This window comes from Pedobacter aquae (assembly GCF_008195825.1).
In the GTDB taxonomy this organism is placed as follows: domain Bacteria; phylum Bacteroidota; class Bacteroidia; order Sphingobacteriales; family Sphingobacteriaceae; genus Pseudopedobacter; species Pseudopedobacter aquae.
Window position 1 is genome coordinate 3,516,922 of sequence record NZ_CP043329.1, and the last position, 115,343, is coordinate 3,632,264.

At 34.3% G+C, this 115,343-nt stretch carries 103 protein-coding genes and 3 pseudogenes (2 of these 106 only partly in view); 61 read left to right on the top strand and 45 right to left on the bottom strand.

Going from position 1 to position 115,343, the window contains the following annotated elements:
* The 3 genes in view from moaCB to nirB are tightly spaced (at most 51 nt apart) and all read right to left on the bottom strand, a layout consistent with a single transcriptional unit that may run on beyond the window.
* Positions 1 to 350, bottom strand: the 5' portion of a protein-coding gene (gene moaCB, locus FYC62_RS15540; protein ID WP_039452674.1) for a bifunctional molybdenum cofactor biosynthesis protein MoaC/MoaB. 601 nt of this gene lie to the left of the window's left edge; the window shows 350 of its 951 coding nt (coding positions 1–350); it begins with the start codon at positions 348 to 350; its stop codon lies off the left edge, out of view.
* Between the two features lie 51 nt (positions 351 to 401).
* The gene (gene nirD, locus FYC62_RS15545; protein WP_081987655.1) at positions 402 to 785 is read right to left on the bottom strand and encodes a nitrite reductase small subunit NirD; all 384 of its coding nucleotides are present in this window, start codon (positions 783 to 785) and stop codon (positions 402 to 404) included.
* A gap of 44 nt (positions 786 to 829) precedes the next feature.
* Positions 830 to 3,334 (bottom strand): nitrite reductase large subunit NirB, encoded by a 2,505-nt coding sequence (nirB, locus tag FYC62_RS15550; RefSeq protein ID WP_149075602.1) that lies wholly within the window; start codon positions 3,332 to 3,334, stop codon positions 830 to 832.
* 371 nt (positions 3,335 to 3,705) lie between these two features.
* Between nirB and cobA the strand changes: the two genes are divergently transcribed.
* Positions 3,706 to 4,431 (top strand): uroporphyrinogen-III C-methyltransferase, encoded by a 726-nt coding sequence (gene cobA, locus FYC62_RS15555; protein ID WP_149075603.1) that lies wholly within the window; start codon positions 3,706 to 3,708, stop codon positions 4,429 to 4,431.
* On the opposite strand, the gene FYC62_RS15560 is transcribed toward cobA, so the two are convergent.
* Positions 4,424 to 5,128 (bottom strand): NUDIX hydrolase, encoded by a 705-nt coding sequence (locus FYC62_RS15560; protein ID WP_039452668.1) that lies wholly within the window; start codon positions 5,126 to 5,128, stop codon positions 4,424 to 4,426. The genes cobA and FYC62_RS15560 overlap by 8 nt on opposite strands.
* Before the next feature lie 122 nt (positions 5,129 to 5,250).
* Between FYC62_RS15560 and FYC62_RS15565 the strand changes: the two genes are divergently transcribed.
* From FYC62_RS15565 to FYC62_RS15580, 4 genes are all read left to right on the top strand, one after another.
* A complete protein-coding gene (locus FYC62_RS15565) occupies positions 5,251 to 6,408 on the top strand; it encodes an aldose epimerase family protein (RefSeq protein WP_149075604.1) in 1,158 nt (385 codons plus the stop codon).
* 71 nt (positions 6,409 to 6,479) lie between these two features.
* Positions 6,480 to 7,538, top strand: coding sequence for an aldose epimerase family protein (locus FYC62_RS15570; protein ID WP_149075605.1), 1,059 nt, complete (start codon positions 6,480 to 6,482; stop codon positions 7,536 to 7,538).
* A gap of 189 nt (positions 7,539 to 7,727) precedes the next feature.
* Complete coding sequence (locus FYC62_RS15575; protein WP_149075606.1) at positions 7,728 to 10,475, top strand: T9SS type A sorting domain-containing protein; 2,748 nt, start codon at positions 7,728 to 7,730, stop codon at positions 10,473 to 10,475.
* Positions 10,476 to 10,477: 2 nt separating this feature from the next.
* Positions 10,478 to 10,699, top strand: a complete 222-nt coding sequence (locus FYC62_RS15580; protein ID WP_149075607.1) for a hypothetical protein — start codon at positions 10,478 to 10,480, stop codon at positions 10,697 to 10,699.
* On the opposite strand, the gene FYC62_RS18075 is transcribed toward FYC62_RS15580, so the two are convergent.
* The 7 genes from FYC62_RS18075 to FYC62_RS15610 form a co-directional block, all read right to left on the bottom strand.
* Complete coding sequence (locus FYC62_RS18075) at positions 10,696 to 11,067, bottom strand: hypothetical protein (RefSeq protein ID WP_317131499.1); 372 nt, start codon at positions 11,065 to 11,067, stop codon at positions 10,696 to 10,698. The two genes, FYC62_RS15580 and FYC62_RS18075, sit on opposite strands and share 4 nt — an antisense overlap.
* A 74-nt stretch (positions 11,068 to 11,141) precedes the next feature.
* The gene (locus tag FYC62_RS18080) at positions 11,142 to 11,546 is read right to left on the bottom strand and encodes a hypothetical protein (protein ID WP_317131500.1); all 405 of its coding nucleotides are present in this window, start codon (positions 11,544 to 11,546) and stop codon (positions 11,142 to 11,144) included.
* A 1-nt stretch (position 11,547) separates the two neighbouring features.
* Positions 11,548 to 11,940, bottom strand: a complete 393-nt coding sequence (locus tag FYC62_RS15590) for a response regulator (protein WP_039452656.1) — start codon at positions 11,938 to 11,940, stop codon at positions 11,548 to 11,550.
* Positions 11,941 to 12,014: 74 nt separating this feature from the next.
* Positions 12,015 to 13,325 (bottom strand): TolC family protein, encoded by a 1,311-nt coding sequence (locus FYC62_RS15595; protein ID WP_149075608.1) that lies wholly within the window; start codon positions 13,323 to 13,325, stop codon positions 12,015 to 12,017.
* Positions 13,326 to 13,327: 2 nt separating this feature from the next.
* Positions 13,328 to 16,426 carry an efflux RND transporter permease subunit gene (locus tag FYC62_RS15600; protein ID WP_149075609.1) on the bottom strand — a complete coding sequence of 1,033 codons (3,099 nt, stop codon included), beginning with the start codon at positions 16,424 to 16,426 and terminating at the stop codon, positions 13,328 to 13,330.
* 15 nt (positions 16,427 to 16,441) lie between these two features.
* Positions 16,442 to 17,518, bottom strand: coding sequence for an efflux RND transporter periplasmic adaptor subunit (locus FYC62_RS15605; protein WP_149075610.1), 1,077 nt, complete (start codon positions 17,516 to 17,518; stop codon positions 16,442 to 16,444).
* Positions 17,515 to 17,988: a MarR family winged helix-turn-helix transcriptional regulator gene (locus FYC62_RS15610; RefSeq protein WP_149075611.1), complete on the bottom strand. Its 474-nt coding sequence runs from the start codon at positions 17,986 to 17,988 to the stop codon at positions 17,515 to 17,517. Before FYC62_RS15610 ends, FYC62_RS15605 begins: the two co-directional genes overlap by 4 nt.
* Positions 17,989 to 18,165: 177 nt before the next feature.
* Here FYC62_RS15610 and FYC62_RS15615 point away from each other — a divergent pair, with 177 nt between their 5' ends.
* A complete protein-coding gene (locus FYC62_RS15615) occupies positions 18,166 to 19,905 on the top strand; it encodes a M61 family metallopeptidase (RefSeq protein WP_149075943.1) in 1,740 nt (579 codons plus the stop codon).
* Between the two features lie 52 nt (positions 19,906 to 19,957).
* On the opposite strand, the gene FYC62_RS15620 is transcribed toward FYC62_RS15615, so the two are convergent.
* The gene (locus FYC62_RS15620; RefSeq protein ID WP_039452644.1) at positions 19,958 to 20,452 is read right to left on the bottom strand and encodes a hypothetical protein; all 495 of its coding nucleotides are present in this window, start codon (positions 20,450 to 20,452) and stop codon (positions 19,958 to 19,960) included.
* Between the two features lie 179 nt (positions 20,453 to 20,631).
* Here FYC62_RS15620 and FYC62_RS15625 point away from each other — a divergent pair, with 179 nt between their 5' ends.
* Positions 20,632 to 22,404, top strand: coding sequence for an AMP-dependent synthetase/ligase (locus FYC62_RS15625; protein ID WP_149075612.1), 1,773 nt, complete (start codon positions 20,632 to 20,634; stop codon positions 22,402 to 22,404).
* Between the two features lie 28 nt (positions 22,405 to 22,432).
* Here the strand turns inward: FYC62_RS15625 and FYC62_RS15630 are convergent, their stop codons facing one another.
* From FYC62_RS15630 to FYC62_RS15655, 6 genes are read right to left on the bottom strand one after another with little or no spacing between them, the layout of a single operon-like run.
* Entirely contained in the window at positions 22,433 to 22,813 is a 381-nt protein-coding gene (locus tag FYC62_RS15630) for a response regulator (RefSeq protein WP_149075613.1), read from the bottom strand.
* Positions 22,814 to 22,867: 54 nt separating this feature from the next.
* Entirely contained in the window at positions 22,868 to 23,431 is a 564-nt protein-coding gene (locus FYC62_RS15635) for a chemotaxis protein CheB (RefSeq protein WP_149075614.1), read from the bottom strand.
* Between the two features lies 1 nt (position 23,432).
* On the bottom strand, positions 23,433 to 24,290 hold the full coding sequence (locus FYC62_RS15640; protein ID WP_149075615.1) for a CheR family methyltransferase: 858 nt from the start codon (positions 24,288 to 24,290) through the stop codon (positions 23,433 to 23,435).
* A complete protein-coding gene (locus FYC62_RS15645; protein ID WP_149075616.1) occupies positions 24,277 to 24,660 on the bottom strand; it encodes a response regulator in 384 nt (127 codons plus the stop codon). Before FYC62_RS15645 ends, FYC62_RS15640 begins: the two co-directional genes overlap by 14 nt.
* A 23-nt stretch (positions 24,661 to 24,683) precedes the next feature.
* Positions 24,684 to 28,280, bottom strand: coding sequence for a response regulator (locus FYC62_RS15650; protein ID WP_149075617.1), 3,597 nt, complete (start codon positions 28,278 to 28,280; stop codon positions 24,684 to 24,686).
* A 3-nt stretch (positions 28,281 to 28,283) separates the two neighbouring features.
* Complete coding sequence (locus FYC62_RS15655; protein WP_149075944.1) at positions 28,284 to 29,744, bottom strand: ATP-binding response regulator; 1,461 nt, start codon at positions 29,742 to 29,744, stop codon at positions 28,284 to 28,286.
* Between the two features lie 204 nt (positions 29,745 to 29,948).
* Between FYC62_RS15655 and FYC62_RS15660 the strand changes: the two genes are divergently transcribed.
* The 7 genes from FYC62_RS15660 to FYC62_RS15690 all read left to right on the top strand — a co-directional run bounded on the left by FYC62_RS15660 (position 29,949) and on the right by FYC62_RS15690 (position 37,464).
* Positions 29,949 to 30,383 (top strand): MarR family winged helix-turn-helix transcriptional regulator, encoded by a 435-nt coding sequence (locus tag FYC62_RS15660; protein WP_149075618.1) that lies wholly within the window; start codon positions 29,949 to 29,951, stop codon positions 30,381 to 30,383.
* 106 nt (positions 30,384 to 30,489) lie between these two features.
* Positions 30,490 to 32,895: a 3-hydroxyacyl-CoA dehydrogenase/enoyl-CoA hydratase family protein gene (locus FYC62_RS15665; RefSeq protein WP_149075619.1), complete on the top strand. Its 2,406-nt coding sequence runs from the start codon at positions 30,490 to 30,492 to the stop codon at positions 32,893 to 32,895.
* Between the two features lie 334 nt (positions 32,896 to 33,229).
* Complete coding sequence (locus FYC62_RS15670; protein ID WP_149075620.1) at positions 33,230 to 34,405, top strand: acetyl-CoA C-acyltransferase; 1,176 nt, start codon at positions 33,230 to 33,232, stop codon at positions 34,403 to 34,405.
* Between the two features lie 38 nt (positions 34,406 to 34,443).
* Positions 34,444 to 34,815: a four helix bundle protein gene (locus tag FYC62_RS15675; protein WP_149075621.1), complete on the top strand. Its 372-nt coding sequence runs from the start codon at positions 34,444 to 34,446 to the stop codon at positions 34,813 to 34,815.
* A gap of 131 nt (positions 34,816 to 34,946) precedes the next feature.
* The gene (locus tag FYC62_RS15680; RefSeq protein ID WP_149075622.1) at positions 34,947 to 36,737 is read left to right on the top strand and encodes an acyl-CoA dehydrogenase family protein; all 1,791 of its coding nucleotides are present in this window, start codon (positions 34,947 to 34,949) and stop codon (positions 36,735 to 36,737) included.
* 195 nt (positions 36,738 to 36,932) lie between these two features.
* Complete coding sequence (locus FYC62_RS15685; protein WP_149075623.1) at positions 36,933 to 37,148, top strand: hypothetical protein; 216 nt, start codon at positions 36,933 to 36,935, stop codon at positions 37,146 to 37,148.
* Positions 37,138 to 37,464 (top strand): type II toxin-antitoxin system RelE/ParE family toxin, encoded by a 327-nt coding sequence (locus tag FYC62_RS15690; RefSeq protein WP_149075624.1) that lies wholly within the window; start codon positions 37,138 to 37,140, stop codon positions 37,462 to 37,464. Before FYC62_RS15685 ends, FYC62_RS15690 begins: the two co-directional genes overlap by 11 nt.
* Before the next feature lie 111 nt (positions 37,465 to 37,575).
* On the opposite strand, the gene FYC62_RS15695 is transcribed toward FYC62_RS15690, so the two are convergent.
* Together FYC62_RS15695 and FYC62_RS15700 are read right to left on the bottom strand one after the other, a co-directional pair.
* The gene (locus FYC62_RS15695; protein WP_149075625.1) at positions 37,576 to 37,932 is read right to left on the bottom strand and encodes a helix-turn-helix domain-containing protein; all 357 of its coding nucleotides are present in this window, start codon (positions 37,930 to 37,932) and stop codon (positions 37,576 to 37,578) included.
* Positions 37,932 to 38,240, bottom strand: coding sequence for a type II toxin-antitoxin system HigB family toxin (locus tag FYC62_RS15700; RefSeq protein ID WP_149075626.1), 309 nt, complete (start codon positions 38,238 to 38,240; stop codon positions 37,932 to 37,934). Before FYC62_RS15700 ends, FYC62_RS15695 begins: the two co-directional genes overlap by 1 nt.
* 214 nt (positions 38,241 to 38,454) lie before the next feature.
* Here FYC62_RS15700 and FYC62_RS15705 point away from each other — a divergent pair, with 214 nt between their 5' ends.
* A complete protein-coding gene (locus FYC62_RS15705; protein WP_168199462.1) occupies positions 38,455 to 38,919 on the top strand; it encodes a hypothetical protein in 465 nt (154 codons plus the stop codon).
* A gap of 119 nt (positions 38,920 to 39,038) precedes the next feature.
* Here FYC62_RS15705 and FYC62_RS15710 read toward each other — a convergent pair whose 3' ends face one another.
* Positions 39,039 to 39,434, bottom strand: a complete 396-nt coding sequence (locus FYC62_RS15710; protein WP_240534759.1) for a Dabb family protein — start codon at positions 39,432 to 39,434, stop codon at positions 39,039 to 39,041.
* Between the two features lie 215 nt (positions 39,435 to 39,649).
* Between FYC62_RS15710 and FYC62_RS15715 the strand changes: the two genes are divergently transcribed.
* The 4 genes and pseudogenes from FYC62_RS15715 to FYC62_RS15730 all read left to right on the top strand — a co-directional run bounded on the left by FYC62_RS15715 (position 39,650) and on the right by FYC62_RS15730 (position 43,012).
* Positions 39,650 to 40,132, top strand: a complete 483-nt coding sequence (locus FYC62_RS15715) for an FKBP-type peptidyl-prolyl cis-trans isomerase (protein ID WP_149075627.1) — start codon at positions 39,650 to 39,652, stop codon at positions 40,130 to 40,132.
* 1 nt (position 40,133) lies between these two features.
* Positions 40,134 to 41,003 (top strand): FKBP-type peptidyl-prolyl cis-trans isomerase, encoded by an 870-nt coding sequence (locus FYC62_RS15720; protein ID WP_149075628.1) that lies wholly within the window; start codon positions 40,134 to 40,136, stop codon positions 41,001 to 41,003.
* A gap of 20 nt (positions 41,004 to 41,023) precedes the next feature.
* A pseudogene (prfB, locus tag FYC62_RS15725) lies at positions 41,024 to 42,112 on the top strand (peptide chain release factor 2).
* 21 nt (positions 42,113 to 42,133) lie between these two features.
* The gene (locus tag FYC62_RS15730) at positions 42,134 to 43,012 is read left to right on the top strand and encodes an alpha/beta hydrolase (protein WP_149075629.1); all 879 of its coding nucleotides are present in this window, start codon (positions 42,134 to 42,136) and stop codon (positions 43,010 to 43,012) included.
* 249 nt (positions 43,013 to 43,261) lie between these two features.
* Here FYC62_RS15730 and FYC62_RS15735 read toward each other — a convergent pair whose 3' ends face one another.
* Entirely contained in the window at positions 43,262 to 44,119 is an 858-nt protein-coding gene (locus FYC62_RS15735; RefSeq protein WP_202594436.1) for a transglutaminase-like domain-containing protein, read from the bottom strand.
* Positions 44,120 to 44,220: 101 nt separating this feature from the next.
* Here FYC62_RS15735 and FYC62_RS15740 point away from each other — a divergent pair, with 101 nt between their 5' ends.
* Entirely contained in the window at positions 44,221 to 45,006 is a 786-nt protein-coding gene (locus FYC62_RS15740; RefSeq protein WP_149075630.1) for an O-methyltransferase, read from the top strand.
* 6 nt (positions 45,007 to 45,012) lie between these two features.
* Here the strand turns inward: FYC62_RS15740 and FYC62_RS15745 are convergent, their stop codons facing one another.
* Positions 45,013 to 46,134: a BamA/TamA family outer membrane protein gene (locus FYC62_RS15745; RefSeq protein ID WP_149075631.1), complete on the bottom strand. Its 1,122-nt coding sequence runs from the start codon at positions 46,132 to 46,134 to the stop codon at positions 45,013 to 45,015.
* A gap of 248 nt (positions 46,135 to 46,382) precedes the next feature.
* On the opposite strand from FYC62_RS15745, the gene FYC62_RS15750 reads away from it, so the two are divergent.
* A complete protein-coding gene (locus FYC62_RS15750) occupies positions 46,383 to 47,870 on the top strand; it encodes a tetratricopeptide repeat protein (RefSeq protein ID WP_149075632.1) in 1,488 nt (495 codons plus the stop codon).
* Here the strand turns inward: FYC62_RS15750 and FYC62_RS15755 are convergent.
* Genes FYC62_RS15755 through FYC62_RS15790 form a run of 8 tightly spaced genes read right to left on the bottom strand, consistent with a single transcriptional unit; the run spans position 47,867 to position 53,420 of the window.
* Positions 47,867 to 48,523 (bottom strand): 1-acyl-sn-glycerol-3-phosphate acyltransferase, encoded by a 657-nt coding sequence (locus FYC62_RS15755; RefSeq protein ID WP_149075633.1) that lies wholly within the window; start codon positions 48,521 to 48,523, stop codon positions 47,867 to 47,869. The genes FYC62_RS15750 and FYC62_RS15755 overlap by 4 nt on opposite strands.
* A complete protein-coding gene (locus FYC62_RS15760) occupies positions 48,513 to 49,340 on the bottom strand; it encodes an alpha/beta fold hydrolase (RefSeq protein ID WP_149075634.1) in 828 nt (275 codons plus the stop codon). The genes FYC62_RS15755 and FYC62_RS15760 overlap by 11 nt, the downstream gene beginning before the upstream one ends.
* A gap of 6 nt (positions 49,341 to 49,346) precedes the next feature.
* Complete coding sequence (locus FYC62_RS15765; RefSeq protein ID WP_039449955.1) at positions 49,347 to 49,742, bottom strand: holo-ACP synthase; 396 nt, start codon at positions 49,740 to 49,742, stop codon at positions 49,347 to 49,349.
* The gene (locus tag FYC62_RS15770; RefSeq protein WP_149075635.1) at positions 49,732 to 50,541 is read right to left on the bottom strand and encodes an enoyl-ACP reductase FabI; all 810 of its coding nucleotides are present in this window, start codon (positions 50,539 to 50,541) and stop codon (positions 49,732 to 49,734) included. The genes FYC62_RS15765 and FYC62_RS15770 overlap by 11 nt, the downstream gene beginning before the upstream one ends.
* Positions 50,531 to 51,883: a beta-ketoacyl-[acyl-carrier-protein] synthase family protein gene (locus FYC62_RS15775; protein ID WP_149075636.1), complete on the bottom strand. Its 1,353-nt coding sequence runs from the start codon at positions 51,881 to 51,883 to the stop codon at positions 50,531 to 50,533. Before FYC62_RS15775 ends, FYC62_RS15770 begins: the two co-directional genes overlap by 11 nt.
* Before the next feature lie 7 nt (positions 51,884 to 51,890).
* Positions 51,891 to 52,145, bottom strand: coding sequence for an acyl carrier protein (locus tag FYC62_RS15780; protein WP_149075637.1), 255 nt, complete (start codon positions 52,143 to 52,145; stop codon positions 51,891 to 51,893).
* A gap of 12 nt (positions 52,146 to 52,157) precedes the next feature.
* Positions 52,158 to 52,697, bottom strand: a complete 540-nt coding sequence (locus FYC62_RS15785; RefSeq protein WP_149075638.1) for a hypothetical protein — start codon at positions 52,695 to 52,697, stop codon at positions 52,158 to 52,160.
* Positions 52,698 to 53,420 carry an SDR family NAD(P)-dependent oxidoreductase gene (locus FYC62_RS15790; protein ID WP_039449970.1) on the bottom strand — a complete coding sequence of 241 codons (723 nt, stop codon included), beginning with the start codon at positions 53,418 to 53,420 and terminating at the stop codon, positions 52,698 to 52,700.
* A 307-nt stretch (positions 53,421 to 53,727) separates the two neighbouring features.
* Between FYC62_RS15790 and FYC62_RS15795 the strand changes: the two genes are divergently transcribed.
* From FYC62_RS15795 to FYC62_RS15915, 25 genes and pseudogenes are all read left to right on the top strand, one after another.
* Positions 53,728 to 54,708, top strand: a complete 981-nt coding sequence (locus FYC62_RS15795; protein ID WP_039449972.1) for a deoxyhypusine synthase family protein — start codon at positions 53,728 to 53,730, stop codon at positions 54,706 to 54,708.
* A gap of 254 nt (positions 54,709 to 54,962) precedes the next feature.
* Positions 54,963 to 56,324: a cytochrome c3 family protein gene (locus FYC62_RS15800; RefSeq protein WP_039449975.1), complete on the top strand. Its 1,362-nt coding sequence runs from the start codon at positions 54,963 to 54,965 to the stop codon at positions 56,322 to 56,324.
* A gap of 43 nt (positions 56,325 to 56,367) precedes the next feature.
* Positions 56,368 to 59,388: a TAT-variant-translocated molybdopterin oxidoreductase gene (locus tag FYC62_RS15805; RefSeq protein ID WP_149075639.1), complete on the top strand. Its 3,021-nt coding sequence runs from the start codon at positions 56,368 to 56,370 to the stop codon at positions 59,386 to 59,388.
* A 24-nt stretch (positions 59,389 to 59,412) separates the two neighbouring features.
* A complete protein-coding gene (nrfD, locus tag FYC62_RS15810; RefSeq protein WP_039449980.1) occupies positions 59,413 to 60,885 on the top strand; it encodes an NrfD/PsrC family molybdoenzyme membrane anchor subunit in 1,473 nt (490 codons plus the stop codon).
* 2 nt (positions 60,886 to 60,887) lie between these two features.
* A complete protein-coding gene (locus FYC62_RS15815) occupies positions 60,888 to 61,424 on the top strand; it encodes a DUF3341 domain-containing protein (protein ID WP_039449983.1) in 537 nt (178 codons plus the stop codon).
* Entirely contained in the window at positions 61,417 to 61,998 is a 582-nt protein-coding gene (locus tag FYC62_RS15820) for a c-type cytochrome (RefSeq protein WP_039449986.1), read from the top strand. The genes FYC62_RS15815 and FYC62_RS15820 overlap by 8 nt, the downstream gene beginning before the upstream one ends.
* 16 nt (positions 61,999 to 62,014) lie before the next feature.
* Positions 62,015 to 63,235, top strand: a complete 1,221-nt coding sequence (locus FYC62_RS15825; protein WP_039449990.1) for a hypothetical protein — start codon at positions 62,015 to 62,017, stop codon at positions 63,233 to 63,235.
* Positions 63,236 to 63,256: 21 nt separating this feature from the next.
* Positions 63,257 to 64,435 carry a cytochrome c oxidase subunit II gene (locus FYC62_RS15830; protein WP_039449993.1) on the top strand — a complete coding sequence of 393 codons (1,179 nt, stop codon included), beginning with the start codon at positions 63,257 to 63,259 and terminating at the stop codon, positions 64,433 to 64,435.
* Between the two features lie 17 nt (positions 64,436 to 64,452).
* Positions 64,453 to 66,345 carry a cytochrome c oxidase subunit I gene (locus tag FYC62_RS15835; protein ID WP_081987606.1) on the top strand — a complete coding sequence of 631 codons (1,893 nt, stop codon included), beginning with the start codon at positions 64,453 to 64,455 and terminating at the stop codon, positions 66,343 to 66,345.
* 75 nt (positions 66,346 to 66,420) lie between these two features.
* Positions 66,421 to 67,482 carry a COX15/CtaA family protein gene (locus FYC62_RS15840; protein ID WP_039449996.1) on the top strand — a complete coding sequence of 354 codons (1,062 nt, stop codon included), beginning with the start codon at positions 66,421 to 66,423 and terminating at the stop codon, positions 67,480 to 67,482.
* Between the two features lies 1 nt (position 67,483).
* Positions 67,484 to 68,328: pseudogene (gene cyoE, locus FYC62_RS15845) on the top strand (heme o synthase).
* Positions 68,329 to 68,907, top strand: a complete 579-nt coding sequence (locus FYC62_RS15850; protein WP_039450000.1) for a cytochrome c oxidase subunit 3 — start codon at positions 68,329 to 68,331, stop codon at positions 68,905 to 68,907. It abuts the pseudogene before it with no gap.
* Positions 68,908 to 68,942: 35 nt separating this feature from the next.
* Positions 68,943 to 69,641 (top strand): cytochrome c oxidase subunit 3, encoded by a 699-nt coding sequence (locus FYC62_RS15855; RefSeq protein WP_039450002.1) that lies wholly within the window; start codon positions 68,943 to 68,945, stop codon positions 69,639 to 69,641.
* A gap of 19 nt (positions 69,642 to 69,660) precedes the next feature.
* Positions 69,661 to 70,002, top strand: coding sequence for a cytochrome C oxidase subunit IV family protein (locus tag FYC62_RS15860; RefSeq protein ID WP_149075641.1), 342 nt, complete (start codon positions 69,661 to 69,663; stop codon positions 70,000 to 70,002).
* Positions 69,999 to 70,700: an SCO family protein gene (locus FYC62_RS15865; RefSeq protein WP_149075642.1), complete on the top strand. Its 702-nt coding sequence runs from the start codon at positions 69,999 to 70,001 to the stop codon at positions 70,698 to 70,700. The genes FYC62_RS15860 and FYC62_RS15865 overlap by 4 nt, the downstream gene beginning before the upstream one ends.
* Before the next feature lie 7 nt (positions 70,701 to 70,707).
* Positions 70,708 to 71,280, top strand: coding sequence for a DUF420 domain-containing protein (locus FYC62_RS15870; RefSeq protein WP_149075643.1), 573 nt, complete (start codon positions 70,708 to 70,710; stop codon positions 71,278 to 71,280).
* A gap of 7 nt (positions 71,281 to 71,287) precedes the next feature.
* A complete protein-coding gene (locus tag FYC62_RS15875; RefSeq protein ID WP_039450007.1) occupies positions 71,288 to 71,554 on the top strand; it encodes a hypothetical protein in 267 nt (88 codons plus the stop codon).
* Between the two features lie 2 nt (positions 71,555 to 71,556).
* Positions 71,557 to 71,949 carry a DUF983 domain-containing protein gene (locus FYC62_RS15880; protein ID WP_149075644.1) on the top strand — a complete coding sequence of 131 codons (393 nt, stop codon included), beginning with the start codon at positions 71,557 to 71,559 and terminating at the stop codon, positions 71,947 to 71,949.
* A complete protein-coding gene (locus FYC62_RS15885) occupies positions 71,933 to 72,604 on the top strand; it encodes a DUF2461 domain-containing protein (RefSeq protein ID WP_149075645.1) in 672 nt (223 codons plus the stop codon). The genes FYC62_RS15880 and FYC62_RS15885 overlap by 17 nt, the downstream gene beginning before the upstream one ends.
* Positions 72,605 to 72,643: 39 nt before the next feature.
* A complete protein-coding gene (locus FYC62_RS15890; protein WP_240534760.1) occupies positions 72,644 to 73,480 on the top strand; it encodes an OmpA family protein in 837 nt (278 codons plus the stop codon).
* Between the two features lie 611 nt (positions 73,481 to 74,091).
* Positions 74,092 to 74,292 (top strand): helix-turn-helix transcriptional regulator, encoded by a 201-nt coding sequence (locus tag FYC62_RS15895; RefSeq protein WP_149075646.1) that lies wholly within the window; start codon positions 74,092 to 74,094, stop codon positions 74,290 to 74,292.
* The gene (locus FYC62_RS15900; protein WP_149075647.1) at positions 74,293 to 76,701 is read left to right on the top strand and encodes a sensor histidine kinase; all 2,409 of its coding nucleotides are present in this window, start codon (positions 74,293 to 74,295) and stop codon (positions 76,699 to 76,701) included.
* Positions 76,702 to 76,705: 4 nt separating this feature from the next.
* Positions 76,706 to 77,224, top strand: a complete 519-nt coding sequence (locus FYC62_RS15905; RefSeq protein ID WP_168199463.1) for a hypothetical protein — start codon at positions 76,706 to 76,708, stop codon at positions 77,222 to 77,224.
* A gap of 147 nt (positions 77,225 to 77,371) precedes the next feature.
* Entirely contained in the window at positions 77,372 to 78,001 is a 630-nt protein-coding gene (locus tag FYC62_RS15910) for an HNH endonuclease (RefSeq protein WP_149075649.1), read from the top strand.
* Between the two features lie 3 nt (positions 78,002 to 78,004).
* Positions 78,005 to 79,750 (top strand): HsdM family class I SAM-dependent methyltransferase, encoded by a 1,746-nt coding sequence (locus FYC62_RS15915; protein ID WP_205943735.1) that lies wholly within the window; start codon positions 78,005 to 78,007, stop codon positions 79,748 to 79,750.
* Between the two features lie 132 nt (positions 79,751 to 79,882).
* Here FYC62_RS15915 and rfbC read toward each other — a convergent pair whose 3' ends face one another.
* The 3 genes from rfbC to FYC62_RS15930 all read right to left on the bottom strand — a co-directional run bounded on the left by rfbC (position 79,883) and on the right by FYC62_RS15930 (position 82,724).
* Complete coding sequence (rfbC, locus tag FYC62_RS15920; RefSeq protein ID WP_149075650.1) at positions 79,883 to 80,434, bottom strand: dTDP-4-dehydrorhamnose 3,5-epimerase; 552 nt, start codon at positions 80,432 to 80,434, stop codon at positions 79,883 to 79,885.
* Positions 80,431 to 80,742, bottom strand: a complete 312-nt coding sequence (locus tag FYC62_RS15925; RefSeq protein WP_039450022.1) for a DUF4286 family protein — start codon at positions 80,740 to 80,742, stop codon at positions 80,431 to 80,433. Before FYC62_RS15925 ends, rfbC begins: the two co-directional genes overlap by 4 nt.
* 164 nt (positions 80,743 to 80,906) lie before the next feature.
* On the bottom strand, positions 80,907 to 82,724 hold the full coding sequence (locus FYC62_RS15930) for a tetratricopeptide repeat protein (protein WP_149075651.1): 1,818 nt from the start codon (positions 82,722 to 82,724) through the stop codon (positions 80,907 to 80,909).
* Positions 82,725 to 83,243: 519 nt separating this feature from the next.
* Between FYC62_RS15930 and FYC62_RS15935 the strand changes: the two genes are divergently transcribed.
* From FYC62_RS15935 to FYC62_RS15955, 5 genes are all read left to right on the top strand, one after another.
* Positions 83,244 to 84,770: an alpha/beta hydrolase family protein gene (locus FYC62_RS15935; RefSeq protein ID WP_149075652.1), complete on the top strand. Its 1,527-nt coding sequence runs from the start codon at positions 83,244 to 83,246 to the stop codon at positions 84,768 to 84,770.
* Positions 84,771 to 86,441: a sensor histidine kinase gene (locus FYC62_RS15940; RefSeq protein ID WP_149075653.1), complete on the top strand. Its 1,671-nt coding sequence runs from the start codon at positions 84,771 to 84,773 to the stop codon at positions 86,439 to 86,441.
* A gap of 2 nt (positions 86,442 to 86,443) precedes the next feature.
* Positions 86,444 to 87,130: a response regulator transcription factor gene (locus FYC62_RS15945; RefSeq protein WP_039450028.1), complete on the top strand. Its 687-nt coding sequence runs from the start codon at positions 86,444 to 86,446 to the stop codon at positions 87,128 to 87,130.
* Between the two features lie 223 nt (positions 87,131 to 87,353).
* The gene (locus FYC62_RS15950) at positions 87,354 to 88,622 is read left to right on the top strand and encodes a sensor histidine kinase (RefSeq protein ID WP_149075654.1); all 1,269 of its coding nucleotides are present in this window, start codon (positions 87,354 to 87,356) and stop codon (positions 88,620 to 88,622) included.
* A 1-nt stretch (position 88,623) separates the two neighbouring features.
* Positions 88,624 to 89,253, top strand: a complete 630-nt coding sequence (locus tag FYC62_RS15955; RefSeq protein WP_039450034.1) for a response regulator transcription factor — start codon at positions 88,624 to 88,626, stop codon at positions 89,251 to 89,253.
* On the opposite strand, the gene FYC62_RS15960 is transcribed toward FYC62_RS15955, so the two are convergent.
* The 5 genes from FYC62_RS15960 to FYC62_RS15980 all read right to left on the bottom strand — a co-directional run bounded on the left by FYC62_RS15960 (position 89,254) and on the right by FYC62_RS15980 (position 94,869).
* Positions 89,254 to 89,916: an MOSC domain-containing protein gene (locus FYC62_RS15960; RefSeq protein WP_149075655.1), complete on the bottom strand. Its 663-nt coding sequence runs from the start codon at positions 89,914 to 89,916 to the stop codon at positions 89,254 to 89,256.
* Positions 89,913 to 90,788 carry a UbiA prenyltransferase family protein gene (locus tag FYC62_RS15965; protein WP_149075656.1) on the bottom strand — a complete coding sequence of 292 codons (876 nt, stop codon included), beginning with the start codon at positions 90,786 to 90,788 and terminating at the stop codon, positions 89,913 to 89,915. Before FYC62_RS15965 ends, FYC62_RS15960 begins: the two co-directional genes overlap by 4 nt.
* A gap of 16 nt (positions 90,789 to 90,804) precedes the next feature.
* Positions 90,805 to 92,046, bottom strand: coding sequence for a metallophosphoesterase (locus FYC62_RS15970; RefSeq protein WP_149075657.1), 1,242 nt, complete (start codon positions 92,044 to 92,046; stop codon positions 90,805 to 90,807).
* Between the two features lie 7 nt (positions 92,047 to 92,053).
* On the bottom strand, positions 92,054 to 93,535 hold the full coding sequence (locus FYC62_RS15975) for an AAA family ATPase (protein WP_149075658.1): 1,482 nt from the start codon (positions 93,533 to 93,535) through the stop codon (positions 92,054 to 92,056).
* A gap of 236 nt (positions 93,536 to 93,771) precedes the next feature.
* The gene (locus tag FYC62_RS15980) at positions 93,772 to 94,869 is read right to left on the bottom strand and encodes a vWA domain-containing protein (RefSeq protein ID WP_039450046.1); all 1,098 of its coding nucleotides are present in this window, start codon (positions 94,867 to 94,869) and stop codon (positions 93,772 to 93,774) included.
* A gap of 285 nt (positions 94,870 to 95,154) precedes the next feature.
* Between FYC62_RS15980 and FYC62_RS17725 the strand changes: the two genes are divergently transcribed.
* The gene (locus FYC62_RS17725) at positions 95,155 to 95,511 is read left to right on the top strand and encodes a DUF1016 N-terminal domain-containing protein (protein WP_240534761.1); all 357 of its coding nucleotides are present in this window, start codon (positions 95,155 to 95,157) and stop codon (positions 95,509 to 95,511) included.
* Between the two features lie 17 nt (positions 95,512 to 95,528).
* The gene (locus FYC62_RS15985) at positions 95,529 to 96,167 is read left to right on the top strand and encodes a PDDEXK nuclease domain-containing protein (RefSeq protein ID WP_240534762.1); all 639 of its coding nucleotides are present in this window, start codon (positions 95,529 to 95,531) and stop codon (positions 96,165 to 96,167) included.
* A 113-nt stretch (positions 96,168 to 96,280) separates the two neighbouring features.
* Here the strand turns inward: FYC62_RS15985 and FYC62_RS15990 are convergent, their stop codons facing one another.
* From FYC62_RS15990 to hemW, 3 genes are all read right to left on the bottom strand, one after another.
* Positions 96,281 to 96,829, bottom strand: a complete 549-nt coding sequence (locus FYC62_RS15990) for a fasciclin domain-containing protein (RefSeq protein ID WP_149075659.1) — start codon at positions 96,827 to 96,829, stop codon at positions 96,281 to 96,283.
* A gap of 160 nt (positions 96,830 to 96,989) precedes the next feature.
* Positions 96,990 to 97,724, bottom strand: coding sequence for an SDR family oxidoreductase (locus FYC62_RS15995; protein ID WP_240534763.1), 735 nt, complete (start codon positions 97,722 to 97,724; stop codon positions 96,990 to 96,992).
* On the bottom strand, positions 97,714 to 98,853 hold the full coding sequence (hemW, locus tag FYC62_RS16000; protein ID WP_149075660.1) for a radical SAM family heme chaperone HemW: 1,140 nt from the start codon (positions 98,851 to 98,853) through the stop codon (positions 97,714 to 97,716). The genes FYC62_RS15995 and hemW overlap by 11 nt, the downstream gene beginning before the upstream one ends.
* 160 nt (positions 98,854 to 99,013) lie before the next feature.
* On the opposite strand from hemW, the gene FYC62_RS16005 reads away from it, so the two are divergent.
* The 7 genes from FYC62_RS16005 (at position 99,014) to porN (ending at position 107,485) form a co-directional block, all read left to right on the top strand.
* Positions 99,014 to 100,699 (top strand): ShlB/FhaC/HecB family hemolysin secretion/activation protein, encoded by a 1,686-nt coding sequence (locus FYC62_RS16005; RefSeq protein WP_149075661.1) that lies wholly within the window; start codon positions 99,014 to 99,016, stop codon positions 100,697 to 100,699.
* A 98-nt stretch (positions 100,700 to 100,797) separates the two neighbouring features.
* A complete protein-coding gene (locus FYC62_RS16010; RefSeq protein WP_205943736.1) occupies positions 100,798 to 101,670 on the top strand; it encodes a DUF4271 domain-containing protein in 873 nt (290 codons plus the stop codon).
* Positions 101,671 to 101,680: 10 nt separating this feature from the next.
* On the top strand, positions 101,681 to 102,448 hold the full coding sequence (locus FYC62_RS16015; protein ID WP_039450078.1) for a uroporphyrinogen-III synthase: 768 nt from the start codon (positions 101,681 to 101,683) through the stop codon (positions 102,446 to 102,448).
* Between the two features lie 276 nt (positions 102,449 to 102,724).
* Positions 102,725 to 104,074, top strand: coding sequence for a T9SS ring complex lipoprotein PorK/GldK (gene porK / locus FYC62_RS16020; RefSeq protein WP_149075663.1), 1,350 nt, complete (start codon positions 102,725 to 102,727; stop codon positions 104,072 to 104,074).
* Positions 104,075 to 104,115: 41 nt separating this feature from the next.
* Positions 104,116 to 104,925 carry a type IX secretion system motor protein PorL/GldL gene (porL, locus tag FYC62_RS16025; protein ID WP_149075664.1) on the top strand — a complete coding sequence of 270 codons (810 nt, stop codon included), beginning with the start codon at positions 104,116 to 104,118 and terminating at the stop codon, positions 104,923 to 104,925.
* 48 nt (positions 104,926 to 104,973) lie between these two features.
* Positions 104,974 to 106,533, top strand: a complete 1,560-nt coding sequence (gene porM / locus FYC62_RS16030; RefSeq protein WP_149075665.1) for a type IX secretion system motor protein PorM/GldM — start codon at positions 104,974 to 104,976, stop codon at positions 106,531 to 106,533.
* Positions 106,534 to 106,555: 22 nt separating this feature from the next.
* On the top strand, positions 106,556 to 107,485 hold the full coding sequence (porN, locus tag FYC62_RS16035; RefSeq protein WP_149075666.1) for a type IX secretion system ring subunit PorN/GldN: 930 nt from the start codon (positions 106,556 to 106,558) through the stop codon (positions 107,483 to 107,485).
* A 50-nt stretch (positions 107,486 to 107,535) separates the two neighbouring features.
* Here porN and uvrC read toward each other — a convergent pair whose 3' ends face one another.
* From uvrC to porW, 3 genes and pseudogenes are all read right to left on the bottom strand, one after another.
* On the bottom strand, positions 107,536 to 109,338 hold the full coding sequence (uvrC, locus tag FYC62_RS16040; RefSeq protein ID WP_039450085.1) for an excinuclease ABC subunit UvrC: 1,803 nt from the start codon (positions 109,336 to 109,338) through the stop codon (positions 107,536 to 107,538).
* 8 nt (positions 109,339 to 109,346) lie between these two features.
* Positions 109,347 to 111,592, bottom strand: a pseudogene (locus tag FYC62_RS16045) (transglycosylase domain-containing protein).
* Between the two features lies 1 nt (position 111,593).
* Complete coding sequence (gene porW / locus FYC62_RS16050; protein ID WP_449406384.1) at positions 111,594 to 114,467, bottom strand: type IX secretion system periplasmic lipoprotein PorW/SprE; 2,874 nt, start codon at positions 114,465 to 114,467, stop codon at positions 111,594 to 111,596.
* 104 nt (positions 114,468 to 114,571) lie between these two features.
* Between porW and FYC62_RS16055 the strand changes: the two genes are divergently transcribed.
* Positions 114,572 to 115,343: the 5' portion of a M23 family metallopeptidase gene (locus FYC62_RS16055; protein WP_039450096.1), read on the top strand. 92 nt of this gene lie beyond the right edge of the window; only the first 772 of its 864 coding nucleotides appear in the window; it begins with the start codon at positions 114,572 to 114,574; its stop codon lies off the right edge, out of view.

A 115,343-nucleotide genomic window follows, 5' to 3' on the forward strand; every position in this document is an offset into this window, starting at 1 on the left:
GCTGTTAAGGTTTCCATTTCTATACCTGTTCTGCCAATAGATTTTGCTTCGCCATAAATGATGATGCCACTTTTGCCCGATAAAGACTGGTTAAACCAATGTTGATGAAGTTCTGGGTTTAAAAATTCAAATTTTAAATCCATGCCATCAATAGCAACGGGGTGGCAATGTGGTAACAATTGTGGTGTAAGTTTGGCGCCAATAAACCCAGCTGCTTTAGCAACATCAAATAGGTTTCCTTTCGGAAGTTGTTCGTCTTTAATAAGAGCAATAGTGGCTTCGGAACAAAAAATAGCTCCAACTGCGGTTGCACTTCTTAAGGTTATTTGTTTGCTGCTGATATCTCTCATGCTGCTATGGCTTTGCTTCAAAGGTAAGCATAGCTTTAAATTATTTATGCTTTAATCTATACGGATATAAACTTTACCTTCTTCAATTAAAACGGGATAAATTTTAATAGAATAGTCATCGCCGCTAAGGCAATCGCCACTTTTTAAAGAGAAAGTTTTTTTATGGAAAGGGCAAGCAACCTTAGGTTCACAATCATGTCCGGTGCTGCCTATCATCCCTCTAGATAATGCCATTTGCTGCTTATGCGGACAAAGGTTTTGTGTGGCATACCACTCTCCTCGGCGGGTAAAATTGAAGATAGCTATTTGCGTGTCTTTATATTTTACACAAGCTCCGCCATTTTGTGGAACATCATCTGTATAACAAGCAAAAAATAAATTTTCAGAAACTGCTGTGGTTTCTATTTGATGATTTAATTCTAATATCTCGCTCATAATTTTGGTGTTTAAATCTTTGTTTTTTAATCTGTTATTGAAAATTACCAAGCCTCTGCTTTTACTTGCTCTCGCATTGGGGCAAATTTTACGGTTGGGTCTTTTTCCTCTGGAGCATTAACAAAGTGTGCAAATCTTTTTTTCATTTCTGGGTTTTCTATAGCAGCTTTCCATTCGCATTTATAGGTATCTACATGGTAATGCATAGCGCTTTCTAGTTCTTCGGCAATGCCTAAACTATCATTCACGATTACATTTTTGAGATAGGTAATGCCGCCTTCCATTTTATTTAACCAAGTTGCTGTTCTGGTTAACGGATCGGCAGTTCTTACATAAAACATTAAAAATCTATCTAGGTATTTGATACAGGTTTCTTTATCAATATCTGCGGCAAGCAATAAAGCATGCTGAGGTTTAGAGCCTCCGTTGCCACATACATATAAGTTATAGCCTTTTTCTGTAGCGATGATACCAAAGTCTTTAGATTGCGCTTCGGCACATTCTCTGATACAGCCAGAAACACCACCTTTAAGTTTATGTGGCGAGCGTAAGCCTTTGTATCTATCTTCTACTTCTATAGCAAAACTTACACTGTCTTGTAAACCAAAGCGGCACCAAGTGCTTCCTACACAACTTTTTACGGTTCTTAAAGATTTTCCATAAGCATGCCCGCTTTCAAAGCCGGCATCAATAAGTTCTTCCCAAATGGCTGGTAAATCAGTTAAATGAGCGCCAAATAAATCAATCCTTTGGCCGCCAGTTATTTTGGTATAGAGGTTATATTTTTGAGCTACTTGCCCAATTACGATAAGTTTTTCTGGTGTGATTTCTCCGCCTGCAATTCTAGGAACAACAGAATACGTTCCTCCTTTTTGGATATTAGCCAAAAATCTATCGTTACTGTCTTGAATGGTGTCTTGTTTTAGGATTAAATCATTCCAAACGCCAGCTAAAATATTAGCGATAGCTGGTTTGCAAACCTCGCATCCATCGCCTTTACCAAAATGATCTAAAGCGGTATCATAATCTTTAATTTTATTGAGCTTGATAAGATCTAGCAGTTCTTGTCTAGAATAATCAAAATGTTCGCAAATAACGTTTTTGATGTATACGCCATTTTCTTGCATGGTTCCGGTAATTAAATCTTTAACTAAAGGAACGCAACCACCACATCCGGTACCTGCTTTAGTACATTTTTTTATGTCGTCTATAGAACTTGCTGTTCCATCGCTTACGGCACCGCAAATCATGCCTTTGGTTACAGCCTCGCAAGAGCAAATTAAAGCATCGTCTGGTAAACTCATCACGCCAGCACCACCATCAGTTTCTCCACCGCGGCTACCCAGTATTAAATCTTCTGGGTTTGGTGGTAGTATAATTTTGTTGTTAACCGTTTGTAATAAGATATTGTAAGCATCAGCATCGCCAATAAGAATACCACCAAGAAGGTGTTTTCCATCATTGGTGATATTTATTCGCTTGTAAATACCTTTATGAGTATCCTCAAAAACAATGGTTCTACCTTCGGGCTCGGTAACAAAGGCATCGCCAAAGCTAGCTACATCAACACCTATTAGTTTAAGTTTGGTGCTCATATCAAAGCCATAGAAATACTTTTCTTGCTGACAGATATTTGCAGCAACAACTTCGGCCATTTCATAACCTGGGGCTACTAAACCATAAATCATGTCTTTATATAAAGCGCATTCGCCAATGGCGAAAATATTAGGGTCGCTGGTTTGTAGTTTTTCGTTAACTAAAATTCCACCTCTGGCACCAACATCTAAGCCGGATAGTTTTGCAAGTTCATCTCTAGGTCTTATGCCGGCAGAAATAACTAGCATGTCTAACTCTAGTTGCGTGTCATCATTAAAAGCAAGAGCTTCTATTTTACCATCGCCAACAATTTGGCTAGTACTTTTATTAAGATGTATTTGAAGATCTAATTCTTGAAGTTTATTTTGAAGAAGTTTGCTTCCTGCGCTATCAACTTGTCTAGGCATTAATCTGGGGGCAAATTCTATCACGTGGGTTTCTGCTATACCTAAATCTAGCAGTGCTTTTGCTGCTTCTAAGCCAAGTAAACCACCACCCATAACAGCACCTTTTTTTGCTTTTAGTGCGTAGTTTTTCATCAGCTCTAGGTCTTCTATAGTGCGGTATACAAAAACACCTTCTTTTTCTACACCAGGTATGTTTGGTACAAAAGCAGAAGAGCCTGTTGCTAGAACGAGGTAATCATAAGGTTGTAAAATGCCTTTTTGAGAATGAACGGTTTTATTTTGTCTGTTGATTTCTAATATAGGATCTGATAAATGTAATGTTATGTGGTTCTCTTGATACCAGTTTGCTGGCGACATGCTGAGGTCTTCAGCGGTTTTTCCGTTAAAATATTCGCTTAAATGTACTCTATCATAGGCTCTTCTTGGCTCTTCGCCAAAAACTATAAGATTAAACTCATCTGATTTGGCAATAATTTTCTCGCAAAACTTATATCCAACCATTCCATTGCCAATAATTATGATGTTTTTTTTGTGTTTTGCGTCCATATTGATATAAATTAAATTTTATTAATGTAAAAGATGATATAAATCATGCTTTTTGCTTAAACAATTATAAAAAATTAATATAAATGTTTTATAAATCATATAAAATTTAATAAAAGACTAAAAAAAGTATTAAAATTGTGTCATAAATTTTATGTTTTTTAAAATAACACATTATTTACTATCAAAATATTAAGTTAAACAGCTTTAAGGTGTTGTGTTTAACTGCTTTTTGGTATTTAATTTTGATTTTTAATCTTTTTTTATTGAAAATTTGATTTGTGAGAGATAATTTTTTTGATTTTTTAAAGTATTGATAATAATTTCTAGCAATACAATTTTATTTATAGTTTTAAACGTTTTTATTTTAGTAGATGAGTGCGTTACTTCCCCAATTATATGTAGTAGGAGCTGGTCCGGGCGACCCCGAATTGCTTACCGTGAAAGCTTATAAGTTATTACAAACCGCTAGTGTAATATTGTATGATAATTTGGCAAATAAGGCGTTATTAGAACTTGCTCCTCAAGATTGCGAATGTATTTATGTTGGTAAACAGCCTTATGGCGAGTATACTCCGCAAGAGCGTATTCTAGAATTGATAAAAGAAAAAGCTTTTGAAAAGGGAATGGTTATTAGGTTAAAAGGCGGAGACCCTTATATATTTGGTAGAGGATTTGAAGAAATTTTATTTGCCAGAACACATGGAATAGAGACTTTTTATATCCCTGGAATAAGCAGTATGCAGGCACTTGGTTTTGAGGATATTCCTTTAACACACCGCTCGGTAAGTGAAAGTATTTGGGTAGTAACCGGAACTAAAAAGGACGGAAGCTTATCAGCAGATTTAAAACTAGCTATGCAAAGTAACGCCACAGTAGTAATTTATATGGGGATGAAAAAAACTACTGATATAGCACTTGCTTATGTAGAGGTAAATAGAGGTGATACCCCAGCGGCTATTGTGCAACATGCCTCTTTACCTCATAAGAAGACCGTTAAAGGCAAAGTGAAAGATTTATCTGCTATGGCAGAAGATGCGAAAATTACCCACCCGGCATTAATAATTATTGGCCAAGTAGTGGCTTTAAATCCTATTTAAGTTCTGTAGGGTTTGATATAAAATGGAAGAAGTTTTCGAACTTGCTTTTGTAAGTAGCTTTATCTAGTTTATAATAAAAAGCGCCTTTTTTAGAATTTAGCTTGTCTTTTTCTTGTTGTTTGATGATTAAACCCGTTGAGAATAATTTCCTACTGAAGTTTCTTTTATCTAATGCGGTATCAAATACCTGTTCGTACAATGCAAGAATTTGTGGAATGGTAAATTTTTCTGGTAATAACTCAAATAATATAGGGTGTAAAGCAGCTTTATACCTGATCTTTTCTTTTGCTTTTTTAACCATCTGGTTATGGTCAAAAATTAAATCTGGCAATTGGTTAATCTCAAACCACTCGGCATGGTAATCATTACTCAATTGCGTTTCATATTGATGAATATCTACCAATGCATGGTAAGCAATACTTAGGGTGCGTTCTATAGGGTCGCGGTGAATATCACCAAAAACCTCAGTTTGTTCTAAATAAACATTTTCTAATCCTGTAAGCTGCTTTAGAACTCTATTTGCGGCATTTTCTGGGGTTTCATCGGGCTTTAAAAAGCCACCCATTAAGCTCCATTTACTCTTTTCGGGTTCAAAATCACGCTGTATGAGTAAAAGTTTAAGCTTTTCTCCATCAAAACCAAAAATAATACAGTCTACAGCAACCAGTAGACGGGTTTGTTTAGAATATTTTTGCATGCAAAGTACTTGAAGCCATAAATCTACTAAGAGAAAATGATTTGTTCTATAATTAATTATAATTGTGAAAATTACATTTAATATTTTTAATATCTTAGATTTAAATTATAACCCTAAAATCAATGAAAAGAATATTCTATTTAAGTATGATTATTGGTCTAGCATTTGGTAGCTGTACTAACAATCAACAAAAAGGTAATCAGCAAGATACTATGCAAAATATAGTGAAAATTCCAGATTCGGTAAACTTTCAGAAAGATATTGCAGGTAAGCGAAGTAACTTGTATGTGCTTAAGAATAAGAACAATATGCAAGTTGCTATCACCAATTATGGCGGTCGTATTGTAAGTATAATTGTACCAGATAAAGAGGGGAAATTTGTTGATGTTTCTTTAGGTTATGATGAAGTAGAAACATTTCAAAAAGAAGGAGAGCCATTTTTTGGGGCTTTAATAGGGCGTTATGGTAACAGAATTGGTAAAGCTAAATTTACCTTAGATGGTCAAGAGTATAAGTTAGATGCTAATGATGGTGTAAATACTTTGCATGGCGGTAAGATGGGCTTTCATGCTCAGGTTTGGGATGTTAAAGCTTTAACCGAAAATACTTTACAACTTCATTATACTTCTAAAGATGGTGAAGGTGGTTACCCAGGAACATTGGAAGTTGATGTAACATATACTTTGACAGACGACAACAGTATCGATATCAGCTACCAGGCCACAACAAATAAAGCAACCCCGGTTAATTTAACCAATCATGCTTATTTTAATTTAAATGGTGAAGGAGATTCTACCATTTTAGATCATTTATTAACCATTAAAGCTGATGCTATAACTCCGGTTGATGAAGGCTTAATTCCTACAGGAACTTTAATGGATGTAACAAATACCCCATTTGATTTTAGAAAAGCTACTTTAATAGGTGCTCGTATTGATGAAGACCATGAACAACTAAAAAAGGGTAAAGGTTATGATCATAATTTTGTGCTAAACAAAACCGCAGGTTTACAGCTTGTAGCAAATTTATATAGCCCTAAAACTGGAATTTTGATGGAAGTTTTAACAGAAGAACCTGGTTTACAGTTTTATAGTGGTAACTTTTTAACCGGAGAGACTAAAGATGGTAAGGGCGGTAAAGCTTATCAATTTAGATCTGCATTATGTTTAGAAACCCAGCATTTCCCCGATTCTCCAAACCAGAAAAGTTTCCCTTCAACCATTCTAAAACCGGGCGAGACTTATAAAACTAAAACAGTTTATAAATTTTCTACTCAGTAATTTTATATTAAGGATATAAAAAAGGTAGCCCAACAGCTACCTTTTTGTATTTTTAGACTTTATTTATTGTAATGACAAATCTAGAGACTTTAAAACAAGCATTTATTACCCAAGTTGAAGGTGTAGCTACTGCTTTAGTGGTTCTAAAAAATAGGAAGGGCACACAGGTAGGAATTTGTAATTATGGCGCCAGAATAACCCATTTTATTGTTCAAGACCATAAACAAAATTGGGTTGATACAGTGCTTGGTTTCAATAGCATAAAAGAATATTTAAACGCAACAGAGCTTTATCATGGCGTTACCGCTGGCCCTTTTGCAAACCGTATTGCAAAAGGTAAGTTTACTTTGGATGATATTACTTATCAGTTAGAACAAAATAATGGTTTAAATAATCTACATAGCGGTACAAAGGGTTTTCATGCTCAAGTATGGGATGTGGTACAGCGAGATAATACTTTTGTTCAGCTGAGCATCTCTTATGCTGATGGCGAAGGCGGTTTTCCTGGACCTATAGCAGCAAGTATTACTTTTACTTTAACAGATGATGATGAACTTGTTATGGATTATAAAGCTAGTTCTAAAAAGGATACCATTATTAATTTAACCAACCATGCTTATTTCAATTTAAACGGAGAAGGCAGTGGAACAATCCTCAATCACGCTGTAAAAATAAATGCTAGCAGTTTTGTAGAAATAAACGAAGCATGTATACCAACGGGGAAATTTATAGAGGTAGAAAATACAGCTTTTGATTTTAGCGTGTTAAAACCGATAGCTCAAGATATAGCACAAGAAGATGCGCAACTTTTAAATGGTAGCGGTTACGACCATTCTTTTGTTTTAAATAAAAGTGTGGATGGTTTAACCCATGCCGCTATAGCTATTGGCGATATTTCTAATTTGAAATTAGAAGTATTTACAGAAGAGCCCGGGATGCAATTTTATACAGGTAATTTCTTAAATGCTCAAGATAAAGGGAAGGCGGGGAATTATTATGAGCGCAGAAGTGGCTTTTGTTTTGAAACACAACATCATCCGGATTCCCCAAATCATCCTCATTTCCCCTCTGTGAGGCTAAGAGCGGGAGAATTATTTAAGTCTAAAACTGTTTATAAAATTTCCTCGTAGGTAAGGATTAGAAATTGATTTTTAATTAATTTTTTATTAAGTTAGGCATAGGTTTATTAAAAATAATATTGATAGATTTGCAATCTAATTACTGACTCTCAACTTCTTAAATTATGATAAATAGCATAAGTCTACTTATCTGGCCGCACTTATTAGATAAGGTGTTTTATTGTTCATTTAAATTAAATTATGAAGGATAATTACACAAGAGTACTTTTAGTACTTACATTTTTATTGGTGCTGCTGTGTAATACTTCCAAAGGCGCAACTATAACATCTATAACTCTACTCGGAGACTGGGATGACCCTGCCACTTGGTCGGGGGGTGTAGTTCCTACTAATGGTGATGATGTCATTATTGATGCTCCTATTACGCTAACCGGGCCTACGGATAACTTAGCTTCTTTAACACTATTATCGGGAACGCAATTAATTGCCTCTAACTCTGCAGCTGTTTTAAATTTATCGGGTAACTTAACCGTGAATGGAACTGCCAGATTAAGATTAGGGTCAGCAGAACTAAATTTATTTGGTAATTGTACTGTTAGTGGTACAGGCGCTATAGAGATAGATGAAATTAATTTAGGAGCATTCAATCTTAATTTAAATTTCACGAGTACAAATTCCTTACCAAGAACTATATCTGTTTTTGGGGGTATTTCAAGAACAAGCGGAAGTATTATCAATTTAAGTTCAGAGACTTTAAATGTTATATTTTTATTTAGAGGGGCCTCTCCTTCAACCGTAGCAAGTGGTCTTTCTTTGCCTAATGTGACCATCAGTAAGACTAGTACTTTAAGTTTAACAGGAGGTAGTACACTTACTATAAATGGTAATCTTATTTTAACCAACTCTTCAGATATTTTAGCAATAGGAGCTTCAACAAGTTTAACATTAAGAGGGACAATAACAGGTTCTGGTTTTTTATCTTCAGTAAGTACAAGTACTATTAGTTTTGAAGGATCAGGAGGTAATACAAATCTAAGACTTCTGAATAGTAATGCTGTTGGCTCGCTACTCATAAACAGAGCAAGTACTATAACTTTGGTATATAGCGTAAATCCTGGTTTTTTTCAGATAAACAACAATTTAACTTTAGTTGATGGAGCAAATTTAGTTATGGGTAACGCTACCTTAACCGTAGGTAATGGTGCTGGCAATTCTTTTACTGCTAATTTAAATTCTACAGGAAGTTTAAGTGGTTCGAATTCTTCAAATTTAACTTTAGACGGAAATCCTACAGGGGCTACAACTATCAGATTTAATCAAACAGGGAGTAATTCTATTTTACGTAATTTAATTTTACGTACTTATAATTCTGGAACTATAAGTTTAGAAAATGGATTATCTATAGTTGACATATTAACCGTTGGCGGCACTAATACAGTTTTTGCAACAGGGAGTAATAATTTAACTCTACTGTCTAGCTCAGGTTCAACAGCACAGGTTACAACAATTCCGTCTGGATGCTCAATTACAGGTAATGTAACAGTTCAAAGATTTATTAATGGAGGAGACAGAGGCTTTAGATCTTTTTCATTTCCTGTACATAATGGTTCAAATGCTTTGTCTTTCTCTCAATTATCTGATGATGTTTATGTTACCGGAAGTGCAGGGGCTGCAGGTGGATTTAATACCGATGCAGGAACAAGAAATATAGACCTCATAAAAACTTATAATGAAGCAGGTACTAATGCAGGTAATTTATATGTTTCCTTATCAAATTTGAGTAATACCATACAAACAGGTAGAGGATTCTTATATTTTTATATTGGTAATAAGACGAATGCTACATCCAAATATAATTTACCCTACTCAATTCCCGAAAGTACAGTTATAGATTATTTAGGAGTTCTTAATCAGCAAAATATAGCAGTAAATCTAGACTTCTCATCTCATGCTAATACATCTTTAGATGGATTAAACTTATTAGGAAATCCTTATGCTTCGGCAATAGATTTAAGATTATTAACTTTATCAAACATCAGCAATACGGCTTATGTTTATGATAGAACATTTACGAATTCTTTTTTATCTGTAAATCTTACAACAGGATTAGACGATAATGGTAATTCTGCAAATGTTATTATTCCAAGTGGTGGCGCTTTTTTCTTAAGGGCTAATAGTGCCTCTTCTCCACAAGTTACTTTTACAGAGTCTAGTAAATCGAGTCAGCAAGGAGCTAATACCGTATTAAATAGGCCTATAGGGTTAAGCCGTAATTTAAAAGCAGATTTAATACCTCAAATAGGATTGCATTTAAAAAATAGTAATACAGATTTGGATAGAACAAGAATTTATTTTGATGAAAGCGGTAACGAGGCCTCTGATGTGTATGATAATACGAAAGTCTTATCAGGAAATTTTCTGTTAGGTTCTTATAGTGCTGATAATAAGGTACTTAGCTTAAATTTTACCAAACAAAATACCAAGACTTCAATTGTACCTTTGTTCTTAAGAACTACTAATGGACAATATAATTTAGAAGTTAAAGATTTGAAAAATATTCCTAAAGGTTACAAGCTTATTTTAAGAGACAAATACTTGAACAGTTTTGTAGATATAGATGAAAACTTCTCTTATCAGTTTGCCGTAAATACTACCAATAGCTCTTCATCATCAAGTAGATTCGAAGTTATCATGAGTACTTTAGATAAACTAGATTCATTAAAAAATGACGATACTGGTACTTTAAAGGTGTTTCCAAATCCTTTTGATAGTGGTTTGTCTGTATCTTTACAAACAAGCGGTAACACCATATATGATGTAAATATTTATTCTTTAGAAGGCAAAAAATGTTTAACTATAAGGAATACCTATATAAAAGAATTATTAGCGTTTAATACTTCGGAATTAAAAAGTGGCATTTATATTTTAGAAATAAAAGAGTCTATCAGCGGTGAAGTAGTTGTAAAAGAAAAGATAGTAAAAAGGTAATTATGTTAAAGAAGATTTGTGTAGCGATATTTTTTATTTGTTTGTTAATAGTTGTTCCAGTTGCTCCTACTTGGGCCCAAGTTGATGCTTGTGATCCTTTTGATGAAGTTTTTAATGAGGCTACAGGTGAATGCGACCCTGTGGATGTACCTTTAGATGCTGGCGTTGGGTTCTTATTAGCGATTGGTGCTGCAATAGGTATGAGAAGAACAAAGGAGCGTTAAAACCCCTCTTTAGTTTTTACAAACTCAAACAGCTCATGTATAGGGTTTTCTAAAATTTTACCAACATGAATCTCATATTTTTGACATAGTGGGATTAGAAAATCTTGGAAATGATAAGCTATATCGCCAACAAAATGGCAATAAAGCTCTTTGTAATTTGGATAGGTGCAAATACTTATTTGAATAAACTCTTCTAAGCCAATAGTGATAATTTTCTGAATGTAAGAATGATTAATGTTTTCTTTTAAAAAACTGGCAAAAGAGGCTAAATAATGGTTAGGTAAAGGTCTTTGATAAATGTTTTTGATAACATCTTCCTTATTAGGCTTGTATTTAGCATTAAATTTTTCTGCTAAATCATCAGGCATCTTTTTATAAAGAAAATCTGTTATTAAATTTTTCCCAAAGTAAGTTTCAGAGCCTTCATCTCCTAAAATATAACCTAAACCATGTAAGCCATCATGTAAATTGCTGCCATCAAAAAAGAAATATTAGAGCCTGTACCTAGAATACAATTTAAACCTGGTGTAGTTCCGCAAGTGGCATATGCAGAGCCTAATAGATCACTTTCTACATTAACAAAAGCATTTTTAAATTTAACAGATAAGGCATTGGAAATAATTTCGCGTTTATCGGGGCTATTACAGCCAGCGCCAAAGAAATGTACTTCTTTAACGTTTGGTGCGATGTCTTGAAATAAATTTACACTATTAATGACCTTAATAATCTCTTTTTCTGAAACAAAGAAAGGATTAAGTCCTTTAGTTTCTATAAACTGTTTTTCTTGATTTGGCAACAGGCAGATCCAGTCTGTTACAGAAGACCCGCTATCAGCAACAATTAACATGTTAAATATCTTTTAATAAATCACTCGTTAGTGGTTTTCCAAAGAAGTCTGTTACGTTATTAAATTCTGTTACTTTTTTATGGTCGCTAGGGTCTAAAGATGATGAAAGCATTACAATTTTAACATGGTCTTTCGCAGGAGATTGTAGTTGTTGAAATTCTACTAAGAAATCAAAGCCTGTTTTAATAGGCATTCTAATATCTAAAAAGATAATTTCAGGTAGTTCTTCTTGACGGTTTATAAGTTCTTGTAGGTATTGTATTGCCGATTCACAAGATTGTTTCACAACAATATGCTCCGAAAAATCAGAGTTATTGAGGATCTTTTGGTTAATCATATTATCGATGAAATTATCATCAACCAAAAGGGCAGTTTTGTATTTGTAATTAGGCATCTAAATTAAATTGTGATAACAAATATATGAAAAGAAAATATTTTAATTGAATTATTTAAGTCTTATACGCTAGGTTACAACTGTATGTTACCGGCCAGTTCTTTAATGGCAACTTCTGCTAATTTTGCCTGGAATTGTGAATTGGCATATCTTACCGTAGCATCAACAAAATTTCTTTGTGCTTCTCTTAGCTCCAAAGGTACAATGCTTCCTAGTCTGTATTTTTCTAAGGTAATATTTAAGTTTTCTTGAGCTACTTCAACATTGTTTTCTTCTAAAGTTACCAATTGTAAATTGGTTTGATAGTTTTGATAAGCAATAAGCAATTGTGATGCTATAGCTTGTTGTGTACGCTCTAAATTAAATTGAGCGTTTTCTATCTCTAGCTTTGCGTTAGTTTCTGCTCTGTTTTGCTGAAATCCGTTAAAAATATTGATAGAAGCGGTAAAACCATAATTTAAACCACGTGTATTGTTTCTAATGGCGAAGCCAGTTGGTGGCGATGTTGAATTAGAAAAATTATAGCCAGATGTTAAAGCAATAACAGGATACCTATCACCTTTTATTTCTTTTAAGCTAAGTTCTGCTATTTTTTGATTTACAACCGCTGTTTGCAATTCTGGGTTCTGCGCTAAAACTAATGATTTAGTATTTTCATAGTTCAACTGCTTATCTAAGATGATGGTATCTTCAACTGCAAATTCAATTTCTGCTGGTCTCCCTAAAATTTGATTGAGGTTAATTTTTGATGCTTTAATTAAATCTTTTTGTACCAATAAAGAACTCGTATCTGTACTTAAATCTACTTTGGCTGCCAAAAGTTCTAATTTTGAACCTTTACCTATTTTAAAACGGCTATTAGCATTTTTTAAGCGCACTCTAGATACTTCTAAGGCGGTTTTAGTGGCTTCTAATTGCTTGTTTAAGGCAATTAAATTGTAATAAGAGGTTAATACATTGGCAATGGTGTTTTGTACGTTAAGTTTGAAATTTAGCTCACCAAGTTTTTGTAATTCTTGTAACCTATCGTAAGTCGCAAACATCCTAAAACCATCAAAAATGCGCCAATTTAAGCTTGCACCATAGTTGATATTGGTGTTTTTTGCATTTCTGGCATTTCTACTTCCACCAGAAGCTAAATCAACCTCACTAGTTTCTACCCTATTTAAATCATTTAAATTTCCTGTTACAACTGGTAACATACCAGCATTACCCGGAGTAACGTTGTTCTTGCTTATTTCTGTTACGTTTCTACTGATTTTTATATCGAAGTTGTTCTCTAATGCAATTTTTATAGCATCTTCTAAACTTAGCTTCTCTTGTGTAAATGCTTTATTTACAGATAATAAAAACGCAATTATGATTAATAACCTATTAATTTTCATGCTTAAATAGATTTTTCTAGTTCAATTTCTTTAGCAGCTTTTTCTGCTTTACTTTCTTTATGTTCTTTAGACCAGTACGAGTAAATAGCAGGAATTACAAACAGTGTTAGCATTAATGAAAACAATGTGCCTCCTATAATTACAGTACCCATGCCCATTCTACTTTTTGCCGCTGCACCCAAAGCCATAGCAATAGGTAAAGCGCCTAATGCAATAGCTAGGCTGGTCATTAAAATAGGTCTCAACCTAGAAACTGATGCTTCTCTAATGGCATCAGCCACGCTCATGCCTTGCTCTTTCAATTGGTTCGCAAATTCTACTATAAGAATGCCGTTTTTGGTTACCAAGCCAATGAGCATAATGGTTCCTATTTGGCTAAAGATGTTCCAACTTTGGCCTAGTAACCATAAGGAGAAGAAAGCTCCGGCCACAGCCATAGGTACAGTTAGGATGATGATAACTGGGTCTATAAAGCTTTCAAACTGTGCCGATAAAATAAGGTAAACCAAAAGTAATGCTAAGCCAAAAGCAAATAAGGTATTAGAATTACTCTCGCTAAAATCTCTTGATTCTCCGGCTAAATCTGTACTAAAGCTATCGTCTAAGATTTTTTCTTTTGCTCTTTCCATAGCCTCAATACCATCGCCAATAGTTTTACCAGGTGCTAAACCACCAGAAACAGTTGCTGATGCAAACCTATTGTTACGATACCTTTGTGGAGGGCTGCTTCTTTCTTCAATTTTTACGAGGTTATCTAACTGAATAAGCTCACCTCTAGTATTTCTTACAAATATGGATGTTAAATCATAAGGGTCGTTTCTTTTTTGCCTATCAAACTGGCCGATAACTTGATATTGCTTACCATTCATAGTGAAATAAGCAAACCTTTGTGCACTTAAAGATAATTGTAGGGTTTGGGCAACATCAATTACGGATACACCTAAATTTTGTGCTTTATTTCTATCAATACTTACATTAAGCTCGGGCTTGTTAAATTTCAAGTTAACATCAGTATTGGTAAAAGTTGGGTCTTGACCAATTTCATTCATAAAAGCAGGTATCTTTTCTTGCAACTGCTCAAAATTATTAGCTTGTATGATGTATTGAACTGGTAAACCACGAACCCTACCTACAGAAATTGTAGGCTGCTGCACTACAAAGGCTCGGGCTTCTGGCAGCTTTCTTACCACTCTGGTAAGCTGGTCTGCAATTTCCATTTGAGAGCGCTCTCTATCTTCTGCTTCACCTAATCTTATTCTAAAGAAACCTGTGTTTGCAGCTCCAGAGCCACTAAAGCCTGGTGATGTTACTGATATATTATTGATTTGTTCTGGTACAGAATCATTAAGTTTTTCTTCAAGATTAAGAATAAAAGCATCAGTGTAATCAAATGAAGCACCTTCTGGAGCTGTAATTTGAATATTTACACCACTTCTATCATCTAAAGGGGCAGTTTCTTTTGGTAAAGTGTTCCAAAACAAGAAAATAATTCCAAAACAGATAAGAACGATAGGAAATGCGAGCCATCTTTTATTTAAGAATTGTGCTAAAGATGTCTTGTAGCTTTCGTTCATCTTCTCGAAATAAGGCTCTGTTTTGAGATAAAAATTGGATTTTTTATGTCCGCTTTTCATCAAATAAGCATTTAACATGGGTGTTAAGGTTAAAGAAACAAAAGCCGATATCAATACCGCAGCACCAATAACAACGCCAAATTCTCTAAACAATCGGCCAACAAAACCCTCTAAGAAAATAACAGGCAAGAATACTGCAGCAAGCGTAATAGAAATTGAAATTACGGCAAAGAAAATCTCATTAGCTCCTTTTATTGCAGCTTCAAAAGGCGACATACCCTCTTCTACTTTTTTAAAGATATTTTCTGTTACTACAATACCATCATCAACAACTAAACCTGTTGCCAAAACTATAGCCAATAAGGTTAATACATTGATAGAGAAACCTAATAAGTACATCACAAAAAATGTAGCTATAAGCGATACCGGAATATCTATTAAAGGCCTAAAGGCGATGCTCCAATCTCTAAAGAATAGGTAAATGATGAAAATTACCAATACTAAAGCAATAATTAACGTTTCTGCAACTTCTAATACCGATTTCTTGATGAAAATTGTATTATCTAAAGCAATGTCTAGCTTATAATCTTCAGGAAGTTCTTTTTTTAATTGCTCGTAACGTTTATAAAACTCATTAGCAATATCTAAATAGTTAGCACCAGGTTGCGGTATAATAGCGGTGGCAACCATGGGTCTTCCTTTTGATCTTAGAACGGTTTCCTCGTTTTCAGGGCCTAATACAGCAGAACCAACATCTTTAAAACGGATGATATTGGTGCCATCATTTTTAATGATTAAATCGTTAAAAGCTTCTTCAGTACTTAAATTACCTACGGTATTTACGGTAAGTTCTGTATTATCTCCGGATATTTTTCCAGATGGAAGCTCAACATTTTGTTGGTCTAGCGCATTTCTAACATCTAAAGGAGTTAAGGCATAAGCTGCAAGTTTATCAGGGTCTAGCCATAAACGCATGGCATATTTTTTTTGCCCCCAAATTTGTACACTAGAAACACCGGGTATGGTTTGAATTCTTTGAGCGATAACGTTTTCTGCAAAATCACTTATCTCTAAAATGCTTCTTTTATCACTTTGGATGGTCATAGAGATAATAGCGTCAGAGTTCGCATCAGCTTTTGAAACTACTGGGTTACCGTCTATATCTTTTGGAAGGTAACGGCCAGCTTGTGATACTTTATCTCGAACATCATTAGCTGCTTCTTCTAAATTTTTATCCAAATTAAACTCGATAGTAATAGAGCTTGACCCCTGGTTGCTAGAGGAAGAAATATTCTTGATACCATCAATACTATTGATAGATTTTTCAAGAGGTTCTGTAATTTGAGATTCAACAATATCAGCATTAGCACCCGGATAATTGGTTCTTACAGAAACTACCGGAGGGTCTATAGAAGGAAACTCTCTTACCCCAAGAAATGTAAATCCAATGATACCAAATAAGACAAGTATCAGATTCATTACGATGGCCAAAACTGGCCTTTTTATACTGGTGGTTGATATACTCATGATAATAAATCTGTATTATTTGTTTTTCACACTTACTTTAACAGGAGCATCGGGTTTTAAAGCCATAACTCCGCTTGTTAATACGGTATCACCGGCTTTTAAACCAGCTGATACTAATACTTCTTTATCTGTTCTAACATCAGATTCTATTTTTATAGCTTTGGCTTTTCCGTTTTCAGCTATAAAAACTTGTTTACCATTTAAAATAGGAACCACTGCTTCTGTAGGCACTAAAATAGCATCTTTGATGTTTTCTAAAGGCAAATTAACATTGGCAAAAGTACCCGGCAGAAGCGTTCCATTAGGGTTGTCTGCTCTAGCTCTTAAAATCAAAGTTCTGGTAGCGATATCAACAGCGGGCTCTATAGCATATACTTTTGCCGAGTAAGTTTCTCTGCTTCCGGCAACGGTAAAAGATATGCTTGAACCTTCATTTACCCTTTTAGCATATTTCTCTGGAACAGAGAACGTAATTTTAACTGGGTTTGTATTAACGAGGTTTACAATAGCTGTTGTTGGGGTAATGTAAGCACCATTAGAAATACTTCTTAAACCTATTTTACCAGAAAAAGGTGCTCTAATTTCTGTTTTAGAAAGTTGGGCTCTTACCAATTGACTTTGTGCTTGCAAAGAACGAAGCTCGGCAAGGGCATTATCATATTCTTCTTGGCTTATGGCTTCTGATTGAAGAAGTTTTTTAGACCGAGACTCTGTCTCTGAGGCTAATTTTTCTCTTGTTAAAGCTTGTGCTAATTGTGCCTGTAGCTCTCTATCATCTATCTTAATTAATAAAGCGCCTTTATTAACGGTAGAACCTTCTGTAAAATTGATAGACCTAATTAAGCCAGAAATCTCGCTTCTTATTTGTACTTGTTCATTAGCCTCAATAGTTCCAGAAACAGAAACTATATTAGAAAACTGGGTTGGTTTAACAATAATACCGCTTACACCTATTGGAGCACCACCACCTGCTGGTGTGCCGGTTGCGCCACCTTTTGGCCCTTTTGTTTCTGATGATTTACTTAATCGGTTATAAATCATATAACCTAGTAAGCCAATAATTAAAACATAAATAATGTACTTGGTTTTCATGTTGTATGTTTAAGTTTTTTAAAGTCGAGGATAAGCTCGTGAGTATTTTCTGTAGTTAAGTTTTGTTGCATTTGTGCTAACACGTCAAAAAAGCGCCCAATATTTTCTTTTGATACATTTTTAAAAGCTTTTTCATTAAGATTTTTAAAAATATGATGTATTTCAGGTACTAGTTTTTTAGCTTTATCCGTAAGCTTTATCAAATGCTTACGTCTATCGTGTTGGTCTGCTTCGCGTGTAACAAAATCGTTATCAGATAAATAATCTATCATGGTAACCATAAAAGATTTATCAACCTGTAAAATTTCTGCCAATTCTTTTTGCGTGTAAAGCTCTTCTGTTTCACTTAAAATAAGTAATACATAATGATAGCGCTCCATAGGGATATACCCAGCTATTTTGCTAAATTCACTTAAATACTTCTTGGTAACTTGTATAAGTTGATGTGCTATTGGTTCTTCAAATTTCATTGTAAGAGATAAGTTCAAATTTATAATTTAAGTTTACACAATAGTTGAAGGTATCAACTATATTACAAATCAATCATACAGCTTAAATTTTTGAATATTGAATAATATTTTAGTTTTGTATAAAAACTTAAAATGCACTCATTTAAAATTTTTCTAAACACTTTAATCATCATTTTTATGGTTCAATTAACTGCTGCGGCAGATGATGGTTCTAAAATAGAGTTCACAGTATCTTTTTCTGAACCTCAGGCACATTATGCCGATGTAGAAATGCGTATTAGTAATATCCGTAAAAAGGAAATTGAAGTAAGCATGCCAGTATGGGCACCAGGTTCTTATTTGGTAAGAGAGTTTTCTAAAAATGTAGAAGGTTTTACTGCTAGTACAAATGCTGGGGCAGCTTTATCATCAGAAAAAGTAAAGAAGAACACTTGGAAGATTAAAACCAATGGCAATAAAACAGTAGTGGTAAACTATAAAGTTTATGCTTATGAGATTTCTGTAAGAACTAGTTTTATAGATGCTAGCCATGCTTTTTTATCGCCAACAGGCATATTTATGTTTGTTAAAGATAGGTTAAACGAGCCTGTACGAGTTAATATTACACCTTTTAGCAATTGGAGCAAAGTTTCTACTGGTTTAGAGAAAATTGAAGGAACTAAGTTTTCTTACCATGCTCCGGATTTTGATTGGTTGTATGATTCGCCTATAGAAGTTGGTAATCAAGATATTTTTGAGTTTGATGCTGCCGGAGTTAAACATGAAGTTGCTATGGTAGGTGGTGGAAACTACGATAAAGAGAAGTTGAAACTAGATATGGCAAAAATTGTAGAGGAGGAGACTTTAATTTTTAGAGAAAACCCTAACAAGCGCTATGTTTTTATCGTTCATCATTACCAAAATGGAGGTGGTGGTTTAGAGCATTTAAACTCTACCGTTTTAGGCGCTAAAAGAACAGGATATACAGACGCCGCAACTTATACCAATTTTTTAAGTTTGGTAGCTCATGAGTATTTCCATTTATGGAATGTGAAAAGGTTAAGACCTATTGCGCTTGGTCCGTTTGATTATGAAAACGAGAATTATACAACTGATTTATGGATTGCAGAAGGTTTTACTGCTTATTACGATAACCTGATTATACAAAGAACAGGGGCTATTTCTGAAATTGATTATCTGAAAATCTTACAAGCAGAGATTAACTTGATTGCAAACCAAAGAGGTGATAAAGTACAAGCTGTAACAGAGGCTAGCTTTGATGCTTGGATTAAATATTACCGACCAAATGAAAACAGTAGCAATGCTACCATATCTTACTACAACAAAGGTGCTTTGCTTGCCGCGATGCTAGATTTAGCAATTATTCATAAAACCAATGCTAACAAAAGCTTAGATGATGTTTTAAGAAATACTTACCAAGAGTATTACAAGAAAAAGGGTAGAGGTTTTACCAGTAAAGAATTTAAAGAGGCTTTAGAAAAAGAGTATGGGGAAAATTTAGATGAGTTTTACAACAAATATGTAAACGGTACTGCGGAAGTAGATTGTGCTAAGTTTCTAGCTTATGCAGGCTTAGAATTGGTAAACAGGGCGAACCCTAAAATGCCTTCTTTAGGTGTTAGAACAAGAAAGAATATCATCAGTACCGTTATAAGAGGTGGTGCAGCATGGAATGGCGGCTTAAATGTTAACGATGAAATTATTGCCGTTAACGGAGAAAGAGTAGAAGATATTAACGATTATATCAAAACTAAAGCAGTTGGCGAGAACTTAATGATTGTTTTAAATAGAGATGGCATTATCCAGACGTTAAATATCAAATTGGCTGCTAGTACAGATAAGAGCTTGCAAATAGATATAATGAAAAAACAAACAGAACAACAAAAAGCTGTTTTTAAGAAGTGGATGAAAATGTAAACAAAAGAGGAGGCTTAAAAGCCTCCTCTTTTGTTTCTAAAATATTTAATATTTAGAAAACAAATCTTAGCGTAAAGCCAGGCTCAATATCTAAGAAAGGGCCTCTAGCAAGTTCTAATCTTGGGTGTAAATCAACACCTAAAGTGAAAGGTATTTCAGGCATTTGCCATTCTAAACCTAAAATAGCATCAGCACCTAAAAGTAAGCCATTATCATAAATTTCGTCATCATCACCAAAGTATCTTCTGTATCTTCTGCCGTCATCAATACCACCAATGTGGGCACCAACGCCGTAATACCATTTTAAAGAAGGCTCGCTAAAAGCTGTAGCATGTTTTTCATATAAACCAGTAACCACAAAAACACCAGGTCTAAAACCTAAAATACCTTCAATAGCAGTATCAGATTTTACAAAGTGTTTAATGGTTAAACCATTTTCAAAGCCTCCGGCTCTAAAACCAATTCCAGTATTATAACCTTGTGCATTTACTTTTGAAAAGGTTAAAAGCAATAGCGATAAGCTTAATAACAATAATTTTTGTTTCATTTTTTTATTTTATTTATCCAAGCCTCATTCTCAAATCAAATGCCAGAGATTAATTTTTCCCTTTAAAACTTTAATTCATTCTCATAATGTTGTTCTAATAAATGTAATAATCGTAAAACCTTCTTTGAGGTTCAATCAGGATTATCTATATTGATAAACCAATTATAAATTAATGTATTATGGAAGCCATTAGCAGAGTGTTTGATTTGCTTAAATACAATAAGCAAAACTTTAATTGTCAAGATATATTGGCCACTAAGGTAAATGGTCAATGGAAAAAATATAGCAGTAGCGATTTTATCAATATTTCTGAAGAAGTAAGTCGGGGACTTATTAAAAAAGGTATAGGTAAGGATGATAAAGTGGCTATCATGTCTGAAAATAGGCCCGAGTGGAATTTTTGCGATTTTGGTATCATGCAAATAGGGGCAACACAAGTTCCTATGTATCCAACTTTAGCCGAAGCAGATATCAAATTTATTCTGATAGATGCAGAAGTAAAAATTGTGTTTGTATCTTCAGAAGAGCTTTATCAAAAGGTACAGAAGGTAAAAAATGAAGCAGGTTTACAAACCGATATTTACACTTTTAATACCGTAAGTGGAGCGCCAAACTGGTTAGAAATTGTATCGCTAGGTAAAGAAAATCAGGATATTGATTTAGAACCTTATAAGCAACAAATTACAGAAGATGATTTGCTTACGCTGATATATACTTCTGGTACAACAGGTACACCAAAGGGCGTGATGTTGAGCCACAAAAACTTAATCAGTAATATTTTATATTCATCTCAACTCTATCCAGACCAAGTAAAAAGGGCATTAAGCTTTTTGCCACTTTCGCACATATTTGAGCGTATGGTGGTTTACATGTACTTTTATTTAGGTGTATCTGTTTATTATGCAGAAAGTTTAGAGACTATAGTAGCCAATTTGGCCGAAGTAAAACCACATTGCTTTACCACAGTACCAAGGTTGTTAGAAAAAGTATACGATAGAATTGTTGCCAAAGGACAAGCTTTAACAGGAGTTAAAAAGGCTTTATTCTTTTGGGCTTTAAAACTAGGGCACCAATTTGAAATGGATGGTAAAAATGGCTTTTTATATGAGTTACAATTAAAAATAGCTCGTAAACTTATCTTTAGTAAATGGAGAGACGCATTGGGCGGAGAAATTATTGTTATAGTTTCTGGTGGTGCTGCTTTACAAGAGCGTTTAGCAAGAGTTTTCTGGGGTGCAGATATTAAAGTACTAGAAGGTTATGGCTTAACAGAAACATCGCCAGTGATAGCTGTTAATGGCCCTAGAAAAGGCGAAACCATGTTTGGTACTGTAGGTAGACCATTGGGTAACGTAGAAGTGAAAATTGCTGAAGACGGAGAGATTTTATGTAAAGGCCCTAGTGTAATGACAGGCTATTACAAACGCCCTGATGCTACAGCAGAAGCTATTACAGATGGTTGGTTCCATACCGGAGATATTGGAATGCTTAAAGATGGCTTTTTGGCTATTACAGATAGAAAGAAAGAAGTTTTTAAAACCGCAGGCGGTAAATACGTTGCACCACAGGTTCTAGAAAATAAGTTTAAAGAATCTGTTTATATAGAGCAAATTATGGTGGTAGGCGAGAATAAAAGATTCCCTTCTGCTTTAGTAGTACCAAATTTTGAAAAGCTTTTAGATTGGAGCGCCAGGAATGGTATAAACGAACAAAAGCCCGCCGAATTGATAAAAAACAAACAGGTTATAGCTAAAGTTTGGTCTGAGGTAGAACTATTAAATGCAGGTTTTGGTAAGTGGGAGCAAGTTAAAAAGATAGCTTTATTACCTAAGGAGTTTACCATAGATGGTGGCGAACTTACCCCAAAGCTAAGTTTAAAACGTAAAGTGATTTTGAAAAACAATGAAGCTTTGGTAGAAAAGCTTTATGAAGAAACAGATAAATTAGAATAACAAGAGAGGCCTTTAAAACAGGCCTTTCTTATTGTTGATGCTTGCGTTCTAAAACATCATTAACAATATTTTCAAGCTCTACTAAATCAAAGGGTTTGGGTAAATAAGCATCAGCGCCAGCGGTTTCTGCAAGTAAATGAATATCATTATTAGCAGAAAAATAAATCACGGGTATATGCTTAAAATCTGGATGTTGTTTTAATAGTTGCGTGGCTTTTATACCGCCAATATCTGGTATCCAATTGTCCATCAAAATAACATCTGGGTTTATGCTGGTTACTTTTTCTATAATATCATGTGAAGTTTCAGAAATTTCTACTTGATAGCCAGACTCCATCAGGATGATAGAGCATAATTCTAAAATATTTACATCATCATCAAAGATTAGTATCGTTTTATTCGTATTCATTTATGTTAAAGAAAGTAGTTTAAATCATACACCAGATAAATTTTAACGTAGCATTTATGGTACATCTAACTTGTTTATAAATGCAGCAATCTCATCCGGATTTAAGACAAAATCAATTTTTGATTGTGCGATAGCTTGTAAAGGCATATAATTTACCTCTGCGCTTACCGGATTTTGTACAAGTGTTGTTCCATTATTGGCTTTTACATAATTTAAACCTGCAGCCCCATCGGCATTTGCGCCAGATAATAGCAAAGCAAATGTATTTTCTTTAAAAACTTTTGCTGCAGAACTAAACGTTACATCAATAGAGGGTCTAGAGAAATTTAACTTTTCAGAGAAATCAAGAGAAATGGTTTTATCACTTTCTATAAGCAAATGATAATCTGCAGGGGCAATATAAATATAGCCAGCTTCTAAAACATCTTTATCATCAGGCTCAATCACCTTTAAATTGGTTCTAGTATTTAATAAATATCCTAATTGCGAATCGGTATAACCTTTCCGGTGTAGTACAATGATGATGGGAAACTTTAAATCATGATGAAGCTTTGGTAATACTTCAAGTAATACTTTCAAGCTCCCGGCAGAACCTCCTATTAAAAAGATGGTATCCATGCTAAATGTTAAAGTTTATAAGCCTTCTTTGATCTTCTTGTTGCTTGCGCCATATTTTTTCTGTAGATATTTGATGGTAATGCCTATCTAATTTAGAAAACCTGATGGTTTCTTTAGAGCCTAAACCTAAAAAGCCTAAATGTTCTAAGCTTTCATCAAAAAGTTTAAAAACTTTTGCTTGTAAGTCTTTATCAAAATAAATCAAAACATTTCTGCAAATGATAAGCTGAAACTCGTTAAAAGAGCGGTCTGATACGAGGTTGTGCGTTGCAAAAATCATCTTCTCTTTAAGATCATCGTTAAAACGAGCAAAGTCATAATTTGCCGTATAGTACTCAGAAAAATTTTGCGTCCCGCCAGAGAGGATATAATTTTCAGAGTATAGTTTCATTTGGCTGATAGGGAAAATACCGTTTCTAGCTCTTTCTAATACGCTAGGGTTAATATCTGTAGCATATAATAAAGTTTTATGCATTAAACCGGCTTCCTTAGCTAAAATGGCAAGAGAATAAACTTCCTCACCGGTAGAGCAGCCTGCTAGCCAAATTCTTATCAACGGGTATGTGCCTAACCGTGGGAGTACATGTTCTCTTAAAGCTTTATAAAAAGAGGGGTCTCTAAACATCTCGGTTACGTTCACCGTAATCTCTTCTACAAATCTTTGTAAATAAGAAGGCTGTTTAATAAGTTGATACCTTAGCTCTGCAAAGCTGGTAAACTTATCTATCAGGCAAATGCGGTTTACCCTTCTTTTAATAGAAGCTTTGCTGTATTGAGTAAAATCATAACCGTAAAGTTCTGCAATTTCTGTAAGCAGACTTTCCAGTTCTTCATCTTTTATCAAATCAGGTTCTATCATTTAAAATTTTAGCTATGCTATATAAAAGCTTATCAATATCAATAGGTTTGGAGATGTAATCTGTTGCACCGGCGGCTAAACATTTCTCTTTATCTCCTAGCATAGCTTGTGCCGTAACCGCTATAACGGGTAATTTTTTTATTTTTTCATGATGTGTGATTACATTAATCCCTTCATAACCATCCATCTCTGGCATCATCATATCCATCAATATTAAGGCAGTTTCCGGATGTTGTTCTAAAAGTGTAATCCCTTCCGTTACGCTGTTGGCCGCTATACAATCAAAACCTTTTGATTTAAGAACCATCTTTAAAGCGAAGATATTTCTGTTATCATCGTCTATAATCAGTATAAGGGTGTTTTTTGTCATAAACTTTCTCCATGTTTTATTTTTTAATATTGGTATAACCAAACCCTTAACAGCGATAATAGCTGATCTATATCGACAGGTTTTGATATATAATCAGATGCGCCGGCTATCATGCATTTTTCACGGTCGCCCATCATTGCTTTGGCGGTTACAGCCATAATAGGTAAGTTCTTAAATTTTGGATGTTTCCTAATTCTGGAGGTGGTTTCATAACCATCCATTTCAGGCATCATCATATCCATTAATACGATAGAAATCTCTGGATGTTGTTCTAGTTGTTCTAAAGCATCTTTACCATCGGTAGCAGAAATAACTTTCATCTGGTGTTTTTCTAATGCTTTAGTAAGTGAGAATATGTTGCGTACATCATCATCAGCAATAAGAACAGTTTTGCCTTTTAAGACCTCATTTAAAGTGCCTAAAACGTTTACTTTCTTTTTAACAACATCAGTTTTCTTTTCTTCTACCAAGTGTAAAAACAGCCCTACTTCGTCTAAAATTCTTTGATAAGAGTGTACCGTTTTAATCACAATAGAATCTGCATATTGCTTTATCCTAATTTCTTCTGCTTTAGATAAATTCTTACCTGTGAAAATAATGATAGGTAAGTTTTCTAAACCTTCATTTTTCTTGATGGCTTCTAGGGCTTCATAGCCTGTTTGGTCTGGCACACCCATATCTAAAATAATACAATCTACCTTGTCTGATGTTAAGGCTTCTACACTATCTGCTACATTATTTTTTATTTCTGTTGAGATATCAAAACTGCTTAAGAAATAAGACAATGCAGTTGCATGCTTAGGGTTTTCTTCTATAATGAGTACTTTTTTAGGATGTCTGTTTAGCGCATCTTCAATTTTCTTAAACATGATATCCATTTGCTCTAAAGCAACCGGTTTGTTGATGAAATCTATAGCGCCTTTTAATAAGCTTTCTCTTTTAACTTCTAAAGAAGACATAATATGTACTGGTATAGGCTTGGTTTTGGAGTTAGATTTTAACTCTTCCATTACCGTCCATCCATCCTTTACGGGTAGCTGTATATCTAATAAAATAGCTAAAGGCTGATATTTCTCTGCAAACGCTACAGCTAAATCTCCTCTAACAATTACAATACCTTTATATTTCTGTTTTCTGGTATATTTTAGGAGTAAATTGGCAAAAGCAGTATCATCCTCAACTATTAAAATTACCTTATCACCGGGGTTAATATGGTTTCTGTCATCATCAATATCCTCAGGTATTTTAGAGGTAACAAACATGCTTTCTGTTGAGGTAAATAAAACCTCATCTATAGGTTTTTGCAGGTTTATTTTATTTAAAGCTACTATTTCTGGTTCATGGGGTTTAACCAAACTACTATCTATCGGAACTTCTAAAGTAAATGTACTGCCCACACCTTCTTGGCTGTATAAAGTAATTTGCCCGCCTAATAATTTGGCAAGTTCTCTACTTATAGATAAGCCCAATCCTGTACCGCCAAATTTTCTTTTGGTAGAGCCATCTGCTTGCTGAAAAGCCTCAAATACCAGTTTTTGTTTATCTTCTGATATACCTATACCTGTATCCTCAACTAAAAATTGTATAAAATCTTTCTTTTTTGGATGATTTTGAATGCTGAGTTTTACATGACCCTGTTTAGTGAATTTGATAGCGTTAGAGATTAGATTTTTTAAAATTTGGTCTAAACGCATTTTATCTGTTACAATAGCGCTAGGGCTATTATCATCAAGATGAATGTGGAAGTCTATATTTTTTTCTTTTACTAAAGGGTTGAAAAGTGCTTGCAAATCGTCAACCATTTCTGGGAGCTCTGCTTTCTGGAAATCAAGGTCCATTTTACCAGCTTCAATTTTAGAAAGGTCAAGAATTTCATCAATAAGGGTTAACAAGCCAGAGCCCGAGCTTAGGATAACCCTTGCAGATTCTATCTGTTCTTCATTTAGGTTTTCCTCATTGTTTTCTGCCAATAACCTAGAAAGTAGCAAGATAGAATTTAAAGGTGTACGCAGCTCATGAGACATATTAGCCAAAAACTCAGATTTGTATTTGGTGCTTAATGCAAGCTCTTCTGCTTTTTGTTGTATCTCTATATTTCTTTCTACAATAAGCTGGTTTTTTTCTTCTAATAATTTAGAGCGCTCTTCTAGCTCTTGGTTAGATTGCATCAACTCTTCTTGCTGCACTTTTAACTCTTCTTCTGATGCTTGTAATTTCTGTGTTTGCGCTTCCAGTTCTGCATTCAGGTTTTCTAGTTCTGTATGCTGTGCTTGCATTTCTTCTGATTGCGCTTGGGTTTCTTCTAAAAGTCTTTGTACATGTTTACGTGTTGCAGCTGCGGCAATGGCTACGCCTAAATTTTTGGTAGCATCTTTAAAAAATGCTATCTCAACTTCATTAAAGCTGTGGCAGCAGCCCAGTTCTATTACCCCTATAGCTTTATAATCATATAAAATAGGTACTATTAAAATATGGCTAACTTTAACTTTGCCATTAGCAAAAGAAACGGTGTAGTTTTCATCATTGATAGATGAAAATAGCTTCTCTTTACCATTAGCGTAAACTTGGCCCAGCATACCTTCTCCAGATTTTACAGGCTTCAACATTCTTTCTTCTAGACCATAAGCGCTTTGTAAGGTTAGTAAACCATTTTCCATCAGGTATAAAGCACCAGAATTACACTCGCCATAGCTAACCAAATGGCCTAAAGTATCTTGTGTAATAACATCAAGTGTTTTGTTGCCAACCAGTTTCTCATTTAAAGTTGCAATACCTTTTTGCAACCATTCATTATCGTTTAATATAGCAAAAGACTTTTGTAAGGCATCAGCCATGGTGTTTAATGATGTAGCTAAGCTTCCCAAGCCATCTTTTTCATCATCATTTAACCTAATATCATATTGGCCATTAGAAATTTGCAAAGCAACATCCTGTATCAAATGTATTCTTTTGCTAATCTCTTCATCTTTCTTTTTTAAGGCTAATCTTAAATTATCTCTGTCTATAAAATCATTCCTCACCCTGAGGTAAAAAAAGAAAGTTATGAGCATGGCTATAATAGCAGCGGCAACAATTAATATGGTGGTATAATTACTAAAATGGGTTACAGATGCTGTTCTTTCTATCAATAATTGGTTTTCGGTATCTTTTATCTGGGCGATAATTTTTCTGGAGCTTTCCATAGCTTGTCTGCCTATTTCTAGATCTGTTTCGGCATAGGTTTGGCTATTTCTTCTGGCCTCAATCAATCTATTTAGCATCACCATCCTAGTATCTATAACGCCAGATAGCTCTTCAAACCTTTGAACTTGGATAGGATTGTCCTGAGTTAAATCTATCGCAACTTTTAAAGAGCCAGGCAGAGATTTTAAGCCCGCATAATAGGGCTCTAAAAAGCCCTCTTTACCAGTTAATAAATAACCTCTTTGGCCGGTTTCAGCATCCTTTAAGTCTGATAAGATTTTATCTGAAGCATCAATAACATTTTTGGTATGTTCTACCATAGCATTACTATGCTGCAATTGCCTGATACTGATAAATGATGCTACCGAGCTGATGAGTAATACAATCAGCGATAAGCTAAAACCAATTTGTAGGTTGCGTAAAAATGTCTTTTGCATATACTAAATAGGTATTGTAAAATAAAATGAAGAGCCCTGGCCCACTTTACTATTTACACCATAAGAACCTTGGTGCTGCCTTATAATTTCTGAACATATATATAAACCTATCCCAAGTCCTTGAAACCTGAGTGATGATTCTTCTACCCTAAAAAATTTCCCGAAAATGTTCTTTTGCTTTTCTAGCGGGATACCAATGCCATTATCAGTAACCATAACCTTTAGGTGGCCATTGTGTAATTCTGTTTCTATGGTAACTTGTTTATTATCTGGCGAGTATTTAAGAGCATTGGTTAAATAATTTATTAAAACCTGTTCTATCCTTACTTCATCAGCAAAAATGAGATGATTTACGGAAGCTCCTTTCCTTATAATTTCTGCGTTTTCATGTGTTTGGTGAATAATATCAGTTACACTAGAAAGCAGATTTTCAAAGTTAAACGACTTCTTATTGAGCTTTAATTTCCCGCTTTCTATTTTAGATATATCTAGTAAATCTGCAATTAAATTATTCAGTTTTGAAAGCTGCAATTGTGCCCTTTCTAGGTAGGTACTGGCGGTATTATCGGGGTTATTTTTTAAGCTCCTTTGTAGCAATTGTACATAAGCTTTAATACTGGTTAAAGGTGTTTTTAACTCATGACTAGCAATACTTAAAAACTCATCTTTCTTTTTTTCTACTTGCTTTTGGTCTTCAATATCGGTAAAAGTACCTACCCATTTTACCACTTTATCTTTCTCCTTTATAGGGATAATTCTTAGTAAATGGAAATGATAAGCATCAGAATTAAGCTCTTTTATGCGCACTTCTAGCTCTAAAGGGCTCTCTGTAAACATACAAATGGTCCATTCTTCTTCAATATTTTTATCATCAGGATGGGTATAAGGGAATGCTTTCGCTGATAAGGAATACCTGAACCATTGTTTATTAACAAATTCAATATTCCCCTCTGGGTCTGATGTGAAAGCCACCTGAGGTAAAGATTCTAGCGTAGAATATAATTGTTCTACCCTTTCTTTAAGTTCTGCCTGTACTTTTTTCCTAATTTCTATTTCGGCCCTTAAAGCGCTTTGTATTTCATTTAGGGCAGTGGTTTGTTCGTATAAACGATAAAAGGTTTTAACCTTTAACATTAAAATATCTGGGTCTACAGGTTTGGTAACATAATCTATAGCACCAGAAGCATAACCTTGGGCAATAAATGTTTTATCTGTATTAACAGCAGAAAGAAATATAATAGGTATATCTTTTGATTTACTAAAACCAGCTAAGGTCTCGGCCACTTCAAAGCCATCCATATCTGGCATTTGAACATCTAAAATAATAAGGGCATAGCTGTTTTTAAGAACTTTTTTTAAGGCTTCTTCGCCAGACAAGGCGGTGTCTACCCCAAATTTTTTAGACTCTAAAAGCCTTTTTAATGAATAAATATTTTCTGGTTTATCGTCAACAATTAAAATCATATTGCTGTGATTGGTATTTACTACCAAAGGCTTTTTTATTTAAGATGAAAAAGATATTGCGATTTCTTTTTTAAGTAAATCTTTCGAAAATCATTCTATAGAAGCAAAAACCAATCCAAAAGAAAAAAGAGGAAAAAAATTTATTATGCTTGCATAATAAATTTTGACTTGTTATATTTGGTATTAAATCACCCTAATCTCATTATGAAACCACAAGAAACTATAGACTATCATCTTAAAGTAACCTGGCAGGTAATTGCAAACAAATATAACCAAATTGCCGCTGGATTTGGTATTACCCAGTCTGTTGGATACCTACTGATTAATATCCACGAGCATGAAGGAACTACCGTATCAGAGGTGGCATCTTTATTGGGGTTAAAGTCTACCAGTTTAAGCAGAATGCTAAATAACCTAGAGAAAGATGGCCTTATTTTCAGACAAATTCATCAAGATGATAAACGCTCTGTAAAGGTTTATTTAACCGAGAAAGGAAAAGAAAAAAGACATTTAGCTAGAGTAGTAGTAAGAAAGTTTAACGACTATCTAGATAGCCATTTATCAGAAAAAGAAAGAGAGATATTAATCAATTCATTGGTTAAGATTAATACCCTTACCAATGATTATAACCCTGACTAATATGGAGTTAAGAAATCTACATTTTTAAATCACTAAGATTTTTGTAAGAAGGTTTCTGCTTGTTTATTTACAAGCATCTATGAATAAATAATAAAATAACAAACAGATGAAAAGAATTATCAGGAAAGTTGCTGTTTTAGGATCAGGAATCATGGGCTCGCGTATAGCTTGCCATTTTGCTAATATAGGTGTAGAAGTACTTTTACTTGATATGGTTCCTAAAGAATTATTAGCCGATGAGCAAGCCAAAGGTTTAACTTTAGAACATCCTAAAGTGCGTAATCGTATTGTTGATACTGCCTTGCAAAATACGCTTAAAAGTAATCCTTCTGCAGTTTATAACAAAACGGTCATCAATAAAATAAAAACCGGAAACTTTACAGACCACATGAAAGATATTGCTTCTTGTGATTGGACAATAGAAGTAGTGGTTGAAAATCTGGAAATCAAAAAGAAGGTTTATGACCAAGTAGAGCAATACCGTAAGCCAGGCACTTTAATAACTTCTAATACTTCTGGTATCCCTATCCACATGATGGCAGAAGGTAGAAGTGATGATTTTAAAAAGCATTTTTGTGGTACGCACTTTTTTAACCCGCCGCGTTACTTAAAATTACTAGAAATTATCCCAACCCCGCATACAGATACCGCTATTGTTGATTTCTTGATGCATTATGGAGATTTATATCTGGGTAAAACAACGGTTCTATGTAAAGACACTCCGGCTTTTATTGCTAACAGAGTAGGTGTTTATTCTATCATGGCTTTGCTGCATTTGGTAGAAAAAATGGATTTAACGGTTGAAGAAGTAGATAAATTTACCGGTCCTGCTTTAGGTAGGCCTAAATCTGCTACTTTCCGCACAACAGATGTTGTAGGTTTAGATACCATGATTAATGTGTCTAATGGTTTATACCAAAATGCTCCTGATGATGAAGCCAGAGATAAATTTGTGCTTCCAGAATACGTAAAGCATATGCAAGCCAATAATTGGCTGGGCGATAAAACTAAGCAAGGCTTTTATAAAAAGACCAAAGATGCAGATGGAAAATCAGAAATATTGGCGCTTGATTTAAAAACTCTTACTTATAGAAAGCAAGAGAAAGTAAAATCTGCAACGCTAGAAGCTACAAAGCCTATAGAGAATTTAGCAGAACGCATGAAGGTTTTTGCTAATGGAAAAGACAAAGCTGGTGAGTTCTTTAGAATATCTTTTGCAGGTTTGTTTGAGTATGTCTCTAACCGTATTCCAGAAATTTCAGACGAGCTTTTCCGTATTGATGATGCCATGAGGGCAGGTTTTGGTTGGGAACTTGGTCCGTATGAAGTTTGGGATGCCGTTGGTGTTGCCGAGGGAATAGCTATTATGCAGCAACATAGTCACCAGCCAGCAGCATGGGTAAAAGAAATGCTTGATGCCGGAAATACTTCTTTTTACAAGGTAGAAAATGGTGTTAAGAAGTATTATGATATCCCATCAAAATCTTATAAGGTTATCCCGGGTAGAGAAGCATTTATCATTTTGGATAATATACGTAGTAGCAAAACGGTATGGAAAAATGCTGGAACAACTTTAACAGATTTAGGAGATGGTATTTTAAATCTAGAATTCCACACCAAAATGAACACCATTGGTGGCGAGGTGCTTACGGGCATTAATAAAGCTATTGATATTGCCGAGAAAGATTTCAGAGGTTTAGTTATTGGTAATGATGGCGCTAATTTCTCTGCCGGAGCCAATGTAGGGATGATTTTTATGATGGCCGTAGAGCAAGAATGGGATGAGGTAAACATGGCTATCAAATTATTCCAGAACACGTCCATGCGTATCCGTTACTCTTCTATCCCGGTAATTTTAGCACCCCATAATTTAACGCTTGGTGGTGGTTGCGAGTTTTGTTTGCATGCAGACCACGTACAGCTAAGCGCAGAAACCTATATGGGTTTGGTTGAGTTTGGCGTTGGTTTAATACCTGGCGGCGGCGGAAGTAAAGAGTTTGCCTTAAGAGCATCAGATGAATTTACTGATGGACAAATAGAGCAAAATGTTTTGAAAGACAGGTTCTTAACCATTGGTATGGCAAAAGTTTCAACCTCTGGCTTAGAAGCGTATGATTTAGGTTATCTGCAAAAAGATAAATTTTCCATCAGTATGAACAGAAACAGATTAATTGCTGATGCCAAAGAAAAAGCGCTTGAGTTAGCCAATAATGGTTATACCCAACCTGTAAGAAGAACAGATATTAAAGTTTTAGGAAAAAGTGGTTTAGGGATGGTATATGCCGGCGCTAATACCATGAAATCTGGAAATTACATTTCAGAACATGATCAGAAAATCTCCCAAAAACTAGGTTATGTGATGTGTGGTGGAGATTTATCAGCACCAACATTGGTAAGCGAGCAATACCTACTAGACTTAGAACGCGAAGCTTTTTTATCCCTTTGCGGAGAGAAAAAGACCTTGGAGAGAATCCAGAGTATTATAACTAAGGGGAAACCTCTAAGAAATTAGAATAAAGAAAAAGGAACAAGGAACAAAGAAAAAGGATTTTAAAATGGATGATAGGTAAGGTGTCTTTATTCCTTGCTCCTTCATCCTTAATCAAAAGATAAAAAGAAAAAGGATTTTAAAATGGATGATAGGTAAGGTGTCTTTATTCCTTGCTCCTTCATCCTTAATCAAAAGATAAAAAGAAAAAGGATTTTAAAATGGATGATAGGTAAGGTGTCTTTATTCCTTGCTCCTTCATCCTTAATCAAAAGATAAAAAGAAAAAGGATTTTAAAATGGATGATAGATAAGGTGTCTTTATTCCTTGCTCCTTCATCCTTAATTAAAAGATAAATATGGAAGCATACATCATAGCAGGATACAGAACAGCAGTAGGAAAAGCTCCAAGAGGGGTATTTCGTTTTACCAGAGCAGATGATCTAGCTGCCGAGGTGATACAGCATTTAGTATCCTCTGTACCGGGTTTAGACGTAGAAAGAATAGACGATGTGATTGTAGGTAATGCAACTCCGGAAGCGGAACAAGGACTTAACATCGGAAGAATGGTATCCCTAATGGGTTTAAAAACCGATAAGGTACCAGGCGTTACCGTGAATAGATATTGTGCATCGGGTTTAGATACCATTGCCACGGCAGTAGCAAAAATAAGAGCAGGAATGGCGCATTGCATTGTTGCTGGTGGGGTAGAAGTAATGTCGGGCATGCCTTTCGGCGGATGGAAAATTGTACCTAATGCAAGAGTGGCTGTAGAAAACCCAGATTGGTATTGGGGCATGGGTTTAACCGCAGAAGCAGTTGCTAAAGAATTTGAAGTTAGCAGAGAAGACCAAGATAAATTTGCTTTTGAATCGCACCGGAAAGCTGTAGCAGCTTTAGAAAATGGGCATTTAAAAGATGGTATTGTGCCTATTAAAGTATCAGAAACTTATGTAGACGAGCAAATGAAAAAGAAAACTCGCGAATATGTGGTTGATACAGATGAAGGCCCTAGAAAAGATACCAATTTAGAAGCTTTAGCTAAGCTGAAACCAGTTTTTGCTGCCGGAGGATCTATTACTGCCGGAAATTCTTCACAAACATCAGACGGGGCAGCTTTTGTTTTAGTAGTGTCTGAAGAGATGCTGAAAGAGCTAAATGTAAAACCTATTGCTAGGTTGGTAAGCTATGCTGTAGCAGGTGTACCACCAAGAATTATGGGTATTGGTCCTATAGAGGCTATTCCGAAAGCCTTAAAACAAGCCAATTTAAAACAAGATGATATAGATTTAATTGAGCTGAACGAAGCTTTTGCATCGCAATCTTTAGCCATCATCAGAAAGTTAAATCTAGATACCAGCAAATTAAATGTAAACGGCGGCGCTATAGCATTAGGGCATCCACTAGGTTGTACAGGAGCAAAATTATCTGTTCAAATTTTTAACGAGCTTAAAAGAAGAAATCAGAAATACGGTATGGTAACCATGTGTGTAGGAACAGGGCAAGGTGCAGCCGGGATTTTTGAAGTTTACTAGAATAAAGAGCAAGGAATAAGGAACAAAGATAAAAGACGATGCATAATTTTCGACAGTTAAATATATGGAAAGATGCAAGAGCGATTGTTAAAGACGTATATCTACTTACTTCTAAGTTTCCAGTTGATGAAAGATTTGGATTAATAAGTCAGATAAACAGATGTGCAATCTCAGTTCCTTCAAATATTGCAGAAGGCTCGGCAAGAGGAACCAATAAGGATTTTGCCCACTTTCTAAAAATGAGTTTAGGCTCACTTTATGAGTTAGAAACCCAACTGTTTTTGGCTGCTGATTTAAATATGATTTCAGAATCAGATGAAATTTTTGAAAGAATAATTATCCTGCAAAAGATGGTCGTAAATTTTATAAAAACATTGAAAGAACAAAGTACAATGAATAAAGAACAATGAAAAAGTATAATTTTCAAAACTTTTACTTAATCATCCAGATAAGAATTCTTTGTTCTTTTTATCCTAAATAAAAATAACGATGATAGGCAAAATCTTTACTCTTTGTTCCTTTCATCTTTAATCAAAAAAATATGGCAACAATAGAAAAAAAATCAAGCAAAGGAGGTGAGTTCATAATCACCGAAACAGATTTTCAGGATGTTTTTATTCCAGAAGAGTTTGATGAAGAACAATTAATGATTAAGAAAACCTGCGAAGACTTCTTACAAGCAGAAGTATTCCCAAATTTGGATAGGATTGATAAACTTGAAGAAGGTCTTATGCCATCTTTAATGGATAAGGCAGGAGAATTGGGTTTACTAGCCGTTTCTATTCCGGAAGAATATGGTGGTTTTGGTAAAAACTTCAATACTTCTATGTTGGTGGCTGATGCTGTAGGTGCTGGTCACTCTTTTGCAGTAGCCTTATCCGCACATACCGGAATTGGTACTTTACCTATTCTTTATTATGGTAACGAGGAGCAAAAAGCTAAATACATTCCTAACCTAGCTTCTGGAGAGTGGAAAGCGGCTTATTGTTTAACAGAGCCAAACTCTGGTTCTGATGCTAATAGCGGAAGAACAAAAGCTAAATTAAATGCAGAGGGTACGCATTATATCATCAACGGACAAAAAATGTGGATTACCAATGGTGGTTTTGCCGATGTTTTTATTGTCTTTGCTAAAATTGATGATGATAAAAATTTAACAGCATTTATTGTAGAAAAAGATTTTGGTGGCGTAACCATGAACCCAGAAGAACATAAAATGGGTATTAAAGGTTCTTCTACCCGTCAGGTTTTCTTTAACGATTGCCCTGTTCCGGTAGAAAATATGCTTTCAGACCGTGAAAACGGTTTCAAAATAGCGGTTAACATTCTTAACATTGGTCGTATTAAATTAGGTGCTGCAGCTATTGGCTCATCCCGTAAGGTGATAGATTATGCCATCAATTATTCAAATGAGCGAGTTCAATTTGGGCTTCCAATTTCAAAATTTGGAGCTATCAGATACAAATTAGCAGAAATGGCCACCCGCAACTTTGCTGTAGAAAGTGCTGCTTACCGGGCCGGACAAAATATTGATGATGCTTATGATAGATTAGTTGCCGGAGGTATGGATTCTGGTAAGGCTAAACTTAAATCTACCGAGGAATTTGCTGTAGAATGCGCCATCTTAAAAGTTTGGGGTTCAGAAATGTTAGATTATATAGTTGATGAAGGCGTACAAGTTTATGGCGGTATGGGTTTCTCTGCCGATGCTCCTATGGATAGAGCTTACCGCGATAGCCGTATCAATCGTATTTTTGAAGGCACCAATGAGATTAACCGTTTGCTTATTGTAGATATGCTCTTGAAAAGAGCTATGAAAGGCGAACTAGATTTGATGACACCAGCACAAGCGGTATCAGGCGAACTAATGTCTATTCCTGATTTTGCTGAGGAGGATGATGCTTTATTTGCAGCCGAGAAGAAAGCCTTAAAAAATATCAAAAAAGCAGGTTTAATGATAGCCGGAGCTGCGGTACAAAAACTGATGATGACTTTAGCTAAAGAGCAAGAAATCTTGATGAATATCGCTGATATTATTGGTGAGGCTTATGTAGCAGAATCAACCATTTTAAGAGTAGAGAAATTAGTTGCGATGCGTGGCGAAGAAGCTGCTGCCGGACAAATTGATATGATGCGTATTTATATGCAACAAGCTGTTGATAAAGTTTATTTAGCAGGTAAAGAAGCATTAAATTCTTTTGCCGAAGGCGATGAATTAAATATGATGTTGATGGGTTTAAGAAGGTTTACCAAAGTAGCACCTTTTAACATCAAAGATGCAAGGCAAAGAGTAGCAAAACAATTGATAGAGGCTAATAAATATTGCTACTAAAAGAGAAAAGTATAAAAACTAACTAACTAAATTTATACTTGAGTTCGGGGTGTTATTTCACCTCGAACTTTTTTGTTTTATAGATTGAGGAAGGAGAAATCTCCTTACAAAAGCTGTTCAGATTAAATTGAGTGGCTTTATTATATATTAAGATTCTAAGATTTTTGTTTAGAAAAAATGATTAATTTTATACTTATGAAATTATTATTAGATATTCATTCAGATAATTTAAGTATGGTTATGGATTTTCTCAAAAATCTTACAGATGTAAAGGTTGAGAAAATTACAGATAAAGATGCTGATTTACTAACGGAGATTAAGGAAATAAAACAAGCTTTTCAACATGCAGAAATGCTAAGTTTAGGAAAACTAGAAGCTAAGCCTATTGAAAATTTATTAAATGACTTATAAAGTATATACTATTGATTATTTCGATAAGCAACTTAAAAAGTTAGTCAAAAAATATCCTTCGCTCAAATCGGAAATCATAGAACTTATTAATTCTCTAAAAGAAAATCCAAATTTAGGAACTCCTATAGGTAACAAGTGTTATAAAATAAGATTAGCTATTTCGTCTAAAGGAAAAGGAAAATCAGGAGGTGCAAGAGTAATCTCCTATGTTGCCTTTGTGGATAATCATATATTTCTTTTATCAATTTACGATAAATCCAATCAAGATTCTATTAGCGATATCCAGCTTTTACAATTGTTAGAAAAATTTAAGTAAATATTCCTAAAAGGATATTTAAAAGTCATCTTACGCTAGTTCATAGCAAGTGCTTAATATAGTTTACCAATTTTATTGGTTTCTAATCTATAAAAGCTTATCAAAGCTATCTCAAGCCAAAAACACCTCAGCCGGAATACCCAATTTCTGGTGCAAAACTTTGGCAATCTTAAGCGTTAAAGGTTTTTTACCACTCAATAAAGAAGAAACATAGCTTTTGCTCCCAATCCATTCGGTTAAATCTTTGTTTTTTAAACCTTCTTCTTCCATTTTTTGCTTCACTATTGCAATAGGGTCTGGTTTTGGAATTGGGAAATGGATATCTTCATATTGTTTTACTAATAATAAGGCAACTTGTAAATCTTCACCTGTTTTACTATCAGGCGAAACGTTTAAATCAAATTGAGTATCTATCCAAACCAGTAATTCTTCGTACTCTTCTTCGGTTTTTAAAATATGTAAATTCATCAGTTTTTAAATTTTACAGTAGCTACATCAATTTTATCATACTCTGTATGAGTTCCAAACCACTTAATTTGAATCACTTTATAAATAAAAACAACCCTAATGACTAACCTGTAATGATTACCCATAATATTAATCACCACACGGTCATCACCAACTAAACTCGCACTTTTATGTATTGCCTTTAATTCTTGAAAATTTTTAAAATCAGCATTCAGAAATTCATAATACCACTCTAATAATGCATTTTTTGCCTTTGGATATTTAATTGTATAGGCCAAAAGGGTTTTTCTGTTGATGATATTGAACATCTAAAGTTTACTAATGGAGAACAAATATAAAAAGTTTACTAATAGAAAACAAATGTGCTATGTGAATTATTTAATCTTACGTTCGTTTGCAATGAATGCCTAAAACGGCTTACGCTATGCTGTCTTTATAAATTTATAAAGCTTCCCTCGCCAAAATCTTCAAAAATATACTTCCAATTATTCTTTATCTTTAAGCAAATAAAATTTAAATCATATGAAAAAGATAATGTTAACGATTGCCGTGGCAATGTGTTTAAATGCAGTTGCTATGGCTCAAACTACTACTGAAAAATTGGGCGAGTGGAAAATAGTAACTGTTGTAGAATCTATAGTGCCTATGGGTTTGGGAAGATCAAGAATGATAGAAAATACAACTGAAGTTAATACCGAGCAGTTTCGGACCAGTCGTACAGATGGACAAAAATCTGATCAAAAAAGTGTAAGCAGAAGCGAATTAAAAGTAGAAAATTTTGATGAAGCCAAATTATTGAACTTTTTTAGTGCGGCGGGTATCAATTTTCAAAATATAGCTTCTAACGATGCTATGATTGGGGCAAGAATTATGGAATTAGAAGCAGCTGGCTTTAAACTCATTTATGTTACCAGTGCCGTAGAAAGCCATGCTGGTAAAGACGATTCTGGAGGTATTTTCATTACCAGAATGTTCTTTAAAAAGTAAGTTTAAGATATTTTTAAGCTAGCCTATAATCATTTAGGCTGGCTTTTTACATTGCGCTCGTTTGTAACGAGTGCTTATATGGTTTGCCGATTTTATCGGTTTCTAAGGCCTAAGTTTAACTATTTTAGAATATTTTCAGAATCGTAAATCAAAACCTTATTCCATAAATGCTCACTTTCTTTGATGAATACTTTATGAGCAGCTTCTTCCTGGTATTGGTCATGTGCTTCTTTTGAAACAAAAGTTACCATCAAGCAGTAGCTGTAAGAATCATCAATAACGGGTCTGTTGGTGCTTGCAGGAGTTCCTAAATGCATGCTGCTAATATGTTTAGATGCCTTTAAGAAAGTTGTAAGAGAAGTTTCAAACTTTAAACGGTCTTCTTTACTTTCAGGATTTTTTAACCAGAAGAGCACAGTATGTACAAATTTTCCATTTTCTTTTTGCGCCATAACAGATTCAGATTTTATTAAACATATTAAACTGATGATGAATACCAAGAAATACTTTTTCATGATGATTATTATTAAAATCTAAATATACATTTTAAACAAGATTTAAAGGGAGCTGTTCTTTTCAAACTCTAATGATTGTAACCAATTTGATATAAGTGTATCATTAAAGATGATTTTTTACGTATCGGGCAAACACATAACCCGTAATTTGACGTTAAATAATGTTAAAGCTTAGGTTTATATAAAAAGATAAATAAATTTGTAAATTATTAAAGATGAAGAAGTACGTTTGGTTAGTTTTAGTTGCGGTTACAGCATTGTTTAGTTCTTGTTTAAAGAGCGATTATGTTGACCCTTACAAGCAAGCAGAAGAACAATTAAAAAAAGACGAAGAAATTATCAAGCGTTTTATTGCCGATAACAATATCAATGCAGTAAGACATGAATCTGGTATGTACTATCAGGTTATCAATGCTGGGACGGGTAATTTCGACTATAAAACCAATAGCAATCCTAATATAACGATAAATTATACAGGTAGATTATTAAACGGAAATGTTTTTGATAGCAGAGCCGACTATAGTAGTAGATTAGGAAATTTCATTATAGGGTGGAGATTGGGCATCCCCTTAATACAAAAAGGTGGAGAAATCAGATTATTAATCCCATCTTTATACGCTTATGGCCCAAGCGGTAGAGGAAGCATACCTCCAAATGCCGTTTTAGATTTTGATATAGAATTAACAGAAATACAATAAGATGATAAAGAAATTATTCGGGTTTTTACTTGTAGCTATGAGTATGTTGGCTATCTCTTGCGAGAAAGAAACCAGAAGTTTAAAAGAGATAGAAGACCAATTAATTCAAGAATACATCAGGAGTAATAATCTAAGTTTTGAAAAAGATTCTACAGGTTTTTATTATCAGGTGATAGATGAAGGAAATACAAATTTGCCTATCTTAAAATATTCTGATAGAGTTAGAATTGGTCAAAAAACAACTTCTATTAATAAGACTGTAAATTCTGAAACATCCATTTATAATCCTACCCAACCAGATTTTATAGGTTATATAAGACCTATTCCATGGAGAGAAGGCATTAGAAAATTAAGAAAAGGTGGTGTGGTAAGATTGCTTATTCCTTCCTATTTAGCTTATGGAAAAGAAGGGCAAGGAACCAATGTACCGGGTAATGCTATTTTAGATACCAGAATAGAAGTTGCAGATGATACCAATCTAGAACTCTATGAAGATAGGCTCATTAATAGATACTTAACAGAAAAGAATATCACGGCCATTAAAGATGTTTCTGGAGTTTATTATCAGATTAGTGCTGCCGGAGATAGTAATTTTCCTACTGTAGATTCAGAAATTACCATTGCTTATACAGGAAGATTGTTAACTGGTACCGTATTTGACTCTAGAACTGCTGCCAACCCATTAAATTCAAAACTTTCTGAGTTAATTGAAGGATGGAAAATTGCTTTACCTAAAATTGGCGTAGGTGGAAAAATAAAAATCATTGTTCCATCAAGATTGGCTTATGGAGAAAGAGGTGCAGGACAAGGAAGTCTTATAGGCCCTAATACCATGCTTGAGTTTGATATAGAATTGATTGCTAAAAAATAATTGCAGATACTACACAAGATATGACGAAAGAACAACTACAGGATTTAAGAGACAGGGTAACGTCTCTGAGGAGGCATCTTTGACATTGATGCTAAACTAACCGAATTACACCGCGAAAATGCACTTTCTCTAGAACCTACTTTTTGGGATCATCCTAAAGAAGCAGAGAAAGTATTACATTCCATCAAAATAAAAAAAGCTGGACAGATGCTTACGATTCTGCCCTTGCCGCTATTGAAGATGCTGGCGTTATGCTAGAGTTTTTTCAGGCTGGCGAAGCTACAGAAGATGATGTTAAAGAAGCTTACCAAAAGGCAACCGCAGAATTAGAAAATCTGGAGTTTAAAAATATGCTTTCTGCCGAGGAAGACCAATTACATGCCGTATTACAAATAACAGCCGGAGCAGGTGGTACAGAAAGTTGCGATTGGGCAAGCATGCTCATGCGTATGTACATCATGTGGGGCGAAAAAAATGGCTATAAAGTGATAGAGCAAGACTCGCAAGAAGGTGATGTTGCAGGTATGAAAACTGTAACCTTACAATTTGAAGGAGATTTTGCTTACGGTTACCTAAAAGGCGAAAACGGCGTACACCGTTTGGTAAGAATTTCTCCTTTTGATGCTAACGCTAAAAGACATACTTCTTTTGCTTCTGTTTATGTTTATCCTTTAATTGATGATACCATAGAAATTGAAGTAAATCCATCAGAAATTGAATTTGAAACCTTTAGATCTGGTGGTGCAGGTGGGCAAAATGTAAACAAGGTAGAAACCGCTGTAAGGTTGCATCACAAGCCTTCGGGTATTATCATTAAAAACCAAGAATCTCGTTCGCAATTACAAAATAAAGAAAATGCTATTCGCTTATTAAAATCTCAATTATTTGAGATAGAAATGCGTAAACGCCGAGAAACCACCGCAGCCATAGAAGGAAATAAGAAGAAGATAGAGTGGGGCTCGCAAATCAGAAATTATGTTTTACATCCATACAAATTGGTTAAAGATTTAAGAACAGATTACGAAACTTCTAATGCACAAGCGGTATTAGATGGAGATTTAGACGAGTTTTTAAAGTCTTATTTAATGGAGTTTGGAGGAACACACTAAAATGATGAAAAAATTATTTTTATGATGCTTATCGGCTTTGCCCAATTAGCTAAGGCCCAAAACAGGGTGATAGAATTATATCCAAATGGTGTACCTGGCGCTAAAACAGCTACAGATTATGTAGAACAAACAGTAGTTGGTACTGATGGTAAAACTAGAGTTAGCAAAGTTACAAAGCCAACTTTAGAAGTTTTTACTCCTGCAAAAGGAAAAGAAACAGGCCAGGCTGTAGTAATTTGCCCTGGTGGTGGTTATGCTATTTTAGCCATTAAACATGAGGGCTATGATGTTGCCAAAAGATTTGCAGAAGCAGGTATTACAGCTTTTGTTTTAAAATATCGTCTTCCATCAGACATCATTATGGAAGATAAAAGTATTGGTCCGCTTCAAGATGCACAACAAGCAATAAAGTATGTAAGAGAAAATGCTGCTCAGTATAAAATAGATCCTGCTAAAGTAGGTATTATGGGGTTTTCTGCCGGCGGGCATTTGGCTTCAACTGCATCAACACATTTTGATAAAGCCTTTATCAAAAATGAGAATAATAGCAACCTACGTCCAGATTTTTCTATCCTGATTTACCCAGTAATTTCTTTTGGCGAGTTTAGACATAATGGCTCTAGAACAAATTTATTAGGTGCACAGCCTACTGATGAACAAATTACTTTATATTCTAACGAACTTCAAGTAAATGCCAACACACCACCTGCTTTTCTTGTACACGCTATGGATGATAAAACAGTTCCGGTAGAAAATAGCATCCAGTACAGTTTAAATTTGAAGAAGTTTAAAGTGAAAAGCGAAGTGCATTTGTACCAAGCTGGCGGACATGGTTTCGGGTTAAATAACTCAACAACCCAAGAAGATTGGTTTAAAACTTTATTAAATTGGATGAAATAAGGGTTTAATTTAAGTTTTTATATTCTTAGAAAACGAGGCTGTCTAAGAAATTATATTTGCCACATTGACTAGACCTTCGTTGTCATCCTGAGCTAATGTCATCCTGAGCGGAGTCGAAGTGGGAGTCGAATGAAATGTCATCCTGAGCGGAGTCGAAGGAAATGTCATCCTGAGCGGAGTCGAAGGATAAGAAAAGGCTTCTCGACTCTGCCTTATACTAAGTGATGATTCTAGACAGCCTCTGAGGGCTTATTCTAATACCTCTAGCAAGCCAATCAATTCTTTAACTTTCTCTGTGCTACCTAATTCTTCATAGGCGCTAATAAGGTTCCTAATCACTCTTTTAATAATTTCTGTATGCGAACAAGGTTCGTAAAAATATTTCTCTGGCTGAATTTGTAATTGTTTTAAAAACATATCAATATCTCTTTTACCAAAGATGTAACCTTTGTTAAAAACATTGATATAAAATAGGATGCCATTTTCTTCATTTTGTTTCTCCTGCTCATCCTCATAAGCCAAAATAAAATGCTGAGGAAGGTTTACACCATAAATAGGGATATCCAGTTTCTGAGCTATAACGGCATAAATAATAGCCAAACTTATTTGATTACCCTTTTTACTTTCTAAAACCTGACTGATGTAGGAGTTTTGAGGGTCTTTATGATTGCTGGTATTGCCAGAAAAGCCGTAGATATTATAAAAGATATGGTTAATGAGTTTTACCTTTTCAACTGGGCTAGCCTCGTACATCATTTGTAGCCAAATATCTCTTTTAATAGCCTCAATCTGGTTAATAATTTTCTGCTCGTTTAAATCAGGGTATTGATACCTGTTGATGATTAAAGCCCCGCGAAGCAAATCAAAAGCACCACTTTGGTACCACAAAGCTAAATCTTCACGTACATTTTGATACTGAATTTTATGCACCAAGTTTTCTATACGTTCTTGTAAAATGGTATCTAAAGATTGCTCCCAAGCACTTTCTAAAAAGCCTATAGCTTCACCACCATAAGATAAAATCCTATCCTCTATGTGCGAGAAAATCTCCGGATCAGGATCATCCAGTAATTTAATTAAAGAAGCTATTTCTTTTTCATCAATCATGATTAAAAATTCTAAAATCTAAAGTCTCACATCTAGTATCTCCATACGCAATACTCATTAGCCTATACGCAATCACAACGCAAATTCCTATCTTCGCCATCATGTTTAATATATCATTCGCCTTAGATTACATCGCTCACAGAATCAATGCCAAAACACGTCATGGTGTACATTCACCATTTGTTTACAAGCTTATAGATGAAGTAATTTACGATTTCAAAGATAAACCCGAATACAAAAGTATCGAAGAATTACGTAAAAATTTACTTCAAGACCACCGAAATGTAACCGTTACAGATTTAGGGGCTGGGTCACATCTTAATAATCAGAAAGTTAAAGCCGTTAAAGAGCTGGCAAAAAATGCGCTTAAAGCACCGCGTTTAGCAAAATTATTATTCCGTTTAGTACAATATACCAAACCTAAAACCTTAATAGAGCTTGGAACATGTTTAGGTGTAACAACAGCTTATTTAGCTAAAGCCGATGAAAATTTACAAGTGATTACTATGGAGGGCTGCCCGCAGACGGCTGCTATAGCACAAGAAAATTTTGATAAATTAGGTTTAAAGCGTATAAAATTAGAAGTAGGTAATTTTGATGAACGCCTGCCAGTTTTACTACAAAGCCAACAACAGCTAGATTTCGTTTTTGTGGATGGAAACCATCGTAAAGATGCTACTTTGAACTATTTCAATTGGTGTTTGCCAAAAGTACACGAAAATAGCTTGCTTATTTTTGATGATATTTACTGGAGCCAAGGCATGAAAGAAGCTTGGACAGAAATTAAAGCACACCCTCAAGTAAGTGTAACGGTTGATTTATTTTGGATAGGCTTAGTTTTCTTTAAAAAAGGGATCGCCAAAGAAGATTTTAAAATTAAGTTTTAGGAGGGTTTAAAAAGACTCTCCTAAAGAAATATACAAGCCAGAATTCCTCTTTTCGCCTAAAGGTTTTTCGCCAAAGCCATAATCTACTCTTAGGGCTAAACTTTTATCTAAATCAAAGAAAAACCTGCCACCAATACCATAATTAGGTTTTAACCTATTAACAGAAAAGTTGTTTTTCGCATAAACAGTTCCGGTACCTCCAAATGCAACCAATCCAAAACGGTCTACGGGTCTAAATCTAATTTCTGCTTGTATGGCAGCATAATTTTCATCCCTATACCTGCCCATGTAATAACCTCTCATAATTTGGTCGTTACCCATTTGCCTCAGCATATAAAACGGAATTTCTCTTTTACTACTCACCGCTTCCATAAAACCTTGTGCTGCTATGGTGAATTTCTTATGCGGTGTATAAAAATAGCGAGAATCTAAAGTGAATAAAGTTCCTTCAAATTGTTGCTGCTTAAAAAAATCAGGAGCATAGCCATAACGCAATCTTGTAAAAAAACCTTTAGTTGTGTAAATGTTGGTATTTCTGGTATCTATTAATTGTGTTATTTTAAATAAAATGAAGTTTCCTCCATCCTTATCAAAGAAAGGTGTGTTGTTGTAAAATCCGCCTAGTTCTACATCTCTAAAGCTTTGCGATTCAAACTCTACACCCAAACCCGGATAATAAGATTTAGCTAATTGTCTTTCTACTTCGGCGTTAAGCCTAAAACGTCTTTGTATCAGTTTATCTTCGTTACTTCTTAAGGTAGCATCTCCAACTCCGTAAAAATTGAAGGGCAAATTATAAAATCTGGCATCGTATAAATGGTGCCATTTGTTTCCTCTCGACCATAAATCAGACCTTATAGAAACCTGCGACTGGCCTTTGGTACTGGTATAGGCCAATCCGTATAGTTGAGAAGGTCTAATTAAACTATCCGTTTTATCCAGATAAAAAGAATATAAACCAGCGCCACCAAACTCAAAACCTGCTTCTTGGGTGTATGCTATTACCGGAACAGGTAAAAAGCTATTGTGTCTATTGGTATCTGGCGAGAAGAATTTATCTATAAGTTTTTTTTGCGAGAAGCCGTTTAAAGACAAGCCAAGCAAAAATAAAAGTAGAATCTTTTTCATATTTAGTCTCAAAGATAATTATCCAAACGGGATTTGAATGACTATGTTTTAAGCTTAAATAGATTTTACTAAAGATGAATCCTAAATTTGGATAGAGTAGACCTACAGAAATTTGATTTTTTTAGTAGAAGCATTTAAAAACTTTTTTTTTCTAAAATTCATCTTCTTAGGCATTTTTATTGCTCATGATGCTAGGTTTTACAAATAAACCTTGATATTTAAACCCGGTTTATACGCTACTATTCATAATGTTTAAGAAAGTATTTTTATTTACTGTTTTTTTTGCCCTTTTAACAACGCAACTTAAAGCAAATTTTGATTTTAATAACAATTGTATCAAAGCTTATCAGGCTATTTTTGATTTAAGAATTCAAGATGCACAAGCGCATTTAAGAATAGAAAAACAACAACATCCGCAAAACGGAATCATCATTTTATTAGAGAATTATATAGATTTCTTTAGCCTTTTAGTCTCTGAAAATCAAGCTGATTATAACCGATTAAAGAATTTAAAAAGTACTAGGCTTAGTCTTTTAGAAGATCAAGATTCTAAATCTCCATATTATCTTTTTGCACAGGCAGAAATCAATCTACAATGGGGTATGCTCAAAAGCAGATTTCAAGATTATCTTTCTTCTGGCTTGGATATTAAAAAAGCTGATAACTTATTAAAAGAGAACGAGAAAAAATTCCCTACTTTTTTACCAAATCAAAAAAGTATAGGTTTGGTAAACGTCATCATGGGTTCTATACCTGCCAATATAAAAGGCGTTTTGCAATCTTTCGGTTTTAGAGGTAATGTAGAACAAGGCATAAAAAAGCTTGATCATCTTACCACATCTTTAACGCAAACACCCTATAACTTTTACAAAGAAGAAGTTGTTTTTTTACTGTGTTACATAGAAACAGACCTTATACAAAGTAAAAATAGCTATCAAAAAATTCTAAATCTTACGTCTTCATTTGGTGATGATAGTTTATTGAAAACCTATTTGCAAGGTTATATAGCTTACAGAAATGCACATAATGATGATGCTATTAAGTTTTTGCAGAGAAGGCCTACTAAAACTGGGCAATACCTAAACTTCCCTAAACTAAATTACCTGTTGGGTAATGCCAAATTAAACAGAAATGATTCTGATGCTTACGTTTATCTGGCTAAATACATAAACGAGTACCGGGGGATTAATTATGTGAAGGATGCTTATTTAAAGCTTGCTTATTACTATTATCTGAAAAATGATATCGCTAAATATCAAACCTTTGTTAAAATGGTTAAAATGAAAGGTAATGTTTACGATGAGAAAGATAAACAGGCTTTAAAAGAAGCCAATGACCACGCTCCTGATGTTTCTTTATTAAGAGCTCGTTTAAGTTTTGACGGAGGTTATTATACCAAAGCATTAGCCTATTTAAAAGATAAAAACCAAGCCGATTTTAAATTGCAAAAAGACCAAATAGAGTATTTTTATCGCTTAGGAAGAATTTATGATGCCTTAAATAAAACGCAAGAAGCTTTGGTAAATTACCAAAAAACCATTTATGCTGGTAAACAAAGTGCTTACTATTTTGCTGCAAATGCTGCGCTTCAAATGGCTTTAACTTTCGAAGAAAAAGGAGATAAAAGCAGAGCTGTTAATTTCTACCATCAAGCTATTAACATGAAAAATCATGAATACGAGAATAGTATAGAGAACAAGGCTAAAGAAGGTTTAAAAAGGCTTGGTGCCGATTAAGGATGCTTTTCTTCTGTAAACCTAAAATGCTTTTTTATAGCTTGTTGATGGTGTTGGTTTATTTTCTTCTGTAGTTCTTCAAAATGAAAGTCTTGGGGGCTACCACAATCTAGCATATGGAAATAAACAGATGGTTTTAAGCTCTCAAAATACTCGGTTAAATTACTACTCCATAACAATTGGCATTTTCCTTTTACCATAGGCAAGAGCTTGCAAATTCCGTCTTTCAAAGCTATATGCCTCACATACTGAGATTCTATATTTCCTTGCGGATACATCATCAATAAATTACCGGGTTTACTGAGTATTTCTGCAGCATATTCCATACTCTCTATATAGGTTTTAGAATGTGGAACAATAGAAAAACCACCAAAAAATCTCATCCAAAGGTTTTTTTGTAATTGCTTTTTTAAAATCATAAAATAAAAGCCATGGAGCCTTTGTTTAGGATTAATAGCATAATAACTTAAATAACAAGCCCAAAAACCATCCCAAAAACCAAGATGGTTACACATCAACAAATAGGAAGAATTGTTTTGAAGCGCTACATCATGAATAATCATTTTGTTAAAACGCTTTTTCATAAACCACATCAACAAACGAGCCGCTGCCATAAAAATAGGACGTGGTAATGGCTTAGCTTTAATTATCATGCAATAATTTCTTTAAATGATGAGGAAATTCAGCATTAACCAATTCGTGGTTAGCATCTAAAATTTCCTGTTTAGCTAAATGTATTCTCTTTAGAGTTGCTTCTGCAATTTTAACCGAATAGTTTTTGTCTCTAGCACCAAAAATAAAGATACTTTTTATTTGATGTTGATTAAGGTTTTGCACCAATTTATCATGATTCATCTTTAAATGCTTTAAATAAGTTAAACAAGCATAAAAAGAAAATCTAAGCTCGTAAGTAGCTATTTCTTGATATAAAATTTCATATATCTTTTGGTCTATCACCTTTAAGGATTTTATAAACTTTAAAAGTTGATGCATACCCTTATCGCTTAAAGCTAATTTTTCTAGTAATTTATTGCCTAGTTTTTTACGGCTTAAAAAAATCACCAACCAACCCGGTTTAAAACTTGATGGTGCGGCAGCAATAAACTCTAAAATCCTTTCAGGAGCCTCTTCTACAATTGTTGCAGCATAATGCGAACCCATAGAATAAGATAAAATTGAAAATTTATGGATTTGCTGCTCATCGCAAAAATCAGTAAAAAGTTTAGCTAATTGTACTTTGGTTATACCTTGTTTAATGCTAGCTAAATCTTGCTGCTTGAGTTTGGTTTCTTTATGAAAAAATAAATCAAAACCATAAAAGGTATAATCAGACCCTAGCTGCTCTTCTAAAAGTTTAAACTGCTTACCATGCATACCATAGCCATGGAAACAAAGCATTGCTTTTGGTCCCTTGCCAAACTTATAGTAATGAAGTAAGGCTATTGGATGTTGATAATAATGATTGGTCATAGGCAATTATATCTTCATCAAAGCGGCTGCCCAAACATAGTCACCATCGTGGCTAATGGTAAGGCTAATGAGTAAGTTTTTATAATCATTTGGTAGTATCACCTGGGGTTTCCCCGATATTTTTTCTCTTAAAATCTCTATTCTTTTAAAAGGTAATGGCTTTGAGTTTACTTGCTTTACTGCTTTATAAACTGCTTCTTTTGCTGCCCATGTAGAGGCGTACCTGAGCATATTATCCTCAAAAAGCTCACAATAATCAATTTCTGCTTGGGTATAAACTTTTTGTTTAAATAAAGGGTTAAAAGAAAGTTTAAAATCTGGAAGGAAAACTAAATCATTACCCAAAGAGAAATTCTTTTTTGGAATGAGTTCATCTAGGGTTTCTTCCAAATTATGCTTCATCTATGGCTACCCCCATGATATTAAAGCCCCCATCTGTAAAATGGATATTACCTGTAACTTTTTTCGATAAATCAGAAAAATAGTATAAAGCTGTATCTGCTACATCTGCGGCGCTTACATTACCTAGCGGAGCAGTAATTTTACCAATTTTACGAAGTTTTCTTACACCATTTACACCACCAGCAGATGTTGTCATGACTAAGCCTGCTGATACTGCATTAACCCTAACTTCTGCACTTCTAAAATGATGAGCTAAATATTGCATGATATTTTCTAAAGCAGCTTTATTAATAGCCATTCCAGCATAATTAGGGAAAACCCTCTGCGATGCATTATAGGTTAAAGTTAAAATAGATGCTTGTTTAGCCAAAAGAGGCTCTGCAACCCTACAAATTCTCAATAAAGAATAGGCGCTAATGTTAAATGAATCTACTAAATCCTCAAAAGGAATATCCATATATCGGCTAGCAGGTTCTGCTGAACCAGGGAAACTGTTACACATCACCAGCTGATTGCCATAAGCCACCCCATGTAAAATATAATCTATTGCGCCCCATTGTTCATAAACTTGGTTAAGAAAGCTTTTGATTTCCAGCTCGTTTCTAACATCAACCTGATGGTGAATTCCATCAATTTGATGGGCGTCTAACAATGTTAATACCTCTTCTTTGGTTTCTGCTGTATAGCTTATAGCTACTCTACAGCCCGATGCATGAAGTTTTAATACAACCTGAAAAGCAATAGAACTTTCATTTCTTACGCCAAAAACTACTGCTATTTTATTTTGATTATTTATCATCTCTAGAGATTAACATAGCGCTATTGGTACCGCCAAAACCATAATTTAAACAGGTAATACTATTTATTTCTTTTGTAAAGCTTTGTTGTTGTAATAAATCCCGGTAATAGGCTAGGGGTTCTTTAGAGCCTTCCCAATTTGATGTGGCTTGAAAAGTTTCTTGCTCTGGGTTTAAGTTTACGGCATTTAAACAAGGTAAAACCTCTTGTCTTTTTAGCATTAATATAGCTGCAATAAATTCTACAGCACCAGCAGCGCCCAACATATGGCCAAACTGCGATTTTGGCGCTGCAATATGGTATCCTTGATCTCCTAAGCTATCAACAACACTTAGTAATTCAATAGCATCCCCAGTAGGGGTAGAAGTACCATGTACCTTAACCACATCTGGTTTATAAGGGATATCTTTTAAAAGGCCTTGCCATAAGCGGCGTTGTCCGTTAAAAGATGGTGCAAACATATCTCCATCCCCATCAGAATTATTAAAATAAGCATCAATAACGCCTAAAATATTTGCGCCACGGGCTTTAGCTAAATCATAAGCTTCTAAACATACTATGCCAGCGCCAAAAGAGCAAACAAAGCCGTTTCTATCTTTATCAAATGGCCTCGAGCTTTCATGAGGCTCAAACCCTCTACTTAAAACCTGCATGCCATCAAAGCCTAAAAAGCTCTCTAAAGCTGTTCCTTCGGCACCTCCGGCAACAATGCGGTCTTGTAAACCAAAACTTATCATGCGATAGGCGTAGCCAATGTTACCTAGGCCTGTAGCACAAGCCGATCCGATAGCCTCACAAATACCTTTATTTTTGATAAAGCATGAGACATTGGCAGCTTCTCTGTAAACCATACCTCTATCTACATTATGGCCACCCACAAAGCGAGTTTTCTTGCCTAATACAAAGAAACTATGCCAAGCTATACGCTGTATTTCATTACCGCAGCTGCCAGAACCTACAACCACACCAGTTTGTTCAGATTCTACTTCTGCATTTGTCCAGCCAGCCATTTTTATAGCATCAGCAGTGCTTAGCATAGCCCAAATACTTCCAATATCAGCTGTAGCTAAATTATTGTCAGGTATACGATTGAGTAAGTCTATGTAGGTTTCTGGATATTCTTGAAGTAAGGTAGAATATACGGGTTGCAAGTGAGCTTCTGTTTCAGTAATGTAACCTGCAACATGCGAGCGTACATTTTTTCCATGAGCTACAGCTTTATCCCAATATCGGATAAGAGATTGGTTGCTAAAGAGTTTTTGCTCAAATTCATCTAAATTATTACAGGTAGGGAAAACCCCACCCATACCAACTACAGCTACTTTTCTGCCCTTAATACTCATGTTAATTTTAACCTTTGGATTTGATAATCAAATCTACAATATCTTTAACCTTAGAACCTAAATCATCAATATCTTCGTCTTCAAATTCTACATCAAATTTTTGTTCTGCTTTAGCTGCAATATTAATCATCTCGGTAGAAGGCGTTTTTAAATCAGCAATAAAGTCTGTCTCTTCTGTTACATGATTTAATTTTTCTTGATCTATAGTTCTTACAGTTCTTAAAATCTCTACTATTCCATCAATTATTTCTTGTCTTTCCATTTCTATAATTTATTATTTCTTTTTAATAGCCCTTCCGGTGATGCCAAAAAGCTCGGCAACCAAGGTAAAGTCTTCTCCAACTTCGTAATTATTTAGTTTTTCTTCGGTAAAATCTTTAAAATAATGATTTAAGTCTATGCCTCTGGGTATTTTATAAATACGCCCATCAACCACCATTTGCCTAAATTTATAAAAGATAATTTTCCCTATACTGATAAAAGTTTCTCCTTCTAGCAAATACGAATGAAAGTTAACCCCACCAATACTTATAAATGTTGGTATAAATTCGTCTTTACTGATACCCTGCTCCTCATTTCTTTTAACATAGCTTAAAAAAGCGGCACAAGAACCAGTAGTAGCTTGTGCAAAAGCTTCTATTTGGTCTACTCCTCTAAAAACGCCAAAATGGTCTTTAACATCCGCAGCGTTTGGTGTATAGCTTGCAACTATACCTGTTTTAGGGCTATGCCAATGGTATTCATGAACCAATAATTTGCTAGGCCCGTGTAATAGCATATTCTCTGGTTTTGTACCTACTAAATTTTCTAACATCTAAAAAATACCTCCGTTGATATTGATATTACTACCGTTTATATAAGCCGCTTTCGCGGATAAAAGAAAAGCTACAGTTTCTGCAATATCTTCTGCTTTTCCAAATCTTCTAAGTGGGATATGACTTAAATATTTGTCTTGCTCTGTCTGTGGGATAGCAGCTGTCATATCTGTTTCAATAAATCCAGGAGAGATGCTTAAAATCCTAATTTCATGTTTTTCATAAATAACGCCTACTTCTTTGGCTAATGATTTTGAAAAAGCAATAAGTCCTGCTTTAGTAGCCGTATACACGGCTTGAAACGCATTTCCAGTTTCGGCAACGCAAGAACTCATGTTAATGATAACGCCTTTTTGCTGTATACCAAATATTTTTAAAGCTGTTTTGGCAATTTGTATAGGCGCTTTTAGGTTTACTTGTATCAGTTTATCTATGTCTTTTTCTGGCTGATAAAGTAAAGGCTTATCTAAAGTAATCCCAGCATTATTGATGACTGCATACAGGTCATCTCCATGTTCTGCTTTTAAGGTTTTACAAAAAGCAGTTACTTCTTCGGGTTTAGAAAAATCAGCCTCAATAATGTAATTACCTTCTTTTAAGTGTTGTATGTGATTTGCTTTAGAAGCGTGTAAAATAAGACAGTAGTCTTTATTTAATGCTTGAGCTATGGCTAAACCTAAACCCCTGCTTGCTCCTGTAATTAAAACTTTTTGTTTATTCACGGTATGCTGGTTGCAAATATGCTCTAAGTCTTCAAAAATAAAAAATCTTAAGGGATTAACAATTTTTGAAGAAAATTTATGATTTAGGAGGAAAGGCTCATGTTAATATGAATGAAAATTTAAATATTTTCTTCTTTTTTTAGATACGTTAGTTATAGAGCAATCGCTTAAAAGTTCATATTCTTAAAGTATAGGTTCTTATAAAATCATGTAAAACATTAAAAATAAATTAGAATTAAGAAGTATAAATCTGTAAATCTCTCAATTCTGAATCAAAATCGTATTTTTGGACAAAATTTTTATTAATATGAGCGTACAAAGAGGACCTATATCACAATTTATAGAAAGAAATTACCTCCATTTTAACGCTGCAGCTTTAATGGATGCCGCAAAGGGTTATGAAACCCATTTAGATGAGGGAGGAAAGATGATGATTACCCTTGCTGGTGCTATGAGTACTGCAGAGCTTGGAATTTCTTTAGCAGAGATGATTCGTCAAGATAAAGTTTCTATTATTTCTTGTACCGGAGCTAATCTGGAAGAGGATATTATGAACTTGGTGGCACATTCTCATTATAAAAGAGTTCCTCATTACCGTGATTTAAGCCCTCAAGACGAGTGGGATTTACTTGAAAATCATTACAACCGTGTTACGGATACTTGTATCCCTGAGGAGGAAGCTTTCAGAAGACTACAAAAGCATATCCATAAAATCTGGAAAGATGCCGATGATGCCGGAGAGCGTTATTTCCCTCATGAATTTATGTACAGAATGTTATTGAGCGGAGATTTAGAGGAATATTATGAGATAGACCCTAAAAACTCTTGGATGTTGGCTGCTGCCGAGAAGAATTTACCTATCGTTGTACCAGGATGGGAAGACTCTACCATGGGTAATATTTTCGCTTCTTATGTAATTAAAGGAGAAATGAAGCCTACAACCATGAAAAGCGGTATCGAGTATATGGCTTGGTTGGCAGATTGGTATGTGAAAAACTCAGAAGGTAAAGGCATAGGCTTCTTCCAAATTGGTGGCGGTATTGCGGGTGATTTTCCTATTTGTGTAGTACCCATGCTTTATCAAGATATGGAAATGGAAAATATTCCTTTTTGGAGTTATTTCTGTCAAATATCAGACTCTACAACTTCTTACGGTTCTTATTCTGGTGCTGTTCCAAACGAAAAAATTACTTGGGGTAAATTAGATATAGATACACCTAAATTCATTGTAGAATCTGATGCAACCATTGTTGCACCTTTAATTTTTGCATGGCTTTTAAAACAATAAATTATATACACAAGAATTTTTAGGATGAAAAAATGTGACGATTATCAACCTAAAATAAAAAATTGCGTTTTTAATGATAATAAGGCCAATTTTTAATCTTGTTTAGAATGATTTTAAATTGTTAAAATCAGTCATCAAATTGTCAGCCAAAAGGTTTTTAATTTTACTTTTGTGATTCGAAAATGAGGTGTAACACACAGTTTAGTCGCATTTTCAATCAGGAAACATTTAAATTTTAGTATAACAAACTCAATATGAGAAACTTCTCATCTGATTTTAGAAGATTGGTAAGATCCCTTATGATAGTTACGGCTATCACTTTAGGTACTTCGGGTATGGTGTCTGGGCAAGGAACTCCTGCAGATTCTACACAAGCAGCTGGTGCAGCAGCGCCTGCGGCAGGTGGAGCAGCTGTAAATGGTGATCCTGTGGCTGGTGAAGCACTCTACAAAGCTAACTGTACTTCTTGTCACGCTATGAACAAGCGTGTACTTGGTCCGGCTTTAGCAGGTGTAAACCAAAAGTACAACGATGAAGCCTATTTAATTAAGTGGATCAAAAACGCTCCGGCCATGGTGGCTTCAGGAGACGAAAGAGCTGTTAAAATTTACGAAGAGTACAATAAAGCAGCAATGACTCCATTCCCTCAGTTTTCTGACGATGACGTTAGAAACATCTTAGCTTACATTCAAGTTGAGGGAGATAAAAAACCAGAAGCTGCCGCTACAGGTGGTGCTGCTGCTGGTGCAGAAAGTGCTGACACTGGTGTGAGCAACTTTATGATTATCGGATTAGTTGCTGTCATCTTAATTGCATTCTTAGTTATTTTAGTGCTTAACCGTGTAATTTCAACTTTAGAGCGTCTTTTATTAAATAAAGGCGAGGCTATTTTAGCAGAAGAAGACGAAGTTGAAGAAGAGGCAAAAGATAAGTTTGCTGGTTTAAAGAGAATGGCTAAAAACAAGAAACTAGTTTTCTTTGTGGTTTTAGGCTTCGTAATTTTATTAGCTTCTTTTGGTACGGTAGAAATGTGGAACACAGGTGTTCATACAGGTTACCAACCAGTACAGCCAATTAAATTCTCTCACCAGTTACATGCTGGTACAAATCAAATTGATTGTCAGTATTGCCACTCTGGAGCTTGGAAGTCTAAAAATGCTACCATTCCATCACTTAACGTTTGTATGAATTGCCACAAATACGTACAAGCTACTGAAAAGTATGATGGAGAAATTTCACCAGAAATTAAGAAAATTTATACCGCTTTGGATTATAATCCAGAAACTCAGGCTTATGGAGATAATCCTCGTCCTATAGAGTGGGTTAGAATTCATAACCTTCCAGATTTAGCTTACTTTAACCACTCTCAACACGTGAAGGTTGCTGGCATTGATTGTCAGAAATGTCACGGTCCAATAGAGACCATGGAAGAAGTTTATCAGTATTCTCCTTTAACCATGAAATGGTGTATTAACTGTCATAAAGAAACTGAGGTTAAACATGAAGGAAACGCTTACTATGATAAGGTAATTGCTGCTCATGATCAAATCAAGAAAGGCGAGAAAGTTACTGCAGCAGTTCTAGGTGGTTTAGAGTGCGGTAAGTGTCACTATTAATATTAAATAATTAGCATAAACAATACAGTCTTATATAGCTTAAATGGAAAGCACAAAGAAATATTGGAAAGGTTTAGAGGAGCTGCAAAAAACTCCAGAATTCGTAGAAAACAATAAAAACGAGTTTTCTGAACCGCTTCCTATAGAAGAAGTATTAGAAGGTACCGGATTAGCAGCGGCTACTCCGCGTAGGGATTTCTTAAAAGCAATGGGCTTTGGTTTAGGTGCTGTTACTTTAGCAGCATGTAGCGAAGCTCCAGTTCGTAAAGCAGTCCCTTACCTCATCAAGCCAGAGGAAGTAACCCTTGGAATTCCTAATTATTATGCATCAAGTTATAAAGGTGCTGGTATATTGGTTAAAACACGTGAAGGTCGTCCTATTAAAATAGAGCCTAATCCTTCTTGCCCTATCAATGGCGGAGGTTTAGATGCACAAGCGCAAGCTTCTGTTTTAGATCTTTATGACGTTTCTAAACTAAAAGGTCCTTTATTATCTGGTTCAGAAGCTTCTTGGGCTGATGTAGATAGTTTTGTAAAAGGAGAGTTAAATAAAGTTCAGGCTTCAGGAAAAGCAATCGCTATTGTAAGCTCAACAGTTAACAGTCCTTCTGCAAAAGCAGTAATAGCAGACTTTATCACTCAATATCCAGCTACAAAGCATGTAACTGTTGATCCAGTTTCTTATACTGGTATCATCAAAGCAAATGAAGCTAGTTTCGGAAAAGCTGTTTTGCCTCAGTATCATTTTGAAAAAGCTCAGGTTATTGTAAGTTTCGGAGCTGATTTCTTAGGTACTTGGATTTCTCCAACACAATTCTCTAAGCAATATGCTAGCAATCGTGATATCAAATCACTAGAAGCTAAGAGAATGTCTAGACACATTCAGTTTGAGTCTGGTATGAGTACAACTGGTACTAACGCAGATTCACGTATCGCTATTAAAGTTTCAGAAGAAGGAGCTGCAGTTTTAAGTTTATATGCTGCTTTAACTGGTGCTGCGGTACAAGGCGCTACTTTAAGTAATGCTGGTGCTGCAAGCGCAATAAAACTAGCTGCTAAAGAATTACTAAATGCTAAAGGAGCTGCTTTGGTGGTTTCTGGTTCTAATGATATCGCAACACAAACTGTAGTAAACGCTATTAACACTTTCTTAGGTGCTTATGGTACTACTATAGATTTAGATAATCCATCATACCAATACACTGGTATAGATACAGACTTCAATACTTTAGTTGCAGATATGAGTGCAGGTAAAGTAGGTGCTGTTTTCTTCTTAGAGAGTAATCCAATTTTTACTTATCCAAAATCAGCAGATTTAGCTAACGCTTTAAGCAAAGTTGCTTTAAAAGTTTCTTTTGCTGATAGACAAGATGAAACTGCTGCTTTATGTAGTGTAGTTGCTACTAACCATAACTATTTAGAATCTTGGGGTGATGCAAATCCAGTAGAAGGATACTATACTTTAGTTCAACCTACTATCAACCCAATATACAACACTCGTCAGGCAGAAGAAAGCTTGTTAGTTTGGTCTAATAATCCTGTTCAAGAGTATTATACTTATGTACAGAATAACTGGGCTAAAACAGCTTTAGTTGCTTCTGGTAAAACTTGGAATGATGTTTTACAAACAGGTTCTGTACAGTTAGCTGCTAAACCAGCAGGAGCTTATACTTTCGCAGGAAATGTTAATGCTGCTGCAGCTTCTATTGCTCAAGCATCAAAAGCAATTGCTAAAGATGTTGAGTTGCAAGTTTATGAATCAGTTGCAATTGGTAGTGGTGTACAAGCTAACAACCCATTATTACAAGAGTTACCAGATCCGGTTTCTAAAGTAACTTGGGATAACTATGCTGCTCTTAACCCTAAATATGCAGAGTCTTTAGGTATCAATCAATTTGATATTGTAACGCTTAAAGGCGGAGATTACGCTATTGATTTACCTGTTTTATACCAACCAGGACAAGCTCAAGGTACAGTTTCTGTTGCTTTAGGTTATGGTAGAGTAAAAGCTGGTAAAGTAGGAGATGCGGTAGGTAAAAATGCTTATCCTTTCTTAAGCTATATTAATGGTACTTTACAGGGAGTAAATTCTGTAAGCATCACTAAAACTGGTGGTTTTGAAGAATTAGCTCAAACACAAACTCACCACTCTTTTGAGGGTAGAAATGTGATTAGAGAAGCAACTTTTGCTGAGTATAAACATGACGCTACTCATGGTAGTGGTAATCATGGTGCAAAACATAAAACTTACGATTTATGGAATAAGTATGATCAGCCAGGTCACAACTGGGTAATGGCTATCGACTTAAATGCTTGTACTGGTTGCGGTGCTTGTATCGTAGCTTGTAACGTAGAAAATAACGTTCCGGTTGTAGGTAAAGATGAGGTTCGTCGTCGTCGTGAGATGCACTGGTTAAGAATAGACCGTTATTACACTTTCAACGAAGAAGGTAAAAAAGTTACAGAGGAGAAAGAGATTGAGGCTATAGAAGGTGCAATGGAGAACGTTTCTGTCGTTCATCAACCAATGCTTTGTCAACACTGTGAGCATGCACCTTGCGAAACTGTTTGTCCTGTATTAGCAACTGTTCACTCATCAGAAGGTTTAAACCATATGGCTTATAACCGTTGTGTAGGAACACGTTATTGTGCAAACAACTGTCCTTATAAAGTACGTCGTTTCAACTGGTTTAACTACTGGAATGATTCTCGTTTTGATAACTATCTAAACAATGAGTTTACACAATTAGTGTTAAACCCTGATGTAACTACACGTTTCCGTGGTGTTATGGAGAAATGTTCAATGTGTATCCAACGTATTCAAGCTGGTAAATTAGAGGCTAAAATTGCTAAAAGAGAAATTAAAGATGGAGACATCAAAGTTGCTTGTCAGCAAACATGCCCTACCAACGCGATTATATTTGGAGACGCAAACGACCCTAATTCAGAAGTATCTAAAGCATTAAAGAACGAAAGAACTTATTATGTTTTAGAAGAACTTAACGTTCAACCTGGAATAGGTTACATGACAAAAATTACTAACACTGGATTACAGGAAGCTTAATATTTAAAATAATAGCATCAAGATATGGCATCTCATAACGAATCAATATTAAGAGAACCGTTAATTACAGGAAAGGACATTACGTATGCAAGAATTACGAATGAAGTTCTTTGGCCTGTAGAAAATAAACCTAATAAAGCCTGGTGGATAGGCTTTATAGTATCAGCTTTAGGCGCTTTACTATGGGTAGGGGCTGTAAGTTATACTTTCTATTACGGAATTGGAACTTGGGGATTAAACAAGACCGTTGGTTGGGCTTGGGATATCACTGGTTTCGTTTGGTGGGTAGGTATTGGTCACGCTGGAACACTTATTTCGGCAGTACTTTTACTATTCCGTCAAAACTGGCGTAACTCCATCAACCGTTCTGCGGAAGCGATGACAATTTTCGCCGTAATATGTGCTGCTACTTATGTAGTATCTCACATGGGACGTCCTTGGTTAGCCTACTGGCCTTTACCATTGCCAAACCAATTCGGCTCATTATGGGTGAACTTTAACTCACCATTAGTTTGGGACGTTTTTGCAATCTCTACTTATTTCTCGGTTTCTCTTTTGTTCTGGTATACAGGTCTTTTACCTGATATCGCAACCATCAGAGACAGAGCAACAGGTTTGAAAAGAAGAATTTATTCTGTACTTTCTTTCGGTTGGACAGGTTCAGTAAAAACATGGCAACGTTTTGAGGCAGTGTCTCTAATTCTTGCAGGTGTTTCAACTCCACTTGTATTATCAGTACACACCATTGTATCTATGGACTTTGCTACTTCGGTAATTCCTGGATGGCATACAACCATTTTCCCTCCTTATTTCGTTGCAGGAGCTATTTTCTCTGGTTTTGCTATGGTACAAACCTTATTGTTAATTGCTCGTAAAGTATTAGGTCTTGAAAATTACATCACCATGTTCCATATAGAATCAATGAATAAAATCATTGTATTAACGGGTTCTATAGTAGGTGTTGCTTATTTAACAGAATTATTTATCGCTTGGTATTCGGGTGTAGAGTATGAGCAATATGCATTCTTAAATAGGATTTCTGGTCCTTATTGGTGGGCTTACTGGTGTATGATGACTTGTAACGTAATCACTCCTCAGTTATTCTGGTTTAAAAAGATTAGAACAAGTATTCCTATTTCTTGGGTATTATCTATCATTGTTAATATCGGTATGTGGTTTGAGCGTTTTGTAATTATCGTTACCTCACTACACAGAGATTACATTCCATCAAGTTGGGCTATGTTTTATCCTACTTGGGTAGATATTTCCATATTTGTTGGCTCTATTGGTTTGTTCTTTACCTTATTCCTATTATTCATCAGAGTATTACCATCAGTTGCTATGGCAGAGGTAAAATTATTGGTGAAAACTTCTTCAGAGCAAAGCAAGAAGAAACTATTAGAATCTGGAGTTATTAAACCAGAGGAAGCTGAGTATTACAAAGAGTCTTTAACCAAGTTTGATAGTGTAGATCAGGCAGATTACGCAAAAATTTAACAATGAGCAATATCAAGTATATTTTAGGACATTTTGAAGATCCGGATGACATGATGCATGGGATCGACAAGCTAAAAGAAAATAATATTAGCATTTATGATGCTTATACACCAATGCCTATACATGGTATAGAAGACAAACTTGGTGTTAAAAGAAGCAGATTACCAATCGTAGCATTTATTTGCGGTATCACTGGAACTTTTACAGGTTTCTCTATGATTTATTATATGATGGTACATGACTGGCCTATGAATGTTGGTGGTAAACCAGCGTTTGCTTTCCCAGATTTTATTCCAATCATGTTTGAGTTAACCGTATTGTTTTGTGCTTACGGAATGGGTATAGCTTTCTTCTTTAGAACACACTTGTTCCCAGGAAGAGCGCCAAGAGTAATGGATTTAAGAGCAACAGACGATCGTTTTATCATTGCAGTTGATGCTAATGAAAATGCTGATCATGATAAAATTAATTCTCTTTTAAAAGATGCTGGTGCTGTAGAAATTAAGCACAATGAAAGGAGATATGTAAGTTATGAATAAGACCAGTATATTAGGTTTGGCTTTCTTAGCCATTACCGCTATAACCGTGATGAGCTCTTGTAAAGATAAGAGTAAACCAGGTTTAGAGTATGCTCCGAATATGTATGACGCAATAGCTTACAATCCGGATCAGAAAAACCCAAATTTTGCAGATGGTAAAACCGCACAGGTACCACCAAGTGGTACAAACCCTGTAGGCTATGCTCGTTTCAACTATCCAGATACAAGAGAAGGTTATGATGCTTCAAGTGTTGGCATCGTAAATCCACTTGCTGTAACTCAGAAAAATCTGGAAGAAGGAAAGCAATTATACGTTGCTATGTGTGGTCCTTGTCATGGTACTCAAGGTAAAGGAAATGGTTCTATTGTAGAATTAGGTAAATATCCTGCACCTCCATCATATTCAACTGGTGTTTCATCAAGAGGTGGCGCTATGAAAGATTTAACCGATGGCAAAATTTACCACACTATACAGTATGGTATAAACCTAATGGGATCTTACGCTTCTCAACTTTCTCCTGAAGAAAGATGGCAAGTAGTAATGTATGTTCGTGAATTACAAAAAATACAATAATTGATTAAGATATAAAATGGGAGCTCATAATCATACATACAATTTTTCAGAGCAGTATGAATTCTCTGGAAAAGCCAAAACTTACAGTTTAATAGCCATTGTTATTGGTATTGCTGCTATAGCTTTTGGTTTCTTAACTGGACACGCAGAGCGCACTTTTGCTAATCTGTTATTAATGAGTTATTACTTTACTTGTATTTGTGCTGCTGGATTGTTTTTTATAGCCGTACAATTCGTAGCTCAAGCCGGTTGGTCTGCTGGTTTAATTAGAATACCTCAGGCATTTGCTAAGGTTTTACCTATTGCTAGTATTATTTTAATAATCGTAGTAGCTTCTGGTTTATTAAGCCATAACCTATACCATCATTGGAACCATGAAGGAATAACAGATCCAACATCTCCAAACTATGATGCGCTTATTGCTGGTAAAGCTAGTTACTTAAACGTTCCTTTCTTTTTAACAAGATTGGTGTTCTTTTTAGCTCTATACTGCATCTTTGCTTTCCTTCTACCTAAATTATCTAATAATGAGGATTTAGAAGGTGGATTAAATAGTTACAAGAAAAGCATTAAATACTCTGCTATATTTTTAGTGATATTTGGTTTTACTACACCTATATGGTCTTTTGATGTTATCATGTCTTTAGAAGCACACTGGTTCTCTACCATGTTTGGTTGGTATAACTTTGCAGCTATGTGGGTAACTGGTCTAGCATCAATAGCTATAACAGTGATTTTATTGAAAAGAGCAGGTTACTTAGGATGGATTAACGAGAATCATTTACACGATTTAGGAAAGTTCGTTTTTGCTTTCTCTATTTTCTGGACCTATGTATGGTTTGCACAGTTTTTATTAATTTATTACGCAAACATTCCGGAAGAAACTGTGTATTTCTATAAAAGATTCGAGCCTGAATATTTACCATGGTTTTGGGTTAATATAGTAGTGAACTTCGTTGCTCCATTATTGATCTTAATGACTAGAGACGCGAAACGTAAAACAAATATGTTATTGTTTGTTTGTATCGTTATCATCTGTGGACACTGGTTAGATTACTACATGATGATTATGCCTGGTACCGTAGAGTCACACAGAGGGTTTGGAATCATAGAAGTAGGTACATTTTTAGGATTTGTTGGCTTATTTGCTTTCTTTATGTTAAATGCCTTAAGCAAAGCTGCTTTAGCACCTAAAAATCATCCTTTCTTACAGGAAAGTGTACATCATCACATTTAATATTTATAGATACTTAGAGATATGAACTTGAAAAAGTATTTTAATTTAAAAAGCTTGTTTACAGCACTAGCCCTAGGAAGTTTATCCCTAGGACAGGTTATGGCTCAGGCTACAGAAGAAGCGGCTAAGAATGAAGGTTTAGGTAAGACTGTTTCTTACTACATTCTATTATTCTTACTAGCATGTGTGTTTATTGGTATTATTGGTAAGGTTTTACAGGTTTATGAATTAACTCGTAAAATTCAAGGTAAGAAAAGTGGTATCGCTTGGGATAAGTTTAACGGCGTTATGTTTGCTGCAACTTTAGTTCTTGGTTTATATGGTTCTTACTGGTCTTATACGGTACATGGTAATTTAATCTTGCCAGAATCTGCATCAGAACATGGAGTAGCTATTGATAGTATGTTTAATGTTACGCTTATCATTACAACATTTGTGTTTGTGGTAACACATATTATCTTATTCTTATTTGCTTACAAGTACAAACATAGTCAAAAACGTACTGCTTACTATTACCCTCATAATAATACTTTAGAGAAATACTGGACGATTATTCCTGCTATTGCTTTAACAGTTTTAGTTTTAATGGGATTCTTCATCTGGAGAGGTATTACCAATATCCCTAAAGACCAAATGGCTAGCGCAATACAAATTGATGTAACTGCTCACCAATTTGCTTGGGATGTTAGATACGCTGGAAAAGATAACGTCAACGGTAGAAAAAATTATAAACTTATTGGAAGTTTAAATGGTCTAAACAATTTAGGTCTAGATTTGTCTGATAAGAGAAATAATGACGACTTAAAAGTGACCGAGATAGTACTTCCAGTTAATAAATCAGTAAGATTTACCATTGGTTCTCAAGACGTATTACACAGTTTTTATATGCCTCACTTCAGAGTTCAGATGAATGCTGTTCCAGGAATGCCAACTTTCTTCCAGTTCACTCCTAAAGTTACGACTGCAGAAATGCAAGAGAAAACTAACAATCCTGAATTCAATTATCAGTTGTACTGCGCTAAAATTTGTGGAGGTTCTCATTACAACATGAAGTTTTTGGTAAGAGTTGTTTCTGAAAAAGAGTATCAAGAGTGGTTGAAAGAGCAAAAACCAATTGTTACCGAGGAAATGAAGAAAGAGTATCAGTTAGCTTTAAGCAAACAAAACTCTGTTAATAATCAAATTGCGTTAAATAACTAATTATAATAAAAGGAGATATGGCAACAGCTGCTATTCATAACCCAACTGCAACACATCACGATGAGCACCATGATCATGCTCATCATCATGAGACTTTCTTGACTAAATACGTATTTAGCCAAGATCATAAGATGATTGCAAAGCAATTTCTTATCACTGGTATAGTGATGGGTGTTATTGCTATGATTTTATCTATTCTATTTAGGATTCAATTGGCTTACCCAGATCAGAGCTTCCCTTTATTTGAAGTTTTATTGGGTAAATTTGCTCCTGAGGGTAGATTAGACCCGAATTTTTACTTATCCTTAGTTACTATACATGGTACCATCATGGTATTCTTTGTATTAACCGCTGGTTTAAGTGGAACTTTCTCAAATTTATTAATTCCTCTACAGTTAGGAGCGAGAGATATGGCATCTCCGTTCATGAATATGCTTTCATACTGGTTTTTCTTTACTGCTAGTGTGATTATGCTATCAACTTTCTTTATAGAATCTGGACCTGCTGGTGCTGGGTGGACTATTTATCCTCCTTTATCTGCTGTTGCTAAATCAATGCCTGGTTCTGGTTTAGGAATGACTTTGTGGTTAGTATCTATGACATTGTTTGTTGCCTCTTCTTTAATTGGAGGTATCAATTACATTTCTACGGTATTGAACATGCGTACAAAAGGTATGGACCTTTGGAAAATGCCATTAACAATCTGGTCTTTCTTCTTAACTGCTATTGTGGGCTTATTATCATTCCCAGTATTAGTTGCTGCGGTTGTATTATTAATCTTTGATAGAAGTTTTGGAACGTCTTTCTACTTATCAGATATCTATGTTGCCGGACAAGCTTTACCTAATGAAGGTGGTAGCCCAATCCTATGGCAGCACTTATTCTGGTTCTTAGGTCACCCAGAAGTTTATATCGTATTAATGCCTGCTTTGGGTATCACTTCAGAAGTTATCGCTACAAATGCTCGTAAGCCTATTTTTGGTTACCATGCAATGGTTTACTCTTTAATTGGTATTACGGTTTTATCATTCATCGTTTGGGGTCACCACATGTTTGTAACAGGTATGAATCCATTCCTTGGAGGAGTATTTATGATTACAACCCTAATCATTGCGGTTCCATCAGCAGTAAAAACATTCAACTACCTTGCCACCTTGTGGAAAGGTAACATCAGGTTTACTCCAGCAATGTTATTTGCTATAGGCTTAGTTTCTTTCTTTATTTCTGGAGGTTTAACAGGTATATTCTTAGGTAATGCTGCTTTAGATATCAACCTACACGATACTTATTTTGTTGTTGCTCACTTCCACTTGGTAATGGGTTCTGCAGCTATATTCGGTATGTTATCTGGTATTTATCACTGGTTCCCTAAAATGTTCGGAAGATTAATGAATGCTAAATTAGGTTACCTACATTTCTGGTTAACTTTTATTTCTGCTTACTTGGTATTCTTCCCAATGCACTTTATGGGTCTAGATGGTGTTCCTCGTAGATATTACTCTTTTACAGAGTTTGAGTCGATGAACGAGTGGTTATCTGTTAACGTATTTGTAACATGGTCTGCTATTTTAGGAGCCGTGGCTCAGGTAGCTTTCTTATGGAATTTCTTCTATTCTATTTTCTTTGGAGAGAAATCTACTCAAAACCCTTGGGAGTCTACAACTTTAGAATGGACTACTCCGGTAGAGCGTATACATGGTAACTGGCCTGGAGAGATTCCTACGATTTACCGTTGGCCGTATGACTATAGCAAACCTGGTCATAGTACAGACTTTATTCCACAAACAACTCCTCTTTCTGAAACAATGAGTTCTAACATGCCTCATGATTTTGAAGGTAATGAAGAAGCAGAGAGAATACAAGAAGAGTGGAATGCTAAAAATGTAAACAACACAGAAGAAGTTAAATAATTTCTTATAGACTTAACAGCATGGGGTATCTTGTAAGTATAATCTTACCGATACCCCATGTTTATATAAAGAATCATGATGCTTAAGGGTGAAAGTAGATTTATTAGGGTTAATTTAATTACGATAATATCTCTCTTTTTATTGATTTTGGCGGGAGGAGTAGTAAGAAGCACTGGTTCTGGTATGGGTTGCCCTGATTGGCCAAAGTGCTTTGACCAATATATACCTCCAACGGATGTATCTCAACTTCCGGCAGACTATAAAGAAAAGTATGTTGCACAACGTTTAAAAAAGAATGAACGTTTTGCTAAAATGCTAGATCAAGCAGGATATTCAGATTTAGCTTATAAAATCCGTCATGATGAAGCTATCAAGCTTCCCGAGGAATTTAATGCAGCTAAAACTTACACAGAATATGTTAACAGGTTAATTGGAGCCCTTACGGGTTTATTCCTACTACTTTGTTTAGTTTATTCTAGGGTTTATTTAAAATCAGCTAAGAGAATATTTGTGCTGAGTTTGTTAAATGTTGTATTAGTTGTTTTTCAAGCTTGGTTAGGTTCTATAGTTGTTTCTACTAATCTTGTAGCTTGGATTATAACTTTACACATGCTCTTGGCAGTATTAATTATTGCTATATCTATTTATACCTATCATGCTGCAAAAGCATTAGGGGCAACTCAAAATGAAACTAAGTCTTCAATATTTGTGTATGCACTTACGCTTTTAGCTCTGGTTTTATCAGTGATACAAATAACCTTAGGAACAGAGGTAAGAGAAGAAATAGACGCTGTTTTAGATAAGTTCCCAGATTTACATAGAACAGAGTGGTTATGGGAAGTTGGTAGAGTTTACACTTACCATAAAGATTTAGCTCTGGCTGTAGTTTTAGTGAATTGCGTGATTTTTTATCTTTTATATAGAAATTATAGGAACACGAAGTACTTTACTTATGGTACTTACATGATTATTTTAATAGGAATACAAATATTGAGTGGTTTAATTTTAGATAAATTTGCAATGCCTCCTTTTTCACAGTCATTACATATTTTATTTGCAACCCTCATGTTTGGAGCACAGTTTTATCTTTTACTCTTGCTAAAGCCAGCGTTTAGCCAAAACAAACAAGATAAGTGATATGAAGGATTTTAAGAATCTGGTTAAATTAAGGCTTACACTTTTAGTGGTATTTTCTGCTTCAATCTCTTTTTAATCGCAGATGAGAGCAGAGAAGCTATCCATTGGATAAACTGGATTAAACTTGTTATTGGAGGCTTTTTAGTTACTTCAGCTGCTAATGGTTTTAACGAGATTATTGAGAAGGATTTAGATAAATTGATGACTAGAACAGCAGATAGGCCGCTTCCGTCTGGAAGAATGACTAATGGGCAGGCTCTAGTACTAAGTATCATGATGGGGATATTTGGAACTTACCTTTTAGGAAGTTTAAATTTAACTACAGGTTTACTATCAGTTTTTTCCATTCTTTTTTACGCATTTATATACACTCCTTTAAAAAGAAAGAGTCCTATTGCCGTTTTTGTAGGCGCTATTCCTGGTGCTTTACCTCCATTAATTGGATATGTAGCTGCCCATGGTAAAATAGACCATATCGCTTTAATATTATTTGCAATACAATTTGTTTGGCAGTTCCCTCATTTCTGGGCCATAGCTTGGGTTTTAGATGATGATTATAAAAAGGCAGGTTTTAGATTATTACCAACTACAAAACGAGATAAAATAAGTGCTGGAATAACATTACTGTCTACCTTTATTTTAATCCCGGTAAGTTTATTGCCAACTATTTATGGTTTTGGTGGTTATACCATAGCAGGAGTTTCTCTAATAGCTGGCATTCTTTTTATGTACTATGCTTTTAAATTGTATATGGATTTAGAAGTAAAATCAGCACAAAAATTAATGTTTGCTAGTTTTATTTATTTACCAATTGTTCAATTAGTTTTATTATTTAATCTTACATAGATGCAAAATTTAAACAAAGAAGTAGACAGGTATAACCTGCAGCCTAAGAAGTTTATCATGTGGCTGTTTATGATATCATCTATCATATTTTTTGCAGGTTTAACAAGTGGTTTTATTGTTTATTCTGGTGATGGAGTAGGCAAAACACTTAATGTGGCCTTACCACAGGCTTTTATTTACAGTACTATTGTCATCGTACTCAGTAGTGCAAGTATGCACTGGGCTTATCTTCAAACCAAACGGTTAAAGTTTGGCAACCAGCGTTTGGGTTTATGGCTAACCTTATTGTTAGGTATTGTTTTTATTGTTATGCAAGTTTATGGATGGTCTGTATGGACAAATCTGGGCGTGTTTTTTATAAATTCTAATGCAACCATAAGCTTTGTTTACGCATTTACTTTTTTACATATTATTCATATCTTGGCGGGGCTAATTATTATAATTACAGCGCTAATTAGCAGTTATAGGAAGCTACCAAATGTCATTAATTTATTTAGGATGGAAATCGCATCTATTTTTTGGCATTTTGTAGATATTCTATGGATTTATTTATACGTTTTCTTACTTTTGAACCAGTAGAATTTTTACGAAGAATTTACAAGCAATAATTTTTGATGAATACAGTAGCAAAATTAGACGAAGTTAAAACTACTCCCTGGAGCGGAGGAAGATCTCCATTTTCTGTAGAGTACGGAAAATTGATGATGTGGTTTTTCCTTTTATCAGATGCATTTACATTTTCTGCATTTTTGATTTATTACGGAGCACAACGTTTTAGTAAATTAACCTGGCCAGACCCAGATATCGTGTTCCAATCCATACCTGGTATAGCAGATCATGGCTATCCATTGGTATTTGTTGGTATCATGACTTTTATTTTAATTATGAGTTCTGTAACAATGGTATTAGCCGTTGAAGCAGGTCACAGAAAAGCTAAGAAAGAAGTAATCTGGTGGATGGTAGCTACCATAGTAGGTGGTTTTATGTTCTTAGGCTGTCAGGCTTTAGAGTGGACACATTTACACCACGAAGGTTTTTGGTGGGGAACTATTCCTGATGCAGAAACAGTAAAGTCTCTAGGGGCCGATGGTGTAAGTGCACAACAGTTTTCTAACTTGTTCTTTACCATCACAGGTTTCCATGGTTTCCACGTATTTTCTGGTGTAGTCATTAACATCATCATATTATTTATGACGATGGCTGGCGTATTCGAAAGAAGAGGTCATTACTTAATGATAGAAAAAGTTGGTTTATACTGGCACTTTGTTGATTTAGTTTGGGTATTCGTATTTACCTTCTTCTATTTAGTTTAATTTTTAATATTTGTATCCCATGTCTCAAGAAAATACACATTCAGAACATGCAGAAGAGCATGTAAGCATGAGTAAAGGTAAAATCTGGAAAGTATTCTTTATTTTACTATTCATTACCGTGATAGAGTTTATTATAGCTTTAGCTATTCCAGAAACAGTAATGTCAACAGGTGTTAAAAACTTTTTATACATTGCTTTAACACTACTTAAAGCTTATTATATAGTAGCATTCTTTATGCACTTAAAGTTTGAAAAATATGCTTTAATAGTAGCTATTCTGGTCTCTTTTGTTTTTATCATTTATTTTATCATTTTGATGCTAACAGAAGGTAATTACATACAGGATAGTATGCCTATATGAGTAATAAATTTCCACTAGCGAAAATATTAATCCTGGTAACCATATTAGCGGTACCGGGATTTTTATATTATTTACTCCAGTCTAAAGGAGAAAATAGATATAAACCCTTACCTATTTTTGGTCCTAAAGAGGTAGCCAAGACTTTTACCAAGAAACGTGGTAAGAAGATTCCAGATACTATTTTTCATGTTGTAAAATCTTTTGAGGCTACAAACCAAAATGGCGATAAAGTACTTATTGATAGCATAAAGAAACAGCTTATTGTGGTCAATTTTTTCTACAGTCGCTCTAAAGATATAGTTCCCCAGATGTATACCAATATAAAATGGTTAAATAAGGAATTTAAAGACAACAAAATCGTTAGATTTTTGTCTATATCAGTAGACCCGGAATTTGATAATCAAAGTGTGTTAGCACAATATGCTAAGCAATATGATGCTGTTTCTGGTAAATGGGATTTTTTAAGTGCTGATACAAGCGTGGTTTATCCATTGGCAAAAAACCAATTCTTTTTAAATGCATTGGAGGATAAGCAAAATGATGGATTTATACACAGCGAAAAATTAGTTCTCTTAGATGCCGAACATAGAATAAGAGGTTATTATGATGCTACATCAGCACCAGAAGTAAAGAAAATGGGCGATGAAATGAAAATCTTAATAACAGAAGAGTTAAGGAAAATAAAAGCAGAATTTTAATACGCATATGAACGATAAACTTATTTTCAGAGTTGTAGCAGGAGTGTCTATTTTCGTCTTTTTAGTGGTGGTTATTTTAAATCGTAAGATTATACCAGTAACCATAGCAACTCCAGACTTTGTTTATTTCTTACCTACTTTAAATGCCATTATCAATGGTACTTGTAGCGTTCTGTTATTGGTTTCCCTGTATTTTATCAAACAAAAGAATATCACGATGCATAAAAGGGTAAATATTTTTACCTTTTTTCTATCCTCGCTATTTCTAGTTTCCTATATTATTTTTCATTATTTCGCTCCGGAGACAAAATTTGGAGATCTTAACAATGATGGAAATTTGGATGTTGCAGAAATTGCAACGGCAGGCAATGTTAGATACGTTTATTACGTTATTTTAATTACACACATCATTTTAGCAGCAGGTGTTTTACCGCTAATATTATTGAGTTTTTACAGGGGCTTACAAATGCAGTTAGAGAAGCATAGAAAATTAGTTAGATATAGCTTCCCTGTTTGGTTGTATGTTACTGTTACAGGTGTTATTGTTTATTTAATGATTTCTCCATATTACAATTTTTAATAAAGCCATGAAGAGAGTAGGGATAATTATTGTACTATTTATTTTAATAAGTATTTCATCAGAAACATTTGCACAATGTGCTATGTGTCAAGCCACGGTAGAATCAAACTTAGATAACGGAGGTTCTACAGGTAAAGGCTTAAACAGCGGTATTATGTATTTATTAGCTGCACCTTATTTAGCTATGTTAGGTATTGGCTATTTATGGTATAAGAAATACAGAAAAAAAGACGTTACTATTGATATTAAGTCTGAAAGAATTAATTTGAACTAGTTATGGCTAAAACGCCAGAAATTAAAGCATTTGTTTTAGCGAAATGTCCGCGTTGCAGAAGGGGAGATATGTTTCAAAATTCCATGTATGGATTTTCTTCTCAGAAAATGCATGAGCATTGCCCTCATTGCGGTATGCGTTATGAAATAGAACCAGGTTACTTTTATGCCGCTATGTATGTAGGTTATGCCATTAACGTAGCTTTAGCAGTTGGCATTGGCCTTCTTACCTATCTCATCACCCAGGAAGATAAAAGCCCTTGGATTTATATCATCACCATTTTAACAGCAAGTTTTTTACTGGCACCTTTAAATTTTAGGTACTCTAGAGTGATACTTTTATATTGGTTATCTCCTAAAATAAAATATGTAGCACATTATGACGAAGATAAGTAAGGATACATTTACTTTTCTAGAAGAATTAATTGCCAACAACAACCGCGATTGGTTTAACACTCATAAACTTAGGTATGAGCAGGCCAAGCAAAATGCATTAGATTTTACTGAAGAGCTTTTAGTAGGCTTAAAAAAAATAGATCCTAGTATACCGGAAGATTTACAAGCCAAAAAATGTGTGCTAAGAATTTACAGAGATGTAAGATTTAGCAAAAATAAAGCTCCCTATAAAAGTAATATAGGAATAAGTATATCTTCTGATGGTAGAGGCGGTACCTTACCGGGATATTATATCCATATAGAACCCGGAAAAAGTTTTATAGCTGGTGGCTATTGGATGCCAGAAGCTCATCATCTAAAGTCTATCAGACAAGAAATTGATTATAATACTTCTGATTTTCTAGATATTATAGAAGCTAAAGCTTTTAAAGCATACTTTGGAGGTTTAAGTACAGAAGATCAGTTAAAAAACGCTCCAAAGTATTATCCTAAAGACCATCCTTACATTCATATTTTAAAGCTTAAAAGTTTTATTTGCTCTAGATCTTTTACTGATGAAGAGATGGCTGGCGAAAATATGATAAATACGGTATTAGAAGGAATGAAGCTTATTTATCCTCTAAATAAATTTATTAAAGAAGCTATACTACAGTAAGCCTTAAAGAGTTTTGTATATTTATATAAAATGAAAGAAATGAAATCTAAAATCTTATTATTTGCCATTATAGCTGCTTTGTTTACCAGCTCTTGTATGGTGATGTCTACTAAGAAGTATAAACAATTATTAGCTGATAAAGATTCTATTGCTGCTGGCTGGGATGCTGCAAAAGTTAAAATACAATCTTTAGAAGAAGAAATTGTAAAGCTTAAAGCCGATACTGCAAATTTAAACCAACGTATTGCAAGTTTAAGTAGTTCTTTAGACGATGTAAATAATAATTATGCAAAGCTGAGAACCAATAGCTCTACAGAGATAAGAAAGCTAGCAGATGACTTACAAAAACGAGAAGCTAGACTAAAAGAAGTTGAAGAAGTGCTACGTAAAAGAGATGAAGCTACTAATGCTTTAAAAAACAAACTTCAAAAAGCGCTCTTAGGCTTTGCGGAAAATGGCCTAACCGTTGAAATTAAAAATGGTAAAGTTTATGTTTCTTTAACGGATAAGCTTTTATTTAGCAGTGGAAGTATTGTGATAGATGAAAGAGGTAAACAAGCCTTAAAAGAACTTGCAAAAGTATTAAACACACAGCCTGAGATTAATATAGCTGTGGAAGGACATACTGATAACCAAAGGGTAGTTAACTTAGGCCAAATAAAAGATAACTGGGATTTAAGTGTGCTGAGAGCTACTTCGGTGACCAGATTTTTAATTGATGAACAAAAAGTGGATGCTAACCGCTTAACCGCTACAGGTAAAGGAGAATTCCAACCGGTAGAGAATTTAAATACAACCGAGGCAAGAAGTAAAAACAGAAGGATAGAAATTATACTATCACCAAAGTTGGATGAGTTGTATAATTTGATACAATAAAAGGTGCTTCATATTATTTAAAGGGGATTTCATCTTAAGATGAATCCCTTTTTTTTTATGGTATTTAATATCCTATTATTGTGTAAATTTTTAGATATGATAATAAAAGTCATTTTCTATTTTAAGCAATATTATCAGGAAATAAATGCTTTTATGTGAAGGAAATATTAAAAATCACAACACTAAATTGTAACTTAATCAAAAAAATATATGCTAGCGGATATTTACTGGTTATAAGCCATTTTAAACGACTATGAACAGACTATTTTTCAAGTATTCTCTTTTCTTTCGGACAGAAAAGTATTAATACCGAAAGTAAAATTTACACCATAAAAATAGTTTCAGACGGCTCAATAAAAACGTCTAAATGAAAAAACGGGCACAAATTAAACTAGCCAAACATTATTCCTTATCCTAAAAGACGACACCACCGACAATAAACGAACAGAAAATAAAAGACAAAATGCCAACGCTTCAGCAAAATCAAAAGAGCTGCATCCCAACGCTCAAAGCCGACCCAATGCAGCACATTTGCTTTTGACCCAACGCACCGACCCAAAATCGAATTAGTTTCACATAAAATCAATATCTTTGCATCAAATGCAATTTAGATGAGCCGAAAAGCAATAAATAGAATCAAGGTAGTACTGGTTGAGAAGAATCTGAGCAGTAAATGGCTTGCCGAACAACTTGGGAAAAACGAAGCTACTATCTCTAGGTGGTGTACAAATGATGTTCAGCCTACCCTGCCAACTATAGTAAAAATTGCAGAATTAATAAATGTTTCACCAAGAGAACTCATCTGTGAATAAATGGAAGAAAAACTAAACATAGCAACAAAAATTCCATTTAAAGTCTCGGCAAGAGCAGGTAAGCTTCTTGGTAGGGAAAATTTTTCTAATCCCGAAGGAGCAATAACAGAACTTGTTAAGAACTCATATGATGCAGATGCGGAAAATTGTCTTGTGATTTTTGATATACCAATAATCCAAATTGAAGATGAAAATGGTGAAATTCAGAACATACCTGTAAAAGAAGAATCTGTTCTGTATATTATTGATAATGGCGATGGTATGGAGAAAAAGACAGTAGAAGACTACTGGATGCAAATAGGGACAGGCAATAAAGAACAATTCTTCTTATCGGATAACAGAAGAGTCAAAACAGGGGCAAAAGGTATTGGCAGATTTGCTTTAGATCGCCTTGGGTTAAATACAGAGATGTGGACTCTTTCAAAAAATGCAGAAAACAACATTGGTATTTATTGGCAAATGAATTGGAGCCAATTTGATGATTTGGAAAAATCAATATCTGAAATTGAGGCTGAAATTTCCGAAATTCCAATACAGATAGAAACCAAAATACAAGAACTACTTGAAAATAATTTTGATTTTCGAGACTTAACCAATATAGATTTCAAAAGTGGCACAATTCTCAAAATATCGAATTTAAAAGACGAATGGTACATAGATGAAATAGAGAATGTTTACAAAAGTCTTGAAGCATTAATTCCGCCAAAAGAATTAAACATCCCTTTTCAGGTATATTTTAAACATATTCAAAATATATCTGATTACGGATATGTAAATACAGCATTTTATAATGATTTTGATTATAAAATAAAAGCCAAATACAATGCAGAGTCATTAACTGTAGAATTTGAAATAGAGAGAAATGAACTGGACTTAAATGTTATTTATAAAAAATACAAACATTTATACGAACAACTTTCATTTCCTTTTGATTTAAACACAATAGAAAATAAGACTTTCAAATACTCAAAAAGTGTAGGTAAGCTCCTAAATTGGGATTTGAATGAATCAAAGAAAAATCTACTAAAAGAAATTGGCGATTTTAATTTCACCTTTAACTATATAAAACTAGTAAAATCTTTGAAGGAAGGATATCCATATAAAGATATTATTGTAAAAGAAAGACGAGAAACTCTTGAACGATTTGGAGGCATCAAAATCTACCGTGATTCATTCAGAGTTAGACCTTATGGCGACCCCAAAAATGACTGGCTCGGTTTAGGTTTTAGAGCTGCAAAAAGTCCTGCTGGTGCTGGACAAAGAATAGGTGATTGGCGTGTAAATAATGAATCTGTTGCAGGAATAATCACAATTTCAAGAAAAAACAATCCTTTACTAGAAGATAAATCAGATAGAGGTGGAATTCAGGAAAATGATTCTTTTGATACTTTCAAAAATATAATTATTGCTATAATTCACGAATTTGAAGTAGATCGTTCAAGAATACTTAACCCAATATATCTTTTCAATCAACAAAAAAGGAAGGAAGAACAAGAGAAAGAAATCCAAAAGCAGGCCGAAGCTCTAGCTAAGAAGATAATTGAAGAACAAAAAAGGAATCCTGAACCTGATGAAAACAAAGAGCAAGAACGGGTTGAAACATTTTTTAAAGAATCTGTAAGAAATATTATTGAAGAAAAAGCAGATGAAGAGAATCAAGAAATAGTACAAGTAAGATCTCTTGCAAGTTTGGGTTTAATAGTTTCATCGTTTTCACACGAACTTAAAGAAGTGAGCAATAATGCTTCTGAAATAGTTGAATTGGAAAAATATGCGCTGTCATTAATTCCAATTGATAAAAAAAGCTCTTCTGACTACCGAGATATGGTAGATATATTCCAATTGCTTAAGGAAGATAAAGAGAAAATAAAACATTGGGTTGATTATACTCTAACCGCAATAAGAAAGGATAAACGAAAAAGGTCAAAACTTGATATTGCTCATTTTTTTGACCAATTAAATGAATCTTGGAAACGAATTTTCAAGCGAAAAGATATAAATCTTTCCATTTTAAATAAAATTGGCAATCATACTTATGACTTTAGAGCTTTTGAAATGGATCTAACGACCATATTTTCTAATCTAATAAACAACTCTATTGATTCATTCGAACAAAGAAAAACAATAGGAGATAGAAATATTGTCATCGAATTTGAAATTATAAATAATCGTCTTGAAATTATTTTCAGTGATAACGGAAAAGGATTAGATAAAGCATTTGAAAACAAGGAAGATATATTTCTTCCTTTTACAACATCAAAGAAGGATAGAACTGGAAATGAAATCGGCACTGGTTTAGGTATGTATTTGGTAAAATCAGTAGTAGACGACAATAATGGCAATATTGAAATATTGCATTGCCCTATTGGATTTTCGGTAAAAATTTCTTTTTCACTCATCAATAAATAGAATTATGGAAATGAAATATAAAATAGGTTTTATAGAAGAAAATGTTAATCAAGTAAAACTATATAGAAGGAAACTCAGAGATTTTGGATTTGATGTAATTGGCTATGAATTTACAAAAGGTATGTCACTGGAGGAGTTAATGCATCAAGTCTATAATTCAGATATTGATTTATTGATGATTGATTTTCGCTTGAATGAAAGCAATATAGTTCCGTTTAATGGTGACGAAGTTGAAAGACACGTTTATGAAAACAAACCGCTTTTTCCACATATTATCTTTACTAATAAGGTAGACCAGGCGGAACCAGATGTTGATGATATTAAAATAATTTTTGATAAAGAAATTGTTTTTCCTGATGATAATGGAGAAGACAATCCTGAAACAAAACATTTTATAAATGTTATAACAAAAAGTATCGAACAATACCAAAGGCATATAGAAAAGCGTAAGCAAATAATCTCTGAACTTATAGATAAAGAGAATAAAGAAGGTTTATCAATCGAAGAAAAAATTTGCTTTTAGCCACTCAAAGAGAATTGCTAAGCTTGGATAAAACGACAATTTTGGAGGTGCCTGAAACTCTAATTTCAATAGATAATCTTGATAAAATAACTAAAGCAAGGTTAGATGCTGAGGCGTATATTAAATCATTATTAGAGAATAACAAGAATGACAGTAAGGATTAAATTACCAAAAAGAAGGCCATTTCCTACAAAAAATCCAATCGGTGATAATTGGTCACAACATAAGGATGACTTAAGAGAGGATTTTCATAAGCACTGTGGATATTGTGGTTCTTATGATGGTTTTAGCCATACTTATTTCGAAGTAGACCACTTTGTTCCTAAATCACTATTTTCAAAAAGTGGAAACATTGGTTTTTGCCAATATGACAACCTTGTTTATTCTTGCAAATTTTGTAATAATATCAAATCAAGTAAATGGCCATCAAATGATGAAAAGATACCTAATCTAAATAATAAAGGATTTGTTGACCCCACCTTAGCAATATATGATACACATATTTATAGAACTAAATCAGGTAGCATCAGGTGGCTAACTGATTTAGGCAAGTGGATGGTTGAAGTTGGTTTTAAGTTTGACGAAAGAGATTTTTGTGTAAAGTTATTGTGGGAATTAAATCAACTACGAATATCATTTTTGTTCCTCGTTGATGAAGCTAAAAAGTATGACCCGAATTCTCAACAACATAAAACAATAATTGAAAAAGCAAAAGAGAGTGCGTTTCATTATACGTTATACAGAAATGAACTAGATGAATATTATAAATCTTTATAAATTTTGAAAACCGCATTCAAATATTTAAGTCAATATTCTACAACTCCAAAAGATGTGGACAGGCTTATTATTTCTGCATTTCTTGAAATCAATAAATTAAAGCCGAAGAAAAATAAATTAATCAAGGCATACTTAATTGTTAGCGAAAATAAGGAGGAACACTCATCACTTCTGGAATTTGTATCAGCGATTTATATAGATACAAAAGTATTTGGATTCGAAGAACTTATTGAGCTTTTTGAATTTGTTATCTCTCCTGTGGACAGAATTATAAATGGTGCGATTTATACACCTCAAAACATTAGGACTTTTATCGTTTTCGAAGCGTTTAAGAAAATCAATGCCATAGATAATTCTATTAAAATATCTGATATCGCAATGGGCTGTGGTGGATTTTTATTTAATGCATCCATTGAATTAAAAAATAGAACTGATAAAACCTACTCTGAAATTTTTAGAAATAATATTTTCGGGTTAGATATTCAAGAGTATTCAGTTAATCGAACTAAGTTGCTTCTCTCCTTATTGGCTTTGCAATCAGGAGAAGATATTGAAGAATTACAGTTCAACTTATTTCAAGGTGATTCCTTAGATTTTGATTGGACAACTAAAATTACTGAATTCAATGGTTTTTCAATCATACTTGGAAACCCTCCATACGTTTGTGCAAGAAATCTTGACTCAGAAACAAAAGAAAAACTAAAGGATTGGGAGGTTTGTAAATCGGGTAACTCCGACTTATACATTCCATTCTTTCAAATTGCAATTGAGAGTTTGTCTGAAAATGGCATACTAGGATTCATCACTATGAATTCATTTTTCAAAAGTTTGAATGGAAGGGCTTTAAGAGACTATTTTCAAAGAAAAGAACTTGCTATTTCAATTATAGACTTTGGCTCTGAACAAGTTTTTAAATCCAAGAACACCTATACTTGTATATGTTTTATTGAAAATAAGGAACAGCAATTTATTTCATATACGGAATCAGAAACAAAACAGCTGACAGATAAACTCTCTTTTAAGAAAATTAAATACGACATTCTTGACTCTAAAAAAGGTTGGAATTTAAAAGACAACAAAACAATATCAAAAATTGAGTCAACAGGAATTCCATTTGGTGAATTATATCAAACGAGACACGGTATAGCGACCTTAAAGAATGATATTTATATTTTTAGACCAGTTGACGAAGACGAGAACTATTTCTATCTACAAAATGGAAATCTTTACAAGATTGAAAAAGGCATTTGTAAAGATATTGTAAACTCTAATAAATTAAGCAGAGAGGTTAGTCTAAATAACCTTAAAGAGAAAGTGATTTTCCCTTACGACCAACAAGAAAAACCTAAGCTTCTTGATGAAGATTTAATGAAAGAAAGTTTTCCAGAAGCATATAAATATCTGCAAAACAAAAGAAAGATTTTAGCAGAAAGAGACAAAGGAAATGGAAACTATGAAAATTGGTTTGCTTTTGGTCGAACGCAATCACTAGAGAAGATTAAAAACAAAATGTTCTTCCCTAAGTACTCGGACAGGACACCAAATTTCATCATTAATTCTGATGCCGACTTGCTTTTTTACAACGGACTTGCGGTAATTGGTAGTTCAGAGACGGAAATGAAAATCATAAAAAAGATAATGGAATCCAGCATCTTTTGGTATTACATTAAGACGACAAGCAAGCCCTACTCTTCTGACTATTATTCATTGAACGGAAATTACATTAAAATTTTGGGGTTTGTGAACTGACAGAAAAAGAAAGGAAATTTTTAATCGAAGAGACAGACCAAAATATATTAAATGAATTTTTTGAGGACAAGTATGAACTAAAAGTGATATAATGTTGTTGAAGCAATAGGTTCTTTTCACTCTCAACTCTATTTAATCAAAAAACGCTTTCAAATCTCTGAAATTCTGAAGTTGTTGGTCTTTTTCTGATAAGATGGCTTCTTCGGGTTTAATTTTCCAATCGATGTTTAAGTCTGGATCGTTCCACATGACACCAATTTCTGAGTCTTTATCGTAAAAGCCGGTTACTTTATAAGCAAATATGGTTTGGTCTTCTAGGGTTACAAAACCGTGTAAAAAGCCTGGTGGTACCCAAAACATTTTAAAATTATCGGCACTTAGCTCTATAGCATGGTATTGGCCGTAGGTTGGCGAGTTTTTTCTGATATCTACCGCTACATCTAACACTTTACCTTGTATAACCCTTACCAATTTACCTTGTGCAAAAGGATTGGCTTGAGCATGTAAACCTCTTAAAGTGCCTTTTTGGGAAAAAGATTGGTTGTCTTGTACAAATTCTAAGTTAATGCCGGCCTGGGCGAATGTTTTCTGGTTAAAACTTTCGAAAAAGTAACCTCTTTCGTCTTTCCAAACTTTAGGTTCTATAACTAATAAATCTTTGATGGGTGTTTCTATAAAGTTCATAGGGTAGCTGGTGTAAGTTCTAAAACGCTTCTGAAAGAAAGTAGGCTATTGCCAAACTTTTGTTTGATATCTGCCTGTAATTTGGGCGAGTAATGTGCTCTGTAATACACTAAATCTTCTTTAGATTTTGCAAAATATTGGGCACAATAGGTAATGCCTTCGTTTTGCGGCTCGGTAAGGAGAAATAGTTTAGCATCCAAAAATTTGCCTGTAGAGAGTACTTCTGGCATATGGATGTTATGCATATATTCTAAATATTCTTGTTGAATATTTTCTTCTATGATAGAAGTTACATTATAGATAATCATGTTGCAAAGGTAAGTTTTTGGATGCTTAATAAATAGCAGTACCTACACATTTTAGCCCCGATAGCAGCGGCACCCCACAGCGCCCGATTTTAAGAGGGCAGCGAGGAGTATAGCGGATAGCGGGAACAAAGTAAATGATTTGCACTGCTGTTGCGCTTCAAAAACTAAATAGCTTCTTTTAGTAAACGATATTTTTTATTGGCTTCTACCACGTATAAACTGCCGGGAAATTTCTCTAAAAGCTGCTCATAGCATTGTTTAGCTTTTGGGGTGTTGTTGAGTTTATCTTGATATAAAAGGGCGAGGTTAAACAGGGCATCGTCTGCCCAAATGCTTTGGCTATGCTTTTCTATAATGGTTTCATAAGCTTTTGCGGCTTGTTCAAACTGTTTCATATTGCTGAAAATGCGAGCTTTGGAAACCCAAATATCATCATCTAAGGCATGGCTTGGATAAGCTTTTGTTAAGCTGTCTAATAAGCTTAAGGCTTGGTTATTTAGATTTTGAAAGCGCAAAAACTCTGTCCGGGCATAAACTTTTAAGGCGTTTCCGCTGGTATCTTCAAAAGTGTTGTCTTGTATGAGTAAGCTTAAATCTAGGGCATCGTTAGCAATAAGTTGCGATGTAGAAGCTTTTAAAACGTCTAATTGTGATTTTGCCCATTTAAAATCGCCTTTGTAGAAAGATATTTTTGCGTTTTTAAACTTAGCTTCTTGTCCTAATGGGTGGTTGGGGAATGATTTTTCTACCTGACCAAGCATGAGAGAGGCATCCCAAAAGTTTTTATGGAGCGTATAAATATCTGCCAGTTCTATTTTTAATTCGGCTAAATCTTCTGGATTAAGTCCTTTGGTATCTAGGGCGAGTTCCAAAAGTAATTCGGCCTCCTGGACTTGGTTAAGGTAATAAGCTTTTAAGCGAGCGAGTTCTGATATAGCTTTTATAGTACGAGCATTTTTACCCAGCATTTCTAAAATATCCTCATAGCTGTTGGCTAGTTTTTGCAAGTCGACCAAGCTAGGGCTGTGGTTGCTGTTTAATAGTTTCTCTTTTTGGAGTTTAAGCAGTTCTAGTTTTGATGGGGCATAATAGCTGTTGTTATTACCCTTTTCTATGATATAGTTATAGCCTTTTATGGCAGCATCGTAAGCTTCATTATCTGCCATGATATTACTTAAAGCAAATACTTTAGCGCCGTTATCTTGTGATCTTTTATCAAGAGCGATAGTTTGGACAAGCGCTAAATCATATTCTTTAAGTTGGGTAAATGTCCACGCTAGTAAATCTGAAAGGGCTATATTTTGTGGCGCTTTTTGGACTTTTTTGATGAGGATGGTTTTAAATGTCTGATAATCTTCTGTGTTTTCAAAAGTACGTTGCAGGCTAGATTTTGCCATCTGCAAATATTCTGTGGTACTTTCTAAAACGTTAAGAATTTCTGCAGAGAGGTTGTTTTTATCTTTGGTGTAGCGGTAAATATTAATAAGTTCTATACTAAATTGGGTGTCATTACCTAAAAGCCTTCTACCTGCCAAGAAGGTTTTGGTGGCCATCTCAATATTATTGTTGTTGTAAAAGTTGCTGGCAATGGCGCTAATGGTAAAAACATCTGCCGGGAGGTTTTTAATCACATCTGCATAAATTTTATCAGCTTCGGCAGCATTACCTTTATTTTGTTGGATAAGGGCTAGGTAGAATAATAAACTGGGCGAGTTGCCTTCTTCTTTGATACGTTTTTTTACCAGTTTGGTAGCTTCATCAAAATCATTAATTTTTAAAAGGCTGTTAAAGTAATTATCGAATATAAAATCTTGATATTGCTGGTTTTGGTAAAGCTTCTGGTAAAGTTTAATAGCGTTCTGATAATCGCCATTGAAGAAGTATTGTTGTGCCTGTATAATAGCATTTTCTTGCTGCGCTTGTAACAATGTAGTGCAACAACTTAGAAAGGCAAATAGTAATATGAGCTTCTTTATTCTCATTTCTACTAAATTAGGAATAATTATATGATATTTACGGTTTTTGATGAATTAGAGAGCCTAAGTTGTATTTTAAATGTTACTAAAATGTATAGCGTTGAATGCCTTGTTTTAGCTATTTTAAATTTTTGAAAGCGATAGCAGATTATTAAGTGATGATGAGAAGTTTTTTAAAAATTTTACCTGGATTATTTTATTTATTTTTCTGGTTTCTTGTAGTACCGAAGAAAAACCGGCTAAAGTCTCTGTAGAAACTTTTTTTAAAAATCCTCAGCAATCTAATTTCCAAATATCTCCAGATGGTAAGTATATTTCCTATTTAAAACCTTACCAAGGCAAGCTTAACCTTTTCGTACAATCTTTAACCTCAAAAGCATCTTTTAGAATAAGTTCTTTTACAGACCAATCTGTACGCAACTATTTTTGGGCTAGTAACACGCATTTGCTGTACTATAAAGATAATGGTGCAAGAGAAAATTTTCAGCTTTTTCTTCTGTTTATGATGGTAGCAATACTGTAGAAGTGTCTCTTAAACCGGGTACAAAAGTTAATTTCTTAGATTATTTAAAACACGATTCTAATGATATTCTTTTAGCTATTAATGAGCGAAATCCAGAGAATTTTGATGTTTATAACTTGGATTTAAAAACCGGTAAAAGGGTGATGATAGAAAAAAACCCAGGTAGCATTGTAGAGTGGATTGCAGATAACGATGGCGAGATAAGAATGGCTATAGGTAGCGATGGTGTAACCGAAACTTTGTATTACCGCGAAAAGGGAAGTAAAGCTTTTAAAGCAATAAAATCTAGCAATTTTATAAGTACGTTAAAGCCTATTGGTTTAAGTAGCAAAGCCAACCATATTTTTGCGCTTTCTGATATCAATAGAGATAAGAAAGCTGTGGTAGAACTTAATTGTTTAACAGGCGAAGAAACCAAAGTTTGGTACGAGAATAAAGAGAGAGATGTTTTAGAGGTGAGTTATTCTAGAAAAGGTAAATCGTTAAATTTTGCTGTTTTTGAAGATCCAAAAAGAGAAATTTATTTTTTTGATGAGCAATTAAAGAGCGCTTTCGCTGATATTAAAAAGAAGTTAAATGGTGATGAAATAAGGTTGATACACAAAGATCAAAAAGAGCAACATTTAATCATCAGAACTTTTACAGATAAAGACCCGGGTTCATATTATTTCTACAATTTAGAAGATAAGAATTTAATGAAACTGGCAGATGTAAACCCTGATATTAAACCATCTGAAATGTGCGAAATGAAGCATGTAAAGTTTAAAAACAGAGATGGTTTAGAAATTGAAGGATTTTTAACCTTACCTAAAGGCAGAGGGGTTAAAAATTTACCTGTAATTATCTATCCACACAGCGGCCCAAACCTAAAAAACTCTTGGGCTTACTCTCCTGAGGTACAATTTTTTGCTAATAGGGGTTATGCTGTTTTTCAAATTAATTTTAGAGGTTCAACAGGCTTTGGGAAAGCATTTTTAAAAGAAGGCTTTAAAAATTGGAGTAAAAACATTCAATATGACATTACGGATGGCGTTAATTGGCTGATTGAGGAAGATATAGCCGATGCTAATCGTATTGCCATTTTTGGTTATAGTTTTGGGGGATTTTCTGCCTTAAACCAAGTGGTTTATAATTCTAAAATGTACGTTTGTGCCGCCTCTTATTCTGGTTACATCAATTTATTTACCTATTTAAAAGGCTTCCCCGCTTATTATAAGCCTTACCAACAAATGTTGGATGTGATTATTGGTAACCCCGAAAAGGATGTTGAATACTTACGATATTCGTCGCCCGTTTTTCAAACCAATAGAATAAAAACGCCACTTATTATTTGGCAAGGAGGTAAAGATCCGAGGGTGAATTTAAGTGAGACTAACCAGTTTGTGAAAGAAATTCGTAAGAATAATGTTGAAGTAAATTATATTGTAAATGAAAATGAAGGACATAACTTAAGTGATGAGAAGAGTAGAATAAATTTTTACGCTCAGTTAGATTTATTTTTTGATAAATATCTAAATCGTTCTAAATAAATGAAGGCAGAAGAATTAAGATATCGTAAAAACTTCCTCTTGATTATAGTTTTTATGGTTTTAATTTCTGTTTCTTTAATTGTAGCACTTTTTCTAGGCTATAATTTTACAAGAAAATATGTAGAGAACGAGTTCTCCTCTAAAAAGATTGAAGTTTTAGAGCAAACCATAGCACCTTACAACTCCTTTTTCCAAAATGCTGTTCCAGAAGTTTCTTTTTACCAAGGATATTTAGATTCTGCTTCTGCCTCTAAGTACGCAGATTCTGTTCTTCAGCAATACCGTTTTGTAGACCGTATTATTTTTTATGATGCTCAAATTAGTAATAGGCCCATAGAGGATGGTTTAACACTGGGGAAGCTTTCCTTAGGGATAAAAAATGTTTTTAGGTATGGGCGTAATATCTCAAAAGATTCTATTGTTATTTTTGATGACTCAAACCCTGGAGGCTTATCTTTAAATAATGCGGAAGAGCTTAACAAAGCTGGCTTAAAACTTGGTAATTATATAGAGCAAGCAGATACTACACAGGCTTTATCAGAAGAAATTATCTTTAAAACTTTTTATAATATTATTCCTAATCGTATTACCTATATGAACGTACCTAGGAGAGAAGAAATAAAGGTTTATAAAGATTTGATGCTAAAAGAGCTGCCTCTTTCTCCAAGGTATCAACAAGATATTTTCACTTTTGAGCTTAATCCTTATCAGTTAGTGATTAAAAATACTCATCCAGAGATTTATCAATTTATAAATATTCGAAAGCAATCTTTTGATCCTATTTTAGAGAAGCCTAATTTGCTTACGACTGATATTTCTTTATCAGGTCCTTTTGCAGATTATAAGCTTTATTTCGCTAGTGAGAAGGATTTTTTAATTAAAGAAGTTGGTAGAAGGTTTATGCCTATTGCCTTTGGTGTATTTTTCATTTACTGCATTTTAGCGTTGATTACTTTTCTCATTTATCGTAATTTAAACATCAATCAAAAGCTATTTAAACTGCAATATGATTTCATAAATAATTTTACTCACGAGTTTAAAACGCCTGTTTCTGTTATTAAAATTGCTGGTAACAATATTAAAAGCGCCAAAGAATTAACAGAAAGAGAAAAAAACCATTATGGTAAAATTTTAGATGAAGAGGCTGATAGGTTGAATGATTTGATGAATAGGCTATTATCTTTCACGCAAATAGAAAACCGAGCTATTAAACTCAAAAATGAAGAAATAAATCTCGAGATTTTTGCTCAAAACATTATAGATTCTTTTCAAATTAAATATGCAGACTACGAAATTGATTTATCAATTAAAGGAGTTGAAACTTTTAAATCAGATCCGTTGTTACTAGGTAGTTTGTTTGATAATTTAATAGAGAACGCTTACAAATATGCCAATCCGGGAAGCAAATTCCTTAAAATCAGCATTTATAAATCCAAGAAAAACATTATATTTTCTTTTGAGGATAAAGGTATTGGTATAGACCGTAAAGAAATAAAGAATATATTTAAGAAATTTTATCGCATCCAGAGCCAATACAACCAACAAGGTAGTGTAGGTTTAGGTTTGGCCTTTTGTAAAGAACTGGTTAATTTTATGGATGGTGATATTACCGTAACTAGCAGGCCCGGTATAGGCTCGCATTTTAAAATAACTTTGCCATACGATAGATAATTATGCAAAAAGACATTAAAATAGCAATTATTGAGGACGATGAAAATCTTAGATTTTTAGTTTCTCATCGTTTACAAACAGAAGGATATAAAGTAGTAGAATGTGCGGATGGCAACTTGGCAGAAGAAATGGTTTTAACCGAGCAACCTGCTATAGTACTTTTAGATTGGATGCTACCGGGTAAACAAGGTTCTGAAATATGTGCCGCATTGAGAGCTAAAGGTTTTGAGAATCTCATCATCATGATGACCGCTAAAGCACAAGACCCAGATAAAATAGATGCTTATAATTTTGGAGCTTCAGATTACGTGACCAAACCTTTCAATATGGATGTTTTGGTAGCCATGCTAGATAGTAAGATTAAATATGTGGTTAGCCACGATAAATCTGAAATTAGCAAGTTTGGCGATATGGAGCATCATCCCAATACACATTCTTTATTGAAGAACAGTAAGAAAATAGAGCTGACTATTCTAGAAAACAGAATTTTACTTTATTTCTTGAAAAATATAAACAGCATCATCAGCAGAGATGATTTAATGATGGTAGTTTGGGGTTACAACTCTGATGTAAATACCAGAACGCTAGACATGCACATTGTAAGGCTAAGAAAGAAAATAGAAGATAACCCAGACCGCCCGCAGTTTTTACAAACAGTACGTGGAGTAGGGTACAGATTTCAGGTTTAATGATTAAGCTTTAATTTATCCTGAGCATACCAAAGATAAACTTTATAAAGCCGAATAAAAGTGAGAAAAAACGATAAACTTTATATCCTTTGTTGTTAAAGAATGGTTTCATAATTTATGAGAGTATAGTGCTATAAAGTTAGGTTGCTTATTTTAGATAAAAACTACCCAAAAAGGGTAGTTTTTTTATATACAAGGATTTATAATTTAGGTGTTATAAAAAATGGGCATAATTCGATATTTAATTCATCCTAAACTTAATGATCCTCTGCATGAAGATTACAAAAAAGCAGTAATTTTTGCCTATGCATTGGTGGTTACTAATGTTTTTCTGATCTTTTACCTTGTTTACTTTTTTGCCTTCCACAGTCATGATCATGTTAAAATTACAACCAATCTTTTAGGTTATATATGGTTTTTAATTGCTGCCATTTATTTCAGACTAAAGTCTGATTTAAGTAGTTCTTTAGGCTTTTTCATGTTTATTTGTACCTTGCCAGTTTTGGTAAGCGTTTATCATACGGGTGGTATTTATTCAGTTGATAATATATGGCTGCTTTTATTAATTGTTTGTGCCTATTTGTTTACCAATATCACAGTAGGTAATATCTTATCGGGTTTTGTGATTGTGTTTATGATAACCCTATACATCTTAGATATTAATCAAACTTTTGCCTTTAAAAATTATATAATCAAGAACACATCAACACATAATGTTTTTACTTATGTTTTTGTTATTGTTTTTTTATCAGGATTAATCATCGCTTTTAAAAAAGTACTAGAAAAAGCAAACCACAAAATACAAAGCTTAAAGCAAGAACGAATTCAAGAGTTAGAAGAAAAAATTAAATCAAAAACAGAGGAGTTAAGTAAATTAAGGAATGAGCTAGCTAGAGATTTTCATGATGAAATGGGTAATAAATTGGCTAGTATAACCATTCTATCGCAATCTATAAGCTTAAGAATTAATCATCAGGAAGATCATAAAGAAGAAATCAAAGAGCTATTGCATAATATAGAAGAGCGTTCAATGCAGCTTTATCATGGTACAAAAGATTTTATTTGGTCTATAGATTTTAAGAGTGATTATGCAGATGAACTGTTTATCTATTTGCGAGACTTTGGAGAAGATTTCTTTGTAAAATTAGGCGTCAGCTTTAATTCAGAATCGGCTGTAAAGCCAGAAAACAACCTCAGGTTTAACGCCACTGTAAGCAGACAACTGATTTATATTTTCAAAGAAATTATGACCAATGCTGCTAAACACGCTAATGCATCGCAGATAGTTTTTAAGATGAAAGAGTTTAATGCTGGGATAGAAATTTATTTTTCTGATAATGGAACAGGATTTACCGATACTGAAGTTTGCAAACGCGGCATCAATAACATCAATAATAGGATAAAAAAAATTGGAGGTATTTTAAATATGATCTCTCAGTTGGATAAAGGAACAATATTTACTGTTTGGGCTCCATTAGCCTCTAAAGATTAATATGAACTTACAAAAGGAAATTATCATCATAGAAGATAATTGCGATGTTTCTAAAGGATTTGAACTACTGATCAATAGTAGTGAAAATTATAGAGTTATAGCAGTTTATGATAACTGCGAAGACGCTATCAAAAATATTAAAAAATTAAGACCCGATATTATTTTAATGGATATTGACTTACCTGGGATGAGTGGTATTGAAGGTACATCTATTATCAAAAATAAATACCCTAAAATTGATATCATTATGATTACAGTTTTTGAAAATAGCGAACGCGTTTTTGAAGCCATGTGTGCTGGAGCAATAGGTTATCTTACCAAAAATAACGGCTACCAAGAATTGATTAAGGCTTTAGACGAGGCCTCTAAAGGTGGTGCTCCTATGAGCGCCAATATCGCTAGAATGATAGTAAAGTCTTTTGAAAAAAATGTTATTGAAAATCCACTATCTAAAAAAGAAACTGTTGTTTTAACACAGCTTGCAGAAGGTAAAAGTTATAAATCTATTGCAGTAAATCTAGATATTAGTGTGGATACAGTAAAATTCCACATCAAAAATATTTATATCAAATTACAGGTAAATAATAAAGAAGACGCTATCGCAAGAGCAAAAGAATTTAAATATATATAGTTATTTCAGCTTGTTTAATAGCACTTGAAACTTTTCTCGCCACTCGGCAGTAAGCTCTTGTAAAACAACTAATTTTTCTAACCAAGTCTTATTTTTACTATCATGATAGCGGATACGGTTAACATCCATCACAGAAATTTTAGCTGGGTGACTATATATCTTAACCAATTTATCGGTTACGTTTACTTTTCCGGGGTTTATTGTCCTCAGATAAAAACCTGTAAAGCCTGTTTCTTGGCATAAAGCCGGAAACTGCTTTAAATTGTGCCTAATACCGATGATATAACATGGCCCACGTGGCTCAGAAACTTCAACCACAGCTTCACCTAGCTGATACCTATCGCCAATAAAAACATTTTCTTCTAGCGCATCATCGCCCGCTAAGGTTAAATTTTCTCCAAAAGCACCGCTTTGTAAATCCAGATTTAAGATTTCATTCCAGTATGTAAATCTATCGGCATTGTAACAGCAAATAGCTTTATCATTACCGCCATGGTATTTGGTATGCACCACGGTATCGCCTTCAAAACCTGTTAGGGTGAGGTAAATATCAGGGGAACTAATGGGTTCTTTATTGTAAGCCGTTCGGGTAGATTGATGGTCGGCAACCAAACGCTCTGCCTTACCTTTTATATTGATAGTTTTAATAGGGATGATATTCATATCGATAAATTAAAAAGCAACAACATCAAGTATTGTAAAATTAAAGTGCCATCCAAATAAAGGAAATAATAATACTCGTTTTTCTCCCATGTAGATTTTAGGATGAGCCAACCAGCCAGCACTATGGTAAACATCAAACCAAAAAAACTAGCATTAAAGCCATCGTTAAAAACAAAAAGCATTACCAGGTATAAAGCCAGCAAAAATTGGCAAAAGAGGTAAGCTTTGTTTTCTCCAAAAATTGTGGGGATGGTTTTTAAATCTGAATTTTTATCCTGAAAAAGGTCTCTAATATCAAAAGGGACAGTAATGGCGGCTACAAATAAGAATCTTTTTGCCGTAAGCAAAGTGGTATCCTGTAAAGAGATAAAACTGATGTGTAACTCGTTAATTTCTAAAATAGGCAAAGCAACCGTACTTACAGACCAAACCGTAGCAATTAAAAATAGCTTTAAGCCGGGGATATTTCTTAAGCCAAACTTTTTATTGTTAACGCTAAAAAGGGGTAAAGAGTAGCCAAAAGAAACTAAACCTAGCAAGCATAGCAATACTTTAGAGGCAAAGCTTAACAGGAAGAATAAGGGGATTAAGGAAAGTACTGCAATTAAAGTAATAGAAATGTTTAATCGGTAATGACTAAAAATCCATCGTACCCTGCGGTAGGGCGAGTTTAAATAGTCCTGAGGTTTTTGAATCAGGATACTGAAATTGTAAATGGTTAGGGTAGCAAAAAATAAGAAAGCCAGTATGGTATAAACTGGCTTTATATTTAATAAATGATAAGTAACTAAACCCTGTGCAACAGCGCCTAAAGCAATAAAAACATTACTGAACAGTAAAAAATCAAGGAATTTTCTAAGCTGGTTCATCATCGTTTTAGAGCATGTTTTAAGCGCTCTTCAATTCAAATATCGTGATTTCAGGTAACATTCCAACCCTGCCTGGGTAACCAATAAAACCAAAACCTACGTTAACATATAGCTGTTGATTGTTTTCTTGATATAAGCCTTTCCATTGCTCGTAAATATACTGAACAGGGCTCCACTGGAAATCACCTGTATCTATCCCAAATTGCGAACCGTGGGTGTGCCCAGAGAACATCACATCTATTTGAGGGTAATCTTTTAAAACTTGAGCTTTCCAGTGCGATGGGTCGTGAGATAGTAGCAATTTAACCGCTAAGTCATCAGTGTTTTTTACCGCTTCTTCCATCTTTCCAAATTTAGGAAAACGCCCAGCACCCCAGTTTTCTATACCTAAAATACCTATCTCTTCGTTATCAACTTTTATGCTACGGTGTTCGTTTATCAATAAATCCCAACCCATGTTTTTGTGGGTTTTAATAATGTCTTGATGGTTTTTATCTTGTGCAGCTTGTGATGGCCATTTTTCATACATGCCATAATCATGATTACCCAAGCAAGAGAATACACCTAAAGGTGCTTTTAATTTCGAGAAAATATCCTGATAATCTCGCATTTCTGAAGCTTTACCATTTACCAAATCGCCGGTAAAGAAAGCAATATCTGGTTTTTCATTCAGCAACATTTCTACACCACCTAAAACAGCTTTTTTATTGTAAAAACTACCCGAGTGTATATCAGAAAGTTGCGCTATTTTAATACCATCAAAAGCTTTAGGCAAGTTTGGTAAAATTAAGGTTTGCCTTTTGATACGATAATCATGTGCGCCAGAAGCAATACCCCAACTTAATGTACCAAAAGGAATAGCAGCAACGGCCATTCCTGTTTTTACTAAAAACTCGGACCTACTGATGTTGTTTCCTGCCTTTTCTACAGCAACTTCTTTTTTGTTTGATTTTCTTTTAAACCAGATGATGAGCCTTCTAAAATCATCTATCAACAGAATAGGGATGAAGAAAAACTTACTGACGAAGGTTAAGAAAAACGCTACTAAAGTAACAGAGCGAATACCCAGTTTGATATTGAAAAATATCGATATCAAGACACCAATCAGTAAAACGATGGTATAACCCCACCAAATATTTCTGAAACGCTTTTTCTTTTGGGTAGACCAATTTGGGAAAATACTACGAATTGCGTTGTAGATATATACATCAAAAACCACTAGTAAAATGGAAATGATGATTAAAGAATATATTCTGCCCATTTAATTGTTAATAATTATCATCATAATCTTCTTCATCGTCTTCAAACTCGGCAGTGAATAAGCTGTTAAACATATCTTTAAACTCAAAACCAGTTTCTAAAAAGCCTTTGCTAATTAAAGAAAATTCGGCCAAACCATGTAAAACAAATTCCATCAATAATAGATGCTGATTTTTACTTAAAGATGGATGTATTTTCTTTACTAAATCTTTTAAACCAGGAACGCTGTTTAATTGCTTTTCGTACTCTTTCTGCGTTAAATGATCTAAAATATGGATGGTATTACCCGCACTAAACCAATTGATGATTTCGGCATATAAATTCCCAGTTTTAGATTTTTTCATCTTCTCTGGGTCTGGGAAATAAGTAGCTAGTAACGTACGTATTGCCTTACCAATTAAGATATTAGCCACTTTTGCTGGGCCTTCCAATTCTCCTTCGTAAACCAATTCTATTTTTCCGGTGATGGCTGGTATAACGCCCAAGAAATCTGTAATGCGTACAAAAGTAGATTTTTCATCATTCAGCAGCATTCTTCTTTCTGCATGGGAGATTAAATTCTCATAAGCAGAAATGGTTAAACGAGCCGATACACCAGATTTTTTATCTATATATTCAGAATTTCTAGCTTCAAAAGCTATTTGTTCTATCAAATCTTTTACCAAGCCATCTGCCTCTATTAAACGTTGTTCATCTGTAAGGGCGGCTTCCTGCTGAGTAATTTTTCTTGATATTTCTACAGATTTAGGGTAATGTGTTAAAATCTGACTTTCTATACGGTCTTTTAAAGGCGTAACAATAGAACCACGGTTAGTATAATCCTCTGGATTAGCTGTAAATACAAACTGCACATCAAGCGGTAAGCGTAATTTAAAACCTCTTATCTGAATATCTTTTTCTTGAAGGATATTGAACAGGGCTACTTGAATACGGGCTTGTAAATCTGGCAATTCATTAATCACGAAGATGCTTCTATGCGCTCTTGGGATTAGTCCGAAATGAATTACTCTTTCATCAGAATAATTTAATTTCTGCGTAGCAGCTTTAATAGGGTCAACATCGCCAATTAAATCTGCAACGGTAACATCTGGCGTGGCCAGTTTTTCTGTATACCTATCGTTACGGTGTAACCACGCGATAGGCGTATCATCACCCATAGTTTCTATGGTATGTTTACCAAACCAGCTGATAGGGTTCAAGGGGTCGTCATACAAATCAGAACCTACAATATAAGGTACATATTCATCTAAAAGGTTAACCATTAAGCGAGCAATACGTGTTTTTGCTTGTCCTCTTAAACCTAATAACAAAATATTATGTCTGCTTAATATAGCCGTTTGTAAATCAGGCAGAACGGTATCTTCAAAACCAATGATGCCTTCAAAACCTAAATCCTTACTTTTTAATCTTTTAATGAGATTCTCTCTTAACTCTTCCTTAATGGATCTGCTCTTGTATCCCGATTTTTTTAGTTCTCCTAATGTTGTCATGTTTTTTTTAGTTTGTTAGGTTTTAGTTGGTTAGTTGGTTAGGCTTTGCATGGTTTTTTATCTATTGACTATTGACCATCGCCCATTGACTATCGACCATTGACCATTGTCCATTGACTATCGTCCATCGACCATTGACCATCGACCATCGTCCATCGCCCATGGACCATTGACCATTTTCCATTGACTATTGACCATTGTCCATCGACCAATTACCAATGAACTAATCCACACCCCTACCTTACTGTTCTTCTTCTGTTTTTAATATAATCTTCAAAAATATATTCGCCTAAGCCTTTTAGAGAGCTGTAAAAAGCTCTGCCGCCGTTTACTTCTGTAAACTGTCTTACAAACTGTTGTAAGTAAGGGTCGCGGGCAATCATAAAAGTGGTGATAGGGATATTTAGTTTTTTACATTGGGCTGCCATGGTTAAGGTTTTGTTAATCACCTTTCTGTCTAGCCCGATACTGTTTTTATAATATTTTAAACCTTCTTTTAAACAGGTAGGTTTCCCATCTGTAATCATGAAGATTTGCTTATTATGTGTTTTTCTTCTGCGTAAAATATCGGTAGCCAATTCTAAACCTGCGTAAGTATTAGTATGGTAAGGGCCAACCTGTAAATAAGGCAAATCTTTAATACTAATAGGCCATGCATCGTTACCAAAAACAACAATATCTAAAGTGTCTTTTGGGTATTTGGTACTGATGAGCTCTGCCAGCGCCATAGCCACCTTTTTTGCGGGTGTAATACGGTCTTCCCCATATAAAATCATGGAGTGAGATATGTCTATCATCAAGACTGTAGAAGTTAGGGTTTTATAATCTCTTTCCTCTACTTCTAAATCTTTCTCGGTCATCATAAAATCATGGATACCATGATTGATTTGTGCATTATGGATAGAGCTGGTCATATCTATCTGGTCTAAGCTATCGCCAAATTGATATTCTCTTCTATCGGCATTTTTCTCTTCACCGCTGCCAGAACTACTGGTATTGTGATTACCTTTTCCAGATTTTTTAAGCTTACCAAAAATTTCTTCCAAGGCAGATTTTCTGATGGTTTGCTCGGTCTTTGCAGTAATATTAAAACCACCTTTAGGGTCATCATCACTTAAATAACCTTTATTCTTGAGGTCTTCAATAAAATCGCCCATGCCGTAATCGTTATTGGTAAGCTTGTGTTGCTTATCCAACTCGTTAAGCCAAGCTAAAGCTTCGTTGGCGTCTCCGGCGGTATAGTTTAGAAGTTCAAGAAAAAGCTTAAGCAGTTGTTCAAACCCACCTTTAGGCAATTCTTCTTCAGAAAATTTAGAAAAACCGTATCCTCTCATTGCTGCAAATGTTTCATTGTTAACGATTGATAAAGTTAAAAGTTTGTAAGGCGAGCTATTAAGTTTTTAGGTTAAATTGTTGTCATATTACCGTTTCCCTATCTATTAACTTCTTACTTTATTTTTTTTTCTTAAAAAGCTATTCTAAGCAATAGAATTTCATTAATATTGGATTCTATGAATAAGAATAGGGCTATGATAATTAAAGAATTAGCTCATTTCAGATACAAATAAGATTCATCATTATCACATGATACTGTCAGCAAATTTAGTTTTTGATAATTTATGCAATACATACAAGAGATAAAACAAATTTTAGCTCAAGCAAGGCAAAGAAGCTACCAAGCTATAAACACAGCTATGGTAGAAGCTTATTGGAGAATAGGCGAGAAGATTGTTTTGGAAGAGCAGAATGGTAAAGACCGAGCTGATTATGGAAAAGCCATTATAAAAACTATTTCTAAGGAACTTTCTGATGAATTTGGCAGAGGTTTTTCTGAAAGGAATATCCGTAATTTTAGGCAATTCTATCTCACTTTTCCTGATACTGAGATTTGGCAGACACTGTCTGCCAAATTGAGTTGGTCTCATTTTCAGTTAATTATGAGCGTAACTAATAAAGATGCTCAAAATATTATTTAGAAGAAGCCGCACAAAATATGTGGAGTGTACGCACTTTAGATAGAAATATTTCTACCTTATATTACCATAGGCTTTTATCATCACAAGTAAAAGAACCTGTTGAAGCAGAAATGCAAGAGAAAACTCAATCCCTACAACAAGATGCTTTTGAATTTATAAAAAGCCCAGCTGTTTTAGAATTTTTAAACCTTCCTAATAATTTAGGTTATACAGAACAAGCTTTGGAAAGCTCGTTAATTGATAATTTACAAAAGTTTATTTTAGAGCTAGGTAAGGGGTTCGCTTTTGTAGAGCGCCAACAATTGGTAAGAACAGAAACCAGCGATTTTTATATCGATTTGGTGTTTTATAACTATATTTTAAAATGTTTTGTAATTATTGATATCAAAACTACTAAAATTACGCATCAGGATGTAGGGCAGCTAGACATGTATGTGCGTATGTATAACGATTTAAAAAAGCAAACCACAGATAACCCAACCATAGGCATTTTATTATGTACCGAGACTGATAAAACCATAGCCAAATACTCTGTACTGGCAGAAAATAAACAACTTTTTGCTACCAAATATTTGCCTTATTTACCTACCGAGGAAGAATTAATTGCCGAGATAGAACGCGAAAAAACTTTATTAAATTTAAGGAATTCACTTTAATAAGGGGAGATATTAATCAAACTGTTTTTTTTATAATAAATGATATCCATTTTAAAACCCAAAAAGCCCAGCTATTACAGCCAGGCTTTTACCCACATCACTATTACGAAAAATTATTTTGGTAATACTACGCTATCAATTACATGGATAACGCCATTTTTTTGATTAACATCTGCAATGGTAACATAAGCAGTTCCTTTGTTTTCATCCCAAAGTTTTACTTTATCGCCATCTAAAGAAGCATATAATTTACCACCATTAACAGTTGTAAAAGTAGCTTTTCCGTTTCCAGCTTTAATAGCTTTAACTACATCAGCAGCAGAAAATTTACCTGCTAATACATGGTAGGTTAAAATGCTGGTTAATTTTGCTTTGTTTTCTGGTTTTACTAGGGTTTCTACTGTTCCGGCAGGTAATTTTGCGAAAGCAGCATTGGTTGGTGCAAATACCGTAAACGGACCTTTACCTTTTAAAGTTTCTACTAAACCAGCAGCTTTTACCGCGGCTACTAAAGTAGTGTGGTCTTTAGAATTTACAGCGTTATCTACAATGTCTTTAGAGGCATACATAGGTGCGCCACCTACCATTGGGTTTTCTTGTGCTTGTACATTTGCAGTTGCCATAGCTACTAAGGCAAATGCTGCTAAAAATATTTTTTTCATTTTCTTCTTGTTTGTTTGGGAGCATTTACGCTGTAAAACAAACACTGGATTTTAAAAAATGAAAAACATTTGTAAATTATTGACTGTTAGTGTTTTAAATATTAAATCACTTCTCTTTTTCTAATCATCTTAGAGAAATAAGTTGGGAAGAAACGTTTTATCAATACACCAAATTTCTCTTTTTGCCTATTAATACTTCTTCTTTTTTACCCTCAACAGCTTTTAAAATTTGTGTAGCACAGTCTAAAGCAGATAAGCCTTCTTCTTGGTTTTTATCCATTTTGTTGTAAAGAGAGCCATCCCCGGTAACAGAGTTTAAGGTAATATCTGTACGGATAAAGCCAGGGCAAATAATAGAAATAGCTATACCATGTTGGTAAACTTCATTCCTTAAAGAATCAAAATAGCCATGCAAAGCATGCTTAGATGCGGCATAAGAACTTCTGTATTGGGTGCCAAATTTCCCCACCAAAGAACTTATAACTACAATATGTCCGCTTTGTTGGTTTACCATTTTAGCAACTATCGCTTTGCTTAATAAAACCGTCCCCCAATAATTGGTATTCATGATTTTTTCTTCTGTAGCGGTTGTGGTTTCTAAGGCCAAAGAACGCTGACTAATTCCTCCGCAATTGAATAGGATATCTATTTTACCATAGATTTTCCAAGCTTCTTCTGCTTTTTGGCTTAAAGTTTCTTTTTGTTCTAAATCTAAAGGTAGGATATGAATATCTAAAGGATTGCCTTTTAGTTTTTGCTTTAAATCATACAGTTTTTCTCTGCTACGGGCAGATAAAATAACCTTAGCACCTTGCTGAAAAAGTATAATACTTAATGCTTTTCCTATACCAGAGGAAGCGCCAGTAATCCAAACAATTTTATTTTTAAAATTCATGGTCTTCTATAAAAAGTTCGGCAGCAATATGGTCTGCATACAGCTTGCCATTGGGTGTTAAAATGAAATGATTTTCTACAAACTTAACCCAATCTTTGGTAACAAATTCTTCTATATTTTGCTTTAAACTTTCGGAAGCATCGGCACCAAAATTATTGATAACATCATGCAAATTTATACCCCACATGGTTCTTAAAGCCGTCATCACATATTCGTTAAAACGGTTAGCAAAGCTCAATTCTTCTATCTCAAAAGGAATAGAGTTTTGCATTAAAGAACTCGTATATTTTGCATTATTAGCGATATTCCACTGCCTACTTATGCCATTAAAAGAGTGTGCTGATGGGCCAATACCTAAATATTTGATACCTTTCCAATAATTGGTATTGTGTTTAGAGTAGCTTTTATTTTTAGCGAAGTTAGAAATCTCATAATGCTCAAAGCCCTGTTCTGCTAGCTTAGCCATTAAAGTTTGAAACTGTTGGGCACTTTGGCTATCATCCATAGGCTTCTGCAAACCTTTTTGTACAAAAGAAGCTAAAGCTGTTTTTTGCTCAACCGTCATGCTGTAACAAGAAATATGTTGAATATCCAATGCCAGCGTTTGGTTAATATTAGCCAGCCATTTTTCATCGCTTAACAAAGGGTAACCGTAAATTAAATCAATAGTGATGTTTTCAAAACCAGCATCCTGGGCAGTTTTAATAGCATATTCACTTTCTTTAGCTTCATGCGCCCTGTTCATCCATTTCAAATCTTCCTCAAAAAAAGATTGTACGCCAATGCTAAAACGGTTGATGGGGGTGTTTCTTAAAGCTTTGATTTTAGATAAGGTTAAATCATCCGGATTAGCTTCTAGCGTAATTTCTGCCTCTTTTGCTATTTCAAAAGTTTGATATAAGGTTTGGAAAATATGGTTTAAATCTGTTTCAGATAGTATAGAAGGCGTACCACCACCAAAATAAATGGTTTCTATTTTTTCTTGTTGCAGATAGTTTTTTTGTATTTGAATTTCTTTAAGGATAGCCGCCAGCATTTCATCCTTATATTTTAAAGAAGTGCTAAAATGAAAATCGCAATAATGGCAAGCCTGTTTACAAAAAGGAATATGAAGATAAATGCCTGCCATATTGCAAATGTAAGGATATGTTGGGTAAGGTTGTTCAGGTTTATGAAATTGCAATCAATATATATGAAAGCGATTGTGTTTTATTTTCAGCGTATCAGTACACTCCCTTTTTTAACCTTAAAATCTTACATTTACTTCATTCATAAGTTTCAGAAGATAAATGTTGAGAAGATTATGGTTTTTATTATTCATCTCTGTCCAATTACAGGCGCAGGAAAAAGCCTTTCAACTTAAATTATCAGGACTTCCTAAAGAGCAACAAATACGTTATACTACAAACTTTACAGATTCTTTAAGTACGCTTACAGAGGTAAATACCATCATCAATCAGCTTCAGTTTAGAGGTTATTTTAATGCAACTGTAAAAGATTATGCATGGAAGAATAAAGAACTAGTGGTTGTTTTAGAAAGCGGGAAACCTTATCAGGCAGCTAGCATCAGTAATGGAAATATACAGCCGCAAATTTTGTCTGACATTAGATTTAGAGAAAAACTTTTTAAAGATGAGTTTTGGGATATCAAACAAATAAGTACCATAAAAAGTGATTTACTTAACTGGTATGAAGGCCATGGTTACCCTTTTGCCCAAGTTTGGTTAGATAGCATCATCATCCAACAGGAAAAAATAAGCGCAAAACTTTTTGGTTTACCAGGCACAAAAATTAGTATAGATACCTTAAGATTGGTGGGGTCTGCTAAAATTAATCCTAAATATTTACATGCTTATTTGGGTTTTAAAGAAGGTGATGCTTATGATGAAGCTAAAATTTCTGATATAGATAGGCGTTTAAAAGATTTGCCTTTTGCTAAACAAGTTAAAGCTACCGAGGTTATTTTTTCTGGAGATTATGCTAAAATTAACATTTTCATGGATAAAGAAAACGCCAACCAGTTTGATGGTGTAATTGGTTTTTTGCCTGATAATGCCACCGGAAAACTACAATTAACAGGAGATTTTAAGCTGAAATTACAAAATGCTTTTAAACGTGGCGAGTTATTAGATTTTAATTATCGAGGTTTACCAGCACAATCTCAAGAACTAAATTTAAGCTTCAACTATCCTTATGTTTTGAATACCCAAATTGGTGTTTTTAGCAATTTATCATTCTTTAAAAGGGATAGTAGTTTCCTAAATCTTAATGCTCGTTTAGGCTTTGCTTATCAATACAATGCAGATAAAAGCTTAGGGTTCTTTGTAGAAAGTTTTACAGGAAATCAAGTAGCTACAAACCTCAACCAAACCAATAGTACAGCCGGAAATGTGCGAACTATTTTTTACGGTTTAGAAAGTAACTTACAAACACTTAATAATAAAATCATCCCTACAAAGGGCTATAGAATATACTTAAATTTTGGTGCCGGAAAAAGAAATCTACAGGCCGACTCTTTAGCCAGTACCGGGCGTAGTCAGTTTAAGCTCATGGCCGATTTTAATTATTATCTAGCATTAAGTAAGCGTTCAAATATTTATATACACAATCAAACAGCTTTAATAAGTGGGAATAATTTATTTGAAAATGAAGTATTTAGAATAGGTGGGATAAAAACTTTTAGAGGTTTTGATGAGCAATCCTTATTAGCAAATGCTTACAGTATCCAAACTTTAGAGTATAGGTATTTCTTAGAGCAACGTTCTTTTTTGAATCTTTTTTATGAACATGCTTATCTACAATCTAATATCAATAACCAAAAATTAACTGATTACCCTTTTAGCTTTGGTGCTGGATTTACTTTTCAAACCAAAGCGGGTATTGTATCTTTAAATTATGCTTTAGGAAAACAACAAAATATTCCCTTAGATTTGCAGCGAGGTAAAATACACTTTGGTATAGTTAGTTATTTTTAATGTTGAGGTTTAGCTTTTTGCTTTTTTTGTTCTTGTGTACAGGCTTGCTAGCTAAGGGTAGTTTTGTACAAGATAGTTTACCTAAAAGAACCGATAGCTTGAAACTTAATACCTATCAAGACTATCGTTTGCAAGACTCGCTAACTAAAGCTAAAATTAAACAGACCAGAGACTCTATCACTTGGCATTATCTAAAGCCAGACCCTAACCGAGAGAATCTTTTTGTGCAACTAATGCTCAAAAAATATATCATCAAAGATTTATCAAAATATATTCACGACAAATCTTTAAAGGCAAAAAATGCCAGTTATGGCACCGGTAAAACCATCCCGAAATTAGATTCTTGGGTGCTTTTTGCAATGTTATTTTTACTGCTGTTGTTTGCTTTGCTAAGAATGATATTCAATAAGGAAATGGGGACTGTTTTTTATGCTTTTTATGATAATAGAGTCCTCGCACAAATTAATAAAGAGGATAACATATTTACTTCCTGGTTCTTTTTGTTCTCATACATCTTATATGCTCTTATTATTGGAATGTTTTTTTATCTGTTCATCATAAGATATGGAAGAGGATTCTCTTTTACAGGTTTTCCTTTATTTTTGAGTATAGCTTTTTATTTAGGCCTTTTTTTAGGTTTAAAAATATTACTGCTCCGCTTTTTGGGCTTTGTATTCCAAGTCAGAAAATTAGTTAGAGAGTACGTAAATGTTATTTATCTTACTTTTTTTAACGTCGCTATTTTATTTATACCCTTAACCATAACCTTAATTTTAACAGTATTTAAAGAAAGTAACTGGATTTTAGCTATAGCAGCAGCCTTTGTAGGAATAATTTTAGTACTTCAATTTGCTCGGGTAGCGGTACAAATCTTATCAAATTACAGGCTTTCAAAGTTTTATTTATTTCTCTATCTTTGCACCTTTGAAATTTGTCCCGTTTTAATAATCATTAAAGCACTCAATATATAATAAAAGGTTTATGCAATCTCAATCGGAAGACAGAAAGAAGAAGGTAAAAAGTATATTAGTTACTTTACCAGAACCTGAAAGTAAGAAATCACCTTATTTTGATTTGGCAGCATCTTTAAACCTAAAGATAGATTTTAGGTCTTTTATTCATGTTGAAGGTGTTCCTGCAAAAGAAGTAAGAAAAGATAAAGTAAATCTTCCTGATTTTACAGCCATCATCCTTACCAGTAAAAATGCAGCCGACCATTTCTTTAGAGTTTGTGAAGAGATGAGGTATGAAGTACCCGCAGATTTAAAGTATTTTTGTATATCAGAATCTATTGCACTTTATCTTCAGAAATATATCCAATACAGAAAGCGTAAAATATTTTTCGGAAAACAAACGCCAAAAGACTTAGCTGATGTTCTAAAAAAACACGGCGGAGAAAAGTTTTTATATCCATGCTCTGATGTTGCTGCAGAAGCAACAGAAGTATTTTTAAGATCGCAAGGTATAGATTTTACACCAGCTGTTTTATTTAAAACGGTAGTTTCAGATTTATCAGACCTTGCAGAAGTGTTTTACGATGTCATTGTGTTCTTTAGTCCTTCTAGTGTACAGTCATTATTTACTAATTTCCCAGATTTTAAACAAAATAATACACGTATAGCTGCTTTTGGAGCTACTACACAAAAGGCAATTTTAGACGCAGGTTTAATTTTAGATATTGCTGCTCCTACGCCTGAGGCACCTTCTATGACGATGGCTATAGAGCAATACATTAAATCAATTAAATAAAAATAATTATTTTAAGATATACCGCAACAATTAAAAGTTGCGGTTTTTTTTTGAAACTTTATTAAAAAGGTCTCGTAATACGTTTATATTAGTATTTTAGGATACACCTTAAATAGGGTATAAGGGGCATTGAACTAAGAATTAAATTTGTTTTTTTAGATTTAGTTATTTGACAATAAAATGTTTTAAAATAATTTTTTATTTTCAAATCTCTAATTTCTGTATATTAGAAACGTTTTTTAAAGCATTTAAAAAAGAAAATAGAAGAAAACGCACATGAAGAAAATATACTTATCAGCCTTGATAGTATTATATATGGCTTTTATTGGATGTGGAAGTGGTGGTCAAGGAGAGCTTGTTGGTATCAAAGGCAAACCTTATAAACAGGAGCTTCCTCTAGGTATGGTTTACATTCCTGCAGGTACTTTTATCATGGGTCAGGTAGATCAAGATGTCACCATTTCTCAATTTCCTCAAAACAAGCAAGTAACCATTTCTGCTTTTTACATGGATGAAACTGAAATCTCTAATAGTGAGTATAAGCAGTTTGTAAATTGGGTAAGAGACTCTATTGCTATCTCTAAGTTAGGTACCAAAGCAGAGAAATACATGCTTAAACCTAAAGGTAAAAATGCCAATAATACGGTGAAGTTAATAGACTGGAAAAAAGTTGGAACTGGTAAAAAAGGCCTTTGGTCTGATAAAACTCTGGTTGAAGACTTAGAAAAGAACATGTATTATCAAGGCAACGAAAAGTTCTTTAACAAAAGAGAGCTTAACGTAGAGCAATTAAGATATAGCTATGCTTGGATAGATTATAGAAAAGCGGCTGATAATCGTGGTGCTAGAGATCCTAATTTAAATAAGAACGGTATTTCTGTAACCAGAGATAATTTCATTATCAAAGAAGAAGTTTATATCTATCCAGATACTTTAGTTTGGATTTCTGATTTTTCTTATGCACAAAATGACCCAATGGTTAAAGGTTATTTTTCACATCCGGCATTTTTGAACTATCCGGTAGTAGGTGTAAGTTGGAAACAGGCAAAAGCTTTTTCGGTTTGGCGTTCTAGATTTAATGAGGCATATAAAGCATCAAGAAATCTTCCAGCAAGGTTAGACTATGATTTGCCAACAGAAGCTCAATTTGAGTATGCTGCAAGAGGCGGAAGAGTAGGTACTAGCTATCCTTGGGGTGGTCCATACATCAGAAATGCAAAAGGATGTTTATTAGCAAACTTTAAACCTGGCAGAGGTAATTATATAGACGATGGTGGAGCAACAACAGTAGCCGTTAAGTCTTATTTCCCTAATGATTATGGTTTATATAATATGGCAGGTAACGTAGCAGAATGGACAAGTTCTATTTACAATGATGTTGCTACTGCTTATGTAAATACTTTAAACCCTTCTTTTGATAGGGCAGTAAAAGAAGGAGATCCTGATTATAACAAAAGAAGAGTTATTAAAGGTGGCTCTTGGAAAGATATTGGTTATTTCTTACAAAACTCAGCAAGGGCATATGAGTATCCAGATTCAGTACGCTCATCTATAGGCTTTAGATGCGTAACACCGTTTACTGGTAGAGATATAACTGACAAACCTAATAAAAACAAACCTTACTAATTTATACACAACTAAACTAGAAATTAATAAACGTATTTAAAATGGCTCAAAAGAAAAAGTTTAAGATTACAATGGATGCAATTATCTCTTGGGGAGCAACTGTTGTTATTATAGGTGCGATGTTTAAAATTCTACACTTACCTGGTGGTGCACTAGTAATTGGTATAGGATTAGGTACAGAAGCTCTTTTATTCTTTATTATGGGATTTATGCCTCCGCATAAAGATCCTAAATGGGAAAAAGTATATCCACAGCTTTCAGAAGATTATGTAGGTGATTTGCCAGATATGAATAAGCCTGTAAAATTAAATGAGCTTGAGATTAAAGGTGGCGCAGCAGGTGGTGGAAGTTTCTTGCCAGATTTGAAAATAGGTGATGATATTACTGCTAAAATAAAAGAAGGTCTAGAAAACTTTAGTAATAAAGTATCGGCTATTTCTAATGCAGCTGACGCATCTGTCACCACTAATGAGTTTGCTGGTAAACTTAAAGAAGCATCTACAAAAGCAGGTAATTTAAGCGTAGCTTTTGACCAAGCGGCAGCAGGTGTTACCGAAATTGCTCAATCTGCACAGCCATCTAAAGAATACCACAACCAAATAAATAATTTAGGGAAGAATATTTCTGCTTTAAATGCCGTGTATGAATTAGAATTACAAGATTCTAGCGCTCATTTAAAATCAATGAATAAGTTTTATCAAAACCTTGCTGCAACCATGCAAAACTTTAACGAGTCTTTAGAAGATTCTAAACAGTTTAAAGAAGAGGTGGGTAAATTATCTAAAAATTTATCTAGCTTAAATGCAGTTTACGGTAATATGTTATCGGCTATGAATCAGCCTAGAGCATAATTAAGTACATATACAATTTATTCATCTGATCACTTAAAATAATTTAGCATGGCAGGCGGTAAAGAAACCCCGAGGCAGAAGATGATTGGTATCATGTACCTTGTATTAATGGCTATGTTAGCTATTAACGTATCTGATACCATTTTAAATGCTTTTTCAACAATAAATAATAGTTTAAAAACATCAACGGCAAACGTTAACGCAAGTTTAACGCAATCTGTTTCTGCTTTTGAACAAACTAAGCTTAAGGAAAATCCTGAAAGGGCTAAACCTATTTTAGACAAAATAAAGCAAGTACAAGCTGTTGCGGCTGAACTTAATGGCTATTTAGACGCTGTAAGGAAAGAATTAATTGAAGCTGGTGGTGGTATTGTTCCAGAGACAGGCGAGATTAAAAATAGAGATGATTTAGACGTTTCTCCCAGAATTATGTGGTCTGATGGTAATAAAAAGAAGGGGAAGGGCTATTTATTACAAACAAAAGTAAACGAGACTAGGGATAAATTATTAAATATTCTAGACCCTCGTGATAGAGCGTCAGTTTCATTTTCATTAGAAGCTAAAGATTCAGATAAAAGAACTACCTCAGGTACTAGAGCAGATTGGGTACAATCTAATTTTGGTGAAGGTACACCAGTTACGGCATCTGTAACCATACTTTCAAAAATAGAAGCCGATGCAAAAAATGCTGAGAATGTTATCGTTAGAAAACTTTTATCTAAAATGGACGAAGCTTTGGTAAATTTAGATGCATTCGCAGCTGTTGCCGTAGCACCTACTTCTTATGTTATACAAGGGCAACCTTATACAGCAGAAGTTTTCTTAACGGCTTATGACTCTAAGCAAAATCCTGACATTGTTGTGAATGGCTCTAAATTATCAACTAAAGATGGTAGAGGCGTGTATTCAGTTAATACAAATAGCGAAGGAGAGTTTAAATGGAAAGGTACTATAAGAGTAAAACAAACTGATGGTACAGAGAAAATTTACGAAACTCCAGAGCAAACCTATAGGGTTGCAAGACCATCAGCGGTTGTTTCTCCAGATAAAATGAATGTATTTTATATTGGTCCAGATAACCCAGTGTCAGTTTCTGCTCCAGGTATCGCTAAAGAAAAATTAAAAGTTAGCATGACTGGCGGTAACCTTTCTGGTGGAAATGGTAAATATGTAGCTAGAGTTAGCGGTGGTTCACAAGCTGTTATAACAGTTTCTGCAGAAGTAGCACCTGGTAAAACGCAGATTTTAGGAACTACAAACTTTAGAATTAAAGAAGTACCGCCTCCAATTGCGACATTTGCAGGTAAAGCATCTGGTACTATCAGTGCATCTGCGGCTAGAAGTACAGGGAAATTAGAAGCAGAATTAAGGAATTTTGATTTCGACTTTAAATATAAAATAAGCAAGTTTACGCTTTACGTTCAGAAGCCAAGACAAGATGCTATTATTTTGCAATCTAGTGATGATAACTTTTCTGGTCAGATAAGACAAGTTATTGGAGGCTTAAATCCTGGTGATGTGGTTTATTTTCTTAATATTTCAGCAGTTGGGGAAACAGGTAAAACGGTTGCTTTAGAAACACCAGTTAGTATACAAGTTGGTAGATAACACTACCTTAAACAATTTTGGTATGAAAAAAATAATCTTTTCTTTTTTAGTAGCTGTAGTGAGTACTTCTGTAGTCTTTGGACAAACAAATGGTGCTGCACAAACTACTACTCCGGCAGTTGCGCAGAAGAAAAAGAAGACTATCGTTAGATCTATACATGATTTTACAGACTCTGTAAAGTATGATAAAAATATTTCTAGAGATAGTATTAAATGTGCTCCAGAGATGCCAAAAGTTAAGGCAGACGATGTTACCTATAGCAAAAGAGTATGGCGGGATGTTTTCTTTGTAGAAAATGCTAATAAATTTCTTTCTGCTGCGGAGCCAAAGAAAAATATCATTAGAATTATTTTAGATGAAGTACGTTCTCAAAAAATAGAGGGCTACAATAATGATAAATTTGAGCTTGATGTAGATAGCGCAACCATAGACGGGACTTTAAATACTTTAGGCATTATAAGTGATGAGGAATTCAGCGATTATGAAAAGAACATCAAGTTTGGCCTAAGAATTATGGAGGATTGGTATTTTGATAAAAACAGATCAGAATTTAAACCTTTCATTATTGGTATTGCCGTTATTGTACCTAATACAGTTAATTTAAACGCTGGTCCGGCAGCACCAGGAGCTGGTGGTCCAGGAGCAGGTGGCGTAAGTAATTTAGGTGAATTGCTTAATAATATGCAACCTGTGGTGTGGATTAATTACCCATCCGTAAGAGAGAGATTATGTAAATATATAGTTGCTCATCCTAATGATAAAATTAAATACAGCTTTGATGATATTTTCCAACTGAGATTCTTTGGTAGCGTTATTACAAAAGAATCTACTCCTGAAGATATCAGAATTAAAGACCGTAAAGATTTAGCTACGGGTATTGATAAGTTATTAGAGGCAGAAAGAATAAAACGCTCTTTAACACAGTACGAGCAAGATTTGTGGGAATATTAATATCTTCAACAACGAAATATTAAAAGGCTTGATTTCAAAATCAGGCCTTTTTAGTTTTTAGAGAAAAATTCTAAAATAGCCTTTGCTTGTTTTAGGTTCACAACCTCAAGCAGCTCTTGTTCTTGTGCTTCTTTTATTTTTTTAACAGATTTAAATCTTTTTAAGAGCTTTTCAGCGGATGTTTTGCCAATGCCATCTATCAATTCAAGCTCTGTTTGTAAGGTGCCTTGGTCTCTTTTCTTACGATGGAAAGTTATTCCAAATCTGTGAGCTTCATCTCTCAGATGCTGTATAATTCTTAATGTTTCTGATTTTTTATCTAGATATAGCGGATACTGGTCTCCAGGGTAATAAAGTTCTTCTAGCCTTTTAGCGATACCAATAACAGCTAGTTTATCCATAATGCCTAAGGTTTTTAAACTCTTTACTGCAGAAGATAGCTGTCCTTTGCCACCATCAATGATAATGAGTTGAGGTAATGGCTCGCCTTCTTCTAAGAGCCTTTTATAGCGTCTCAAAACAGCTTCTTCCATGGTTGCAAAATCATTTGGACCTTCAACGGTTTTAACGTTAAAATGCCTATAATCTTTTTTAGAAGGTTTAGCATCCTTAAAAACAACAATAGCAGAAACCGGATATTTTCCTTGAAAGTTAGAGTTATCAAAACATTCTATATGTTTAGGTAGTTCCTTTAACCTTAAATCTTTCTGCATTTGTGTAAGCAAACGCTCAGTTCTTAAATCGGGGTTTAGCTTTTCATATTGCTCTATTTTATCCTTTTTAAAGAATAAAACATTTTTCATAGATAAGTCTAACAATTTCTTTTTCTCACCTTGTTTAGGTACAGTAAAAGTCAGTTTATCATCATCAATATCTATTTCAAAAGGCACAACAATCTCTTTAGATTTACTTTGGTACCTGCTTCTAAATTCTGATATTGCTAAGCTTAAAAGCTCTTCATCTGTTTCGTCAAGCTTCTTTTTCATCTCAATAGTTTGCGTTTGGATAATGGTACCATGCATTACTTTGAGATAGTTTACAAAAGCAATTTTTTCTTCTGATGCGATGCTAAAGACATCAACTTCAGTAATAGAAGAATTTACAACGGTAGATTTACTTTGATACTTTTCAAGAAGCTCATATTTCTTTTGTAAACGGTGTGCAAGCTCAAAATTAAGTTGCGATGAAGCAACAAGTATCTGGTCTTTTAAACTGCGCAATACGCCACTTATTTTGCCATTTAAGATGTCCTTAATTTCATCAATAGATTGATTATAGTCGACTTCGTTTTGCAAACCTTCGCAAGGGCCTTTACAATTTCCAATCTGATATTCTAAACAAACTCTAAATTTACCAGCCACTATATTGGGTTGCGTAAGGGGCAAGCTGCAAGTACGTAACTGGTAAGTTTCTTTAATTAAGCCTAAGATAGAGTGCATCATCCCCACGGATGGGTAAGGGCCTAAATATTTAGAGCCATCTTTTACAATACGACGCGTCCATTGTATACGGGGGAATTTCTCGTTTTTAATCACAATCCAAGGATAGGTTTTATCATCCTTGAGCATGACATTATATCGTGGTTGATGCTTTTTAATGAGGCTATTTTCTAATAACCAAGCATCAACTTCAGAATCTACAATGGTAAAAGTTATATTCCTGATTTTGCTAACCAGTACCCGAGTTTTGGCATTAACCTTATAATTGTCTTTATTAAAATAAGAGCTAACCCTATTTTTTAAGTCTTTAGCTTTTCCAATATAAATCAGCTCATTAGCCTCATCATAATACTGATAAACACCAGGCTTATGAGGTATATTTTTTATCGCTGCTTTATAATCAAATAACATCATAAATAGAATTAAAACCCTAAACGTTGGTCTAAATCTTCTTTATTTCCCTTGTTGCCACTACCAGTATCAGAACCTTGATATTGGTTACAGTCTAAAGTTATGGAAGAACCAGCGGCTGGTGCTTCAAAATCACCTTTTCTGATACCTAAAGAGGAATCAGCATAAACTTTTTTAATGAATATAGCGAAAATAGGTAGCGCTGTGTTTGCGCCTTCTCCTAAATTGGTGCTTCTAAAATGTATGGCTCTGTCTTCACAGCCTGTCCAAACTCCGGCTACTAATTGTGGTGTTACAGCCATGAACCAACCATCAGAGTTATCGTTGGTTGTTCCGGTTTTTCCACCTATGGGGTTGCTTAATCCGTAGCGATATCTCAATCTAACTCCAGTACCTTCTTCTACTACACCTTTAAGCATATAAGTCATTACATAAGCTGTTTGCTCATTTAAAGCTTGTACAACTTTAGGTTTTCTTTCATACAAGATATTACCATTTTTATCTTCAATTCTTAACAAATATGTAGGTTCTGTCCATACGCCATGGTTAACAAATGCACTATAAGCCCCCGTCATATCATAAACAGAAGCTTCAAAAGAACCTAAAGCAATGGAAGGATAAGGTGGCACATCTGTAGTGATACCCATTCTTTTAGCTAAGGTTGCAACTGCTGTAGGGCCAACTTGCTGCATTACCCAAGCTGTAATAAAGTTTTGAGAGTTTGCTAAGGCTTTTCTTAAAGTTAAGTAACCCGGTAAAGAGCCATGCCCTCTGGGGGTCCAAGGTTCGCCATATCCGGTTACGGTAAAAGGCACATTATTTACTTGATAGCATGGAGATAATCCATTATCTATCCCAACGGCATAAGTAAAAGGTTTTGCGGTTGAGCCCACTTGGCGTGTTCCCATTTTTACTTGGTCATATTTAAAATGCTCAAAGCTTATCCCGCCAACCCAAGCTTTTATTTCACCACTTTTAGGGTCCATAGCCATCATAGAATTTCTCAATATCATTTTATAATATTTGATAGAATCTATTGGTCTCATCATGGTATCAATATTACCTCTCCAACTAAATATTTCCATGGATGTTGGCGTATTGAAATTCTCTTTTATTTCTTCATCAGTTAAACCTTCTTCTTTTAACATTTTATACCTATCAGAACGTTTCATCCCTTGAATAATCAAGTTTTCATTCCCTTTAAATGGGTCTCTGCCTTTCCAATGTGCATTAAATTGTTGTTGCAGCGTTTTCATGTACTCTTTCTGTGCGTCTTCTGCGTAGCGCTGCATTTTAGAGTTAATGGTCGTGTAAATACGCAAACCATCTCTATCTAAATCATAACTACTGCCATCAGCTTTTCTGATAGACATTTCTTCAAAAGTATCTTGTATGTCTTTCTTTAAAACAGCTCTGAAATAGGTTGCTAAGCCTTCGCTATGGCTGGTTCTGTTAAGATCTAAGTTTAAATCCTGAGCTTTTAATTCATCAGCTTTTGGCTGGTCAAGAAAACCTTCATCTACCATTTTTTGCATGATAAGATTACGTCTGCCTAAAGCTCTTTCTGGGTTTCTAGTGGGCGAGTATAAAGTTGTACCTTTTAAAATACCCACTAAAGTAGCTGCCTGTGCTGGGTTAAGTTTTGCAGGTGTTGTATTGAAATAGGTACGGGCAGCAGCTTTTATACCGAAAGAATTGTTACCAAAATCTACCGTATTTAAATACATGGTGATGATTTCTTCTTTGGTATAGTTCCTTTCTAACTTCACTGCCACAATAAGCTCTTTTAGTTTCTGAGGAATTCTTTTGATAACAGATCTTTCTCTGGCTTTTTCAGAGAAGAGGTTTAAAGCCAATTGCTGTGTTATGGTACTTGCACCTTGTTTTTTTCCAACAAGGTTATAAAAATAATAGTGAATGTTCTTTTAAAATCTATACCAGAATGGTCTAAAAATCGTACATCTTCTGTAGCTACTAAAGCGTTAATCACATTAGGAGAAATATCTTTAAACCTGATATTAGAGCGGTTTTGTACATAATAATTTCCTAATTCTACCTTATCTTCAGAAAGGATAGAAGAAGCTAAATTACTCTTAGGGTTTTCTAAATCTCTAAACGATGGGAGCTCTCCAAATAATCCTAATCCAGTAGCGCTAATGATCAAGATAATAAAGAGTACGAAGCCTCCAACGCATTTCCAAAAAATACGATTATACCTTTTAATATCTTCTAAAGAAATACTCTCTTTTCTTTGCATGTTATTTTATATAATTTAAATACTGGTTTAAACTTTCTGTATCCTTTATTAACAGTAAGTTAGGTTCAGAAATTACAAACTTCCTGTAATCATTAACTGGCAGATTTAAAATACTTGGTAGTTCTTTTTCTAAGTCTGATAAAGCTTTTTCTGCCAAATCTTTATTATTCAACTGCGCCCTAATGGCTATTAACTTATCTGTTGTACCAATTGTTCTGATGGTAAGGTTAACCGTTGATGGGTCAAATTTAGAATAAAAATACTTGGTAAGTTCAGCAAAAGGCTTAGCTACATTAATATTTGCATTTTTTATGTTGATGATGATAACATGTTTCACCCTAGTATTGGTGGTGAAGGCTATTGCAGCTGGTTTTTCTGGTGCTGGTTTAGCCGTTAGTACTTCTTCCTTAATAGCCGTTTTTTCTGGGCTTGCTTTAGGTATGGCCTCTGCTATGGCAGCTGGTTTTTCTTCTTTTATAACGGTTTTATCTTCCTTTACAGGGATATTTTTAGCGATATTATCTTTTGTGATTTCTGGTTTAACCTCTGTTTTTGGTGTATTGATATTTTTAGCTACCGTTAGAGGTGGCTTTTCATCCTCTTCTGCTTTAGGGATGTATAGTTGTACCTGATTTACAGGGGCATTTTCTTTCTGTGTATAAGGATTGTAAGCTAATAAAGCAGTAGGGCGACTATAAAAATTAGTTTTATTTTCATTGATATAAGCCAATTGTGCTTTTATAGTGGGGATGATGGTCGAGTCAGATGGATAGTCGTCAACTATTTTTTGTAATTGCGCTACAAATAACTGGGGTTTTTCCGCATATCCTAAAGCCATGGTTTTTAAGTAGTCAAACTTTGGAGCTAGGTTAGGGTAATTATTCACTTTGGCTGCTAAAGCATCAATTTTACTTATAGTTTCAGTATATTTTTTCTGTTGGTATAAGGCATAAACTTCTTCATACTTCATTGTCAATGCGTCTAAAGCGGCTTGGTCGTTTTGATTGAAATTGGGGTTGATGATGGCTTTAGCGTAAATAGATTGCGGAAAATCATTGATCAATAAAGCTTTATATTTATTTGATTGTTGACGATTAACTTGCTCATAAATCCTGTAAAGCTGATAATAAATCTCAGCCAGTTTTTCATCCTGAGCATTATAGTCTTTTATCAGCATTTCTAAAGCTTCTATAGAAGCTATTTTATCATCTAATACATCTTTATAGAAAAGAGCTATCTCATAACGGGCTGTTTTAACTTTGTTTAAAGAAGCCATTCTCGCTTCACTAGTTAAAGGTACAGTCTTTAAAAAATCGGCCTTTAAAGAGTCTATACTTTCTGCTTGTGTAGCCAAATTATTATTTATCCCACCTAAATTATTAGCTAAACCTGCAGCAGCATTGTTATTGGCAGAAGAGCTTCCACTTATCCGCCAATTATCTTGTAATTTTCTATTTCCCCATCTCTTTTTAAAATCGCTCATTCCTTGGCTCATAGCCAAAGGGTTATTAAAATAAAAGGAGCCTGCATTTTTGTTACTAGCAGATGCTTCTGGTATACTAACAAAAGCCTGATTGGTGTTTTCTTGCTTTTTAATAGCCTCTTTTTCAATTTTGATTTTAATTTTATCTTGGATATAGGCTTCTCTTGCTTCATCAGTTAAGGTAGAAAGCATTAACAATTCTTGTTCTTTCTCTATCAAAGTAAGGCGCTGAGCTAAATATTGAAGGTTGTTGGCCTTAATCACAATATTTTGGTAGCCTGGATACTCTTTAGGTAAACTTTGTAAAGTGCTATCATAATAAAGTTGTGCCTGCGTATAGTTTTTTAACGAATCGAAATTAACTTCAGCAAGTTTTAAATAAGATAAACCTCTTTGTTTTTGCGAGCCAGGCATTGTATGTGCAGATGTTTGATAATATTCCTGTGCTTGTGCTAAATCTCCCTGCTGTAATAGAGTGTTCGCAATTTGATAATATATTTGGTCTTTAAATTCTCTGTTTTTATCTTCTTTCAATAATCTTTTAAGGGTTGCAATTTTATTGAAGTCTTTACCGCTTGCATTTTCTTCTAGTTTGATACGAGCTAAATTTGCATTAAAAGACATTTCAAAAGCAGCATTACTTCTTACCACTTTAGCATAATTGCTGTAAGCATCTTTAGGCTGATTATTTCTTTCTTGAAGCTGCGCTAAAATAAAAGTCCATCTGGTTTTTTCGTATCTATTTTTAGTGAAACCCACAGCTTTTTTAAGGTGGAAAATAGCAGAATCTATATCTTGATGATAAAGATGACTTTGCGCTAAAGCTGCATTTAGTTTAGCCCTATGATGTTTAAGATTTTTGGCATAAGCATATTTTAAAATAGAATCTGCTAGTTCATAATTGTTAATAGCAAAATTAGATTTTCCTTGCCAAAGAAGACCTTCAATAGTGTTTTTCTTTTCTTCCGGGAAATTGCTACTTATATAGCCAAAGTATTCTATGGCATTATAATAATTACCTTTTAGGTATTCTGATTTTGCCAATAATAAAAAAGCATCATCTACCCATCTGCTCTCAAATTTTTCAAGGGCAATTCTGTTTGCTCTGCTTACTACTTCGTTTAAATTCTCTGTTTCAGATGATGAAGCGGCTTCATTTGGTAAAGGATAAATAGCTAAAATTTCATTAAAATCATCTTTATGTAAGCTTCTGATATTGATTTCTGATTCGCGAAGAAGTTCAGATGCATTAAAATAAATGTTGTAATGAGCAGTTATATTCTTCATCATAGAAGTTTTTTTACCTTTCTTTTTGATGAAGCAACCAGGAGAAAAAATGCTAAAGACAAATATAAATAGCCAGTAAAGACTAGTAATTTTATGAAATCTCAAAATATTGATTTTAAATATTACAACTAAATACGAGCAAATTTATTTTATATTGCCAATATTCACTATCGTAAAGATATTAATAAGAGCAGAATATTAAGGAAAGGATGAGTAAAAGAAAAAAACTCTCGGCCCGTTTAAAAGAAAAATACAAGTTAGTTATACTAAATGATGATACTTTTGAAGAGAAGGCATCGTTTAGAGCATCATTATGGTATTTATTAATAGCTACATCTGCATTTGCTATTGTACTTGTTTTTCTCACCATAGTCATCATTAAAATAACTCCTTTAAGAGAGTACATCACTGGTGTTACTGATATTGATAATAAAAGAGATATTATTTCAACCTATGCTAAAGTAGATTCCTTAGAGCGATTAGTAAAGGCAAATGATTTGTATTTAGAAAATCTTAATCAAATCATTAGCGGAAAGTTAGATCAAGATAAATTAAGTAAGCCAAAGGATAATAACATCAAATCAGACAGTATAAAGCTTAGCCAAAAGCTTTCTAATGATGAAAAAGAACTTAGAAAACTGATAGAATCTGAAGGGAGATTTGATTTAAGTGAAGGTAGTACCGGAGCAAAAAGCGGCATAGCAACCTTTTCTTTTTTTAGCCCTGTTAAAGGAAAAATATCCTCTAAATTTGACAATAATCAACAACATTATGCTGTAGATGTGGTAACTCGTAAGAACGAAAATATCAAAGCTACGCTAGACGGAACCGTAGTTTTTTCAAATTTCACCCCAGAAACAGGTTATGTAATTGCGATACAGCATGCAAATAATATGTTATCTTTTTACAAGCATTGTTCTGCATTATTAAAGAAAGTTGGTAGCTTCGTAAGAGCAGGAGAGGTAATTGCTGTAGTTGGCG

Bases quoted from the DNA above. Each gene is read 5' to 3' on its own strand.
- nirD (WP_081987655.1), bottom strand. From the start codon at position 785: ATGAGCGAGATATTAGAATTAAATCATCAAATAGAAACCACAGCAGTT.
- nirB (WP_149075602.1), bottom strand. From the start codon at position 3,334: ATGGACGCAAAACACAAAAAAAACATCATAATTATTGGCAATGGAATG.
- cobA (WP_149075603.1), top strand. From the start codon at position 3,706: ATGAGTGCGTTACTTCCCCAATTATATGTAGTAGGAGCTGGTCCGGGC.
- FYC62_RS15560 (WP_039452668.1), bottom strand. From the start codon at position 5,128: ATGCAAAAATATTCTAAACAAACCCGTCTACTGGTTGCTGTAGACTGT.
- FYC62_RS15565 (WP_149075604.1), top strand. From the start codon at position 5,251: ATGAAAAGAATATTCTATTTAAGTATGATTATTGGTCTAGCATTTGGT.
- FYC62_RS15570 (WP_149075605.1), top strand. From the start codon at position 6,480: ATGACAAATCTAGAGACTTTAAAACAAGCATTTATTACCCAAGTTGAA.
- FYC62_RS15575 (WP_149075606.1), top strand. From the start codon at position 7,728: ATGAAGGATAATTACACAAGAGTACTTTTAGTACTTACATTTTTATTG.
- FYC62_RS15580 (WP_149075607.1), top strand. From the start codon at position 10,478: ATGTTAAAGAAGATTTGTGTAGCGATATTTTTTATTTGTTTGTTAATA.
- FYC62_RS18075 (WP_317131499.1), bottom strand. From the start codon at position 11,067: ATGCCTGATGATTTAGCAGAAAAATTTAATGCTAAATACAAGCCTAAT.
- FYC62_RS18080 (WP_317131500.1), bottom strand. From the start codon at position 11,546: ATGTTAATTGTTGCTGATAGCGGGTCTTCTGTAACAGACTGGATCTGC.
- FYC62_RS15590 (WP_039452656.1), bottom strand. From the start codon at position 11,940: ATGCCTAATTACAAATACAAAACTGCCCTTTTGGTTGATGATAATTTC.
- FYC62_RS15595 (WP_149075608.1), bottom strand. From the start codon at position 13,325: ATGAAAATTAATAGGTTATTAATCATAATTGCGTTTTTATTATCTGTA.
- FYC62_RS15600 (WP_149075609.1), bottom strand. From the start codon at position 16,426: ATGAGTATATCAACCACCAGTATAAAAAGGCCAGTTTTGGCCATCGTA.
- FYC62_RS15605 (WP_149075610.1), bottom strand. From the start codon at position 17,518: ATGAAAACCAAGTACATTATTTATGTTTTAATTATTGGCTTACTAGGT.
- FYC62_RS15610 (WP_149075611.1), bottom strand. From the start codon at position 17,988: ATGAAATTTGAAGAACCAATAGCACATCAACTTATACAAGTTACCAAG.
- FYC62_RS15615 (WP_149075943.1), top strand. From the start codon at position 18,166: ATGGTTCAATTAACTGCTGCGGCAGATGATGGTTCTAAAATAGAGTTC.
- FYC62_RS15620 (WP_039452644.1), bottom strand. From the start codon at position 20,452: ATGAAACAAAAATTATTGTTATTAAGCTTATCGCTATTGCTTTTAACC.
- FYC62_RS15625 (WP_149075612.1), top strand. From the start codon at position 20,632: ATGGAAGCCATTAGCAGAGTGTTTGATTTGCTTAAATACAATAAGCAA.
- FYC62_RS15630 (WP_149075613.1), bottom strand. From the start codon at position 22,813: ATGAATACGAATAAAACGATACTAATCTTTGATGATGATGTAAATATT.
- FYC62_RS15635 (WP_149075614.1), bottom strand. From the start codon at position 23,431: ATGGATACCATCTTTTTAATAGGAGGTTCTGCCGGGAGCTTGAAAGTA.
- FYC62_RS15640 (WP_149075615.1), bottom strand. From the start codon at position 24,290: ATGATAGAACCTGATTTGATAAAAGATGAAGAACTGGAAAGTCTGCTT.
- FYC62_RS15645 (WP_149075616.1), bottom strand. From the start codon at position 24,660: ATGACAAAAAACACCCTTATACTGATTATAGACGATGATAACAGAAAT.
- FYC62_RS15650 (WP_149075617.1), bottom strand. From the start codon at position 28,280: ATGCAAAAGACATTTTTACGCAACCTACAAATTGGTTTTAGCTTATCG.
- FYC62_RS15655 (WP_149075944.1), bottom strand. From the start codon at position 29,744: ATGATTTTAATTGTTGACGATAAACCAGAAAATATTTATTCATTAAAA.
- FYC62_RS15660 (WP_149075618.1), top strand. From the start codon at position 29,949: ATGAAACCACAAGAAACTATAGACTATCATCTTAAAGTAACCTGGCAG.
- FYC62_RS15665 (WP_149075619.1), top strand. From the start codon at position 30,490: ATGAAAAGAATTATCAGGAAAGTTGCTGTTTTAGGATCAGGAATCATG.
- FYC62_RS15670 (WP_149075620.1), top strand. From the start codon at position 33,230: ATGGAAGCATACATCATAGCAGGATACAGAACAGCAGTAGGAAAAGCT.
- FYC62_RS15675 (WP_149075621.1), top strand. From the start codon at position 34,444: ATGCATAATTTTCGACAGTTAAATATATGGAAAGATGCAAGAGCGATT.
- FYC62_RS15680 (WP_149075622.1), top strand. From the start codon at position 34,947: ATGGCAACAATAGAAAAAAAATCAAGCAAAGGAGGTGAGTTCATAATC.
- FYC62_RS15685 (WP_149075623.1), top strand. From the start codon at position 36,933: ATGAAATTATTATTAGATATTCATTCAGATAATTTAAGTATGGTTATG.
- FYC62_RS15690 (WP_149075624.1), top strand. From the start codon at position 37,138: ATGACTTATAAAGTATATACTATTGATTATTTCGATAAGCAACTTAAA.
- FYC62_RS15695 (WP_149075625.1), bottom strand. From the start codon at position 37,932: ATGAATTTACATATTTTAAAAACCGAAGAAGAGTACGAAGAATTACTG.
- FYC62_RS15700 (WP_149075626.1), bottom strand. From the start codon at position 38,240: ATGTTCAATATCATCAACAGAAAAACCCTTTTGGCCTATACAATTAAA.
- FYC62_RS15705 (WP_168199462.1), top strand. From the start codon at position 38,455: ATGAAAAAGATAATGTTAACGATTGCCGTGGCAATGTGTTTAAATGCA.
- FYC62_RS15710 (WP_240534759.1), bottom strand. From the start codon at position 39,434: ATGAAAAAGTATTTCTTGGTATTCATCATCAGTTTAATATGTTTAATA.
- FYC62_RS15715 (WP_149075627.1), top strand. From the start codon at position 39,650: ATGAAGAAGTACGTTTGGTTAGTTTTAGTTGCGGTTACAGCATTGTTT.
- FYC62_RS15720 (WP_149075628.1), top strand. From the start codon at position 40,134: ATGATAAAGAAATTATTCGGGTTTTTACTTGTAGCTATGAGTATGTTG.
- FYC62_RS15730 (WP_149075629.1), top strand. From the start codon at position 42,134: ATGATGCTTATCGGCTTTGCCCAATTAGCTAAGGCCCAAAACAGGGTG.
- FYC62_RS15735 (WP_202594436.1), bottom strand. From the start codon at position 44,119: ATGATTGATGAAAAAGAAATAGCTTCTTTAATTAAATTACTGGATGAT.
- FYC62_RS15740 (WP_149075630.1), top strand. From the start codon at position 44,221: ATGTTTAATATATCATTCGCCTTAGATTACATCGCTCACAGAATCAAT.
- FYC62_RS15745 (WP_149075631.1), bottom strand. From the start codon at position 46,134: ATGAAAAAGATTCTACTTTTATTTTTGCTTGGCTTGTCTTTAAACGGC.
- FYC62_RS15750 (WP_149075632.1), top strand. From the start codon at position 46,383: ATGTTTAAGAAAGTATTTTTATTTACTGTTTTTTTTGCCCTTTTAACA.
- FYC62_RS15755 (WP_149075633.1), bottom strand. From the start codon at position 48,523: ATGATAATTAAAGCTAAGCCATTACCACGTCCTATTTTTATGGCAGCG.
- FYC62_RS15760 (WP_149075634.1), bottom strand. From the start codon at position 49,340: ATGACCAATCATTATTATCAACATCCAATAGCCTTACTTCATTACTAT.
- FYC62_RS15765 (WP_039449955.1), bottom strand. From the start codon at position 49,742: ATGAAGCATAATTTGGAAGAAACCCTAGATGAACTCATTCCAAAAAAG.
- FYC62_RS15770 (WP_149075635.1), bottom strand. From the start codon at position 50,541: ATGATAAATAATCAAAATAAAATAGCAGTAGTTTTTGGCGTAAGAAAT.
- FYC62_RS15775 (WP_149075636.1), bottom strand. From the start codon at position 51,883: ATGAGTATTAAGGGCAGAAAAGTAGCTGTAGTTGGTATGGGTGGGGTT.
- FYC62_RS15780 (WP_149075637.1), bottom strand. From the start codon at position 52,145: ATGGAAAGACAAGAAATAATTGATGGAATAGTAGAGATTTTAAGAACT.
- FYC62_RS15785 (WP_149075638.1), bottom strand. From the start codon at position 52,697: ATGTTAGAAAATTTAGTAGGTACAAAACCAGAGAATATGCTATTACAC.
- FYC62_RS15795 (WP_039449972.1), top strand. From the start codon at position 53,728: ATGAGCGTACAAAGAGGACCTATATCACAATTTATAGAAAGAAATTAC.
- FYC62_RS15800 (WP_039449975.1), top strand. From the start codon at position 54,963: ATGAGAAACTTCTCATCTGATTTTAGAAGATTGGTAAGATCCCTTATG.
- FYC62_RS15805 (WP_149075639.1), top strand. From the start codon at position 56,368: ATGGAAAGCACAAAGAAATATTGGAAAGGTTTAGAGGAGCTGCAAAAA.
- nrfD (WP_039449980.1), top strand. From the start codon at position 59,413: ATGGCATCTCATAACGAATCAATATTAAGAGAACCGTTAATTACAGGA.
- FYC62_RS15815 (WP_039449983.1), top strand. From the start codon at position 60,888: ATGAGCAATATCAAGTATATTTTAGGACATTTTGAAGATCCGGATGAC.
- FYC62_RS15820 (WP_039449986.1), top strand. From the start codon at position 61,417: ATGAATAAGACCAGTATATTAGGTTTGGCTTTCTTAGCCATTACCGCT.
- FYC62_RS15825 (WP_039449990.1), top strand. From the start codon at position 62,015: ATGGGAGCTCATAATCATACATACAATTTTTCAGAGCAGTATGAATTC.
- FYC62_RS15830 (WP_039449993.1), top strand. From the start codon at position 63,257: ATGAACTTGAAAAAGTATTTTAATTTAAAAAGCTTGTTTACAGCACTA.
- FYC62_RS15835 (WP_081987606.1), top strand. From the start codon at position 64,453: ATGGCAACAGCTGCTATTCATAACCCAACTGCAACACATCACGATGAG.
- FYC62_RS15840 (WP_039449996.1), top strand. From the start codon at position 66,421: ATGATGCTTAAGGGTGAAAGTAGATTTATTAGGGTTAATTTAATTACG.
- FYC62_RS15850 (WP_039450000.1), top strand. From the start codon at position 68,329: ATGCAAAATTTAAACAAAGAAGTAGACAGGTATAACCTGCAGCCTAAG.
- FYC62_RS15855 (WP_039450002.1), top strand. From the start codon at position 68,943: ATGAATACAGTAGCAAAATTAGACGAAGTTAAAACTACTCCCTGGAGC.
- FYC62_RS15860 (WP_149075641.1), top strand. From the start codon at position 69,661: ATGTCTCAAGAAAATACACATTCAGAACATGCAGAAGAGCATGTAAGC.
- FYC62_RS15865 (WP_149075642.1), top strand. From the start codon at position 69,999: ATGAGTAATAAATTTCCACTAGCGAAAATATTAATCCTGGTAACCATA.
- FYC62_RS15870 (WP_149075643.1), top strand. From the start codon at position 70,708: ATGAACGATAAACTTATTTTCAGAGTTGTAGCAGGAGTGTCTATTTTC.
- FYC62_RS15875 (WP_039450007.1), top strand. From the start codon at position 71,288: ATGAAGAGAGTAGGGATAATTATTGTACTATTTATTTTAATAAGTATT.
- FYC62_RS15880 (WP_149075644.1), top strand. From the start codon at position 71,557: ATGGCTAAAACGCCAGAAATTAAAGCATTTGTTTTAGCGAAATGTCCG.
- FYC62_RS15885 (WP_149075645.1), top strand. From the start codon at position 71,933: ATGACGAAGATAAGTAAGGATACATTTACTTTTCTAGAAGAATTAATT.
- FYC62_RS15890 (WP_240534760.1), top strand. From the start codon at position 72,644: ATGAAATCTAAAATCTTATTATTTGCCATTATAGCTGCTTTGTTTACC.
- FYC62_RS15895 (WP_149075646.1), top strand. From the start codon at position 74,092: ATGAGCCGAAAAGCAATAAATAGAATCAAGGTAGTACTGGTTGAGAAG.
- FYC62_RS15900 (WP_149075647.1), top strand. From the start codon at position 74,293: ATGGAAGAAAAACTAAACATAGCAACAAAAATTCCATTTAAAGTCTCG.
- FYC62_RS15905 (WP_168199463.1), top strand. From the start codon at position 76,706: ATGGAAATGAAATATAAAATAGGTTTTATAGAAGAAAATGTTAATCAA.
- FYC62_RS15910 (WP_149075649.1), top strand. From the start codon at position 77,372: ATGACAGTAAGGATTAAATTACCAAAAAGAAGGCCATTTCCTACAAAA.
- rfbC (WP_149075650.1), bottom strand. From the start codon at position 80,434: ATGAACTTTATAGAAACACCCATCAAAGATTTATTAGTTATAGAACCT.
- FYC62_RS15925 (WP_039450022.1), bottom strand. From the start codon at position 80,742: ATGATTATCTATAATGTAACTTCTATCATAGAAGAAAATATTCAACAA.
- FYC62_RS15930 (WP_149075651.1), bottom strand. From the start codon at position 82,724: ATGAGAATAAAGAAGCTCATATTACTATTTGCCTTTCTAAGTTGTTGC.
- FYC62_RS15940 (WP_149075653.1), top strand. From the start codon at position 84,771: ATGAAGGCAGAAGAATTAAGATATCGTAAAAACTTCCTCTTGATTATA.
- FYC62_RS15945 (WP_039450028.1), top strand. From the start codon at position 86,444: ATGCAAAAAGACATTAAAATAGCAATTATTGAGGACGATGAAAATCTT.
- FYC62_RS15950 (WP_149075654.1), top strand. From the start codon at position 87,354: ATGGGCATAATTCGATATTTAATTCATCCTAAACTTAATGATCCTCTG.
- FYC62_RS15955 (WP_039450034.1), top strand. From the start codon at position 88,624: ATGAACTTACAAAAGGAAATTATCATCATAGAAGATAATTGCGATGTT.
- FYC62_RS15960 (WP_149075655.1), bottom strand. From the start codon at position 89,916: ATGAATATCATCCCTATTAAAACTATCAATATAAAAGGTAAGGCAGAG.
- FYC62_RS15965 (WP_149075656.1), bottom strand. From the start codon at position 90,788: ATGATGAACCAGCTTAGAAAATTCCTTGATTTTTTACTGTTCAGTAAT.
- FYC62_RS15970 (WP_149075657.1), bottom strand. From the start codon at position 92,046: ATGGGCAGAATATATTCTTTAATCATCATTTCCATTTTACTAGTGGTT.
- FYC62_RS15975 (WP_149075658.1), bottom strand. From the start codon at position 93,535: ATGACAACATTAGGAGAACTAAAAAAATCGGGATACAAGAGCAGATCC.
- FYC62_RS15980 (WP_039450046.1), bottom strand. From the start codon at position 94,869: ATGAGAGGATACGGTTTTTCTAAATTTTCTGAAGAAGAATTGCCTAAA.
- FYC62_RS17725 (WP_240534761.1), top strand. From the start codon at position 95,155: ATGCAATACATACAAGAGATAAAACAAATTTTAGCTCAAGCAAGGCAA.
- FYC62_RS15985 (WP_240534762.1), top strand. From the start codon at position 95,529: ATGTGGAGTGTACGCACTTTAGATAGAAATATTTCTACCTTATATTAC.
- FYC62_RS15990 (WP_149075659.1), bottom strand. From the start codon at position 96,829: ATGAAAAAAATATTTTTAGCAGCATTTGCCTTAGTAGCTATGGCAACT.
- FYC62_RS15995 (WP_240534763.1), bottom strand. From the start codon at position 97,724: ATGAATTTTAAAAATAAAATTGTTTGGATTACTGGCGCTTCCTCTGGT.
- hemW (WP_149075660.1), bottom strand. From the start codon at position 98,853: ATGGCAGGCATTTATCTTCATATTCCTTTTTGTAAACAGGCTTGCCAT.
- FYC62_RS16005 (WP_149075661.1), top strand. From the start codon at position 99,014: ATGTTGAGAAGATTATGGTTTTTATTATTCATCTCTGTCCAATTACAG.
- FYC62_RS16015 (WP_039450078.1), top strand. From the start codon at position 101,681: ATGCAATCTCAATCGGAAGACAGAAAGAAGAAGGTAAAAAGTATATTA.
- porK (WP_149075663.1), top strand. From the start codon at position 102,725: ATGAAGAAAATATACTTATCAGCCTTGATAGTATTATATATGGCTTTT.
- porL (WP_149075664.1), top strand. From the start codon at position 104,116: ATGGCTCAAAAGAAAAAGTTTAAGATTACAATGGATGCAATTATCTCT.
- porM (WP_149075665.1), top strand. From the start codon at position 104,974: ATGGCAGGCGGTAAAGAAACCCCGAGGCAGAAGATGATTGGTATCATG.
- porN (WP_149075666.1), top strand. From the start codon at position 106,556: ATGAAAAAAATAATCTTTTCTTTTTTAGTAGCTGTAGTGAGTACTTCT.
- uvrC (WP_039450085.1), bottom strand. From the start codon at position 109,338: ATGATGTTATTTGATTATAAAGCAGCGATAAAAAATATACCTCATAAG.